92 protein-coding genes (2 of these 92 cut by a window edge) are annotated in these 115,343 nt (G+C 62.0%); 13 read left to right on the top strand and 79 right to left on the bottom strand.

Annotation, left to right across the window (positions count from 1 at the left end):
- A protein-coding gene (locus tag PQG80_RS16600) for an SgrR family transcriptional regulator (RefSeq protein WP_271752526.1) crosses the window boundary here: on the top strand, positions 1-1,243 show its 3' portion. The gene continues 569 nt to the left of window position 1, outside the view; 1,243 of the gene's 1,812 nt are visible here — the last part of the coding sequence; the start codon falls outside the window, past its left edge; it ends in the stop codon at positions 1,241-1,243.
- Between the two features lie 75 nt (positions 1,244-1,318).
- On the opposite strand, the gene lpdA is transcribed toward PQG80_RS16600, so the two are convergent.
- The 4 genes from lpdA to pdhA all read right to left on the bottom strand — a co-directional run bounded on the left by lpdA (position 1,319) and on the right by pdhA (position 6,324).
- Positions 1,319-2,740 carry a dihydrolipoyl dehydrogenase gene (lpdA, locus tag PQG80_RS16595; protein ID WP_271752524.1) on the bottom strand — a complete coding sequence of 474 codons (1,422 nt, stop codon included), beginning with the start codon at positions 2,738-2,740 and terminating at the stop codon, positions 1,319-1,321.
- Positions 2,741-2,743: 3 nt separating this feature from the next.
- Positions 2,744-4,090 (bottom strand): dihydrolipoamide acetyltransferase family protein, encoded by a 1,347-nt coding sequence (locus tag PQG80_RS16590; protein ID WP_271752523.1) that lies wholly within the window; start codon positions 4,088-4,090, stop codon positions 2,744-2,746.
- 19 nt (positions 4,091-4,109) lie between these two features.
- Positions 4,110-5,087 carry an alpha-ketoacid dehydrogenase subunit beta gene (locus PQG80_RS16585; protein WP_271752522.1) on the bottom strand — a complete coding sequence of 326 codons (978 nt, stop codon included), beginning with the start codon at positions 5,085-5,087 and terminating at the stop codon, positions 4,110-4,112.
- Between the two features lie 136 nt (positions 5,088-5,223).
- Entirely contained in the window at positions 5,224-6,324 is a 1,101-nt protein-coding gene (gene pdhA, locus PQG80_RS16580) for a pyruvate dehydrogenase (acetyl-transferring) E1 component subunit alpha (RefSeq protein ID WP_271752521.1), read from the bottom strand.
- Between the two features lie 288 nt (positions 6,325-6,612).
- Here pdhA and PQG80_RS16575 point away from each other — a divergent pair, with 288 nt between their 5' ends.
- A complete protein-coding gene (locus PQG80_RS16575; protein ID WP_271752520.1) occupies positions 6,613-7,356 on the top strand; it encodes an alpha/beta hydrolase in 744 nt (247 codons plus the stop codon).
- A 66-nt stretch (positions 7,357-7,422) separates the two neighbouring features.
- Here the strand turns inward: PQG80_RS16575 and PQG80_RS16570 are convergent, their stop codons facing one another.
- Together PQG80_RS16570 and PQG80_RS16565 are read right to left on the bottom strand one after the other, a co-directional pair.
- Positions 7,423-7,917, bottom strand: a complete 495-nt coding sequence (locus tag PQG80_RS16570; RefSeq protein ID WP_271752518.1) for a low molecular weight protein-tyrosine-phosphatase — start codon at positions 7,915-7,917, stop codon at positions 7,423-7,425.
- A gap of 2 nt (positions 7,918-7,919) precedes the next feature.
- Entirely contained in the window at positions 7,920-8,576 is a 657-nt protein-coding gene (locus PQG80_RS16565; protein ID WP_271752517.1) for a trimeric intracellular cation channel family protein, read from the bottom strand.
- 230 nt (positions 8,577-8,806) lie between these two features.
- Here PQG80_RS16565 and PQG80_RS16560 point away from each other — a divergent pair, with 230 nt between their 5' ends.
- On the top strand, positions 8,807-9,463 hold the full coding sequence (locus PQG80_RS16560; RefSeq protein ID WP_271752516.1) for a thiamine diphosphokinase: 657 nt from the start codon (positions 8,807-8,809) through the stop codon (positions 9,461-9,463).
- A gap of 72 nt (positions 9,464-9,535) precedes the next feature.
- Here PQG80_RS16560 and PQG80_RS16555 read toward each other — a convergent pair whose 3' ends face one another.
- The 5 genes from PQG80_RS16555 to PQG80_RS16535 all read right to left on the bottom strand — a co-directional run bounded on the left by PQG80_RS16555 (position 9,536) and on the right by PQG80_RS16535 (position 17,614).
- A complete protein-coding gene (locus PQG80_RS16555; RefSeq protein WP_334219824.1) occupies positions 9,536-10,357 on the bottom strand; it encodes an MBL fold metallo-hydrolase in 822 nt (273 codons plus the stop codon).
- A gap of 34 nt (positions 10,358-10,391) precedes the next feature.
- The gene (locus PQG80_RS16550; RefSeq protein ID WP_271752540.1) at positions 10,392-11,066 is read right to left on the bottom strand and encodes a GNAT family N-acetyltransferase; all 675 of its coding nucleotides are present in this window, start codon (positions 11,064-11,066) and stop codon (positions 10,392-10,394) included.
- A 148-nt stretch (positions 11,067-11,214) separates the two neighbouring features.
- Entirely contained in the window at positions 11,215-14,253 is a 3,039-nt protein-coding gene (locus tag PQG80_RS16545) for a HEAT repeat domain-containing protein (RefSeq protein WP_271752515.1), read from the bottom strand.
- Positions 14,254-14,281: 28 nt separating this feature from the next.
- Positions 14,282-14,809 (bottom strand): GNAT family N-acetyltransferase, encoded by a 528-nt coding sequence (locus PQG80_RS16540; protein ID WP_271752514.1) that lies wholly within the window; start codon positions 14,807-14,809, stop codon positions 14,282-14,284.
- A gap of 57 nt (positions 14,810-14,866) precedes the next feature.
- Positions 14,867-17,614: an adenylate/guanylate cyclase domain-containing protein gene (locus PQG80_RS16535; RefSeq protein WP_271752513.1), complete on the bottom strand. Its 2,748-nt coding sequence runs from the start codon at positions 17,612-17,614 to the stop codon at positions 14,867-14,869.
- A gap of 199 nt (positions 17,615-17,813) precedes the next feature.
- On the opposite strand from PQG80_RS16535, the gene PQG80_RS16530 reads away from it, so the two are divergent.
- Together PQG80_RS16530 and PQG80_RS16525 are read left to right on the top strand one after the other, a co-directional pair.
- The gene (locus PQG80_RS16530; protein ID WP_271752512.1) at positions 17,814-18,200 is read left to right on the top strand and encodes a DUF4280 domain-containing protein; all 387 of its coding nucleotides are present in this window, start codon (positions 17,814-17,816) and stop codon (positions 18,198-18,200) included.
- A gap of 2 nt (positions 18,201-18,202) precedes the next feature.
- Positions 18,203-20,416, top strand: a complete 2,214-nt coding sequence (locus PQG80_RS16525; RefSeq protein WP_271752511.1) for an MORN repeat-containing protein — start codon at positions 18,203-18,205, stop codon at positions 20,414-20,416.
- A gap of 145 nt (positions 20,417-20,561) precedes the next feature.
- On the opposite strand, the gene PQG80_RS16520 is transcribed toward PQG80_RS16525, so the two are convergent.
- The 9 genes from PQG80_RS16520 to PQG80_RS16480 form a co-directional block, all read right to left on the bottom strand.
- On the bottom strand, positions 20,562-22,202 hold the full coding sequence (locus PQG80_RS16520) for a hypothetical protein (protein WP_271752510.1): 1,641 nt from the start codon (positions 22,200-22,202) through the stop codon (positions 20,562-20,564).
- A 49-nt stretch (positions 22,203-22,251) separates the two neighbouring features.
- Complete coding sequence (locus PQG80_RS16515; RefSeq protein ID WP_271752509.1) at positions 22,252-24,360, bottom strand: phage tail protein; 2,109 nt, start codon at positions 24,358-24,360, stop codon at positions 22,252-22,254.
- A 43-nt stretch (positions 24,361-24,403) separates the two neighbouring features.
- On the bottom strand, positions 24,404-26,683 hold the full coding sequence (locus PQG80_RS16510) for a putative baseplate assembly protein (protein WP_271752508.1): 2,280 nt from the start codon (positions 26,681-26,683) through the stop codon (positions 24,404-24,406).
- A 107-nt stretch (positions 26,684-26,790) separates the two neighbouring features.
- Entirely contained in the window at positions 26,791-29,886 is a 3,096-nt protein-coding gene (locus tag PQG80_RS16505) for a baseplate J/gp47 family protein (protein ID WP_271752507.1), read from the bottom strand.
- A 29-nt stretch (positions 29,887-29,915) separates the two neighbouring features.
- Positions 29,916-30,317, bottom strand: a complete 402-nt coding sequence (locus PQG80_RS16500) for a GPW/gp25 family protein (protein WP_271752506.1) — start codon at positions 30,315-30,317, stop codon at positions 29,916-29,918.
- A gap of 47 nt (positions 30,318-30,364) precedes the next feature.
- Positions 30,365-31,078 (bottom strand): phage baseplate assembly protein V, encoded by a 714-nt coding sequence (locus PQG80_RS16495; RefSeq protein ID WP_271752505.1) that lies wholly within the window; start codon positions 31,076-31,078, stop codon positions 30,365-30,367.
- Positions 31,075-32,172, bottom strand: a complete 1,098-nt coding sequence (locus PQG80_RS16490) for a phage late control D family protein (protein ID WP_271752504.1) — start codon at positions 32,170-32,172, stop codon at positions 31,075-31,077. Before PQG80_RS16490 ends, PQG80_RS16495 begins: the two co-directional genes overlap by 4 nt.
- A gap of 7 nt (positions 32,173-32,179) precedes the next feature.
- Positions 32,180-32,806, bottom strand: a complete 627-nt coding sequence (locus tag PQG80_RS16485; protein ID WP_271752503.1) for a CIS tube protein — start codon at positions 32,804-32,806, stop codon at positions 32,180-32,182.
- Positions 32,807-32,820: 14 nt separating this feature from the next.
- Positions 32,821-33,477 carry a hypothetical protein gene (locus PQG80_RS16480; protein WP_271752502.1) on the bottom strand — a complete coding sequence of 219 codons (657 nt, stop codon included), beginning with the start codon at positions 33,475-33,477 and terminating at the stop codon, positions 32,821-32,823.
- Positions 33,478-35,460: 1,983 nt separating this feature from the next.
- Here PQG80_RS16480 and PQG80_RS16475 point away from each other — a divergent pair.
- Together PQG80_RS16475 and PQG80_RS16470 are read left to right on the top strand one after the other, a co-directional pair.
- A complete protein-coding gene (locus tag PQG80_RS16475) occupies positions 35,461-35,835 on the top strand; it encodes a hypothetical protein (RefSeq protein WP_271752501.1) in 375 nt (124 codons plus the stop codon).
- A gap of 1,050 nt (positions 35,836-36,885) precedes the next feature.
- The gene (locus PQG80_RS16470; protein ID WP_271752500.1) at positions 36,886-37,170 is read left to right on the top strand and encodes a hypothetical protein; all 285 of its coding nucleotides are present in this window, start codon (positions 36,886-36,888) and stop codon (positions 37,168-37,170) included.
- A 233-nt stretch (positions 37,171-37,403) separates the two neighbouring features.
- Here PQG80_RS16470 and PQG80_RS16465 read toward each other — a convergent pair whose 3' ends face one another.
- The 11 genes from PQG80_RS16465 to PQG80_RS16420 form a co-directional block, all read right to left on the bottom strand.
- Positions 37,404-37,853, bottom strand: a complete 450-nt coding sequence (locus PQG80_RS16465) for a phage tail protein (RefSeq protein WP_271752499.1) — start codon at positions 37,851-37,853, stop codon at positions 37,404-37,406.
- Between the two features lie 8 nt (positions 37,854-37,861).
- Positions 37,862-38,113: a DUF6760 family protein gene (locus PQG80_RS28855; protein ID WP_334219823.1), complete on the bottom strand. Its 252-nt coding sequence runs from the start codon at positions 38,111-38,113 to the stop codon at positions 37,862-37,864.
- Positions 38,053-38,433 (bottom strand): phage tail assembly protein, encoded by a 381-nt coding sequence (locus tag PQG80_RS16460; RefSeq protein WP_271752498.1) that lies wholly within the window; start codon positions 38,431-38,433, stop codon positions 38,053-38,055. Before PQG80_RS16460 ends, PQG80_RS28855 begins: the two co-directional genes overlap by 61 nt.
- A gap of 289 nt (positions 38,434-38,722) precedes the next feature.
- Positions 38,723-39,157: a phage tail protein gene (locus PQG80_RS16455; RefSeq protein WP_271752497.1), complete on the bottom strand. Its 435-nt coding sequence runs from the start codon at positions 39,155-39,157 to the stop codon at positions 38,723-38,725.
- A gap of 67 nt (positions 39,158-39,224) precedes the next feature.
- A complete protein-coding gene (locus PQG80_RS16450) occupies positions 39,225-40,934 on the bottom strand; it encodes a phage tail sheath family protein (protein WP_271752496.1) in 1,710 nt (569 codons plus the stop codon).
- A gap of 364 nt (positions 40,935-41,298) precedes the next feature.
- Positions 41,299-42,102 (bottom strand): hypothetical protein, encoded by an 804-nt coding sequence (locus PQG80_RS16445; RefSeq protein WP_271752495.1) that lies wholly within the window; start codon positions 42,100-42,102, stop codon positions 41,299-41,301.
- Complete coding sequence (locus PQG80_RS16440) at positions 42,099-42,695, bottom strand: Pvc16 family protein (protein WP_271752494.1); 597 nt, start codon at positions 42,693-42,695, stop codon at positions 42,099-42,101. The genes PQG80_RS16445 and PQG80_RS16440 overlap by 4 nt, the downstream gene beginning before the upstream one ends.
- A 94-nt stretch (positions 42,696-42,789) precedes the next feature.
- On the bottom strand, positions 42,790-45,006 hold the full coding sequence (locus PQG80_RS16435; RefSeq protein ID WP_271752493.1) for an AAA family ATPase: 2,217 nt from the start codon (positions 45,004-45,006) through the stop codon (positions 42,790-42,792).
- Positions 45,007-45,021: 15 nt separating this feature from the next.
- Positions 45,022-46,404, bottom strand: coding sequence for a PP2C family protein-serine/threonine phosphatase (locus PQG80_RS16430; protein ID WP_271752492.1), 1,383 nt, complete (start codon positions 46,402-46,404; stop codon positions 45,022-45,024).
- A gap of 55 nt (positions 46,405-46,459) precedes the next feature.
- Entirely contained in the window at positions 46,460-46,801 is a 342-nt protein-coding gene (locus tag PQG80_RS16425; protein ID WP_271752491.1) for an STAS domain-containing protein, read from the bottom strand.
- Positions 46,802-46,815: 14 nt separating this feature from the next.
- Positions 46,816-47,262, bottom strand: a complete 447-nt coding sequence (locus PQG80_RS16420) for an ATP-binding protein (protein WP_271752490.1) — start codon at positions 47,260-47,262, stop codon at positions 46,816-46,818.
- Between the two features lie 242 nt (positions 47,263-47,504).
- Here PQG80_RS16420 and PQG80_RS16415 point away from each other — a divergent pair, with 242 nt between their 5' ends.
- The 3 genes from PQG80_RS16415 to PQG80_RS16405 all read left to right on the top strand — a co-directional run bounded on the left by PQG80_RS16415 (position 47,505) and on the right by PQG80_RS16405 (position 50,805).
- The gene (locus tag PQG80_RS16415) at positions 47,505-48,137 is read left to right on the top strand and encodes an eCIS core domain-containing protein (RefSeq protein ID WP_271752489.1); all 633 of its coding nucleotides are present in this window, start codon (positions 47,505-47,507) and stop codon (positions 48,135-48,137) included.
- Between the two features lie 103 nt (positions 48,138-48,240).
- Complete coding sequence (locus tag PQG80_RS16410; protein WP_271752488.1) at positions 48,241-50,235, top strand: hypothetical protein; 1,995 nt, start codon at positions 48,241-48,243, stop codon at positions 50,233-50,235.
- 48 nt (positions 50,236-50,283) lie between these two features.
- Positions 50,284-50,805 (top strand): type III secretion system chaperone family protein, encoded by a 522-nt coding sequence (locus PQG80_RS16405; protein WP_271752487.1) that lies wholly within the window; start codon positions 50,284-50,286, stop codon positions 50,803-50,805.
- Between the two features lie 108 nt (positions 50,806-50,913).
- On the opposite strand, the gene PQG80_RS16400 is transcribed toward PQG80_RS16405, so the two are convergent.
- Together PQG80_RS16400 and PQG80_RS16395 are read right to left on the bottom strand one after the other, a co-directional pair.
- The gene (locus PQG80_RS16400; RefSeq protein WP_271752486.1) at positions 50,914-51,570 is read right to left on the bottom strand and encodes a GNAT family N-acetyltransferase; all 657 of its coding nucleotides are present in this window, start codon (positions 51,568-51,570) and stop codon (positions 50,914-50,916) included.
- A 16-nt stretch (positions 51,571-51,586) separates the two neighbouring features.
- Entirely contained in the window at positions 51,587-52,447 is an 861-nt protein-coding gene (locus tag PQG80_RS16395; protein ID WP_271752485.1) for a carbon-nitrogen hydrolase family protein, read from the bottom strand.
- A 232-nt stretch (positions 52,448-52,679) separates the two neighbouring features.
- On the opposite strand from PQG80_RS16395, the gene PQG80_RS16390 reads away from it, so the two are divergent.
- Positions 52,680-53,183 carry a C40 family peptidase gene (locus PQG80_RS16390; protein WP_432432761.1) on the top strand — a complete coding sequence of 168 codons (504 nt, stop codon included), beginning with the start codon at positions 52,680-52,682 and terminating at the stop codon, positions 53,181-53,183.
- 77 nt (positions 53,184-53,260) lie between these two features.
- On the opposite strand, the gene PQG80_RS16385 is transcribed toward PQG80_RS16390, so the two are convergent.
- The 13 genes from PQG80_RS16385 to metH all read right to left on the bottom strand — a co-directional run bounded on the left by PQG80_RS16385 (position 53,261) and on the right by metH (position 69,996).
- Complete coding sequence (locus PQG80_RS16385) at positions 53,261-54,610, bottom strand: sensor histidine kinase (RefSeq protein WP_271752484.1); 1,350 nt, start codon at positions 54,608-54,610, stop codon at positions 53,261-53,263.
- Positions 54,607-55,302, bottom strand: a complete 696-nt coding sequence (locus tag PQG80_RS16380; RefSeq protein WP_271752483.1) for a response regulator transcription factor — start codon at positions 55,300-55,302, stop codon at positions 54,607-54,609. The genes PQG80_RS16385 and PQG80_RS16380 overlap by 4 nt, the downstream gene beginning before the upstream one ends.
- 139 nt (positions 55,303-55,441) lie before the next feature.
- Positions 55,442-57,058 carry a serine/threonine-protein kinase gene (locus PQG80_RS16375; protein WP_271752482.1) on the bottom strand — a complete coding sequence of 539 codons (1,617 nt, stop codon included), beginning with the start codon at positions 57,056-57,058 and terminating at the stop codon, positions 55,442-55,444.
- Positions 57,059-57,251: 193 nt separating this feature from the next.
- Complete coding sequence (locus tag PQG80_RS16370) at positions 57,252-58,271, bottom strand: 23S rRNA (cytidine(2498)-2'-O)-methyltransferase RlmM (RefSeq protein ID WP_271752481.1); 1,020 nt, start codon at positions 58,269-58,271, stop codon at positions 57,252-57,254.
- Position 58,272: 1 nt separating this feature from the next.
- Complete coding sequence (locus tag PQG80_RS16365) at positions 58,273-59,046, bottom strand: ABC transporter ATP-binding protein (protein WP_271752480.1); 774 nt, start codon at positions 59,044-59,046, stop codon at positions 58,273-58,275.
- Positions 59,033-59,374: a thioredoxin family protein gene (locus tag PQG80_RS16360; protein ID WP_271752479.1), complete on the bottom strand. Its 342-nt coding sequence runs from the start codon at positions 59,372-59,374 to the stop codon at positions 59,033-59,035. Before PQG80_RS16360 ends, PQG80_RS16365 begins: the two co-directional genes overlap by 14 nt.
- Complete coding sequence (locus PQG80_RS16355) at positions 59,371-59,733, bottom strand: cyclic-phosphate processing receiver domain-containing protein (RefSeq protein ID WP_271752477.1); 363 nt, start codon at positions 59,731-59,733, stop codon at positions 59,371-59,373. Before PQG80_RS16355 ends, PQG80_RS16360 begins: the two co-directional genes overlap by 4 nt.
- 2 nt (positions 59,734-59,735) lie before the next feature.
- Complete coding sequence (locus tag PQG80_RS16350; RefSeq protein ID WP_271752476.1) at positions 59,736-60,578, bottom strand: deoxyribonuclease IV; 843 nt, start codon at positions 60,576-60,578, stop codon at positions 59,736-59,738.
- Position 60,579: 1 nt separating this feature from the next.
- Positions 60,580-61,398 carry a bifunctional DNA-formamidopyrimidine glycosylase/DNA-(apurinic or apyrimidinic site) lyase gene (mutM, locus tag PQG80_RS16345; RefSeq protein WP_271752475.1) on the bottom strand — a complete coding sequence of 273 codons (819 nt, stop codon included), beginning with the start codon at positions 61,396-61,398 and terminating at the stop codon, positions 60,580-60,582.
- 108 nt (positions 61,399-61,506) lie between these two features.
- Positions 61,507-62,367, bottom strand: coding sequence for an HAD-IIA family hydrolase (locus PQG80_RS16340; protein ID WP_271752474.1), 861 nt, complete (start codon positions 62,365-62,367; stop codon positions 61,507-61,509).
- Positions 62,368-62,498: 131 nt separating this feature from the next.
- Complete coding sequence (locus tag PQG80_RS16335) at positions 62,499-63,911, bottom strand: ribonuclease H-like domain-containing protein (RefSeq protein WP_271752473.1); 1,413 nt, start codon at positions 63,909-63,911, stop codon at positions 62,499-62,501.
- On the bottom strand, positions 63,908-66,202 hold the full coding sequence (locus PQG80_RS16330) for a DEAD/DEAH box helicase (protein WP_271752472.1): 2,295 nt from the start codon (positions 66,200-66,202) through the stop codon (positions 63,908-63,910). The genes PQG80_RS16335 and PQG80_RS16330 overlap by 4 nt, the downstream gene beginning before the upstream one ends.
- A gap of 344 nt (positions 66,203-66,546) precedes the next feature.
- Positions 66,547-69,996, bottom strand: coding sequence for a methionine synthase (gene metH / locus PQG80_RS16325; protein ID WP_271752471.1), 3,450 nt, complete (start codon positions 69,994-69,996; stop codon positions 66,547-66,549).
- 176 nt (positions 69,997-70,172) lie between these two features.
- On the opposite strand from metH, the gene PQG80_RS16320 reads away from it, so the two are divergent.
- Positions 70,173-70,712, top strand: a complete 540-nt coding sequence (locus PQG80_RS16320; protein WP_271752469.1) for a cupin domain-containing protein — start codon at positions 70,173-70,175, stop codon at positions 70,710-70,712.
- Between the two features lie 60 nt (positions 70,713-70,772).
- Here the strand turns inward: PQG80_RS16320 and PQG80_RS16315 are convergent, their stop codons facing one another.
- From PQG80_RS16315 to PQG80_RS16300, 4 genes are all read right to left on the bottom strand, one after another.
- Positions 70,773-71,573: an HAD family hydrolase gene (locus PQG80_RS16315; RefSeq protein ID WP_271752467.1), complete on the bottom strand. Its 801-nt coding sequence runs from the start codon at positions 71,571-71,573 to the stop codon at positions 70,773-70,775.
- Positions 71,574-71,666: 93 nt separating this feature from the next.
- Complete coding sequence (locus tag PQG80_RS16310; protein WP_271752465.1) at positions 71,667-72,185, bottom strand: hypothetical protein; 519 nt, start codon at positions 72,183-72,185, stop codon at positions 71,667-71,669.
- Positions 72,186-72,310: 125 nt separating this feature from the next.
- On the bottom strand, positions 72,311-72,508 hold the full coding sequence (locus PQG80_RS16305) for a DUF896 domain-containing protein (RefSeq protein ID WP_271752464.1): 198 nt from the start codon (positions 72,506-72,508) through the stop codon (positions 72,311-72,313).
- Positions 72,509-72,668: 160 nt separating this feature from the next.
- Entirely contained in the window at positions 72,669-73,139 is a 471-nt protein-coding gene (locus PQG80_RS16300) for a LysM peptidoglycan-binding domain-containing protein (protein WP_271752463.1), read from the bottom strand.
- 164 nt (positions 73,140-73,303) lie between these two features.
- Between PQG80_RS16300 and lexA the strand changes: the two genes are divergently transcribed.
- Positions 73,304-73,927, top strand: a complete 624-nt coding sequence (gene lexA / locus PQG80_RS16295) for a transcriptional repressor LexA (protein ID WP_271752462.1) — start codon at positions 73,304-73,306, stop codon at positions 73,925-73,927.
- A gap of 169 nt (positions 73,928-74,096) precedes the next feature.
- Here the strand turns inward: lexA and glnA are convergent, their stop codons facing one another.
- The 29 genes from glnA to PQG80_RS16150 all read right to left on the bottom strand — a co-directional run.
- On the bottom strand, positions 74,097-75,425 hold the full coding sequence (gene glnA, locus PQG80_RS16290; protein WP_271752461.1) for a type I glutamate--ammonia ligase: 1,329 nt from the start codon (positions 75,423-75,425) through the stop codon (positions 74,097-74,099).
- A 33-nt stretch (positions 75,426-75,458) separates the two neighbouring features.
- Complete coding sequence (locus tag PQG80_RS16285; protein WP_271752460.1) at positions 75,459-75,878, bottom strand: MerR family transcriptional regulator; 420 nt, start codon at positions 75,876-75,878, stop codon at positions 75,459-75,461.
- 138 nt (positions 75,879-76,016) lie between these two features.
- Positions 76,017-77,300 (bottom strand): methionine gamma-lyase family protein, encoded by a 1,284-nt coding sequence (locus PQG80_RS16280; protein ID WP_271752459.1) that lies wholly within the window; start codon positions 77,298-77,300, stop codon positions 76,017-76,019.
- 45 nt (positions 77,301-77,345) lie between these two features.
- Positions 77,346-78,647, bottom strand: a complete 1,302-nt coding sequence (gene hflX, locus PQG80_RS16275; RefSeq protein ID WP_271752458.1) for a GTPase HflX — start codon at positions 78,645-78,647, stop codon at positions 77,346-77,348.
- 60 nt (positions 78,648-78,707) lie between these two features.
- Complete coding sequence (locus tag PQG80_RS16270; protein ID WP_271752457.1) at positions 78,708-79,727, bottom strand: AAA family ATPase; 1,020 nt, start codon at positions 79,725-79,727, stop codon at positions 78,708-78,710.
- A 100-nt stretch (positions 79,728-79,827) separates the two neighbouring features.
- Positions 79,828-80,478 carry a YdcF family protein gene (locus PQG80_RS16265; protein WP_271752456.1) on the bottom strand — a complete coding sequence of 217 codons (651 nt, stop codon included), beginning with the start codon at positions 80,476-80,478 and terminating at the stop codon, positions 79,828-79,830.
- The gene (locus PQG80_RS16260; RefSeq protein WP_271752455.1) at positions 80,475-81,035 is read right to left on the bottom strand and encodes a ribonuclease FAU-1 family protein; all 561 of its coding nucleotides are present in this window, start codon (positions 81,033-81,035) and stop codon (positions 80,475-80,477) included. Before PQG80_RS16260 ends, PQG80_RS16265 begins: the two co-directional genes overlap by 4 nt.
- 78 nt (positions 81,036-81,113) lie before the next feature.
- Complete coding sequence (locus PQG80_RS16255) at positions 81,114-81,554, bottom strand: GNAT family N-acetyltransferase (protein ID WP_271752454.1); 441 nt, start codon at positions 81,552-81,554, stop codon at positions 81,114-81,116.
- 93 nt (positions 81,555-81,647) lie between these two features.
- Positions 81,648-84,269, bottom strand: a complete 2,622-nt coding sequence (locus PQG80_RS16250) for a transglycosylase domain-containing protein (RefSeq protein WP_271752453.1) — start codon at positions 84,267-84,269, stop codon at positions 81,648-81,650.
- 161 nt (positions 84,270-84,430) lie between these two features.
- Positions 84,431-84,673, bottom strand: a complete 243-nt coding sequence (gene hfq, locus PQG80_RS16245; protein WP_271752452.1) for an RNA chaperone Hfq — start codon at positions 84,671-84,673, stop codon at positions 84,431-84,433.
- Positions 84,673-85,680, bottom strand: coding sequence for a tRNA (adenosine(37)-N6)-dimethylallyltransferase MiaA (gene miaA, locus PQG80_RS16240; protein WP_271752451.1), 1,008 nt, complete (start codon positions 85,678-85,680; stop codon positions 84,673-84,675). Before miaA ends, hfq begins: the two co-directional genes overlap by 1 nt.
- Positions 85,677-86,453, bottom strand: a complete 777-nt coding sequence (locus tag PQG80_RS16235; RefSeq protein ID WP_271752538.1) for a class I SAM-dependent methyltransferase — start codon at positions 86,451-86,453, stop codon at positions 85,677-85,679. Before PQG80_RS16235 ends, miaA begins: the two co-directional genes overlap by 4 nt.
- Before the next feature lie 2 nt (positions 86,454-86,455).
- The gene (gene mutL / locus PQG80_RS16230; RefSeq protein ID WP_271752450.1) at positions 86,456-88,579 is read right to left on the bottom strand and encodes a DNA mismatch repair endonuclease MutL; all 2,124 of its coding nucleotides are present in this window, start codon (positions 88,577-88,579) and stop codon (positions 86,456-86,458) included.
- 35 nt (positions 88,580-88,614) lie between these two features.
- Positions 88,615-90,051, bottom strand: a complete 1,437-nt coding sequence (locus PQG80_RS16225) for a S41 family peptidase (protein WP_271752449.1) — start codon at positions 90,049-90,051, stop codon at positions 88,615-88,617.
- A 3-nt stretch (positions 90,052-90,054) separates the two neighbouring features.
- A complete protein-coding gene (gene mutS, locus PQG80_RS16220) occupies positions 90,055-92,781 on the bottom strand; it encodes a DNA mismatch repair protein MutS (protein ID WP_271752448.1) in 2,727 nt (908 codons plus the stop codon).
- A 210-nt stretch (positions 92,782-92,991) separates the two neighbouring features.
- Positions 92,992-94,665 carry a putative amidoligase domain-containing protein gene (locus PQG80_RS16215; protein WP_271752446.1) on the bottom strand — a complete coding sequence of 558 codons (1,674 nt, stop codon included), beginning with the start codon at positions 94,663-94,665 and terminating at the stop codon, positions 92,992-92,994.
- A 249-nt stretch (positions 94,666-94,914) separates the two neighbouring features.
- The gene (locus PQG80_RS16210) at positions 94,915-95,472 is read right to left on the bottom strand and encodes an outer spore coat protein CotE (RefSeq protein WP_271752445.1); all 558 of its coding nucleotides are present in this window, start codon (positions 95,470-95,472) and stop codon (positions 94,915-94,917) included.
- A gap of 119 nt (positions 95,473-95,591) precedes the next feature.
- A complete protein-coding gene (locus PQG80_RS16205) occupies positions 95,592-96,581 on the bottom strand; it encodes an aromatic acid exporter family protein (protein WP_271752444.1) in 990 nt (329 codons plus the stop codon).
- A gap of 141 nt (positions 96,582-96,722) precedes the next feature.
- Positions 96,723-97,784, bottom strand: a complete 1,062-nt coding sequence (locus PQG80_RS16200; RefSeq protein ID WP_271752443.1) for a Gfo/Idh/MocA family protein — start codon at positions 97,782-97,784, stop codon at positions 96,723-96,725.
- A 63-nt stretch (positions 97,785-97,847) separates the two neighbouring features.
- Positions 97,848-101,663, bottom strand: coding sequence for a malectin domain-containing carbohydrate-binding protein (locus PQG80_RS16195; RefSeq protein WP_271752442.1), 3,816 nt, complete (start codon positions 101,661-101,663; stop codon positions 97,848-97,850).
- 33 nt (positions 101,664-101,696) lie between these two features.
- Entirely contained in the window at positions 101,697-102,692 is a 996-nt protein-coding gene (locus tag PQG80_RS16190) for a Gfo/Idh/MocA family protein (protein ID WP_271752441.1), read from the bottom strand.
- 13 nt (positions 102,693-102,705) lie between these two features.
- Entirely contained in the window at positions 102,706-104,349 is a 1,644-nt protein-coding gene (locus PQG80_RS16185; protein WP_271752440.1) for an extracellular solute-binding protein, read from the bottom strand.
- Positions 104,350-104,395: 46 nt separating this feature from the next.
- Positions 104,396-105,286: a carbohydrate ABC transporter permease gene (locus tag PQG80_RS16180; RefSeq protein ID WP_271752439.1), complete on the bottom strand. Its 891-nt coding sequence runs from the start codon at positions 105,284-105,286 to the stop codon at positions 104,396-104,398.
- 34 nt (positions 105,287-105,320) lie between these two features.
- Positions 105,321-106,220: an ABC transporter permease gene (locus PQG80_RS16175; protein ID WP_271752438.1), complete on the bottom strand. Its 900-nt coding sequence runs from the start codon at positions 106,218-106,220 to the stop codon at positions 105,321-105,323.
- A gap of 201 nt (positions 106,221-106,421) precedes the next feature.
- On the bottom strand, positions 106,422-108,245 hold the full coding sequence (locus PQG80_RS16170; protein WP_271752437.1) for a cache domain-containing sensor histidine kinase: 1,824 nt from the start codon (positions 108,243-108,245) through the stop codon (positions 106,422-106,424).
- Positions 108,242-109,495, bottom strand: coding sequence for a response regulator transcription factor (locus PQG80_RS16165; RefSeq protein WP_271752436.1), 1,254 nt, complete (start codon positions 109,493-109,495; stop codon positions 108,242-108,244). Before PQG80_RS16165 ends, PQG80_RS16170 begins: the two co-directional genes overlap by 4 nt.
- 61 nt (positions 109,496-109,556) lie before the next feature.
- A complete protein-coding gene (locus PQG80_RS16160; RefSeq protein ID WP_271752435.1) occupies positions 109,557-112,370 on the bottom strand; it encodes a glycoside hydrolase family 38 N-terminal domain-containing protein in 2,814 nt (937 codons plus the stop codon).
- Positions 112,367-115,153: a glycoside hydrolase family 38 N-terminal domain-containing protein gene (locus PQG80_RS16155; protein ID WP_271752434.1), complete on the bottom strand. Its 2,787-nt coding sequence runs from the start codon at positions 115,151-115,153 to the stop codon at positions 112,367-112,369. The genes PQG80_RS16160 and PQG80_RS16155 overlap by 4 nt, the downstream gene beginning before the upstream one ends.
- 169 nt (positions 115,154-115,322) lie before the next feature.
- Positions 115,323-115,343, bottom strand: partial view of a LacI family DNA-binding transcriptional regulator gene (locus PQG80_RS16150; RefSeq protein WP_271752433.1) — the final stretch only. It continues 1,149 nt past the right edge of the window; only the last 21 of its 1,170 coding nucleotides appear in the window; its start codon lies beyond the right edge, outside the window; it ends in the stop codon at positions 115,323-115,325.

Here is a 115,343-nt window from a genome sequence, read left to right as displayed (position 1 = left end):
CGCAGGCATGGAATGGACCTTTTACCTGCGCAAAGGCGTGCACTTCCACGACGGCCGGGAGTTGACCAGCGAAGACGTCGTGTTCACCTTCGAGCGTCTGCGCCGCACCGGCGTGCCGAACCGCTGGATGATGCGCAGCCTGCTGCGCGTCGATGCGCTGGGCCCGCGCACCGTGCGCTTCTCCCTCTCGCGTCCCAACCGGATATTCGACCGCTATCTATGCGCGGCAGCGGCCTCCATCCTGCCGCTCGATCTGCGCGGCGTGGGAGACGCTTACTGGCGCCTGCCGGTCGGCACCGGCGCGTTCAGGCTGGTCACGTTGTCCCCTCACCGGATCGAGCTGATCGCCAACACGGCGTATTACGCGGGACGGCCGTTTCTCGACTGCGTCGATATCGTCATCATGCCGGAGGATTGCCGCGAGCTGTCAACGACCGGCATGCCATCCGTCATGCGCGCGCCGGACGGCGAGGATCCGGCGGTCGACGGCCTGGATCCGGGTACGGACTGGCAGGCGCTCGCGCGGTTGTGCAACGGTTGCACGATGCTGACGTGGAATACGAACAAGGATGGCTGGCAGCAAAACGAAGCGCTGCGCAAGGCCGTGCGCATGATGCTCGACCCTGTCGCGATGCAGGCCGATCTCGGCGGTGAGCGCGCGCTGCCGGCTTACGGCATACGGGCCGAGGACAGCTTGAAGTACATCGCCAAGTCCGCTGCCGAGCCGCAGATACGGGAGACGCTGCGCCTCGCAGGCTACGACGGCGCCGCGCTGCGGCTGGTCGTGCACGAGAAATACGAGCTCGACGGACGCTGGATCGCGGACCGGCTTGAACGCTTCGGCGTCAACGTCGAGCTGGTGGTGGCCGATTGGAAGCAAGCGGTCGATCCTGCCGTCGTCGCGAGCGGCGACTTCACGGTGTCCGGCATCGTGCTCGCCGAGGACGAAGTATGCGAGATCGACCTGTACGAGCACGAAGCCTGCTTGACCAGCGCCTATCTCAACGCCACGCTCAAGACTTGGATCGTCGAACGCATCGACCGCGCGCTCGCCGCCTACAGCCCGGAGGAGCGCCGGAGCCATATGCGGGAGATCGAGAACCGGCTGCGCGAGGAATGCTATATCATCTTCCTGCACCATCGCCGGCTCAGCACCCATATGCATCCCTCCGTTCGCGGCGCCAGCTTCAGTCCTCAGGGATGGATCGATTTTAAGCAGATCTGGCTGGAAAAAGTCGTTTGATCGCGCCGCGACGCAACGCAAAAAGAGGAAAGCGCCCGAGAACTTCCGGGCGCTTTCCTCTTTTTAGTGCGATGCTTATTTTTTCGGCGCGATCGTGTGGATCGGATGACCCATCGCGAGCTCTGCCGCATCCATCGTGATCTCGCCCAGCGTCGGGTGAGCGTGGATGGTGAGGGCGATGTCCTCGATCGTGGCGCCCATCTCGATCGCGAGTCCGAGCTCGGCGATCATGTTGGACGCTTCGACGCCGGCGATCTGCGCGCCGACGACAAGGCCCGAGTCGACTTCGGAGATCAGCTTCAGGAAGCCGTCCGCGCCGTTCAGCGTGACCGCGCGGCCGTTGCCGCCGAACGGGAATTTGCTGGACTTCACGTTCAGGCCTTTGTCCTTCGCTTCCTTCTCCGTGTAGCCGACGCTCGCGCATTCGGGATCGGAGAACGCGACGGCCGGGATGCACTTGTAGTCGACCTTGGAAGGCAGACCCGCGATCGCTTCTGCGGCGACCTTCGCTTCGTACGAAGCCTTGTGGGCCAACGCCGCGCCGGGCACGATATCGCCGATCGCGAAGATGTGCTTGATGTTGGTACGGCATTGGTCGTCGACCTCGATCAGGCCGCGGTCGGTCGTCTTGATGCCGATGAGGTCAAGACCCAGCTCGCCGTCGGTGTTCGGACGGCGTCCGACCGTGACGAGCAGGTAGTCGGCCGTGACCGACTTCGTCTCGCCGCCGACTTCGTACGTCACGGTGACGTCCTTGTCGGTCTTCTCGGCGCTCTTGGCGAGCGCGCCGTTGACGATCTCGACCTTGTTCTTCTTCAGCTTCTTGACGACGAGGTTGCTCATGTCCTTGTCGAAGCCCGGCATGATCGTGTCCGCGCCTTCGAGGATCGTGATCTCCGTGCCGAACTTGGCGTACATTTGTCCGAGCTCGATGCCGATGTAGCCGCCGCCGATGATGACCATGCTCTTCGGCACTTCAGGCAGGGACAGCGCTTCGGTCGAGGACAGGATGCGTCCGCCGAACGGGAAAGGCTTCAGTTCGATCGGACGTGAACCCGTCGCGATAATGCAGTTTTTGAAGCGATAACGAGGCGCTTCCTGGTCGTTGAACAGTCGCGCTTCGTTTTCGTTGATGAACATGACTTCGCCCTGGAACATTTGGACCTTGTTCGCCTTCAGCAGCATCTCTACGCCGCTCGTCATCTTGTTGACGACGGAGTCTTTGTATCCCTGCACTTTGCCGAAGTCGACCTTGACGTTCTCGGCCGACAGGCCGTACTCGTCGGCATGCAGCATGGATTCGTAATGATGCGCAGAGTTAATGAGCGCCTTGGACGGGATACAGCCGACGTTCAGACATACGCCGCCGAACTTGCCCTTGTCCGCGATAATGACCTTCTGGCCGAGTTGCGCTGCGCGGATGGCCGCGACGTATCCGCCGGGGCCCGCGCCGATTACTAATGTGTCGATGTCCAGAGAAGCGTCTCCTACTACCATCGATTACACCTCCATGACAAGCAGCTCAGGATCGCTAAGCAGCTGTTTAATGTAGTTAACGAATTGTTGGGCAGTTGCGCCGTCGACGATGCGGTGGTCGAAGCTCAGGCTGAGCGCCATGATCGAAGCGGGCACGATCTCGCCGTTTTTGATGATCGGCTTCTGATCGATGCGGCCGACGCCCAGGATGGCGGACTCAGGGAAGTTGATGACCGGCGTGAAGAACAATCCGCCTGCGGAGCCGATGTTGGTGATCGAGATCGTGCTGCCTCTCAGCTCGCCGCCGCTCAGCTTGCCTTCGCGGCCGCGGGTCGCCAGATCCTTGATTTCCTTGGCGATGTTCCAGATGTTCTTGCGGTCGGCGTCGAAGACGACGGGCACGAGCAGGCCGTTGTCCGTGTCGGTGGCGATGCCGATGTTGTAGTACTTCTTGAAGACGATCTCGTTCGCGGCTTCGTCGATCATCGCGTTCATGACCGGGAACTCGCGCACGGCGGCGACCAGCGCCTTGACGATGAAAGGCAGATACGTCAGCTTGACGCCCTTCTTCTCGGCGAATGCCTTGGAGCGGTTGCGCAGCGCGACGAGCGCGGTGACGTCCACTTCGTCCATCAGCGTCACATGCGGCGCCGTGTAGACGGACTTGACCATCGCGTTCGCGATCGCCTTGCGGATGCCCTTGAACGGCACGCGCTCCTCGACTCCCGGTCCGGACTGCGCGGCGCGGGCGGCAGGCGCCGCAGCCGGAGCCGCAGCAGGCGCGGCGTCGGCGGGAGCGGCTTCGCTTTTCGCTGGCGCTCCGCCTTCCGCGAAGCCGGCGATATCCTCGCGGGTGATGCGGCCGTTCTTGCCGGTGCCGGATACTTCGGCGATGGCGACGCCCTTCTCGCGGGCGAACTTGCGCACGCTAGGCGTAGCCAGCACGAGCGCGGCGTCCTTGGCGGCCGCTGCAGGCGCAGCCGCGGCTTCGGCCGGCTTCGCGCCTTCGGCTGCCGCCTCTTGGGCAGGCTGGCCCTTCAGATCGGCTCCGCCCTGCGCGGAAGCCGCTTCGCCGGTATGGCCGGAAGGCTCGGCGCCATGGCCGCCGTCGGCTTGCTCGGGCAGCTCGCCTTCGGCGTCGATGATCGCGACGACATCGCCGACGCGCATCGTCTGGCCATCTTTGCCGAACACTTCGAGCACCTTGCCGTTAACCGGGCAAGGCACTTCCATGATGGCTTTGTCGTTCTGCACTTCCATCAGAATATCTTCGTCGGTCACGGCTTGTCCGGCAGCGATGTGCATCTTGACGATCTCGCCTTCGTGCAGACCTTCGCCGAGTTCCGGGAACCGGTATTCGAATCTTGCCATGCGCTATCCCTCCTTCGCTTTAGAATTGTAGCGTTTGATTGGCGGCCTTGACGATACGTGCAGGCGACGGCAGCCAGGCATCCTCGATCAGCGCGAACGGATATACCGTATCCGGTCCGGCTACGCGGAGCACCGGCGCTTCCAAATGCAGAATCGCCTTTTCGTTGATTTGCGCGATGATCTCGGCGGCGGCGCCGGCGCTCTTTTGCGCTTCCTGCACGACGATCGCGCGGTTCGTCTTTTGAATCGAAGCGACGATGGTGTCGATATCGAGCGGCACCAGCGTGCGCAGGTCGATGACTTCGGCGGAAACGCCGTTCTTGGCCAGTTCATCGGCCGCTTTGACGGCGGTGTGAACCATCAAGCCGTAGGCGATGATCGTAATGTCCTTACCCTCGCGCACAACGTTCGCCTTGCCGATCGGAACCGTGTACTCGCCCTCGGGCACTTCGTCCTTGAACGCGCGGTACAGGTTAAGGTGCTCCATGAAGAAGACCGGATCGTTGTCGCGGATCGCGGAGATCATGAGGCCCTTGGCGTCGGCCGGGTTCGAAGGCACGATAACCTTGATGCCCGGCGTCTGGATCGCCAGACCTTCGAGCGAATCGGTATGCAGCTCGGCCGCCTTGACGCCGCCGCCGAACGGCGTGCGGAAGACGATCGGCGCGTTGTAGCGTCCGCCGGAACGGAAACGCAGGCGGGCCGCCTGCACGAACATTTGGTCGAGCGCCTCGAAAATAAAGCCTACGAATTGAATCTCGGCGACCGGGCGGAAGCCTTGGGTAGCCAGACCGACGGCCAGGCCGCCGATCGCGGATTCGGCCAGCGGCGTATCGAATACGCGCTGCTCGCCGAACTCGGCTTGGAGACCTTCCGTCGCGCGGAAGACGCCGCCGACCTTGCCGACGTCTTCGCCGAAGAGCAGAACGCCGGGGTCGCGCTTCAGTTCGACGCGCAGGGCGTCCTTGATCGCTTCAATCATGTTCATTTGCGCCATTAGGTTTTGTTCTCTCCCATCTAGAGGATGACGGCCGCCAAAAGCGGCTGTACCGTATATATTGGAAGGGACCGCGTGCATGCGGGCCCGGACCGAGTGGCCCGAACGCTAACGCCCGGGCTTGACGCGGTCCTGATTAAAATTCGGACTTCTGCTCTTCGAGGTGCGGAGGCGTCGTCTCGAACATCGAGTCGATCAATCCGGCGACCGTCATTTTTTCGGTTTGCTCGGCTTTCTTGATATGCTCGTTGACCGTGGCCTTGGCCTCTTCCTTGACGCGAGCCGTGTCCTCTTCCGACCATAGGCCCTTCGATTCAAGGAACTTGCCGAAGCGTACGAGCGGATCGCGAAGCGCCCACTCCTGCTCTTCTTCCTTGGTGCGGTACTTGGTCGCGTCGTCCGACATCGAGTGCGGACGGAAGCGGTACGTGACGGCTTCGATCAGCGTCGCGCCGCCGCCTTCGCGGGCGATCTCGGCGGCTTCCTGCACGGCGGAGATGACCGCCAACACGTCCATGCCGTCGATCTTCACGCCGCGGATTCCGGCGGCCAGCGCCTTGTGGGCGATCGACTGGGCAGCGGTCTGCTTGGCGAACGGCGTCGTGATGGCATAGCCGTTGTTCTGCACGAAGTAGATGACCGGCAGGTTAAACGAACCCGCGAAGTTCATGCCTTCGTAGAAGTCGCCTTCGGAGGAGCCGCCGTCGCCCGTATAGGTGATCGCGACGCGCTTTTCGTTCTTGAGCTTGAAGCCCATGGCGACGCCCGTCGCGTGCAGAATCTGCGCGCCGATAATAATCTGCGGCATCAGCACGTTCACGCCTTCGGGAATCTGGCCGCCATGCTGGTGACCGCGCGAGTACAGAAATGCCTGGTACAGCGGCAGGCCGTGCCATACGAGCTGCGGCATATCGCGGTAGCCCGGGCAGATGAAGTCTTCCTTGGTCAACGCGTATTCGCTGCCGACCATCGTGCCTTCCTGGCCGGATACCGGCGCGTAGAAGCCAAGACGGCCTTGACGGCCGAGATTGACGGCACGATCGTCCCAGGTGCGGGTAAATACCATGCGATACATTACTTCCTTTAATTGCTCGTCGGTCAGGTTCGGCATCGCTGCCGCATTGACCACTTCGCCTTCGGGGGACAATACTTGAAGCGGTGTTACGTCTTCCGAATGCACAATATGCGCTGCTTGCTGCCCCGGCTTCGCCGGCGCGTCCAAAGATCCTTTGCTCATCGTTACATCTCCTCGTCATGAATTGTGGAAGAGGGGTTTCTGTTATAGAATTATTATATCGCTGCCCTAGTGGTTTGGTCAAAGTAAAAAAGGCATAAATATTGAATTCTTCCTCGTTGAAAGCGCAATATGTTTCTAGTACAGTTCATAATTTGTTGTATAACACAGTAATACAAATCGAGATTCGGCGCCCTGGAAATGGTAAGCGCGGGCATGGACATTCCTATGTTTTGCCCATGCCCGGCCGCTGTCATACCCGATCCGGGCCCGCGAAAGGAACATTGCCCCATGTCCGATTCCCCTGTCCGAAGAACGGTCGTCAAACACGTCATTCCCAGCAATTACCTGTCGTCCGGCGAACGGTCCGCCCGCTTCTATTTACCCCCCGGCTACCAGGAATGGCTCAGCTATCCCGTCGTCTATTGCCAGGACGGCGAAGATTTTTTCAATTTCGGAAGAATCGCCACGATCTCCCATCAGCTCATTCTTGAAGAGAGCTGGGAACCGTTCATCATCGCGGCCGTAGACGTCGACAAATCCGTCCGCACCGAAGAATATTTGACCGGGAGCGCGCGCCATGAAACTTATTTGAGCTTCTGGACGGAAGAGCTCGTACCCTTCGTGGAAAAGAACTTCGCCGCCCGACCCTCCGCGGACGCTCGCCTGCTGGCGGGCGACTCGCTCGGAGCGGCCGTATCGCTGTCCATCGCGCTGCGTCGGCCGGACCTGTTCGGTCGCATCCTCTCGCTCTCCGGCGCCTACTACGGCGCGTCGATCGCGGAGCTCAAGGCCGCCGGCGACCTGTCGGGTTTATCGCTGTGGATGACGGTGGGCTTGCAGGAGACCGCATACGAGACGGAGCGAGGCGTTCACAACTTCGTCGAGCTGAACCGGGCCGCCAGGCAAATTCTCGAGAGCAAGGGCGCTTACGTCGATTACCGGGAAAAAGACGGCGAGCATAAGTGGGGCTTCTGGCAGAAGGAGCTGCCGGAGGCGCTGGGCGCTTTTCTCGGTCCCCGCGCGCATATGTAAGAACCAAAAAAGACGGCACTCCGCGGAGTCCGTCTTTTCATTATGGTAATAGTTTTTTAGCCAGCGCTATCCCTGTTGACCGTCTGCCGGCCGCACCTTCCCGCTCTCCAGCAAGTGCGCAAGCAACCGGTCGCTAGCTTCGCTTATCAGTTCGTATGTCTCGTCGAAATCTCCGGTGTAGTATGGATCCGGTACATCCGCAAGCGCCGCCCCCGGGACGAACGATAGAAACCGCACGACCTCCGCGCGAGTACGGGTCCCGATCGCCTCGCGGATCGCCTTGACGTTGCTCTCGTCCATCGCGACGAGGAGATCGAAGCGCTCCCCGTCCTCCCTGCCGATCCTCCGCGCGAGCATGCCTTCATAGGAGATGCCTTTGCCGTCGAGGATGCTGCGGGTTCCTTCGTGCGGCGGCTTGCCCAGATGCCAGTCTCCGGTGCCGCAGGAGTCGATCTCGATGGCGCCGGCGAGTCCCGCGCGCGACACCCGGTCCCGAAATACCGCCTCCGCCATCGGCGATCGGCAGATGTTGCCCAGACAGACGAACAATACGCGATACATGTTTACATCCCCTTTCTGTCTTCCACGGGCGCCCCGGCTTGTCCGCCGAACGCATGCAGCTTTCTGCGCGGCAGACGCCACTTGTATTGCACGGACAGCATCCGCATCGTCACGGTCGCGGCGAACAGCGCGAGCAGCGACCAGGTCATCTGCAGATGAGCGGCTCCGACGGCCAGTCCGGCGAGCAGCGCCCATACCGCGTAGATCTCGTCGCGCAGGACCAGCGGCTTGCGCCCGGCCATGATGTCGCGGATCATCCCGCCTCCGATCCCCGTCATCATCGCGGCCACCATGATGGCGCTGACCGGCAGCTTCGCCTCCGCGGCGTACAGCGCTCCCTGTATCGCGAATGCGGCGAGCCCGATGGCGTCGAAGAACGCTTCGCTTCTTTTCCAATGATAAATCCAGGCGACGGGCAGCACGAATACGACGATAATCGAAAAGACCGCCGTCTTCAGCAGCAGCCCCTGGCTCCAAAGCGTCGTGACGGGCACGCCGATCAGAAGATTGCGCACGATCCCGCCGCCGAACGCCGTCACGAGACCGAGCACGAACACGCCGAGCATGTCGTAGTGCTCCTCCATCGCGACGATCGCGCCGCTCACGGCGAAGGCGATCGTACCGATGATGCTGAACCATTCAAAAACGTCCAAAGTCAAAACGATAACCCCCGGCCGATTCTCTAGTCGGGCGATGCGGCGCCATGCTGCCCGCCTACCGCCTCATCTATTGTATCGGCTACCGGGCGGATGCCGCAACGGAGAATTTGCACCATTCGATCGCAATCGAAACATGCGAGTCGCATCCGGACGCTATTGCATTTATACTAGGTTCTATATGTTAATGCACGCGGTTGAACCGCATATCGATTGCCGGGAGGAAACGGACCTTGTCGCATGCATCTTCGTCGGGACGCGCCGTCATCTATACGGGCGGCACCCTTGGAACCTGGAGCCTCTCGCTCGCGCAGCCCGGAGACTATCTGATCGGCGCCGACAGAGGCGCCTACTTTCTCGTTCAGCACGGCGTCGCGCCGGATCTCGCCCTCGGCGACTTCGACTCCGTCGACGCGGACGCGCTCGCGCGCATTCGCGAAGCGGCCGTCGAGACCGCCGAGTATGACGCGGTGGACAAGGATTGGTCCGATACCGAGCTCGCGCTGCGGGAAGCGCTAAAGCGCGGGTACAGGGACATCGTGATCGCGGGCGGGCTCGGCACCCGCTTCGATCACAGCCTCGCCAACGTCCAGCTGCTGGCCGTCGCGGCCGATGCGGGCGCATCGGCGCTGCTCGTGGACGCGCACAACGAGATCCGGCTGCTGCGGTCATCGGCGCGCCTGGCCGCGGATGACCGTTATGCCTACATATCGCTGTTGCCGCTCGACGGAGAGGTGACAGGCGTAACGCTGACCGGCTTTGCCTATCCGCTGCACAACGCTACGCTGCGTCAAGGCATGTCGCTCGGCGTCAGCAATCTGCTCGCGGAGCCGCAGGGCACGATATCTCTCGGCAGCGGCTCGCTGCTCGTCATCAGAAGCCGGGATTAATCAAAAAAGTCAGGGCCGGCGGCCCTGACTTTTTGTTTACGCGCGGGGCTGGACATTCCGCAGCTTAAGTCTTTACTCGCGGCGGCTGCGCTCGGCCGCAATCCGCAGCTCCATGCCTTCGTACGCAAATCTCGCCCAGTCGGGCAAGCCGTAGTCCCGCCTCACGTCGATGTCGTGGGACAGATGCGTAAATACGACGGACTCGGCGCCAACCTCCTCGGCGAGCTGCAGTCCTTCCTTCACGTCGTACAGCGACCGCGTCTCCATCGGATAAGGCTCCTCGTAGAAGCTCGTGCCGAGGATGAGCAGCGATAGTCCGGACAGCGGCGCTTTCTGCGACTCCGTCAGATCGATGGAATCCGGGCAATACGCCCAAGCCCCGCCATTCGGGTGTTCGAACCGATATGCGTACGAATAGCCGTTTTTTCCGTGGTTGACCTTCCAAGCTCGAATCGTCCAGCCGCCATAGGTCAGCTCGCCGGCCGGATCGATCGGTCGATGCAGGAGCCGCCCTCCGATCCACGGGTACCGGATGTTCACGTCGGACAGCACCTCTGCCGGCGCATGCAGCTCGGCCGTGGTCTCGAGCCAGCGGCAGGCGTCGGCCCACTCCGCCAAGCCGCCGATATGGTCGACGTGCGCATGCGTCAGCAGCGCCTGACCTACCCGCCTGACGCCTAGTCGCTCCATCTGGTGACGCCAGTCCGGACCGCAGTCGACGAGCAGCGGCGCCTCGTCCGCCGTATTCAGCCAGATCGCCGAGCGGCGCCGAATATTGAGTCCGCCCGCCCGCGCTTCCTCGCACACGGCGCAGCCGCAGTAGACGCGGGGCGTGCCGAGCGAGTCTCCATGCCCTAGCACCGTGACGACCATCTCTTGTTGCGAAAAAGACAAATCGCGTACCTTCCTTCTTCGGTTCGAGTCTATATCAGATCGCCAGCAGCGGCACGCGCTCCAGCCCTTCCAGATCCGCGACCATCCGCTCCCAAGCCTCCGGCTTGTTCGGCAGCGCGGCATAGTACCAGCGCAGGAACCCGGCGGCCAGCGTCGCGGGCAGCTCGGAGACGGCGTCGTCGGCCGGTCTGAAGCAGAGGTCGAGTCCCGTAACGGCCTTGCCCTCATGATCCCAGGACGGGTGGACGTAGGCGAGATCCAGCCGTTTGAAGCCCAGATGGGACAGCACTTCTCTGCGAACCGCCGGATGCATCGGCCCGACCGGACCGGCCGCCTCGTTCTCGTCCAGCTGCGCCGGATCGTAGATCTCCGCGAACATGCCGAGCATCGGCACGCCGCTCTCGGTCTCCAGCCGCTTCAGATGGGCCTCGCGCTGCACGAGCAGAAACCGGCCGATGCCCATGCCCGGACGTCCTACGATCGTGAAGTCGGTCATCGCCACCGCGAACTCGGGCCGGTAGCGGTATTCGGTCGCGCCGACGACCTCGCCGTCCATCACCGCGACGTACACCTGGATCGTCGGATCGAGCAGCGGCTCCCGCCACAGCTCGAACGCCAGTACCTCCTCCAGCGGGAATACGCGACCCATGAGCTCGTGCATCTTGGCAAAGTAGGGATCGTCGATCGACGCGATCTTGTGGTATTCCAAAGCCATGACCTTTCCTCCTCTACCCGGCGCATGAAAAAGGAAGACGGGGCGGCGTGCAACCCGGTCTTCCTCGGCAATGGCCAGCTCTTGTCTAAATCCTAATAGAATCGAACCGGCTTGTAAAGTTGGAATAGCGGCGCCCTGCGCGTCAAGAGTCGATGCGCATCATCATCTCTTCCAGCAGCCTCACGCGGGCCAGCGATGCGCGGAGCAAGCCGAGGCCGATGTCCGGATAGAGCCGGATGAGGCGGGTCAGCGACTCCCGCTCCAGGCCGAGCGTCCGCACGTCGCCGAGCAGCGCGTGAGCCGACACCGTCGATACCGATTGGTCGAGCGCGGACGTGGCGCCGCACACGTCTCCTGCGCCCAGCACGCCGAGCGTCGCCTCCAGACCGGCGGCGGTGATGCTCGTCAACTCCACGTTGCCTTCTACGATGACATAGAGCGCCTCGCCGGTCTCGCCTCGGACCAGCAGCGCCTCGCCGTCCTCGAACGTTCGCTCGGCGGAGATGCCGGCGATAAGCCCAAGCTCCTCAAGCGTCAGATCCGCGAAGTAAGGAACGTTTTTAAGATAGATCACTTTATTCAGTCTTCCGAGCATCCCTTGCGCTTCCACGGAACCGCCACGCTCCCTTCCGGCCTCCGCCGCCATCTCTTGCCACCAATCGTCCGCGGAGCGCGATGCGTGCGCGAGCGCTGACCTGGCCTGCTCCGCCGTCATCGGCGGGCGATCCGCGCCGTCGTAGTCCGCCTGCAGCACGGCGGCCAGCCGCTGCGCGAGTCTGCGGTCGCCCGCTCCCTCGGCCAGCACCTCGAGGCCGTTGCTCCTCGTCTCGTCGTCGGGGTCGGCCAGCGCCCGGCGGATCGCCGCCACTACCTGCTCGTCGGTCAGACGGACGAGCAGCGACCATACGGCCTCCTGGACCCGGTGCAGCTGTCCCTTGAAGCCGAGCGACGCCAGCGCGGCCAGGTCCTCGCGTCCGACGGCGCGGAACGCCGCCGCATAGGACGCCGCCTCGTCCAGCTCGCCCATGCGGCGGAGCGCTTCGTCCGTCAGGCGACCGCGCACTTCGTCTTCCTGCAGCAAGGCGGCGAGCGCGCCCATCACGACCCGCCAAGTCTGCGCATGCGCGCCGGGCAACGCCTCGATCAACAGAGCCGCGCCTGAGGCTTCCATGTTAATAAGCGCCCGCTCGGTCACGTTCAGCAGCTCTTGGTCGCCTGCCGGCAGACGCTCGAGCAGCTGCGGGATGACATGCGTCGCGCCAAGCTTGCCCAGGCATGCCGTCGCGGCGAGCCGCACCGCAGGATGGGCGTCGTGCAGCAGCCGCTCGACCTGCTCCGCGAAGCGCTGCAGCCGCAGCTCCGCGACGACGCCGCATACGTGCGCCGCAGGCTCGCCGCCTTGCGCGAGCAGCCGCTCGATCGCCTCGAAGCACGCTTCGTAGCTGGACTCGCTCTCAAGCGCGTACATCGCCTTGACGGCTTCGGCGACGACGGCCGGATGCGGATCGAGCAGCTTCATCCGGAGAAAGAAAAACGCCTGCGCCGGCCATTGCTTCATCTGCGCCATCTGCCTGACGCCTTCGGCCCTCACCGTAGGCTCCTCGTCCTCGAGCACGGCGCCGATCCGGACGAGCGCCTGAAGGTCGGCGCCCGCCAGCGGCATGGCCCGCAGCGCGGCGGTACGCACGCCGGGACTCGCGTCGTCCAGCAGCCGCTGCAGCTCGGGCAGATATCGCTCGTCCTGCGTTCTTCCGACGATATCGGCGGCGATCTCCCGCACGCCTTCATGCTCGTGCCGCAGCAGCCCGGCGACGGAGCTCATCGCCTTCGCATTGCCGAAAAACTCCCGATACGACTCCATCAGCTCCCGATCCTCGAGTCCGAGCGTCTGAACGCCTTTGACCAGCTCGCGCATGTACAGCCGCCGGACGTTCCAGGCCAGCGCCGTCAGCAGCAACGCCGCGCCGGCGCCGACTGCGGCCAGCACGGGATAGCCGAGACCCGCCGCCTTGTGCAACGACTGCAGGCCCGCGCCGAGCAGGATGCCGAAGAAGGAAGCGAGCCCCTGCGCGGCATACCTGTAGCCGTCTCTCTGCGTGATCGGCAGCGTCTTGTAATAAAGCTGAAAAGAAGGCTCCGCCGAGTAAAAGATGAGCACGTTGGTCAGCATGTAGGCGCCGGCTGCGGCGGCTACCGCAGCGGCCTGGCTTCCGAGCAATAGGGCCGACACGCCGAAAGCCGCCGCATAGGCGGCGGCGATCGCAACCAGCATCCCGCTCGCGCCGAACCAGGCAACCAGCTTGCCCGAAGCCAACTGTACCAGAAAAGCAAGCAAAAACAGCAGCGTCGACACCATGCCGAACATACGGGCGAATTGCTGCTCGTCCTGGTAATAGCCGTGCGCCGTATTCAGGAACAGAAACTCCGCCAGGTAGTAGAGCGCCGGCATTAGCGTCATCAGGCCCATGACGCCCAGCAAAAAAGGCGAGCGGAACGTTCGCTTTATATATTCAAAGGAAGTCGCCGTCTCTTCGTCCCCTGCGGACTCCGCCCGCAGGGCGAGCGGGACCAGGTATTGCACGATCGCTTTGCGGTAATTAAACGAGGCCGCGATCAGCAGGATCGGACCGAGACCGTACACCAGCTCGGCGCCCAGGGGACTGAGCGCCTGCGTCAGGAGGCCGCCCGCCACGCCGCCGAGCGTCGCTCCGGATACGAACAACGGCATCAGCCGCTTCGCCTGCTGCGTCGGACAGACGTCCACGGCCAGGCTCCATAGCAGCACCGTCTGCTGGCGAACGACAAAGCTCGAGGTCAGGAACAGGACCGGATAGAACCAGCGCATATCCGCGCCGGCGATGCGGAGCGCTCCCAGCACGGCCGCATCCGCGAGCAGAATGCCCGTCATGACGGCGTACATCGTTTTCATCAGGTCGGGCTTGGACAGCTTCATCGCCAGCCAGCTCATGAACCAAGCCTCGAGCGGCAGTATCAAAGCCTCTGCCGTATACATATAGGGCAGATATTCGCTGCCGAAGCGCTGGCTGAACAACGTAATAAAGCCATTGTAGGTTAAAGCCTCGGCGATCCCGCAAATCAGAAAAATCGGCGTCATCAGCCTTACCTTGCGCCGGTCCTCCGTTCGTACGCCCAACCTGCCGAGCGCATGCGCCATATTCATGACTGTCACTTCTTTCCTTCTGTTGACGCTACCGGCCGCCGGCTGGCCGCAGATTCAGATAATAGATGAGCCGGTCTTCGCCGTCGAAATAATAATCGGGCAGACGCCCGTTCAGCGTGAAGCCGAGCCGTTCGAACAATCGCCGAACGCCCTCGTACACGGGCAGATCGCAGGTGTAGGTCACCAGATACCGGGCTCCGCGTTCCGCCAGATAATCCAGCATCGCGCCGGCCAGCCGGATGGCCAGCCCCCCGCGCCGGTAGTCCCTGCGTACGACCAGGTAATCCCAGGTATACCCGCCCGTGCGCTGCTCGTTCTCGGCGACGCCGGTAGCGGCCACGACGGCGCCGGACAAGTCCGTCGCGTACCAATAGATCGTCTTGCCCTCCAGCGCCATGTAAGGCAGCGTGCGAAAATGTTCCTCCTCGCCCGGCGTCGGACGTTCGTCGTCGAACGCCTCCGGCGACAGGAGAAAGGCGACGACCGCATCCGCGGCCTCGCGCGTATCGATTCTTTTGATGACGATTCCCGTGCTATCCAATCGCGTATCCTTCACGACTTGCCCCCCGCAATGCTGATCTGGTATGCGCCGTACGTAGATCGGCCAGCCGCGTCAAACGGCCAGCGTACCGTTCCAGCCGGCCCCGGAGCCCTTTTGATAGTACTCGTCGCAAAGATAAAAGTAGAGCTTGGCGGCTTTGTCCATCCGGTTCTGCTTGATCACCTCGACGAACGTCTCGCGCGCATCGTAGAACCGCCCTTCCTGACATAGCGCCAGACCGCGTTCGAACAACGCCTTGGTGCGTTCCTTGGCCGCGCGCTGCTGCTCGGGGTCCCCCTCGTAGACGTCGATCAGTTCCATGGCCTCGTCGCTGCCCTCCAGGCGAATCCGGCCGAGCGAGCGGTGCATGAACCGTTCTGGCGCCCGCAGCTGCTCGAAATAATCGCGCGTGGCGACGATGGAGCACCCTACGAGATCCGAGATCTGCTCGAGCATCGTCGTCCGCTGGACGTCGTCCGAGATGACGTTGCCCTCCCATCGGCGCTCTTCGCCGATAATGCCGAGCATGAGCGGTCCCTTGTGAAGCGCGATGCCGATATCGACGGGCATGTAGCCCGATCCCCGCCGGTGCTGATTGTAGACGGCCAGTTCCCTGCGCAGTGCCACTGCCGCCCGGATCGCTTCATCGGCATGGCCCGGGAACAGCGCCATGAAGCCTGCGCCGAGATACTTGCTGATCAGCCCGTCCTCCTGCCTGACGATCGGGCCGAATCGCCGCAGGAAGGAGTTCATGAAGTCGAAGTTTTCCTTCGGGCTGAGCGTCTTGGACAGCTGTCTGAAGTCGCGAAGGTTGGCAACCATGACGGCCATGTTTTTTTGAATCTGGTCCCCAAGCCGGATATCGAGGATTCCTTTCTTGCCGAGCGAATGGAAAAACTGCTGCGGCACGAACCGGTACGAGGCTTCGCTGAACGAGGTGATGTCGGCGATATGCTGACGGATATAGCGCGCCATCCGGTTGAACTGTTCGCCCAGATCTCCTACCTCGTCGCGGTTGCGCAGCTTCGCCTCGACATCCCAGTCGCCGTTGGCCATCGCCATGACGCTCCTGCGCAGCTTGCGGATCGGAGACAACAGGAAAAACGTCGCGAGCGTGACCAGTACGATAAGCCCGGCCGTGATCATCAAAATATTCTCGATAATGTTGTAATAAATCGTGCGGTTCTCCCGCTGCAGCACGCTCAGGTCGCGGCCGGTCTCGTAGATGCCGACGATCTGCCCCGCGCCGTCGTAGACCGGTCCGATCGCGTACAGCCACTTGCCGTCCGCATCCTCCCATTGCCCCGTGCGGATAACGCCTTGCGCCAGCACCGCCGCGTTCTCCTCGCTCTGCTCGAACGGCTTGAACATGTTGACGCCGTCGTCGTCGTCCATCACGATGTAGATCCGGCCTTCTTCGTATTTATATAGCGTGCTGTACAAGCCCTGTCGCTGCTCGCTGTTCTCGCCTTCGAACAGAAAGTTCATCTTGGTACGGATCGCCGTGTAGTCCGCGCTGCCGTAATCGGATGGCGAATGCAATCGGGCGAGCCGGTCGCCGTCGATCAGGTTCTGGCCGTTGCGCGCGAGCAGCGCGAGCTCCCGCTGCATCTGGCCCTCCATCCGCGAGGAGAAGCTGTCGTAGATAAAGTTGGAGAGCAGGATCATGGCGATTAAAATCGCGGGAACGGTGGCGAGCACCTGCTTGAGAAACAGAGAGGTGCGCCGCTTAAGCACATGGACGTGGAACATGCGAACGGAAAACACGAGGAGCAGCAGGCTGAGCCAGAAGACGACCCATAAGAGACGGCGATCCCATAAGGTGCGGCTGTCGAGCGAGGTATGCGAGATCTGGCCCGCAGGCGAGAAGTCGGCGGAAAACAGCAATATCCGGTCGTTCAGCACGACGGTAAAGCCGGTCTGCGTCTGTCTGACATCCATGATCTCGTAGCTGTCCAACCCGGGAGCGACGCGGCGCAGCGATGCGTCGTCCAATACGATCTTGGCTGCGGCTGGCGCGAGCGGATCCAGCACCGAGACGGCGTTGACGAGCCGGTCGACATACATGAGCGAGCCGTCCGCGCGCAGGGTGAGCAGCTCGGGGAAATTTTTGGAGTTGACGCCGGCCGCGGTCTCCGGATACAGCCTGGCGCTCGCGCCGTCCGCGTCTACCCGGTAGATGCTTCCTCTGCGGGTCGTAAAGTAGATTTTCCCCGGCTCCGTGCCCGTAATCTCGGACAGGAACCGATCCGGAGGAAGCGTAAACGAGAACGTCGTCTCTGCTGCGCCGTCCGGCAGAGAGATTTTTTTCAGCAAGAGCTGTTCGCCCGAGGCCTCGTAAAAGTAGAGAGCGCCTTCCGTCAGCTGAAGGCCTTTGATCTGACCGATGCGCTTGCTCGCGCCGTCTCCCTTGCGCTCGAACAGCACCTTTCCGTTTTTGCCGCCGCCGTCGTATCGCACGATTCGTTCGCTCTGCACGTAAAGGCCGTAGGCATCGAGCATGGTTGCCAGCGCGTAGACGCGGCCTTCTTCGTCCGCGACCGCCTCGTTGAAGTCGACCCTGGCGTCCCGGTCCGCGGCGGCGTAGGACATTCGTCCGATCAGCGTTCCGTCCGCGCCCAGCTGCTCGATATGCTGCTTCGAATCGCTCACGACGGCGACCGAGCCGTCTCCCCCGGCGGCCGACAACGACAGGTTATGCAGACCTTGCTTCGTTTTCCATGACGTCTCGTCCTTGCCGCCCCGATCCGCGAGCGTATAACCGGACCAACCGGACAGCGCCAGAGACACCAATACCAGGAACACAGCCACTTTTTTCATCGAATATAGGCGCCCGCTTTCTTTTCTTACGGTTCTGCGGAGAGAACCTCACGATCGTATTTGATAGTTTCATCGTACTACAAGTTCTTCCATAATTCATCCCCCGTCAACACAAAATGACAGATTCCAATAATTGAGGTACTATGGATATAAATATCGATAGATTCTACCTATTTCGGAAAAGAGCGTGACTTGGGGCATGGGACAACTGGTTTGCGGCGGCGCGATGATGCAATGCTCGTTCGGAGTGGCTCCGTCTACGTTAAACGTGCTGCCGGCCAACCGGACGATGACCGCCATGCCGATCGCCAACATCATGGACAATAAGCCTTTCGTCAATATCATGCCGTTCGGCATGTGCAATTCGATGGCCAATCCGACCGTGGCGGCCGCTACCGCCGCCAAGTTCGGCGTCATGACGCCGATGCCCTGCGCGCCCGTGACCGTCGCGCCATGGACGCCCGGCTCGCCGACCGTCCTGGTCGGGAACTTCCCCGCGTTGAACAGTACCTCCAAGTGCATGTGCAGTTACGGCGGCGTCATCCAGATCAACGTCCCCGGCCAATTTACGATACAGGTGCCCTAATTATGATCGAGACGATTCTCAAGCCGTTTATCAAGCCGATCAAGACCCGCATCATTCGACCGCTCAAGCAGGCCAAGACGCTGCCCAAGCGCATCCTTAAATGGCTTATCCAGTGGGCTCGCGCCGTTCTCGGCAGCGGGCTGCGTTCGCTCGACAACTATTGGAGGGTCGGCAGCTACTACATCGCCAAAAAACTCGTGGTTTTGATCATTTTGATCGGGCTGGTCATTGCCTATTTCGGCTTTATCAATCCGCCGCGCTTCGTCGACAAATGGTTTTCCCGCACGCCGACGTACGAGGCCTCCGCGGCGCTGGACAAGGGCTATACCGGCAACGCCAAGATCGTGGACGGCGCCGGAGGCCTCGTCTACGTCGGCCCGCTCGAGAGCGGACAATACAGCGGCGTCGGCAAGCTGTATGGCGACGGCAAGCTCCTTTACTTCGGCGACTTCGCCAAAGGCGTCCGGTCCGGCTCCGGCGAAGCGTATTCGCCTGACGGAAGCTTGCTGTACCGCGGGCAATTCGCGGGCGACGCCTATAATGGAACGGGTACGCTGTACGCGGCCGACGGGAGCGTGCTGTACGAGGGCGCGTTCGCCGCGGGCAAATACGAAGGCAACGGAACGTTGTATGCGGCCAAGGATAGGATCAAATACGCGGGCGCGTTCGTACAGGGATTGTACGAGGGCGAGGGCAAGCTGTACGGGGACGACGGCAAGCCGCTATACGAAGGCGCCTTCGCCGGCGGGCAATACGAAGGCGCCGGCAAGGAATACGCCGGGGAAAAGCTTCGCTACGAAGGCGCCTTCGCCGCCGGCCTGCCTTCCGGCGAAGGCACGGCGTATTCGGCGTCCGGCGCGCCCATCTACAAGGGCGCCTTCCAGCGCGGACTGTACCAAGGCGCGGGCACGCTGCTGAACGAGCAGGGCATCACGGTCTATGCCGGCGCTTTCGTCGGCGGCATGCGCGACGGCGAAGGGCAAGCGTTTAACGCGGACGGGACGCCGGCGTATCAAGGCACGTTCCGTTCCGACAAGTACCAAGGCTTCGGTTCGCTCTTGGACCCGAACGGCACGGTCCTCTACAAGGGCTTGTTCAGCGCAGGGCGCGCCGACCCCGCGGCCTTCATGGGCATGGCGTCCGCTACGCTGCAGGAGAAGCTCGGCGCGCCGGATGCGCCTGCGGATCCCGCGGATGCAGGAACGGACGGCGAAGCCGGCGAGACGCTGGATGCAGGCGGCGACGGGGGTTCGGGTACGGCGGATTCAGGCTCGGAAGGTTCAGGTTCTGAGGGCAGTACAGCGGCTGGCACGGGAACGAATGGTTCCGGGACGACCGGCACGGGAACGAGCGGTTCCGGGACGTCTGGAACGGGAACGAGCGGTTCCGGGACGTCAGAGACGGAACCCGCGGCCACGGGAGCGACAGGCGCAGGATCGAACGGCGCGGGAACGACCGGTTCCGGCTCGACAGGCGCGGGTACGGCGGGCACTGGCTCGACCGGAACGGAATCGACGGGCGCGGGGGCGCAGGCGGTCGCTGGCGGAGACGCGGCATCCGCGGGCACCAGCGGCGCGGTTATCGGCACGAGCCCGGCCGACGCCGGCGCGCCGACGGACGCAGGCAGCGGCGCCGCGCCCGCCGGCGGGGGAACCGGCGATGCGCCGGTCTCCGGCGGAGCGAGCGCCGGTAATGGCATAGGCGGCAGCCAGACGCCGACGGCAGCCGGAAGTCCGAATACGTCAGGTACGGGCGGCAGCCAGACGCCGGAGACGTCGTCCAGCGGCTCAAGCTCCGCTAAGGCGGCTGTCGCAGGCAGCGCCGCGGTGAGCGGCGCAAGCACCGGCACTAGCGCAACCATCGCGAGCCCGATTGTCACGCCTGCCGCGAATACGGACGCCGCGGGCGATACGGATGCGGCGACCACGGACGCCGCTCCCGTCGAGCTCGTATACGGCGGCATTCAATTCAGCTTTAAGCTGGAGACCGACCCGGACAATCCGGAAGCTTTCGCCGTAACCCTCGTTCGCACATGGAACAAATACGTCATCAACGATCTGCTTGACGCGCTCAAAAAAGCAGCGGTAAAAGGCGTCAAAACGGAAGCCTCGGGCAAGCTGTACACGATGTCCTACGCGTGGAACGGCGCCCTGTACAACTTCAATTACAACAACGACAAACCGGTCCGGCTGACGATCGGCGCGTTTCAAGTCTGATCGCGCGCAGGGCGCAATCGAGCTAAACGAGACTCTAACTCAAGACCATACTCCGGAATTCAAGCGCATGACAAAGAAGCCGCCCCGCTGTCCGATAAGGACCTGCGGGACGGCTTCTTCTCGATTGTCTTGGCTTACGGCGGAACTATTCGCGACCCGGCGCGGCCTCCAGGCGAACGGCCTGCTCTCCAGCGGCGTCCGATCCAGCAGACGACTCGCCTTCCTGCAGCTTCTTAAACGCCCACCAGCGCACGCTTAACTTGTCCGCCTCCGTGGAGCCGTTCAAGCGCATGCCGATCCGGAAGCTGCCGTGCTCCGGATAGACGATCGTGCCGAAGTCGACGTTCGGAACGTCCGACTCGTATTCGGTTCCTTTGAACACATCCTGCGAGCCGTAATAGATCGAGGCTTTGAGCGTATCCTGAAGCGCCAGGCCGACGACGACCGTGACCTGCCCCGCGCCGAGGCCGTGCTTGATCTCGTCCGTCACGTAATTGCGTCGGCCGCGCGAGAAAAACTTGAGTCCCGTCTTGGCGTTCAGCTCAAGCGGCACCTCGATCGTCCCCGTGGCGATCTCGTCCTGAATCGCTTGCGGACGAGGCAGACCGAGCTTAAAATCGAAGGCATTGCGCTCCGGATGATAGCGGACGTCCAGCTTGGGCTTCGCGTCGTACTCGAGATCGTAGGCTTCGGCCTCCGCGAAAAAACGGTGAAGCGACGCCGACCGGTCGGCTTGGGATAGCCGCTGCAGCAGCGAAGCGTTAGGCACGTATTCGCCGAACGGCACCCGTTCGACCTGCTCGATCATATAGGTCGAGCCGAGCTGCAGCAGACCGATTTTCGCGAGGCAAATCTCCTGCTCCGCGGAGCCTTCTGCCGCCTGATCGAGCGAGCGCTCGTACCAGGTCTTCAGAATGCGTTCCATGACCGGCTGGGAGATGATCTCCACCTTGTGAACGGCCGCATGATCGATCGGGACGCGCTGGTCGCCGATCGTGAGCGTCACCGACTGGGGCGGCAGCGTCAGCTTGCCTGCCGTATCGGGACGGTCCTTGGCCTTGACGCTGTAGGTCAGCCGGTACTCGGTATCCTGCCCGTCCCTAGGCTCCGTGAATTCGATATGCGCGCCGTTATCGCCGACCGGATCGAAGCCGTCCGATTCATAGTCGAAGCTGATCGCGACTCTCGCCGTTTGCAGCGTCTTTTCCACGACCAGCGTCACGTCCACGACATCGCCCGGATTGACGTACCGGGGCATCCGTTGCGATACGCGGACATGGGCGTCCTGGTACAGCACGGCGACATCCTCCAGCAGACGCACATGCTCGAAGCTCGACGGAGACGGCGCCTCCTCCTTGACGAACAGACGATAAGACTCCAGCACGCGGTTATATTCGCTGACCTCTTCGCCCCGGATCGACGAGTTGCCGACGGAATGGACCGGCTCGCGGCCCTTTTCGTCATAGGCGACGTACAGATATACGTTTTTCTTATATTCGTTGTTCGTGAAGCCCTCGATCATGGACAGCTTCAGCGTGACCGGAGACGGAAGTACGACCTCGCGGCCCGAATAATCGATCGCCAGGCCCATTTCGACCGTGATCGTCTTGTCGTCGACGGCGACGACCTGCATGCCGGCGACGACGCCGCTCCCGAACAGGAGCCGGTTAAGCAGCCTGCGCTTGTTGTTCAAGTATTTCTGCTCCGACTCGAAGTCCCGTACCGTCAGCAGCTTTCCGTAAAAATACCGATTGCGCTCGAACGGGTACATTCTCGCTTTTCTCATCCGTCAAGTCTCCTCCTTGTCGTCGGAACCGCGCGGCGGGTCCGCCCCTTCACTCCATTTCGGAATCCATGCCCAGACGCATATGCGCATCGAGACGGCGATTCATGTTCGCGTCCACGATCAGCGTGTCGTTCGGCATCGACCGGCCGTCTCCCAGCGTAAAGATCGAAGGCTCCGCGAGCACCGTATTGACGCCCAGATACGTATGCAGGTCCAGATACATCCAGGGCTGCAGCCATTCCAGCTTCGCTTCCGTATGCGCAGGCTTGACGTCGTCGACGAGCTGCCTGAGCAGCACCTTCTCCATATCGCTGCGCGCCTGGTCCGGGTGCAGCAGCACGGAGAACGTGAACGGATCGCTGCCGTACAGCCGATCGATGATCTCGCGCCAATCCCCCCGCTCGCGCAGCGCCTTGTATTGCGCAGGCTCCACGATAAGCGGCTTCATGCCGGTCATCGTCTCCACCGCAAGCTCGATGCCCCGGCGCGTGCCCCGGTGCCGGTACATGTCCGGCGCGGCGCGGATGAGGCGCCGGATCGCGTCGTCGCTCCAGTACTCGTGGGTATCGAGCCCGAGCCAAGAAGCCAGCCATCGCAATTGCCCTCCGTTGACCGTCTCCCGGTCGAACTGTCTGGCCACGCCGTCGATACGCGACTCCATCTCGTCGAACAGCGTGCCGAACAGCGCAAGGTACCGCTCCAGGAAGCTTTTTCCTCCCGACTCCTGCTGATAGACGGCGGGCAGGTAAGACAATAGCGTCTCCCTCGGAAAATAAACGCGCATGCGCCGCATCGCCGGCGTACTGCGTTCGCTGCCGATCCATTCCACCAGCATCCACAAGTAACGCCCCTTGGCGCCGAAAAACAACGAATCGGTCGGATTGACGACCGGCTCGGACCAAAAACCGGAGAGTCCTTTGAGTTTCTCCGACGGGCTCAGATCGGCGCGTCCGATCCAGTCGTCGATCCTCTGGATCGATCCCGCGATCGACCTGACCCCCGCGTCGTCCGCAAAGTAGCGGACGCGAAGCTGCGTCCCGTCCGGAATGTCGGCTTCCATCGTGAATTTATGCCACACCGTCTCGCGATCGGCGCTGTCGAACGCATAAGACAGCCAGTAGCCTTCGAGCGAACCCGCTCCCGCCATCGCGAGCGTCTGAGGCTGAAGATCGAGCACGGCCAGCGTCTGCTGCTCGCCGTTCAAGATATACATCCGGTCCCTTCCGTCGATCAGGATCGCATCGGCCTTTCCGCGAAACCCGCCTACCTTGCCGATCGGCTCGCCCGCCTCGTTAAACTGCAATATAAAGCGGTCGTCCTCCCCTTCCGACTCCATGCTGCGCGAATCGCCGACATAAATCTGCCGGTTCGAGTCGACGGCCAGACCCGCGAACGACAGCGGAGGCAGCATCATTCGCGTCGTCAGCCCGCCCTCCGGCGAGAAGGCGAACAGCGTCCGTCCGAGGCTGTCGTAAACGTACATATCTCCGAGCGGCGATACGGTCAGGAAAGGCTGGCCCGGAGGTCCGCCGTCAGGCGGCAGCCTGAGCGCGAATCGATCGTCTCCGATGACGGCGGCGAGTCCGCCGGACAGCGTCAGCCTGACGATCCGCAGCAAGGCAGAACCCGCGAGACGGGACTGCGCATCTCCGTCCTCACCGGGCGGTTCGGCCAAAGTCAGCGCATAAAGGCTGCGTCCGTCCGAGTGGAGAGCGAGCGGCCTGCAGTAGACGCCGTCCATCCATTCGCCCGTACGGCTCCAGCGCGTCTGGCCGCTGTCCATATCGTACGCCGCCAGCATGATATCGCCTTCGGGATCCGCGACGAACAGCGTCTCCCCTGCCGCGGCGAGCATCGCAGAGGCGGAGAATAACCCGTGCCTGGAAACGAAAAGCCGTTCGTGGTGCCGGCTGTGCCGGTCGTAAAACCACAAATCGCCCGCATCGTCCAGCAGGATCAGACGCGTGAACGGACCGACGGCGAAGGCTCGGACGACGCCGATGCCTTCCAGTTCGCCGAAGGACGCCGTATCCAGAACGCCATACCGCGCATCGCTGCGCAGGCTAAGCGTCTCTGCATTATCCAGGTTCTCCATCCAGCCTCTGCGGCGCCAATGCTCCGGTACGTTTACTGAGAAAAATAACGCCTCGTCATTCAAATCCGCTCTCCTCCTCTCTGCAAGGCATCGCCGGCAATGCGGCTTACACCTGGGTCCTGCTGAGCAGCTCGATGCGATGCTCGCCGGAGTATACGAGCCCGTTCGGCGGCAGCAGCACGTCTCCCCCCGGGCTTTTCGCCGCGTACCTTCCTTCTCCGTCCAGCCATAGATCCTGCACGTACGACACGCCGCCGATGCGGCTAAGCGCGGCGAAGACGTCGCCTCTGTACACCGGACGGCCGAACGGCCAGCCTTCAGGCGACTTGAGACTCCCGGAAGGACTGAGCAGCGCATGGAGGACGGCCGTAATCCGCTTCGTCTCCTGCGCGAACTCCGGCTCGACGACGATAATGGCATGCACGGTAACCTTGACGTATTCCGGCGCGATCACGTGAACCTCGGTCCCGATCAGCCTTCTCTCGTCCAGGTGCCTCGCGACCGTCTGCAGAAAACCGCGGCTCGGCCTCGGCGTCGGCTGCCGGCTGTACGGCATCGCCACGACCGTTACCGCATGGGCCTCCGGCTCGGATCGTCCGGGCGCGTACCCTGAGAGGACATGCACCCTGGCCACCTTGAGACCTGGCGTAGTCTGCGCGATGACGGCATAGTCATCGTCCGTCACGGCGCGATGCGGCATCAGCCATTCCTGCTGCAGCCGCGCGATGCATTCGCCGACATCCTCGCCTTCGGCGCCGCCGAATCCATAGCCCGCATTGGTCACGGAGACGCCGAGCGCCCGCTGCGCATCCGAGACCCATTCGGTCAGCAAATGCGGCTTGATGTTGCCTCGGGAGCCTCCGCCTAGTATGCAGACGACGAGACACAAATTGAGCTGGTCGCATGCCGGCGGGATCGCGCCGCGCTCGTCGTCGCCGAAGCGCACCTCGCCGGTATCCGGATCGTACGTATAATGGCGGTCGAGCGGTCCGGAGCGGTCGAAGTCCTCGACCGGCAGCCAATCCTCCCACAGCCACTCGCCTTCGCGGTCTCCCTGTATTCCAACCTGGAGGATGAAATGCTCCCGCCGGCGACAGGGCAGATCGTAGACGACGAAGCGCTGCCGAGGCAGTCCGTTGCTGCGGCCGATAAACCGCTTGTCGGCAAAGGAGAGATCGGCGTGGATGCGTCGGACCGCGCCGGGGCCCGCCGGCGGCCGCATGCCGCGCTCCCCCTCGCCGAACGCGACGACGGCGCCGCCTCCCGCGCTCGCGGATAAGGCGTACACGCGGTCTTCCGGTCCGGCCGATCGCAGATCCGCGACCTCCCGCCACTCCCGCCATCGGCCGTCAGGCTCCCTTACCTGCACGCGCTGCAAGCCGTAGCGCGAGAGATAGGTGTCGGCGGTCAGCACCACCGGTCCTTCCGCCGGAACCTCGTATTCGAGCGACTCGCTTTTCGTATCGCGCTGGACGACAAGCGCCGTATGGAGCAGGATCCGGTCGATGCGCGGCGGCTCCTCGTACCCCTCTTCCTCGAGCGCGCAGCAGATCCACCATCTGGGCCGGTCGTTCGCCGGATGGACGAGCACCGGACGGAGAGGCGCGGTCAGCGTCAGCGACACGCGCCCGCTGAAGCTCAGATGCACGGTCTCGTCGACGACCGGCTCGATCGGCAGCCAAGCGGAAACGCCGGTCTGTTCGTCCAGCGCATAGCCCTTCCAGGCGACCCGCGCGGAAGGCACGATATCCGGACGCGCTTCCCCGGAGGCAAGCGAGCGTCCGATCGCGCCGGCCCAGCCGCCGGGCACGCTGCCGGAGACGCCGCTCGCCTCGTCCTCCGCCAGCAGGATCGTGAGCTCGATCGGCTCGCCGACCGGCGGCTCCCGGTCGAAGGACACGTACAGCCGGCTACCGGACCTCGCGTCCGAGCCGAACGCGAAAAACGCGACGTCGCCCTGCGTGTTGGATGCCGTCCGGTCGCTCGCCTCGCGCTCGGTGCGCGTGACGATCCGGTCGATGCCGATCGGACGGAGCGTCAGCGCGGAGTTCGTCTCGAAAATCTGGTCCTCCGCCAGCAGCTTCGAGCCGACTGGCAGCCGGGCGGTCTCGCAGATCCCGGAGAAAGAGGCCAGCGCGGCGGCTGCCGTCGCTTGGCGCGGCGCCTCGCCCAGCAGCTCCAGGAATTTGCGCCGGTTGCGATCGGGCACCCGGCTCAGATAGAATTGCTGCATCTCGCTGATCCAAGCGAAAAGCTCCAGCATCGTCATGCCGGGATCGTGCGCGTTCTCGTCCGTCCACTCCGGCAGGCGGCGCTGAATCCCTTGGCGGGCTTCCTGCATGATGCCATCGAACGTTCGGTCGTCCAGCGGCAGTTTGGGCAGCATCGGCAACGCACCTCCTCTCTAGGTTTATGTCTTCGGCAACGCTGCGAAGCACGCGGATATGCGCTAACTATTGCATGCGGTATGTCACCCTCGGCTTGCGGCCGCCCTTATCCCATTCTCGCCGTAACCGTGTGGATGCCGGATGCGATGATGCCGTGCGGATAATCCGCCAGCGCCGATTCCGGCACCTCCCGGGCTTCGCCGTGCTCGAAGGCGACGATGCTCGTATGCAGGAGCTCCACCGCCTCCACCTTTCGCACGGATTGCAGCAAGCCGTACATCGCCGAAGCATGGACGGTCTCGCCGATCTGCCAGCCGCGGCCGTCCAGCTGACCGGCGCGGGTATCCAGATAACGGTTAAGCGCCGATAGGCAATCCGCCTCCGCCGGCACGATGTCGTCCGCGGAACTGACGCGTACGACTACCGTGACGGATATCTCCAGCACAGCGGGAGGGATGATCGCGAGCCGTCCGCCTTGCAGGAGCAGATTGGAGGCTTTGGCGTGCATCGCCGCTTCGATCTTCTTCTTGATCCCCGGGAAAAACGCGACGCCTTCGCGGCTGCCGAGCGGCAGCGCCACGACGACGACTCTGCCGGGCGAGCGCCGCAGCCGGGCGTCTCGGCCGGGCAGGCAGCGTACCCGGACGATCGACGAATCGGCTTCCCGCACGATCCATTCGATATCGGATGCCGATACCGCCCTGCCGCGGTGGCGCGCATGCTGCGGTCCCCGCTCCATCGCGCTAGCCAGCGTCTCCGCGTCTCCGCCTCCGACCGCCGCCGCCGGATTGCCGACGCTGTCGACAAACGCGATCGGCTGCAGCAGGCTCCGGATCGACATGGCCGGCACGTTGCCCCTCGCGCCCTCGGTAACCTGATACGTGACCTTGATCTTATCCGTGCCGGCTAGGGGCGGTTCCATGCCGGTCTTGGCATTGCCGAAGCGAAGCCTCCCCGAGGCTTCGTCGATCTCGTAATGCCGGTCGTGCGACAGCGATCCGGCCAGTGACCCGACCGGGACCCAGCGGATCCATAACCGCGTCTGTCTCCCTTCGCTGTCGCGATGGACCTCGTAGCGATCCTCGTCCATCTCCGACAGCGACTGATCGTTGACGAAGCCGGTCTCGTCGACCCATACTTCCTGCGACACCACCGGCGCCGCCGATAGCTGCCAGCCGTCGCCCGACCGTTCCGGATACTCGTCGTGCATCGTACGGCGCTGTACGACGGAGACCGTATTGCGGTCGACGCGCAGCACGGTGGGGACCTTCGCTCCGCTGGCCCCATAAGCGCCGTCGCGGTTCAACGCGCGGAGCCATACCCGCTCCTCTCCGAACAAGCGGACGGACGCGAGCCCGGGCGGGCCGGCGAATTGAAGGGTGCCGGACTCCGTGAATCCGTTCGTGGAATCCATCCCCTTCAGCGGCACCCAGCTGAGCGTTAAGCCTTCGCGGACGAGCGCCTCCCATTCGACCGACGGCGCGGCGCTCTCGGCGGGCACCCGCCTCCCTAATTGAAAAGACAGGCGGATCGGTCCCTTGAGCGGAGGCTGGTCAAACCCCAGATAGACGGCGGGAGCCGGGCACGCGATCGGCATGAACAGCTTGAACGGCTCCCCTCCCTGTCTCAGCTGCGCGGACTTGTCGGACCATTCCGCGTTGTTGAGCGAGAATGACTGCTCGGGCGCGATGCGGGCGGCGGACGGATACGCGTACGTCAGGGACATGCGGGACAGATGGGGCGTCATGTATTCGACGACCGGCTGGTTGACGGCATCCATGGCGGCCACGCGCACGCGCAGCCACCAATCGGAGCTGCCGTTGACGTACGTCCGCTGCCAATCGGTCGGACAGTCCAGCTCAAGCGCGTAGCGCTTGTCCTCGCGTTCGGAGATGTCCGCGAACAGCTCCTCGTACCGCCCGCTGCCGGGCAAGCGCATCCAGCTCTCGCCGTTCCAGTACTCCCACAGCATCCGGCGCACGAACAGTCGCTGCGGCGGCTTGCGGGCGAAGTCGGACGTCCGCATGACCATCCGCCACCGGACCTCGGGATCCGGCGCCATGCGCAGCTCCCATGGCTCGCAGCTCGCCTCGAACCGCAGCGTCATGCGGCTGCCCCGCTTGCTGAACGCTTCCGGACAGGAGAGATGGAACAGCGAATATTGCACGAACTGCTGCCCGAATGGATAAAACCCCTCAGGATCCAGCTCCAGATCGCCCGAATACAGCAAGGCGGGCGATATGCCGTCGGGATCCGCTGCCAGGTCGTGCTCGCCGCGCAGCGACAGCAGCTCAACCTCGGGAATGACAGAGAGCGCTGGAGAGGCGGCGAGCGCTAGAGGATCCGGTTTGACCCTCGCCCGGATCCAGCGGCCCAGCTCTCCGTTCACGTCCGCTGCTCCAAGGCTGCCGGCGGTCGTTTTCCATAACGTCACTTCGTTGCGTTCGCTCGTCACCCGGTCGAACAGTCTCCAGTCGCCCAGGCCTACGTCGTACCAGGACCATTCCAGCCGCTCCGTGTCCGCCATGCCGCGCGCCAGCTCGGGTTCGACGTACCGGCTCGCGGAGTTGAACCAGGAGACCGTGAGCCGGGACGGGCGGTCAAGCTCGAACAGCTCGTCGTGCCGGATGTACAGCTCGTGACGCTGCAGATTGTCCCCCTCCGTGCCGAACACCGAGATCTCGGGCGCCGCGCCGGCAGCCAGCTCGTCGTCGTAAGCGCCGGAGGCGCGCACGATGATGTCGCGCTGCGGATGGACGTTGATCCACGCGACGAGTCTCGCGGGCGTCACCAGCAGGGCCTGCTCCGTCTCGAAAGGAATGTCCTCCCCGCCGTCCGGCGCTGCCGCCGCCAGCTGCGTTCCCTGCGGAACGTAAACGGGCACGTAGGCGCCTTCGGCCAGGCGGAACACGACCATCGAACGGGACGCCCGCGCGGGCTGCAGCTTCACCCCCAGAAGCTCGAGAAAAGCGATGAAGTTGTTCAGCGGCGCGCGGTTCAGGCGCTTGACGTTCTCCTCCAGCATCTCCGCCGCAAGGAAGAACAGGGCGGTGCCCGCATCGGGATCGTCCGGCGAGAATCGCCACTCCGGCGTATAGTGAGGCGCCATCGCCTTGAACCGCTCCGCGAAGGCGGCGATGTCGCTGCCGTCGATCGGCGGAGGGAGGCGTATGCCCGTCCTGTCCGTTGAATCTGGCTTCATGCCCTCGAGTCCTCCCGCTGCGCTTTCCTTTATTTGGTGCCTTCATCCAGATAATAAGGATACACCTGGTTAAACAAGTTATTGGTCGAACGGACTACATAAGATACGGACAGCAAGATGCGGCCGGGCCGCGAAGGATCCGTCTCCGCGCGCACCTCCACGTCCTTCACCCGAGGCTCCCAGACGATGATCGCTTCTTGGGCGTCGCTCTCAAGCAAGCGAAGCGTCGTCTCGTCGAGCCCGGAGAAGGCGTAACCGGCCAGTCCGCTGCCGAAGCCCGGACGCATGACTCGCTCCCCCCGCGATGTCATCAGCACGATGCGGATCGCCTCCGCGATGTCGTCATCGCCTTCGGACATCAGCATGCGGCCGGTCGTGGCGTCGACGCCGACGGGGAAGCGCCAGCCTTTGCCGAGAAATGATGCGGACATGCGCGTCTCCCTCCCGTTCGCCGGCGCGAAGGCGCCGGGCGGACTCGTTAATTGATCTTGACCATCGAGCCTTTGATGCTGATGATGCCGTCGCTCTTCATATCGATGCTCGCCGCCGCCTTCAGCGTCAGTTGGGCGGACGCTTCGATCTTGAGCTGCGTCCCCTTGATCTCGACCGCGTTCGGCGCTTCGATCGTGATCTTGCCGCTCTTGTCCAGCGTAATCTTGGCGCCGGCGGACTTGACGACGACCGTCCCCGTCGCTCCGCCGGTCAGCACGACCGATTGGCCCGCGTCGTCCGTCGCCACCTCGACCTTGTTCTCTTTTTCGGAAATGTCGAGCTTGAAGCCTTTAGAGGTTTTGATCGTAATCTTGCCGTCGCCGTCCGTGTCCTGGAACAGCATCTCGTGACCGGCGCGCGAACGGATCTTGCGGATGTCGTTCTTCTCGTGCTTGGCGGGCGGCAGGCTGTTCTTGGTCCACAAGCTGCCGATCACGTACGGAAGCTTGAGACTGCCCATCTCGAACGCGACGAGCACCTCGTCCCCGACCTCGGGCACGAACAGCGTGCCGCGGCCGCCGCCCCCCATCAGCGAGGCGATGGGCACCCAATCCGTCTCGTTGTCGTTCTCGCGCACCGCGAACTTCAGCTTGACGCGGTTGCGGTTCTCCGGATCGCTGTTATTCGTGACGGTGGCGACCATGACGCCGTTCACGCTGTTCGCGTTCGGCCGCAGTCCGGGATTGTCCTGCCCCATCATATGGCGTTCCCCTCCACGTTGAAGCTGGTGACGAAGCCGCTCGTATCGATGGCATGCGTCACGTTGCTGAGCAGCATCGGCTGACTGAATTGCCTGCCGACGTTTTCCAGCTTGATGAACCGTCCGGCCCGCATCTCGGGCAAGCCGATGCACGTCCCGGATCCGGTGACGAGCTCCATCGCCTTGTCGTGCATCATCGAATCCGCGAGCTTCTGCGCCGCCGCGACCGTCGTATACTCCATGAATTCGGTCTCGATCAGATAAGAGGACAGCGCGCCTACGATATTGGGGCCGGAGCGTCCGTTCGTCCCGATGACGTCCACCGCGCGCGATTTCGCTTCGATCGCCTGATGCGTATCCGGATCGATCCCCCGAACGACGACCTGCGTCACCTGATTGGAGATATCGACCTCGGCGGTGTAGCTGAGCAGGCTTTTGCCATAAGTAAGCGTGAGCACCTCGGCGGCCGATGTGTTGCGTTTTTTAAAATACAGCTTCGACCCGATTACCATGAAGTCGCGCTCGTTGTCGAAGGCCAGCGAATGCAGAAAATGAAAGTCGCTGACCCGGTGCTGCTCGATGCGCGGGATCGGGGTCATCGTGTCGTCGACGACGGGCGTCAGTCCGTACTTCGCGGCGATCTGCTTCACGACGTCGCTCGCCTGCTTGTCTTTCCATTGGCTCGATTGCTTGCTGCGCATCATGAGCATCGATTTGTCCATCCCTTTGACGCTCACGACGGGCAGTCCCCCGGTCGGATAGTCGACGCCGACGCCGGTGACGATTCCCTCGAACACGGTCTCGAAGCGGTCCGTATACCCCATGTTGATCGTGATCGATTTGCCGACGTCGACGAGGGATCCCATCCACTTGAGCGAGCGGGCGACCGGATCGAAGGCATTGACGATGCGAAAGTTGAAATGGTCCGAGAACATGCCCGTGCGCGAAGTGACGCGCAGCGACGGCACGGCGGCGCCGAGGCGCACGAGATTCTGTCCGTCGATCAGGATCTCGAAAGACGGCGCGAAAAACGAACGGTATTTGCTCTCTAGTGCGGCCAGGTCGTAGGTTGTCGTATCGAACTTTACCGTCACGCGCTCCTCACTCCAATCTCGGAATTATGAGCTTCCGCCCTGCGGGCAGCCGCCTGGGATTGTCGATGCCGTTCGCCTCCGCGATCGCGCGCCATCTGGACGGATCCTCGTATTCCTCGGCCGCCAGCATCCACAGCTGCTCGTCCTGCTTCAGCGTCTTCTGCTTCGTCCGGTCGGCGGATTGCCTCGGCACCTGCTGATACTGCTCGGTCATGCCCATCACGGCGCGAAGCGTTACGTTCAGCGTCGCGCGCACCGGGATCCCGGTGTCCAGGAACATCGTGAACCGCTGCGATACCTTCTCGGCTACCCCCTTGAAGTTGAGCGATCCCCATACGAATCTGCACAAGGGTGGCGCATGCAGGTCGCTATCGACTTGCAGGAGCCCGCTGATCTTCGACGTATGGGTGCGCACGTCGGTTCCCTTTTCATACGTGTCGAAAAACAGATCCATCGTCAGCGTCGTCGCTTCGCCGCTCACGAACTGTGCGATCGGCGACTGCAGGCCCGGCACGGAGTGCCAGGAGTAGCTGTTGCCTGCCTGAAGCACGTACTCGCCCGGATTGAACAGCACGTCGACCGTCTCCTGCGAATTGCTCTTGATGATGACGATCTTGGCTTTGGAAAGGGCCATCGTGGATTCCTCCGTCAATATCCGCTAAGTCGCTGCTCGAACTTCATCCGTCGCATCAGCGCCGTGTATACCGTATCGGCCAGCCGCTCGGGATCGAGCTCGGGCATCGCGCGGACCGCTTGCTGCAGCTGCTCCGCGCTGAGCTGGGACTGCACCGGCGCGGGCGACTCCGCCGCCGGTGCCGGTGCAGCCGGCCTAGACTGGCGGCGCAGCTCCATCTCGGCGGAGGGCGCAGGCGCAGCCGGCTGCCCGGGCGGTGCCGGGGCTGCGCCGCGCGGCCGCTCCGCGTAGCGGAGATGCGCGGCGGCGTAGCCCGCGGCCGAGGGCGCGGATGCTGCGCCAGGGGCCGCTGCGGCGGTAACTAGCGCGGCGGGCGCCGGTTCGGCCGATGCCGCAGACGCCGCGCCGATGCGATGCGACATGCCGATCGCCGGCGCAGCCGGCGAGACCGGCGTGGCTCCGCGGCGCAGGGCGTGACCGGCTGCCGTCGGCGTCAGGCCGCGGCGAAACGCGATGCTCGGCATAGCGGACGCTGTCGGATGGCCATCCCCGCGCTTCAGTACACCTGGCCGCACGGCGGACGCTGCCGGACTACGGTCAACGAGATTCAGTCCACCCGGCCGCACGTCGCCAGACGGCATGGACTCAGCCGACGTTGCGGAGCCGGCCATGTCTTGGCCGCCGATGCGGCGAAGTCGCAACGCGTTTCTTGTTTCCGTGCCTGATCCGTCAACGGCGGCGGCGTTTTCGGTCAGTCGCATCGGCCTATGCGCGGCGGTTGTAACTCCGCCACCTGGCCCGAACCGGAACCGGCTATGCTCTTGGCCGTATTCGGAATCGCGGCTCGCCGGCGATGCTGTTAACCGGGCGCTCGCTCTAAACGCTCGACCAGCCGGATGCGACCCTGATTGCGCGTAGTCGACGGGTCGAGCGTCGGCTGCTCGCCTGCTGCGCAAGTGCAGCGGCTGCGCGGCCAAGCTCCTTGGAAAGCCGATCGCGCTCGCTGCCCTACCGACCGAGGTCAACGCGCTTAATGACTTGCCTGGAATGACACGGACTCTATCGTCCGCCGATGAATCTGCTGAATGCTTCGTTCTATTAATTAGTCCCCCGTCGATGCCGTTCGGCATGGGCCGAATCTCAGTCGGCTGCCGCGCGGCGAGCCTCGGCCATGACGAACGCTCGGACGGAGAAGCGATTCCAACTGGCTGAACGGGTGTTCCTCGTATCCGCGCTGCGTCAACTGGCGGCACCGAATCTTTGAAAGGTTCACCGTCAGAACTTGCCATGGTTCTCCTTTTTGAGGAACCGGTTCCGCGTAGGTAGACCTGGCCGGCTGCACGATCGAATGCAGAACCTTCCCGCGAATCCGTATTCCCGCGAAGGGGACTTCTGAGTTTATTCGCCATAGCCGCCGACCCCCGCACCGCGGAAAGCCTCGCCCTACTGAATCCCCGTCCCCGTTCGGCGCCGTGCGCAGCAGGAAGCTTCTGTTCGCCCCATGAAGCCAGTGACGAGCTGCGGTCATCGCGAGCGTCGTGGCGGGTACCCGGTTGTTGCCCTTTAAGTAGGCTGCCTTGACTCTTCAAAGTCGTATGGCGAGACGCTAAGATCATCCGGCTCTCCGCGATCCGTTGTCCATACGGAAATGCCTTTTCGGCGCCTCGATTGAGCACGAAGCGCGGACCGCTGAGCGCACGCCTCGGTGTCGCTAGGCTGGGAACGGATTCTACCCGTTTCGCGGCACCCTCCGCTTTTGCTTGCGTTTCGCCTGTCACACTTCTCGGCCTTCCGAGCTTGAACTGCAGTCTTGGAACATCAAACGCCGCACCGGCTGCAGGGGAACTCTCGCCCGGAGCGCGGCCAAGGTCCAGGCGTTCTTCGCTCTTCCTCGCGGCCCGTTCGTCGCGAGCGCCGATCGCGACCTTGCGTGTTCCGTTCGTCCAGCCCGGCAAGCTCCCCCGACGGAATATTAGCTTCGGTGAGGAGCCGTTTCGCCCGATCTCCTGATTTCCCGAATACCGAACGTTCGATTGTCCTGCAGCACGCCGCGTCTCCCCCATGCGACCACCTAATCCCGCTTGAGGCTTAGTGGAAAGGACGTTCGCTTGCGAATCTGGCGAAGATGTCGTTACGTCCATTCCGAAGGTAGACGCCCTCTCGGATCGGAACGAATCGACTTGCTTGTGCAGCGAATTTTCGTTCGTTTTTTTTCGATTGGCCTTTTTGCCAAAGAGGCCCGGAACCTGAGAAGCATCTTGTCCATCCCCGTCATTACGCTGAGTCGCAGACATGGCTGGAAGGCCGGTCTGCCTAGCCATCGGAGCATCCAATCTAAGCTCCGGCGAGCTCGGATCCGTCGGATGGTCCGGGCGCTCTAAACCAAGCTGCCATCTTAGGCCGTAGTCTCTGCTTAGCTGAAGCGCAGATGTACCTATCTTGGCCGGTCTCCGAACGCCGCCGTGAACCAAAATCGCGATCGGCGTCACCTGCGATCCGCCGACAGCCCTTGCCGCTAACGTGAACCGTTGAATCCAAGGCTTCATCTCCGCGTTGAACGGCTTCCGAGAAGCATCAGGACCCGATTCTGCTGAGGATTCCGCGCTCCCTTCACCCGTTGCCGGCGGATCGGTCTCGGTTACAGAAGCATATCGATGCTTCATTCCAGTTTCATCAAGGCTGCCTTCACGAAGCAGCCCCTGAAGTTGCTCGGAGCTCGGCGCATCTATCGAATGCGCATGGCCGGATCCTTCTGTGCCAGCAGCGGCGGTTTCTCCGCCAGTTCTGTTGCCTATCGCAGCATCAGAATGGTGCTGTCCAGGTGGTATACTTGCTCCTTTTGGATCGTAGCGCCGATGCGACCGGTTTGCTTCCGGCGGAGCGAGACGCTGCTTGCCGAGAGAGGCGTCCGTGCCGGAATAATCTGGGTATTCGCCTTCTCGTTCGATCGAGCGATCCATACCGCCAGTACGGTAGCCGCCCTGCCCGTCGCTGCCTTCGATACCGCCGACGCCTCCGCCGGACACTGACTCCGGGCGGATCTCTCCCGAATTCGCTTCGGTATATGGATCCGTTCCACCGGGCACCTGCGCATCCCATCCCTTGCGAATCGTCGGGTCCGGAATCGACATGTCGCGCCGGTTTCGTACCGGCGCCGATTGCGCTTCTGGTGTTTCCGGCTTAGGCAATGCTCCTGCCGCTTCACTGTGTTGCTGCCTCGTCGGCGATGCCGCCCTCTGCGGCAGTCCCGCGCTGGATCCCGGTTCGCCCGGTTCGACGCGGCGCTGCCTTCGTCCAACGGCGTGTACAAATCGGGGCGACGATATGGTCAGCGTCCGTTTGTTAAGGTGGCCCGCTTGATGCCCGGTGCCAGCCAATCGTGCCATCAACTGCCGCACGGCCGGTACCGACACCGCCATAACGCCGGGCCGTTTTCTCTTTTGCGGCTTCCCCTGTACAACCTGCCTTGCGTCGAAGCCTTGCCCAACCAAGGGCTTGCGTAACGAATACCGCTTATTCGCACCTTCAACAGCCGGGTCATCCTTACGATCTCGGCGCAAGACTTCAGAAGATCCACCTGCCCCTTCAAGCCTCGCAGCTCCCGTTGTGCCTTCCTTCGCCAATCCCGTCCCGCTCAGCTTAAGCGAGTCGTTCTGCGATAGCTCGGGAGCCTCTCTCGCAGGTTTAAAGTCCGAGTCAACCGTGAACCCCAGGTCCTCCGGAACGTTCAGGATGGAATCCGGCGCCGCCCTGTTAAGGACTTCTGCCGAGTCTAGACTTGCTTTGTCTTTTTCTCCGTTTGGACGGTTATCGTCCATTCGCAACCTTCCGTTGGCACGGACCCGGCCGGATTCGGACTGTCGACCCGGCAGACTGGCGGGCACATGATCCTCTCCCCGAGCGACCGCCTGCCGCTTGCGAGAGTTAATCCCAGCCGCTGGCCCGTTACCGGCCCCTTGTTCGCGTGAATCCCGGTCTCTCGGCCGCTGCTCAACTGCGTTCTTCTTGCCGGGCTGCACGCCCAAGCGGTCGGTACCCGCGCCCCCGCGACCGCCTTGATCTTGCACGCGCGAGCCGTCTTGCGAGAGACGTCTGTCCGCTTCGGCGCCGTCAGATCTGACGCGCGTCATGGGTTGCGGATCAGCGCCAGGTCGCTGCGATGCCTGATAGGGTACGCTAACGGCCTGTTCCCGTACGATTCGCTGCTCGCGAATGATACGCTCGATTTCTTTGACGACGACCGTATGCCGTTCTACGACGCGTTCTTTGACGATCGTACGGGTCTCGATTGGCCCACGGGGAGGCGCAGCCTGCCGGATGGCCGGTGCCGTGCCCAGCCGGATCTGCTCGCGCGGCGACTGTGATTCCTGACGGCGCTTGCCTGATGCGGGAACGGCCCGGAAGACGAGGGCAGGGCGGGCAGACCGGGTTTGTCCGCGCAGCGACGCGTATTTCCGCTTGATCCCTTCGGCGAACGACGCGTACATCGTTCGCGGTTCGACAAGACCCGCAGCTGCACGGGAGATTCCCCTTATGGTTCGCTTCATGCTCCTCCTCCTTCCGGCCGTTCCGTTCCGGCGACTGACCGTCCGACGGGCTACTTCCTGTTAAAAATCGCTTTGATACCGTTGTGTACGAGCTCCACCGACTCGATCGCGATATCGCTGGAGCGGGCATCGAGCGAGGGGCCGCTCCATTTAACCGGGTACGCCTCGAAAAAATTCCAGCGGCACAGCTCCTCCCCGTCCTGACGGTACAGGATGATCGAGCCGCTTTTGCGCGTCATGGTCCCCCGCACGGTCTGATCGTACCAGTCCCATAGCGCGGACGACGAAGAAAAGCCTCGCCTTAGCACGATCTGGGAGTAACGCGTCCCTTTGGGAAGACGATGCGTGTAGCCGTTCACGCCGCCTTCGCGGTATTCCTCGAACTCCGTCTGCGACTCGAGCCCTTGCACGTCGGAAAAGCCGGCTACCAGCATGCCGTCGAGCTCCACGTCGAAGCGGAAGCTGCCGAGTACGTCGCGGGCGACGCCGTTTGCCGTCATGGATCCGCTCACCTCCTGCCGAAAACGTCGAACGGATTGTTCTTATCTGGCTCGTCGTTCAACTTTTTATTAATCTTGGAGATCTCGTCGCACCAACGTCGGCGCTCCCGGTGCTCCATGTTCATGATCTCGTCGTGCGGCCAGTGGAAATAATACGCGACGAAACCTACCTCTTCGTATAGACGATCCGCAGGATACGTTACGAGAGGCCCTCCGCTACGGACAAAAAATCCACTTCCACCTCGAACTCGTGGTCGCACTTCGGACAAATCGTTTGCAATTTAGGTGTTTCAAGATCGTTGATCTGGCGGTATATATTTTGTAAATAGGCGAGGTCTGCCGTAAACAGCTTTTCAATGACTTTCGTATCGATATGCTTGAGCTCTCCGAGCCGGGTGACGACCCGCGCGAGCAGAATAACGGTCAAGTAGCTGGCGTTCTGTTGAACGCGGGGATCCCGCATCGGCAGAATCTCGTCGGCGGCCGTCGCGAGTCTCATGACGCCGCGCTTGTGCAGATTGCCCGCGTCGTCGACGTATCCGCGCGGAAGCTCGAATTCGTATTCGGTTTGAAAAGCCATTAATGGAGTCCTCCACTCTTGAATCTTATTTAGAAAATAAGTTTACGGACCGCAACGTCCGCAAACGATCACGGTGCGGTAACGGCGAACTGCAAGAAACGCGGGTCCGCCTAGCGGACCTGCACTTCTGGCAATCGGCTACTCGCCAATCTATCCGTCCCGCAGGTTCAATACATACGGGAACATGCACGGTGCGGCGATTCATCGACTTAAATGCGGGAAGGCTGCTCCGCGGACGCTTGCATCGACCGCGGGTCAGCCCTCTCGCCGCCCGTACGGGCTTTGATTTTTATTGCGAACGCGTCATGCCTTCATGGGCCAGCTCGAGCAGTTCGATCGCTGCTTCCGAGCCCTGGCCGTTGAAGTTTGGCGCCGTGTAGCGAACCGGCCAAGCCTCGATGACTTGCCAGGTCGCCACGTCCGTGCCTTCTTCATCGATGGCGATGATCGTTACGGTCTTGCGTTCTACCGTACCGTTTACGCATTCCTGGATCCATTCCCACAACTCGATGGAATCGGTCGCGCCCCACTTGAGGCTGATATTGCCGTAGCGCGCGAGACCCGGGAGCTTGCGGGGCGTGATCACTTCATTGCCTTCGCGGTATTGAATGACGTCAAATGACGCGTCGAAGCCCGAAACTTCGCTGAAGCCGGCTTGCTGCAAGCCCTCAAGCTCGACGCGGAATCTAAAATTGCGGTACGGATCCGTACGTTCTCCTGTCATGGGTATCCCCTTCCGAAAATATCATGGGCGCCTCCGGTCCGGACGGCGCGATCGTGTTAATCTGCCTTTATTCGGAGCCGGTCTTCTGCGTAATGCGGAAGATGACGAATTCGGCCGGTTTAACCGGCGCGACGCCGATGACGCAGATGAGACGGCCGTTGTCGATGTCGTCCTGGGTCATCGTGGAGCGTCCGATATCGATGAAGAACGCTTCGGACGGACTGGACCCGACGAGCGCGCCGTCCCGCCATACGCGGGTCAGGAAGGCATCGATCGTACGCTGTACGCGCGCCCAGAGCTGATCGGTGTTCGGTTCGAAGACGACCCAGTTCGTGCCGGCTTTGATCGAGCCCTCCAGGAAGATGAACAAGCGGCGAACGTTGATATACTTCCATTGGGAGTTGGAAGACACGGTACGGGCGCCCCACACGCGAATGCCCTGGCCGGTGAACGAACGAATCAAGTTAACGCCCGCCGGGTTCAGGATATCCTGTTCGCCGGTGTTGTACTGGACGTCGAGTCCTACGACGCCGCGCAGCACTTCGTTCGCGGGCGCCTTTTGAACGCCGCGCGTCGTATCCGAACGGGAGTACACGCCTGCCATCGTACCGGACGGAGGCACGAAAATATTCCGTTTGTCGAGCGGATCGAACACGGACAGCCACGGGTTATAAAGCGCCGCGTAGCTGGAATCGAACAGGTTGCGGTGGGTCATGACGTCCGCTACCTTCGTCTTCTCGCGCGGTATATCGAGAATGGCGAAGCGGCTGCCCAAATTCTCGCAATGCGCGACGAGGGACAGCTGGACGTTCGGATCGGTTACGCCCGGAATCGCCATGATGCTGACGACGTCGTTATCGATAAACGATTGGATGCCCGTACGGCGGCCCGGTCCGCGGTCTTCGCCGATGAAGTCCGCCGCCGACAGGTTGCCGACCGTGCCGTCGCTGCCGCCCGTAAGGACGAATTCGAGTACGCCTTCGGTATTGCCCGTCAACTGCTCGAACGGAGCGACCGCATCCGTCGAAGTGACGAGCGCGCGGATATCGACCAGGTTGGAGCGTCCTGCCACTTTATCGAGGTACGACGGCGCTTCGGGGTTAAGCGATACCTTCTCGAAAATCTCGATCTCGTCCCCGAAAACGACCGTAAGCGTGAACTCGCTGGTCGACAGCACCTTCGTCGGCAGCAGCGCGGTGTCGACGACGTCGCCGTCAAGCGGCTGTGCCAGCTCGATGACGTTGTCCTGCACGCTGACGATCCGGTTCAGCTGCGCGTCTTCGCCGTCCGAGAACGATACGACGTCGCCTGCGTAAAAGCCGTTTGCGTTTTTCACGCGGTAACGCTTGTCGGTCACTTCGTAGATCTGGGTCTTCGCCTTGCTGGCAGGCGCCAGCGATACGCTGATCAGGCTGCCCCATGCGCCGGGATTCTTGGCGGAGACGGAGAGCACGTCCGCCAGGTTGTCGGCATTGGACGCCGGTCTCGCATCCGGCGGCGCTACCCGCATGATATAACAGCGCGAACCGCCGTTCATGAAAAATTGTTCAACCGCGTAAGCAAGAAAACGGTAGCTGCCGAAAGCGCTCTCGGACAAGTAAGATCCGTACGCCCGCTGGAAGTCGGCAGGGCCGGTCACGAGCAGCGGCAGCCCCTCTACCGAGCCGCGCTGGGCCAATCCGATAAAACCGGCCGTGCTGGTGCTGACGCCTTCGAGCGGTCTGGACCCGCTCTCGAATTCCTCCACATATACCCCAGGCGATAAATACTCTGCCATATTCCCCGGCTCCCTTTCGAATGCATCCTGATGTCTGACGCGATGCGCATCCGTAAGCAGCCAGTTCCTCCTCTCCGGTGATGGGATAGGTGCTGCGTCGTCCGAGCGTCTCCAACCGCCGGCGGTGTCCCGACGGACGGCGGATGCGCTAGAGATCCGCATACCCTCTGATTGTCAATCAATGACGTCGTGCCTCCGCCGATGGCGCAGCGCGACGACGTCATGCAAGCGCTCTAGGAGACTTGCTCGGTCTTGTCCTCACTCCCGGCCGGAATTGCGAAGCGATGCCGCTATGCGTTCCCCGACTTGGCGTGCAAGGTCGCCCCCCTTCCGTAGATGCGGTCCGGCTTCGACCGGACCGGGTTCAACCGGCGGGCCATTCTACCTGCTCCTGCCAAGTCAAGGTGCCGCCTGCCGCCGTCCATTCGGCCGCGGATCGCTTGCCGCCGAGCGACAGCTCGGCCTTCACGCGGAACCGGGCCGGATAGGCGCCGCGCAGCGGAAGCGTCGCGACCCCGTCGCTGTCGCTGCGCGACGACGACGCGGGAAGCAGGATCGCGCCTCGGCGCCAGTCGCGGTCGGTGGGCGCTTCGAGCGCCAGCGTGCCCGGCAGCCCCGTATCCGGCCCAGCGCGGCACCGTTCTATGGCCTTGCCGCCGCGATCCATGATCACGAACGGATCGCCCGGCAGCAGCCTGCCGTTCTCAGGCGCGAATCGGAGCCCGTCGGCGCCCGCCGGATAATCGTCGGCCAGACGGCCCCGGCTGCAGCTCTCTTCCTCCAACCAAGCAAAAACGCCCACGCCGGGAAGCGGCTTGCCGGCGGAGTCGGAGATACGCAGCCGCAACCCCGTCGCGCCGGGCGGCGGATCCAGCCGCGAGCCGGGCAGCATCGGCACCAGCACCACCGGCGCCTGCATGGGCAGCGTCGACAGATCGACGCTTCTGCGGTATGTCAACCGGAGCGGGGCCTCTACGACGATAACGAGCTCCCCTCCCGCCAAGTCCGTGAACGCGTAACCGCCCTCGGTTGTGCGCACCGGTCTATAGGGGAGCCCTTCAAGCCGGACGGCGACGCCCGCGCCTGAGATGGCGCGCCCCGTCCATGGATCGACGGGCAGGACGACCAGCGAGCAGCGGGATACGAAGGTAGACTGCGCGGCGGTCATCGGTTCTCCCCTCCCCCGATGTCCTGCAGCGTAATGCGCCGTTCGACGACGCGCGGTCCCGGCTTCATGCGAGTCGACTCGAGCAGGATCGGCCCGACCTTGTACACGAGCGACAGCTTGTAAGGAAGATCGCCGAACTGCCACAGCCGAACCAGTTGGTCCGTATCGAGATTCTCCGCCGTAACGCGGAGTTCCTCGCCGCTCATCGCGAGCGATCCCTCAAGGTAAGGCGCTCGCAGTACCGCGTTGTCGTACAGCACCTGAACGACCTTTCCCAGCATCAGATGCTCGTCCAGGGTACGGGCAAGCGGCTCGGCTGCCGAATGCGCCGTGATCAAGTATGTAAGATCTAGTGCCAGAGGAGGGTATCTCAGCTGTCCGCCCTGCGACTGCATCGTGTTCCTGCGGGCCTCCCCGCTCTCCCGGACGCCTACTAGGTACAAGGACAGACTAAGGTCGCCCTTGTCCGCCGGCGATGCCAGACCGATGAGGTCCGGACGGGTGACCGGATCTGGAGACAGCTGCTCGCGCAGGAGCTTGAGCAGGCTCGAACCGACTTCCGCGATCGCGGTATATGACCCGATAGATGCCACCCCTCCCGAAGGCGCTATAAATATGTCTAGAATCCGAAGAGATTCCTACAATTTTCGCCAATATTTTTATTATATCGGCAATTACGCCCAGTGGCTATCCAAAACTTGCATCGTTTTCGGTATCGTATGGCGCAAAGTTTTCTTTGACCCAAATCTTCCCCATCTTGCGCAATTCCTGTGCGGCGGCCCGCACCAGATGAGCCATGCCGATCGGCTTTTCTTCCCCTGCGGCGAGAAAGGCCGCGGTCAGCACGATATTTTTGATATGTCCGCCGGCCACGTCCAGCCTCGCGGCCAAAAACGCCAAATCCAAATCTTCGTCCGTCGGCACCGAAGGGGGCAGATGCGCCCTGAAGATCCGCTCGCGGTCCGAAGCGTCAGGCGCAGGGAACTTAATCACCGCGCTCATTCGCCGCATCAGCGCTTCGTCCAGATTCTGAAGCAGATTCGTAGCCAGGATCGTCACGCCGTCGTACGCCTCGATCCGCTGCAGCAGGTATGCCGCCTCCATATTGGCGTATTTATCGTGGGCGTCCTTGATCTCGGTCCGCTTCCCGAACAGCGCGTCGCCCTCGTCGAAAAACAAAATGGCCCCGCTCTGCTCCGCTTCGGCGAACAGTTCCCGGAGCCGCTGCTCCGTCTCGCCGATATACTTGCTCACGATGCGCGACAGATCGATCCGGTACATCTCCAGTCCGAGCTCGGCGGCGACGATCTCGGCGGACATCGTTTTGCCCGTGCCCGGAGGTCCCGCGAGCAGCAGATGCAGGCCTGTGCCGTAAGGCAGTTTGTCGCGGAAGCCCCATTCCTCCAGCACGCGCCCGCGATGCGCGAAGCGTCCGCAGGCCTCCCGCAGCAGCGCCAGCGGCTCCGGCGGCAGCACCAGGTCGTGCCAGGTCCGCTTGGGCACGATCCGCTCGGCCATCTCGGATAGCCGGTGGCGGAATTGACCGCGCGATGCCTCTTCCAGTTCCGCAAGGCCCGGCCAGGCATGGCCGCCCCCGGCGGCCAGCAGGCGCGCCTGTCTCCAAGCCTGCTCAGTCTGGCCTGGCGTGAGGCGGTATTTGTCGGCGAGCTCGTCGAACAGGCCTTCTTCGTATTGCTTGGGCATCGGCCCCGGCACGCCTTCCCGCCCGCTGGCGGCCGCATCCTTCCACAGCGCGGACCGGCGCGACGCGTCCGGCAGGCCGATCTCGGACTGCCAGAACATCCGCCCCTCCGCCGAGGGCAAGCTGTGGGGCGTCCGCTGGTCCCGGCTAGTCCAGAAGACAAGCGGCCGGGCTGCGAACGCGGCATAGTCGCTAAGCGCGTCGCCGAAAACGCCCAGCAGCGCCGGATCCGGCGCCTTGCCGCCCTCTCCCTCGGCGAAGCAGAGCGCAGCGTCTACGAGCAGCGCCTCTCTCGCGATCCGCGCGAGAACGGCGGCCAGCTTGGGCGCCTCCGCGGGCAGACGGTCGACGCGCACGCACAGCAGCGGCTGCCCTCTGGCAGCCGCGAGACGGCGGGCCCGGAGCAGCTTGCCCGAGCCGGCAGGCCCCCACAGCTGCGCGAGCGGCCATCCGGCATGCGGCTTAGCGTCCGCCAGCGGTTGCAGCATCCGCCACGACGCGTCGCCGGCCGGCAGCTCCGGCAGCTCGCCGTCTTCCGGACCGTAGCGGCGGGCGATACCGTCGAGACGAGCGTCCACGGTCTCCGCGTCCAACGCGAAGCTGACGATGCGCGGATCGAGCCGGATCGGCTCGCGCAGTCCCGGCGTACGGGCATATATATCCTCGCCGGCATCCAGCAGCAAGCGCCGCGCCTTGGGTCCGGCTAGCGCGCGCCTGCCTTCGGCGCGTTCGGCGGCCGTATCGCACAGCAGCCGCAGCGCCAGATCCGGCGTCGCCGACTTGAGCGTCACGTCGTCGTTCAAGTAGCCGAACCACTTTTCATACCGCCTGCTGCATTCGCCGGCGAGACCGAGCACGACAAGCCGCCGCTCCCAGCGGGTCAGTCCCAGCCGTTCCGTCAGCTCGGCCAGGGGCAGCGCCGTCCCGCCAAGCTTGCTCTGCCGCTCGTTTTCCGCCATCCGTTCCTCCGCCTCGCGCCGGCGCGAGACGAATTCGCGCCAACGCTCGGCAGGAACTTCTTCCTCGTCCGGCGAACGCAGCAGCTCGCCGGGCGTCACGACCAGACCCTTCAGCGCGGCCATCGGGTCCGCCAGCGGATTATCCCCTTCGGGCCCGAGCAAGGTCCGAAGGCCTTCCTCCAGCAGCATCAGCTCGTCCGCCAGCAACTGCGCGCCGTCCCGATACATTCCGTCGCCGCTCAAAGCGCGTCCCCCTCTTTATCGCCGCATTAAGCTAAGCACCGCGATATCGTCCGATTGCGGCGCTCCGTCCGCGAACATGAACACGTCCATCAGCAGGGCGTCGATTACTTCGGCGCTCGACATCCCCGGCGTCATCCCCAGAAATTTCTGGAGGCGCTGACCGCCGTATTGCTCCTGCGCGCCGTTCTCCGCTTCGGTGATGCCGTCCGTATACAGCACGAGCCGGTCGCCGTCCGCCAGCGTCACCACCGTATCGTAGTAGCTCGACTCCGGCATCGCCGCGAGCGGCAAGCTCTTTCTGAGTTTGATCGGCACCACCTCGCCCGTCGCCCGGATGAGATACGGGGTGCAATGCCCGCCCTCGCTGAGCGTCGTCTCGCCGGTCTCGACGTCGAACACGCCGCATACGATCGTCGCGAACAGCATCGGATCGTCCTTGGACAGCTCGTCGTTGACCATGCGGAGCAGCTCGCCGGGAGACAGGTCGGGCTTCATCTTGCCTTTGAGCAGCGTCAGCGCGACCGCCATGAACAGCGCGGCGGGAATGCCCTTGTCGGACACGTCGCCGAGCGTGAAGAACAGGCGGGTCTGATCGATCTTGTAGAAATTATAAAAATCTCCTCCGACCTCTTTGGCGGACTTGAGCAGCGCGCAAATATCGAACGGCTCCTGCGCCGATGGCATCGTGCGCGGCAAAAAGCTCATCTGGATGCCGCCCGCGATCTGCAGCTCGCTCTCCAGCCGCTCCTTGATTTTTGTCGTCGCGGCCAGCGCATGCACCGAGCTCTCCAATTGCTCGTACAATCTCCCGTTCTCGAGCGCTACCGCCATCGGCAGCGCGACCGCCTCGAGGAGCAGCCGATCGCGCTCGGTAAAGGGCCTGCCGCCGGACTTGTTCACGACCTGCAGCACGCCTTCGACATGGCCGCCGTTCACGATCGGGACGGTCAGCAGATTGCGGGTCCGGAACCCCGTCGAGTCCGCCACGCGGCTCGACCAGCGCGGGTCCGAGGCCGCGTCGTTGACGACGATGCTCTCGCCGGACTGCGCAACGAGGCCCGCGATGCCCTCGCCCAGCGGCAGGCGGATGCGCTTGACCTCTTCGCCTTTTCCGCCCGTCGCCACTTCAAAAAACAGCTCCTGCTTCTCACGGTCAAACAGCAGCACCGAGGCCGCCTCCACCGGCAATATCGTCTTGGCCCGCTCCACGATCAGACCGATCTGCTCGCTCCGCTTGAGCGTCGAATTCAGCTGCAAGCTGATATCGAGCAGCGTGCGGGCCTGCCGCAGGCGGGATCGGCAGACCGCGTAAACGCCCGCACCGCCGGCAAGCCCGCCCGCCAGCAACGCAGGGACGACCGCCATCCACAACTGTTCCATCGCCCATCCCCCGTCCAATCCGCCGCGCTCCTGTGAGCGCCGATTCGCCCCCGTCGCCGGGTCGATTGCCGCGTTAACGGCTAGCCAGGCGCCCCGCTGCCTCGTCGGCCGTGTCCGCGGTCTCCAGGATGCCGAGCAGGCCCGACATCTCGAACACCTCGCGCACCGCCTCGTTCATCCCCGCGCAGATGAGGCTGCCCTTGATCGCCTTCGTCTTCTTGGCCGCGACGAGCACGACCCGCAGCCCGGCGCTGCTTATGTATTGAAGCGCAGAGAAATCCAGTACGAACCGGCTGTGTCCTTCCGCCGCCAATCCGGCGAACGCCGCTTCGGCTTCAGATGCGTTCTGCCCGTCCAGACGTCCTTCTATCGATAAGATGGCGACGCCGTCCGTCGCCTTAGCCGTCAAATTCATAGGTCGCACCTCGTCTATTCGAATTTAATCATCGTGAGCCGGTTGCCGGATGGCAGCCGCTCGTAGTGCACGTCGTCGATCACACGCTTGACGAAATATACGCCGAGGCCGCCGATCGGGCGGCTGTCCAGGTCGAGCGACAAATCGGGGTCGGGCTGGCCGAGCGGGTCGAACGCCACGGCGTTGTCCTCGAGCACGAGCCGCGCGCCGCGCGCCGTCGCCGCAGCCGACAGCCGGATCCGGGGGACGCCGCCATGCGGATAACCGTAGGAAACGATGTTCGTCAGCAATTCCTCGCATGCTAGCGTTAGGTGATGCTGCGTGCGGGCGTTCCAGCCGAAACGGACCGATGCGCCCTCCAAGAATCGGTGCAGCGCGTCGATATCCGAACGTTCTCCGTCCAGCGCCAATACGCAGCCTTCGTCCGCAGCCGCTCTATGATCGTCGTCACTATGAGCCAACGTCTTCCCTCCGTTCGCAGCCCGTCCGCGTTACCATGACGTAGTCGTTCACGCGTATCATACCATATAACGACATTTTTTAAGTCAATAAAAGACAGAATTCGATCCGCGATCGGCATCCGCGCCCAAGCGCCGCTTCCCGATCCGCACACCCTGGAGCCCGTTTAAAACTTTTCGTTTTTCTATGGAAAATATAAGCTATAATATAGAACAAATCCATGAACGGAAAAGAGGTGCCGCGCTTGAGCCGATCGTACGCCAACAAGTCCCGTCCGCAATCCGCCGCTGCGGCGGATCGCTCCTCCCCGCCGCAGCGGGGCAAAGCCGTCCAGCTTCTCGCCATGCAGCGCTCCGTCGGCAACCGGGCCGTCCTGCAGATGCTCCGATCCGCAGACGCGGCGCTGGAGGAGGAAGCCGCCCCGGCCCAGCGCAAGTCGGACAGGCCCGGCGCGCTGCCGCTAGACGTGCAGGCGAAGATGGAAAAAGCGATCGGCGCGGACTTCTCCAACGTCAACGTCCATGCGAATTCTTCGCAGGCTTCGGCGGCGGGCGCGCTTGCCTACGCGCAAGGCAACGACATCCACTTTGCGCCCGGACAGTACAATCCGGATACGCAGAGCGGCCAGAAGATCATCGGACACGAGCTGGCGCATGTCGTGCAGCAGCGCGAAGGCCGCGTGCTGCCGACTACGCAGCTGAAGAGCGGGCTTCGCATCAATGACGACCCGGCATTGGAAAAAGAAGCCGACGACATCGGCGAGCGGGCGGCCGCGACGCCGGACCAAGCCGCTCCGGCCATCCAGCGAATGGCCGATCGCCCGACGCCGGAGCTGCCGGAGCACGTCGCCCCTTTTATGCCGGTACAGCGTTCTTGACCGCCTCCGGTTCACGAGCATCGAACCGAAGGTCGGCTATTCCGAATACGCTATATGTTTCGACTGCGTCCCTACTCGTCCCTCGTCAAGGAGAAGTGCTGCCATGAGCTCATTCGAAGCCAAATCTCGCCCCGCCCCCGGCGCCGCCACGTCCCGACCCGCGCGCTCCGCCGCCGCGCCGGCGACCTCTACGCTGCAGCGCATGCAATCGCCGGCCGGCATCCTGCAGATGCAGCGCGCCTTGGGCAATGCCTCCGTCCTGCAGCTGTTGACGGATCCCAACAAGCTGCCCGCTTCCATGCCCTCTCCCAAATCGGCGACGCAGACCTCGCTGGCCGGCGCTCACCTTCGCAGCTTCAAAAAAGAGAACGACGCGGCGGGCGTCGAGTCGTTCGAGGTCGACGCGAACACGATGGTCGGAAACAAGATCAAATACCGCGGCGAGCTCGACATGTACGAGATCTACGATAAAACGGGCAATTGGAAATTGGCGAAGTTCGGAAGCGATTACGGCTTCATACGCAAAGAAAAGCTGAAGCCGATGGGCGGCTTGTCCGGCGCCCGCGACAAGCTGGCCGAGATCAAGGCCCAGCAATCGGGCGGCGCGCTCTCGTCCGTCGGCAGCAATCCCGAGGCCGACGGAGACGCGCTGGAGGATAACGCGGAGCTGGCGGATACCGTCAAGGAACTCGGCACGCTCGTGCCGGGCGCCAAGTCCGAGCAGCTGGAGATCGCGATCGACGACCTGAAGGGCGTCGCCGGCAAGGAAGATCAAAAAGAATCGCTGGAAAACGCAAAGAGTCATCTCGACGTGGGCACCGGTCCGCTCGACTTCGTCATGTCGGGGGTCGGCGGTCTCGTCGCCATGAAAAAGACGCTATCCGCAGCGCGGGATACGGAAACGTCCGGCCACGAGAAGCGGATGAACGTCGCAGAGGGCGTCATCGATACCGCCAAGGCCGGGCAAGAACTGGTCGAAGGCGGCGCCTCCGTCGTCAATGACGCGGGCGTCGTCCACGCAGGAGAGGGCATCGGCCATGCGGAAGCGGTCAGCGACTGGTCCGGCTCGGTTGGCGAGGCCATCTCCGCGATCAAGAGCGCGTTCTCCGTCGTCAAGGGCATTTACGATATGTTCAAAAAAGGCATGAGCGACGAGGGCTTGAGCAAGGACGAAGCCGTCACCGGCACGTTGGATCTGCTCGAAAACAGCCTGCAAGCCGCGCAAGGCGTGGTTAAGACGGTCAAGGCGATCAAGGATATCCTCGACGTAGGCACCGCCGGACTCGCGACCGCGATTCCCGGCATCGGCATCGCGATCAGCGGCATCTCGATTACGATCAAGACGTACAACTCCATCAAGGCGACGGTCTCGGTCATGAAGATGACCGCGGCCAAGCGAGAGTTCAAGGGGTCGTACGGCGCCGGCGGCAAAAACAAAGATTATATCGTCGCCTCGAAGAAGCGCACGCTCGGCGGCGTCCACCTCTGGTCCACCAATGCGGGTACCGATCCGGTCAAGCTCAAGGCGCGCAAGGACCAGCTGATCGCGCTCGGCGCGAACGCGGACGCCGAGGAAGCCCAGGAGCTCAAGGACATACGGGACTACGAGCTGGCCAAGGAAATGAAGTACATCAACCGCAAGCGCCAAATCCGCGGCACGATGGAAATCGGACTGGAGATGACGAACATCGCCGGCGACATCGCCACCTTGACGGGCGTCGGCGCCCAGGTCGGCGTGCCGCTTAAGGCTGCTGCCGCGGGCGCAGGCGCGACGATGAGCGCGGCGCGCACGATCAAGCAGATGGGCCGCGACCGGGCCGCCAAACCCGGCGCATGGGGCGTCACCAAAGCCGTGTTCAACGCGGACAAATCGTCTTCCGTCAAGATGGCCAAGCGGATCGAGCACAGCAACCTTATTCTGGAGATGGTCGCTGCGCTTCCCGAATATCGTCCGGGCGACGAGAGCACCCTCAAACAATACAAGCGCGTCGAGAACTTCATCGCTGCCAGCGGCATTTCGCCCAGCGAGCTGTACCGCCTGAACGGGAACGTCGAAAAGCAGCGCGAGCTGCTCGTAGGCGGAATGAAAGAGCGTTAATGCGACTGGAAAGACTAGATTACACCTAGACGGAAGGGCTGAGGCGATATGGACGCAAGCGCAAACCATGCACGGGATTTGGCCGAACTTGGATTTTTAGAGCATTCGCTCAAAGAAGCTGGCCTGCCTTGCAGGCTGATCGAACCGACGGAGGGCGTGCCGATCCCCGCCCTGCTCGCGGCGACGGACGCGGGCGACGACGGCCGCGAGCGCTATCTCACCTTTACCTTCGTCCCCCTCGCGGACGAGGATATCGGCGACATTCGCTTGCTGCAGCTCTACACCGTCGTTTCCCCTTCCGTTCCGGCGGTTCATCGCGCCGAACTGGCCGAGCTGCTGACGGCGGTTAACAGCCGCATCCCCCTGGGGCATTTTAGCCTGAACGAGGCCGGCGAACTGTATTTCCGCTACGTCTGGGCCGTAAGCGCCAAGCATCGGCTGCCCGATCCGGAGACGCTGCATGTCGCGGACCTGTTCCTCATGACGCTCGGAATGTTCGGGCCCAAGGTGAGCGATGTCGCGGACGGACGTATCGGCGCCGCCGGCGCTCTGGCGGACCTTGACGCTTAGATAACCTACTCCCGGTCCGACGGCAATCATGCAAAACGGGATGAAGCAGAACGACTCCCTGCTTCATCCCGTTTTGCGTTTCATTCATAGCACAGGCGTTTCGCGTTATCAAAAAAACGGGTTTCGCCACTCCATCAGCGCGGCGTTGCCCCCCGATTCCTCGTCTTCGAGATAATGGCGGGCGACGCCTACCGGGATGCGTCCGCAACCGATCAGGAAGGTGACCACAGGGTCGTGAAGCCTGCCCGCGGCCACTTCCTCCAAGTAACGTTCGGGCGACATGACTTCCGCATGCTTGTGATAGCCCGGCATCCGGCCTCCGCTTAGCAGCCGCCGGCAGCCGATATGCACGACCGTCTCGTGCATCGATTGTATGAGCCACTTCCCAAGTCCCAGCGAGCGGTATAAGGGCCGAACGCACAGATCCACGACGTACAACGTATCCCCGTCCGGTTCATGGTTGCGGATGTAGCCGCCGTCCGTAGCTTCCGCCCAGCTGTGGCCGTCGCCGTCCGCGAACGTCCGTCTGAGCGCCGTCATGGACCCTGCGATTCGGCCGTCTAGTTCGACGCAGAGCGCCCCCTCGGGAAAGCGCGCCACATGCTCCGCGAGCTGCGCCTCGTTCCACCACAGCTCGGCGGGATACGGCGCAGGGAAGCTCTCCGCTTGAACCTCGATCAAGGCAGCAAAGTCCGCAGCCGTATAATTGCGAATCAGAGCCTCTGCCGTCCTGCGGCCGTCCGTTACGATGATGCGCTTGCGCATGCTCCGCCTCCTCGCTCTATTTCCAGTCCCCGTATAGATCGGTCCTGCGGTCGCGCCACGTAGTGACCGACCCCGCTTCGCGGACGTCGTCGAGCAGCGACAAGTCGAGATCCGCAGTGATCAACATGTCCGCGTTGACATCCCCTTCGCTCAGGATCCCGCGCGGAGGGAATGGAATGTCGTTGGGCGAGATCACGGCTGCCTGCCCGTAGTTTGCCCGCATGAAATCGACGCGGGAGAGCGATCCGACCGTCCCCGTCGTCACGACGTAGATTTGATTTTCCACGGCTCTCGCATGACAGCAGTACCTTACCCTGTAGAAGCCGTGCCGGTCGTCCGTGCAGGAAGGGCAAAATATTACGTTCGCTCCCTTGGCGCGCACCATCCGCACGATCTCCGGAAATTCGATGTCGTAGCAGGTCAACAGCCCGACTTTGCCGAAGGGCGTGTCGATGACCTCGACCCCTTCTCCCGGCTCGACGTTCCATGATTGAACCTCGGTCGGCGTAATATGCAGCTTGTCCTGCGTATGCCAGCTTCCGTCGGGTTTGAACAGAAACGCGGTGTTCCGCAACGATCCGCCGCTCCTCGTCACCTGCGTCCCGGCGAAAAGGTACATGCCGTATTCGCGCGCGAGTCCGGAGAATAAGCCGGTATACAGTTCCGTATAATCGGCGAGACTTCCGATTGGCTGTCCCGCTCCGCCCGGCTCCGCGCCGATTCCCAACAGCGGAGTCGTCACGAACTCCGGAAAAAGCAAGAACTGCGCGCCATATTCCGCCGCGTTCCGTACATAGTGTTTGACCTGGGCGCTCCATTCCTCAACGCTCGCGACATCCTTCAGAGCGAATTGCACCGCGGACACTCTCATTTTCATTGGCGTATTCCCTCGCTTTCTTCCTCTCATTATATCGGCTTTGCGAGGACCGGCAAAAACCTTGCGATGACATGAGAGATTTCTCATCTGATTCTAATAAACGGGCAAGACCCGCTTATTCAGGCGCCTCGGACTCTTTTTGGAAAATAATAGGTCGTTTGGAATCTGTTATATTAGGGTTAATTAAAGGCCGATGCGAGCCGAACTATTGGACGGAGGATCGCCAGACAACATGAGAATGAACATCCGCAGCAAAACGATCCGCATGATCGCTTCCCTGGGATTGTGCGTAACCATCGCCGTGTCCGGAACGCTCTTCACCGCCGCGCCCACAGCCTCCGCCGCTGCCGCGACGACGACCGTCAAAGCCGACAAGATCATCACGCTCGGCAAAAAGTACCTCGGCGTCAAATACCGTCTCGGCGCGCCCTCCGGTTCCACCCAAGTGTTCGATTGCTCGAGTTTCACCCAGTACATCTTCGGCAAGTACGGCGTCAAGCTGCCGCGCGTCTCGAGCGCGCAGGCGACGAAGGGCACGACCGTGGCCAAGGCCGATCTCAAAAAAGGCGATCTCGTCTTTTTCAAATCGAGCAACAGCTCTAAGATCGGACATGTGGCCGTCTACATCGGCAACAACAAAATTTTGCATACCTACGGCAAGCCGGGCGTCATCGTCACAAGCCTGAGCGCCTCTTATTGGAAGAGCCATTATAAAACCGCGAAACGCGTACTCTAATTAGAAGTCGCATTCCTTCATGTATAGCGTAAAAGCCTCCGATTCAGCCTGACCGGCTAAATCGGAGGCTTTTTATATTACTTGACGGGCAGCGCGATCGCGATCGTCGTGCCGCTGCCGGGCTTGCTGAACACCTCGACCGTCCCGCCGTGCAGATCGATGATCCGCTTGGCGATGGACAGCCCGAGGCCGCTGCCGCCCGTTGCGCGATGACGCGCCTCGTCGACCCGGTAGAAACGCTCGAACAGATACGGGATCTCGTTTTCCGAAATACCGATGCCGTAATCGGTCACTTCGATGCGTACGGTGTTCTTCTCCATACGGATGCGAACGTCGATCGGCTCCTTGCTGTACTTGATCGCATTGTCCAGGAAGATGAGGATCATCTGGCGGATCTTGTCCTTGTCTCCGGTCATGTGAACGGCGCCGGAGACGGCATGGACGCGAATATGCCGCAGGAACGTCGCCCGCAGCACGCCGGACAGATCGTTCACGATGGCTACGATATCGAACCGGCTCTTGCTTAGCCAATCGTCCTGCTCGGCCTCAGCGAGCGTCAGCATCGAGAGCGTCAGCTTCTTGAGCCGCTCGGTCTCGCGCGCGATGGCCTCGATCGCTTCGTCGCGGACGGTGACGTCGTCCCTGCCCCAACGCTTCAGCAAGTCCGCGTAGCTGCCGATGACGGTGAGCGGCGTCTTGAGCTCGTGCGATGCGTCCGCGACGAATTGCTTCTGCCGCTCGATGGTTCTGTCGAGTCTGTCGATCATTTGGTTGAACGCCCGAATCAGCTGCTGCAGCTCCACGGATTCCTCGCGGCCCATTTTCACCCGCTGCAGCTTGCCGCTGCGGTCGATCTCACGCATCGTCTGGACCATCTGCCCGATCGGCCCCGTCAGCCTGGAGGTGAACCAGTAGGTGCCGAGAATGGCGAAAATGATCGCGCCCACGCTCGTCACGCTGAGCGCGCCCAATAGAATCTGAAGATAGCCGTCAAGCGCGGTCAGATACCGCGCGCTGTCGATCTGGCCGACCAGCCGATGATTATCGTAGATCGGCACGGACCAGGTCAACACGCGGTGCCCGTCCACCTTTATCGTATCCGAATGGGATACCGTGCGCACTTCCTTGGGCAGGGCCAGCAGCTGCTTGTCCACGCCCACCGAGTTGACGACGCGGGAATCCGGCGTCACGATGCGCATCATCTCGTTGACGTTGTACATGTCCTTGAGGAGCGCGGAATCATCGATGCCGGCCATCTCGTTCTTGCGGAGCGTCTCCATCACAAGGTCGGCCTTGCTCGACAGCAGCTGCAGCTCCCCGCGCGTGGTCACCTTGATGACGAAATAATAGACGAACACGTTGTATAAAATGAGTATAAAAATCAACCAAAAAACGGTGAAAAGCGTGAAGCGAAGCCTCAGCGTCATACTTCGGGCTCCTTCAGCATGTACCCGACGCCGCGAACGGTGTGCAGGAGCTTATGCCGATACCCTTTGTCCATCTTCTGCCGCAAATAACGGATATAGACGTCGACCACGTTCGTATCTCCGATATACTCGTAGCCCCATACGTCGGACAAAATCTCGTCCCGCGTCTTCTCCACGCCACGGTGCCGCGCCAGATACAGCAGCAGCTCGAACTCACGCGGCGTCAGGTCGATGCCATGGTCCTTGCGGTATACCTTGCGCGTGATCAGCTCGATCGTCAGATCCCCGATCTTGAGCGCGTCCTCGCTCTCGCCCTCGCGCGAAGCCTTGAAGATGCGCAGCAGGTTCCGCACGCGCGCGAGCAGCTCTTCCATGGCGAACGGCTTGGTTACGTAATCGTTGGCGCCGTGCTCGAAGCCGCTGACCTTGTCGGGTACGGTGTCTCGCGCCGTCAGCAGGATGACGGGCACGGCATTGTCGTTCTGCCTGAATCTGCGCAGCACCTCCACGCCGTTCAGCCCAGGCAGCATCACGTCGAGCAGCAGCAGGTCCCACTCTCCGCTCAGCGCCATCTCCAAGCCGGTGCGCCCGTCGGCGGCGCGTCCGACTTCGTAGCCTTCGTGCTTAAGCTCCAGCTCCAAAATCCGCGCGATGCCGTCTTCGTCCTCTATGATCAATATACGTTCGCTCATGATCGTCCACCTCGGTCCTGTCGTACTGCGGCATTCCGCGACTGTATGGCTCGAAATCCGCTATCTTCTATTGTACCATGCCAATCCGGCGAGATCGAATGGATGAAGCATACAGTCGGCGGAAGCCGCTCCGCCCGCATCAGTCAAGCAAGCCGGCACAGAAGTCTGCGATGTCCGACTCCGCACTACGCGGCAGCGCGACGTCCCCTCCCTGCCATAACCACGCGGCGGCATCGGCGGGCGGCAGCTGAGGTACGGCAAGCGCCGGCCGCTCGGGGAGTAGACGCAACCACTCGGAGCGGCGCGCGAATCCGAGGTCGCGGTTCGCGATCCAGCCCGTCGTCGCGCCCGCTCGGGAAGCGGCAGCGAGCAGCTCCGCGCAACCGCGCTGCCGCCGGGCGGTCCATTTGACCGGGAACGGATCGACCGTCGCGTAGAGAACGTCCGCGTGCGCCGCGAGCCAAGCGGATACCGGCGATGACGACCATGAACCGGATACGTCGAGCAGCACCAGCGGCACGCCAAGACCGCATAGCCATGAGGCGAAGCCTGCGTCCGGCGCCACGGCCGGCGGCTCGTCCGGACGCAGCGGGTAATAGGCGGCATGCCCTTCCCGCCAGGCGGGCGATACCGGCCCCGTCCCGGACGGATCCGCGAATACCGCGCGAGCGGGCATCCGTCTGCCGCCGTCCAACCAGGCATATAGCTCAGGCTCGCCGCCGGGACATTCCGCGAGCGCATGCGCGACGCCGAGTCGGCTCAGCCGCGACGAGAGCAGGCGGCATAGAAAGGTAGCCCCAGCGCCGGGATACGCGGAAATGAACGCCGCGATGCGGGTCGACCTCCCGGGGCGAAGCCCGTTCCCGGCAGGAAGCGCGGTCCGCAGAGCCGCCGAGGCCGTCGCAGCGCCAATGCCGTCTACGCTCTCCTCTAGCGCGGCATCGGCAAATGCGGTCCATTCGCGGACGATCGCGGCCGCGCTGTCCGGACGGTCCGCCGGTCGCTCCGACATCAGGCGGCGGACCGACGCGATAAAAGCCGGCGGCGCGTCGCGCTGCCAAGCCATGTCTGCGCCAGCTCCCGGGCGACCGACATAGCCGCCGCCAGTCAGCAGATAGTATGCAAGCGCGCCCAATCCGTAGAGATCCGTTCTGGCATCGCTCTGCTCCCCGCGCAGCTGCTCCGGCGCCGCAAAAGCGGGCGTGCCCAGCATAAGCGTATCCCGGCCGGCTCCCGGTTTAAACTCGCGGGCGATGCCGAAGTCGATCAGGATGGCATTGTCCCTGCCGTCGATCATGACGTTCGCAGGCTTCAAATCGCGAAAGACGACGATCGGCCGCTGCGCGTGCAAATACTGCAGAGTGCGCGCCAGCTGCAGCAGATAACGCAGCGCCTTAGCGAACGGCAGCCGCAGCCCATGCCGGCGCATCAACTCCGCGAGCGTCTCCCCTTCGACGTAAGCCATCACGATGAGCGCGACGCCCGCTTCGTCCGGCGGCTCATAATCGACGATCTCGGGGAGTCCGGGATGACGCAAACCGCTCAGCAGCCTCGCCTCGGCGATAAACCCTTCTCCATGGTCGTACGTCCGCGTCAGCTTGAGCGCAAGCAACCGACCGCCCAGTTTCGTATCCTCGGCAAGGTAAACGCGGGCCATGCCGCCCCGACCCAGAACGCCGGCGATTTTGTAGCGGCCCGATACGAGCTCGCCGGGCTCCAGCGACGGCAGCGGCCGCCTCGCATCCTCTTTATTCATGCATTCACTCCCCAGCGCCACTGTCGGCAAGAAAAAAATCCCGCGCCATGCCGCCTTCCTGTTCGGAAGCCGGTCTGACGCGGGATGCTTTCCCGTTCACCTTATCGCCCTCGAGTATAGCATACGGACAATCGTCTCGGAAAGGGGGAACCGCTTCTCAAGCGTTCTCGCCCTCTGCCGCCTGTCATGTCCGCTATTTGCGCATCCACAGCGTCACTTCGTCCCGGTTGTGGAAAAGCTGCTTGACCCTCCGGATATCGAACTTCTCCTCGTACGAGGCGAGCAGGTCGGAAATGGTCTGCATCGGCTTTTTGTACATGAGCTTCAGCGTGACGATAACGGAAGCGCCGGCCGACAGCGCCGGCGCGAGCTGCTTCACGATCCGCGCCGTATGATGCGGATCCCAGCTCATGTCGCAGACGAGGAGGTCGAACGTGCCGGGCGCGAAGGACAGATCGGCCGCGTTCTGGCGCAGATGCCGCAGGGTCGGATGCCCGTCGAGCGACTCGTCCATCTCTGCCGGATCGACCGCGGTCACGCGGAGTCCGCGCTCCAGGAGGACGGAAGTCCAGCCCCCGGGCGCAGCGCCGAGATCGAGCGCATTGGTGAACCGTTCGAACGGCAGGTCGAATGCCTGCTCGGCTTCGAGCAGCTTGAATGCCGCGCGCGAGATGAGGCCTTCCTCCCTGCGGAACCGGACGGCACCGCCCGGCCAGTCGGATAGATTGTCCGCAGGGGCCGACAAGCCCAGGTATAGGCTGCGCTTGGCGGCGTAGACGGACAAGATCCACTTGGCGCCCCGAGAGACCCCCTCCGCGCCGGATTCGAGCAGCGCCGGCACCATCAGGTCGCGGGCTTCCGCCGATGAAAAGGGAAACGGGCTGTCCTGCGACTTGCGGACCTGGACCGCGACCTTGGCGCCCTTGACTTCCTCCGCCAGCGAGCCCGCGAAGCGAACGAGCGCGGATGCCACGCCCTCCGCCTGTTCGGGCATATCGAGCTCCTCCCGCACGGGAAACAGATGACGCAGGAAAACGGGCTCGTCCCTGCGGAGCATCCGAACCAGCTCGGTATCGTCTACGCTGGCGACGACCAGCTTAAAGGTCTCGCCGGGCGCGAGACCCGACAGCGACACGTCCGGCCACCGCCGGCGCAGCTCCTCCATCGCGTAGGGCGCAAAGCCCGGATTGCTCGTTCCGATAAATACCGACACGCTACCCCTCCTTTTCTACCGTAATCCAGGGCCTGTCCTCGACCCAGCGCACTTGCACGGGCACCTCGTAGGCGTCACGCAGCAGCTCCGCCGTGAGCACCTCACGCTTGGGACCCGCAGCGATGATCCGCCCCTCCGCCATGAGCGCCACGTGCGTGAAGAGCGGCACGATCTCCTCGATATGATGGGTCACGTACAGCATGCCTTGCACGCGCTTGGACAACGTTTCCAGCGAATCGAGAAACTTCTCACGCTCGTATAAGTCGAGTCCCGCGCACGGCTCGTCCATAATCAATAGCTCGGGATCGGCCATCATCGTGCGGGCCAGCAGCGCCTTTTTGCGTTCGCCCTGGGACAGCGTCCCGAACGGCTGCTCGAAGCGCGAGCCGAGACCGACGCGGTCAAGCTCCTCCCGGGCCCTTGCCTTGACTTCCTCGGGAATTTCTTCGTAAATGCGCAGGTAAGCGTTCATGCCGCCGACGATGATCTCCCAGACCGGATCGCGGCCGATCAGCTTCTCGATCAGCGAAGGGCCGATGTTGCCGATTTTCTTGCGCACCTCTCTAACGTCGACTCTCCCGAAGCGGTGGCCGAGGACGTCCACCGTACCGCTCGTCGGGAACATATAACCCGTGATCATCTCGAGCAGCGTGGATTTGCCGCAGCCGTTGCGACCGAGCAGCACCCAGCGTTCCCCCGCCTTGACCGTCAGATCGACGCCGTTCAGAATATCTCGGTCTTCCCGGCGCCAGGTAATATTCTTAAGTTCTATCATGCTCCGATTCCTCTCCCCTGAAAGATTCGGTCAGCCTCGCCATGACTGCCATGACCGAACCGAATCGGTATACCTTTTCCCAAGTCCCCGCCCGATTCCGCAAGAGCAGGCAGGGCACGCTCTCGATCTTGTACGCTTCCGCGAGCCCTGGCATCAGGTTAATGTCGGCCGTATCGATCCGCACGTCCGGCAGAGACGCCTCCGCGACCTCCAGCATCCGCTTGGCTACCGCGCAAGTGCCGCACAGCGGCGTATAGACGTACAGCGCGATCGCGCCTTCTCTCTCGTCGATCGCCTGCCGCCAAGACCGGGGTTCCCATTCGGTCACGATCCGCCATCCCCCCGCGCCCGTTCTTCGCCCGCGGCGGCTTGCGCCAGCACAGCGGGCGGCATCGGACCGTCGTTCACGATCAGCCCCGGAATCTCTGCATCGCGCAGGGCGCGGACCATCTGGGCGCGTCCGAGCATGCTGGACGAGTGGACGAACACCTCTCTCGGATACGTGCCCGCCGCGATCAGCCCGCTGACGACGGCGAAGCCGCTGGGCTGTCCGTATCCGAGCTCGTAATCGAGCGACAGGATATCCACCTCGTATTCGCGCAGCAGCAGCAGGCATTCTTCGGCGGTACGGGCCGGCACGAATCCTGCCGGACACGGACGAACGTCGTCCAGATAAACGTGTATCAAGGTTAACCGTCTCCCTCTCGCATCAGCTTGCGAACGCGGGCGATTTGTCTTTCGTGCGTGCCGTCCGCCTCCGGCGGCGTCTCCATGACGATCGGCAGCCGGCGAAGCTCCGGCGTGGCGAGCAGCTCTCGCAAGCTGTCGTCGCCGATATGTCCTTCTCCGATCGGAGCGTGCCTATCCTTGCGCGAGCCAGACGGATACAGCGAATCGTTCAGATGCACGGCGGCGAGATGCTCCCAATAACCAAGCTTGGACGCGCGCTCGCGGAACGCGCTCCAATCGGAGCCGTTCCATTCGCCGCTCGCAAACAGATGACAAGTGTCTAGGCAGAATCCGATCTTGTCCGGATAGGCGGACAGAGAGCGAATCTGCACCATCTCCTCGGGCGTCCTGCCCGCGTCGCCGTGGTTGCCCGCCTGGTTCTCGAGCAATAGGCGCGCCTTGCCTTCCCAGCGGGAGAGCGTCCGGTCGAGCCAGACGATCATGTCCCGGTACCCCTGCAGCGGATCGTCTCCACGGATGACGCCGAAGTGAATGACCGTGCCGATCGAGCCGCAGGCTTCGGCGATCGCGAGATCCCCGAGCACGCATGCCTCCATTTGCGCGGCCGATTCGCCGGTCGCGGCCGGATTGATCGCATAGGCCGAATGGCCGAGCGAGACGATGCCCTCTTTCCGGCAGAACGCCGCGCATCGCGCCGCGTCCGCCTCGTCGACCCGCTTCGAGAAGAGCGTGCGCGGATTGGACGGGAAGTATTGGAACGCGTCTCCACCCATGCGCCAAGCCGTGCGGGCCGCCTCGTAAAATCCTCGCCGCGTGCTGACATGGCTGCCGACGGCCGTCATGCTAGGCTTCCTTCTGACACGCCGGGCAGTAGAACATTTTGCGTCCCGCCAGCGTCTCCAGCACGATCTCGTCTCCCGAACGCGGGCAAGGCTCGCCTCCCCGGTCGTAGATCCGCAGCTTGTCCAGATATCCGCCCGTCGTCTCGTCGGATTCCGTCAGCGGATGCTCCATATAGCCGCCGCCCTGCGCGGCTTCCTGCAGCACTTTGCGCATGGACGCATACAGACGGGATACGGCCTCCTCGGTGAGCGCCGAGATCTGCGAAGCGGGATGGATCTGCGCGTCGAAGCAGATCTCGTCCGAATAGCAGTTGCCGATGCCGGCCAGAAACTTCTGATCGGTCAAGACGGGCTTAAGCCGACCGCGCCGCCTCTTCAGCCGATCGGCGAACGCGGCTTCCGTCAGCCGCGGATCCATCGGGTCGGGGCCCAATTCGTGCAGACGCTCCAGCACGGCCTTGGCGCTGAGCCGGTGGAGGAACCCGAGGCGCAGTCCGGCGAAAAAGAGGCGGTTGCCTTCGTCGAGCGTCAGGATGACCTGGTAATGATCGTCGCTCTTCGGTCCGTTCTGGCCGTAATACACCCAGCCCCCCAGCATCAGATGCAGCAGCAGCCGGTTGCCGTCGTCCAGGTGAAACAAAAGATGTTTGCCGCGCCGCTCCACGAACAGGATGCGTTTGCCCTTCAGCGCTTCCGAAAAAACCTCGGGCGGCTCGTTGATCGTCTTGTCTCGGTTCACGACGACCTCCCGGATCATCTGCCCGCATACGAGCGGCGACAACAATCGTCGGTAGGTGTCCATTTCCGGCCATTCCGGCATGATCGTTCATCCCTTCTCCGGCCATCGCTCGGATGGCCTGCTAACGTCGTCGTTCATCCTGTCTTATCGTTCGTCTTGCGGTAGGGTCGTTATGTAAAAATCCTTGCGTTATCCGGCTCCGAGACCGGCGATCAGCGCGCCGACCGCCTCCGGCCCCGCGCAGACCGCGTCCGGCATCGCGTCCGCACGCTCGCAGCGTAGGCGCCAGTCGTCCGGCCCGCAGATGCCGGTCAGCACGAGCACCGTGGGACAACCGGCCGCAAGGCCCGCGGCAAGATCGGTATGGGGATTGTCTCCGATGACCCAGGCCTCCCGCGCCCGGACGCCCGCTAGATCGAGCGCATACCGCATCATGATGCCCGAAGGCTTGCCGATGACCACCGGCGCGACGTCGCTCGCCGTCTCGAGCAGCGCGGCAAGGCTGCCTGCGCCCGGAAGGAAGCCGTCGCCGACGGGCAGCCGGCGGTCCGGGTTGGTGAGCAGATAGTCGGCCCCGGACAGCAGATAGCCGAGCGCGGCGGTTAGCTGCCCGTATGTGACTCCGCGGTCCAAACCTTGCACGACGAGGTTCACCGGCGCTCCGGCGGACAGCTCCTCTTCGCTCGGCATCGCGATGCCCGCTTCCGCGAGCGCGCTGCGTAGCCCATGCTCGCCGATCACGTAAGCGACCGCTTCCGGATGGCGCTGCTTCGCGTAGTGCGCGGCGGCGGCAGCCGAGGTTATGACGCGGTCGGCCGAGGCGGAAATGCCGAAGCCGCGCAGATGCGCCGCCACCTGCTCCGGCGTGCGCGTAGAATTGTTAGTTAAGTACCAGCAGGCGACGCCCGCTTCCTCCAGCCCGGTCACGAGCCGGGAAGCGCCATCTATAGGCAGGTCTCCCCTGTACAACGTGCCGTCCAGGTCGAGCAGCACCGCCTTCGGCCGCTCCGCGAGGCGTTCTTCGCGGAGCAGCGCCGTTTGTTGCGACATTTGATCCGGCTCCTTTGACGCACTTTGGCCCCGTATGGCTGCCAACTTTTATATGAATCACAATACCCTTTTGTCGAGTACTCTGCAACCGCCCGGGACAAATAAAGAAGCGGCAGGCCGGCGCGGGATTCTCACCCGAGCCGTTCCGTCGCTTCGACCTTGCGGCGCAGCCGCGCCATTCTGTGCCTGACCGCGTCGAGCTCCGCACGGGTCCGATCGCTCTGGCGAAGCGACGTTCGCCGCTGCAGCAACCCGAGCGCGCGCTGGGCGTAGTCCAGCGCGACCGCGGGCTCCCTGCGCCGATGCTCGTAATGCATCGACAGCTCGATATGCGCCTCCGCGGATGGCAGCAGCCTCGACTCGGCGAGGCTGGCCGCACGCTCCCACAGTTCGGCCGCCTCGTCGTACCGTCCGAGCCGCTTGAAGCGCGCGGCGGCCGGCAGCAGCCACGCGCCTCCCGGCGTCGTCTCCGCGCACAGCGCGGCGAACAGCCGCTCGGCGTGGATCGAGCCGCCGTGCTCGTCCAGCCACGCCGCCGTGCGGAACAGTTCCTCCGGCTCCGAGGGCAGGGCCCACTCCGCGCCGAGACGGCCTTCCAGCACGCCGCCGAAGTGCACGGTCAGGCTGGCCAGCGTCAGAATATCCCGCTCGTTATGAACGTAAACGCCCCGCAGATGGGAGGCGTCCCCATCGCTCAGATAGCGCATGTACAGCTCCGGCGCGAGCGAGCCGGGCACGTCTTCGCCGCGGAAGATGCCGAGCCGGTCTTCTTCGATACGGCTCAGCCTGCACGAGGGCAGCGTATTTTTCCACAAGGCCCGGGAGGGATGCAGGAAATCCAGGTGCCCCGGCTCGACGCCGCTCGGCCGCCAGCCGTTCAGCACGAAGCGGCTGGTCAGCACCGGCCAGTCGAACGACCTGCCGTTGTAGGTCACTAGATGCGTGATGCCCGCGAATCTGCCGAGCAGATAGGCGAGCATCGCCCGCTCCTCCCCGGGGTGCCGGATGAGCAGCTGCTCGACCGTGAACGTACCGGCCGCCGCGTCCACGTAGCCGAATCCGATCATGAACGGCAGATTGCCGGTACCGACGCCGAGTCCCGTCGTCTCCGTGTCGAGGAACAACAGCCGGTGCGCCTCGATATCCGCCGGCGCGACTGCGGGATCCGCCTCGATGCGGACGCGGTTCTGACGGACGGCGATCGGCCGCAGTAGGCCTGCGCAACGCGTCAACTCGGACAGCACGTAGTGGCCGTGCCTGTGCTCGAGCGGGTAGACGGCGCGACGGCGCAAAAAGCTGCCCGACTCGCCGGCGATCTCTTCAACGCCGAGCGCGGTGAGCGCGGGATGGAGCCCGCTTGGCTTTGCGGGACCGGCGCCTGAATCGCCGGCAGAGACGGCCTTCCGACTCGCCTCGCCACCGACCGCCGAGTGTCCCGTGTCTTCCGCGCTCTCCGCCGTCGCGTCCGCGTCTCCGCCCAGTGCCGGCTCAGGCGGCCTGGCATGCGCGCGCAGACGGTCCAACCTGTCGCGGAGACTGCTCATCCCGCCGCTCCCGCCGTCTTCTGCAGCAGCCCAAGCGCCAGGTCCTTGCCCAGCAGGCCGACCTCCTCGATCGGACCGACGCAGGCGGGACAACCGCTCAGGCAGCCGCAGCCCTCGATGAGGCGGCCGGCCTCTGCCAACAGCTCGTCGTGCTTGTCGTACAAACGCTGGCTGAGGCCGATCCCTCCCGGGTACCGGTCGTAGAAGTAGATGGTCGGCTGCTTCGTATGCACCGCCTTCACTTGGGGCACGACGCAAATATCCATCGGATCGCACATCAGATGCAGCGGCGCCAGGTGGACGAGCACATTGGCAAGTCCGAGCAGCGCGGATTGCATATCGTTCGCGCTGCGGACGGCGGCTGCCTCCTCGGAGAAGGAAAACCAGTACCCGCTCGTGTGCAGCTCTTCTTCGGGCAGATGGATCGGACCCGAACCGATGTTCTCGTGCGTGCGAAGCCTCATCTTTTTGAAGATCGTCGGCTTGGCCGTCACCATGAGTTCTCCGTATTGACGCACGATCGCGCCGCCAGGGGATTCGCGTTCTTTGTCCACGTGCAGCACCTTAAGCTCGACTGCGAGGCTGGCGTCCGTGAAGTAATCGACATTGACCTCGCGCACGTACGCTTTCTTTTCCGGATAGTCCAGCTTCTCGACCTGGTATTGAACGCCTTCGTGCAGATAGATCGCTTCTTCGTGGATGAGCGTAGGCGCGCCGAACCGGTCAACTTCGCCGAGCACGCGGTGGCCGTCGGTCATGTCGATGATGACGAAGTTCTCCTGCGCCGCCGAACGCAGCGAGATGCCATGCGCAGGGAACGCCTGTTCCATCCAATACCACCGGCCGCCGTTCTCGTGCAGCACCTTCTCCTCCGCCAGAAACTCGAGCAGATCAACCAGCTTCTCTCCGCCGAACGTATCGCCCGCTTCGAACGGGAGCTCGTACGCGGCGCATTTAATATGATCGAGCAGGATAAGAAGGTTGTCCGGGTGGATGCGCGCCTCCTCGGGCGGCCGTCCGAGGAAATAGTCCGGATGCTGAATCAGATATTGGTCGAGCGGATTGCTGCTGGCGACGAGAAACGTGACCGAGCTGCCGTGCCGCCGGCCCGCGCGGCCCGACTGCTGCCAGGTGCTGGCGATGGAACCGGGGTAGCCGTTCAGCACGCAGGCCTGCAGCTGTCCGATGTCGATCCCGAGCTCGAGCGCGTTGGTGCTGACGACGCCGCGGATCTCGCCGCTCCGCAGCCCCTTCTCGATCTCGCGCCGCAGCTTCGGCAGGTACCCGCCGCGATAGCCGCGGATCGACTTGGGACCGAATTCGCGCTTGGTCAGCTCCTGCAGATAGGTGAGCAGAATCTCGACCCTGACCCGGCTGCGGGCGAACACGATGGTCTGAATGCCGCTCCGCAGCAGGAGGGCCGCCAGCTTCTGAGATTCGAGCACGCTTGAGCGCCGAATGCCTAGCTGCCGGTTCACGACGGGCGGATTGTAAAAGACGAGATGCTTCTCCCCTGCCGGCGCGCCGTTGTCGTCCACGAGTGCGAAGGACGCCTCGATCAGCCGCTCCGCGTGCTCGCGCGGATTGGCGATCGTCGCGGACGCGCACAGGAACTGCGGCGCGCTGCCGTAAAACGCGCAGATCCGCTTCAGTCGGCGAATGACGTTGGCCACATGGCTGCCGAATACGCCTCTGTAGGCATGGAGCTCGTCGATGACGATATATTTCAGATTCTCGAACAGTTTAACCCACTTCGTATGATGCGGCAGGATCGCAGAGTGGAGCATATCCGGGTTCGTCACGACGATGTGGCCGGCATTGCGGATGACCTGACGGACCGTCGGCGGCGTATCCCCGTCGTACGTATGCGTCTTGATATCGACCTCCATCGCGTCGGCCAGCTCCTGCAGCTCGGCGACCTGATCCTGGGCGAGCGCCTTGGTCGGGAACAGGTACAACGCGCGGGCGCTCGGATCGGTCAACAGCCGCTGCAGCACCGGCAGATTGTAGCACAGCGTCTTGCCGGAAGCCGTCGGCGTGACGGTCACGACATGGCGGCCTTCCCGAACCGCCTCGAACGCGGCCGCCTGATGCGTATACAGCGACACGACGCCTCTGGCGCCGAGCGCGTCGGACAGCCTCTGATCCAGCTCCGGGGGAAACGGCGCGGTGCGGGCCGGACGTGCGGGCTGAGTATGCCAGTACGTCACGTTCTCCATGATCTCCCGGTTCAGCCGCAGGTGCTCCAGCCATTCCTCCATCGTCGCCGCTTTACCCGTCCAGGGATTCATGCCGCATCGCTCCATTTCCGTTTGACGTTCCGTTCGTTCGATTCGTGTATTCTTCATTGTACAGAATGTACGTTCGCACGGCAACGGCCTCGTCCGAAAATGAGGAAATACATTTGAATTAAATTAATTGAATTGTCACGCAATTTCGTCGATTCTGTCGAATGTAAGCGTTAACGGTAAAGCGGCGTCGAAAATGGCGCCAATCGGCAGGCGATTGGCGTTACTCAGTGTCGCATCCTGCGCTTTCCCGGGAAACTATTTTGTATTTCCTCGGTGTAACGAAGAAAAACAAGAGGCCGCCCAGCGAAATGCTCGCCGGGACAGCCTCGCTGCCGCCGCTTACTTCAAGCCTTGTCCACGTTAAAATACCTGGCGTCCGGATGCGCGAACACCATCGCGGATACCGACGCTTCGGGCTCCATCATGAAGCCCTCGGTCAGATGCACGCCGATGTCCTCCGGCTTCATCAGCTCGAACAGCGGACCTTGATCTTCCAGATCCGGGCAGGCCGGATAGCCGAACGATACGCGGATTCCCTGATATCGCGCGCCGAAGCGCTGCTTCATCGTCATGTCGGCCGGATCCGGGAAGCCCCAGTTGTCGCGCATGATCTGATGCACCCGCTCCGCCATGCCTTCGGCTACCTCGAGCGCGGTCGCGAGCAGCGCATGGGAGCGTAGATAATCGCCGCTTTCCTTCCACTGCTCCGCCTGTTCGCGCGTGCCGTTACCCGCCGTCACCACGAGGAATCCTACGGTATCCATCACGCCGCTGTCCACGGGCTTGAGAAAATCCGCGAGACACAGGAACGGTTCTACCGCTTGCCGCGGGAAGGTGAACTTCTTGATCACCGTCTTGCGGTCGGCCGGATCATAGATCAGAACATCGTTGCCGTCGCCCTGCGCCGGGAAAAAGCGGTACATCGCCTGCGGCTTGAGCCACCCCTTGTCCTGCGCATCCGCCATGATGCCGTCGATCGTATCCTTGAGCTGCGCCGTTCGCTCGTCACCCGTCCTGAGCAGCTCTTCGACGTTGCCCTTGAGTCCGAGGTGATGGCCCATCAGCATCTGCAGGTTCACGTACGGTAGTACGTGCGTCAGCGGATAGTCGCGCAGCACATGGCGATCGTAGTCTGGCGGCGCGAATACCGGCGCGTCCGGCGATACGCTGGCGCTGCGCGCGCGCGTCGGCGCGGGCAACGCAGGCTTCTCCTCCTCGCGTTCGAGCGTGGCGAGCGCCGTACGGTGCTCTTGCTCGATCGCGGCGCGCTGGGCGGGATCGCTCAGCTTGTTCGCGATGTCGAGACCGTCCATCGCATCCTTCGCATAGAGCACGACGCCGTCGTATTCGGGAGCGATCCGGGTCTTGGTGAATTTGCGCGTCAGCGCCGCGCCCCCGACGAGGATCGGCGCGTCGATCCCCGCGCTCTTGAGATCCTGCGCGGTCAGCACCATCTGCTGCGCCGACTTGACGAGGAGGCCGGACAGGCCGATCGCGTCAGGTTTCTCCTCGCGGTAGGCAGCGATCAGCTGATCCGGCGGCACCTTGATGCCAAGGTTCACGATCTTGTAGCCGTTGTTGGACAGAATGATCTCGACCAGGTTTTTGCCGATATCGTGCACGTCGCCTTTGACCGTCGCCAGCATGATTTTGCCCTTCACGGCAGAATCCGCCTTTTCCATATGCGGCTCCAGATGGGCGACGGAAGCCTTCATGACCTCCGCGCTCTGGAGCACCTCGGCAACGATCAGCTCGTTGTTGTTGAACAGACGGCCGACCTCCGACATGCCCGCCATCAGTGGACCGTTGATGATTTCGAGCGGCCCGTACTTCTTCAGGGCTTCGTCGAGATCGGCATGCAGCCCCTCTTTGCTTCCTTCGACGACATACCCGGATAGACGTTCTTCGAGCGGCAGGTTTTCGGTTTTGATTTTCTTTTCGACCTTCTTGTCGCGGAAAGCGGCGACGAACTCGGCCAGCGTGCTATCGTTGGTATTGTAGAGCAGCTCTTCCGCGAGCCTGCGCTCATGCTCCGGGATGGAGGCGTAGCGCTCCAGCTTCTCGGTGTTGACGATCGCGTAGTCGAGTCCCGCCTTCGTGCATTCGTAGAGAAATACGGAGTTCAGCACCTCGCGGCCCGCCTCCGGCAGACCGAAGGAAATATTGCTGACGCCGAGGATGGTCTGGCACTTCGGGAGCTTCTCCTTGATCAGACGGATGCCCTCGATCGTCTCCTTGGCGGAGCCGATATACTGCTCGTCGCCCGTGCCGACCGGGAATACGAGCGCGTCGAAGATCAAGTCCTCGGCCTGAAGACCGTACTTGTTCACGAGCAGATCGCGGGAACGGATCGCGACCTCGAGCTTGTCCTCCCGCGTGATTGCCTGGCCGCGCTCGTCGATCGTGCCCACGACGACGGCCGCGCCGTATTTATGGAGGATCGGCACGACCTTCTCGAATTTCTCCTCGCCGTCTTCAAGGTTAATGGAGTTAATTAATGTCTTGCCCTGGATGTACTTCAGCGACATGTCGATGACGGCCGGGTCTGTCGTGTCGACCATTAGCGGCGCCTTGACCTTCTTCGTCACGAAGTCCAGGAACTTCTTCATGTCCTCGGTCTCGTCGCGGTCCGGATCCTGCAGACAGACGTCGATGACGTGCGCGCCGCTCTTGACCTGGGCGCGGGCGATCTCCGACGCTTCCTCGTACTTGCCCTCCGCGATCAGCCGCTTGAACTTCCGGGAGCCGAGCACGTTCGTGCGCTCGCCAACCATATAGGGGCGATTCTCGCTCTCGATGTATACCGTCTCGATCCCGGATACGGCCGGCGGATGCTCGCCTTCCGCGCGGCGCGGCGGCACGTCGGCCAGCGCGTCCGACATCGCCTTGATGTGCGCGGGCGTCGTGCCGCAGCAGCCGCCTGCGATGTTCAGCCAGCCCTGCTCGGCGAAGCCGCGGAGCTTGCGGGCCAGCGATTCGGGCGATTCGTGGTAATGTCCGTTCTCGTCGGGGAGGCCAGCGTTCGGATAGCAGCTGACGCCGGACTTCGCGATCGCCGACAGCGTGCGGATGTGGTCCCGCATGAACTCCGGACCGGTCGCGCAGTTCAGGCCGAACGAGATCGGCTCGAGATGCTCGAGCGATACGTAGAAGGACTCGATATTCTGGCCGGCCAGCGTCGTGCCCATCGGTTCGATCGTGCCGCTGATCATGATCGGCAGCTTCCGACCCGCCTGCGCGAACGCCTCCCGCACGCCGATGCTCGCCGCCTTGACGTTCAGGGTGTCCTGACAAGTCTCGATTAGTATCGCGTCGACACCGCCCTCCATAAGCGCGACGACCTGCTCACGGTAATCTTCGACGAGCTGGTCGAAGGTAACTCCGCCGGTCACCGACAGCGTCTTGGTCGTCGGACCGAGCGCTCCCGCCGCGTACCTGGGCTTGTCAGGCGTCGAATACTTGTCGCAGGCTTCGCGGGCCAGCCTGGCGGCGGCAAGGTTGATCTCCCGCGCCTTCTCCGGAATGTCGTACTCCGCGAGCACGACGGCAGTAGACCCGAACGTATTCGTCTCAATGATATCGGACCCCGCAGCCAGATACTGCTCGTGAATGCCGCGGATGACGTCGGGACGCGTCAACACGAGCATTTCGTTGCAGCCCTCCAGCTCTTCGCCGCCGAAGTCCGCGGCCGTTAGATCCGCCTGTTGAATCATCGTGCCCATGGCGCCGTCCAGGATCAGGATCCGCTTCTGCAGCAGCTCTTGCAATGGGGGTTTCTTATCGGTTAAAGTCATATTTAGACGTATCATCCTTTTCCGGGTAACTTCGTGGGTAAAATCATTAACCTCTATAGTAGCAGAATGTTTAATTCACGAAAAGATCAGGTTGGGATATGTCGACAAAAGGCCGATCAGCGATTATAATTTAATCAACAAATAATTAAATTCCTAGTGGGAAAGAAGGAATAAAAGTGGCTAAAGTTCGCGTTCGCAATACCAACGAGCTGATCGAAGGCGAGGATAACGTTCGTTCGTTCCTGGATAAGCAAGGCGTGCTCTACGAGCACTGGAATCCGACCAAGCTGCCGGAGCGCCTGCAGGAGAACTTCGAACTGTCCGCCGACGACAAATCCGAGATCCTCTCGACCTTCGACGCCGAGATCCGCGATCTCGCGTCGCGCCGCGGCTACAAGACCTGGGATATCGTCGTGCTGTCCGAGTCAACGCCGAATATCGAAGAACTGCTGAAGAAGTTCGAGCAGATCCATACGCACACCGAGGACGAAGTGCGCGCGATCACGGCGGGCGAAGGCATCTTCATCATCCGCGGCGATGAGGCGACAGGCTACTTCGACGTCATCCTCACCGCCGGCGACGTCATCTCCGTACCGGAAGGCAGCGTTCACTTCTTCACCTTGACCGAGTCCAAGAAGGTCGTGGCCGTCCGCCTGTTCATCGAGACCGAAGGCTGGATCGCGCATCCTTACGAAGACCCTGCATTCGTCAAGTAAATCAGCGTTCTATACGGCAAAAAAGCGCCGTTCCTTCTCGCGAGGGAACCGGCGCTTTTTTTATTCGGCCGACAGCTTGCTTAACAGCGGCTGCAGCTCGCTCAGACTGGCGATCTCGTAGCTCGGCACGATCTCGTCGCCGCGAACGGCGCCATGGCGATTGATCCAGATCGAGATCATGCCTACGCCGTTAGCGCCCTTGATGTCGGTCGTCAGCTTGTCTCCTACCATGACGCAGGCGTCGGCCTCAAGTCCGAGTCGTTCCAGCGCATGCGCGAACAGCCGGGGCGACGGCTTGCCTTCCCCGAATTGACCGGAGATGACGATCTCGTCGAAATAGGGGATCAGCTCCGGCGTCATGGCGAGCTTTTCCTCCTGCAGGTCGGGCGAGCCGTTGGTGAGCAGCAGGAGCTTGTACTTGCCGCGGAGTTCGTCGAGTACCGCGAAGGTCTCCTCGTACGCCAGCGGCAGCTTACGGCGGTGAGCGGGGAATTGCTCCGCGAGCTTGGCGCCGAGCGCAGGATCGTCTACGCCAAGCGCAGCCAGTCCGCGCGTCCAGGCCTCTCTGCGATAGTCGGGCACGATCTTCTCCATTTTGCGGAACATCTCATGCTCGCCCGCCGTGAAGTTCCCCCACAATCCTTCAAACGGGTTGATTCCGATCATTTGCGTAAACGCGAACGTCTCGTATGTCTCGTACAGCGCCCTCGCCTCTCTGCGAACCGCTTCTTCCAGCGCGGCCGCATCGACGCCGGCATCCTTGGAGGCTTGCTCGCAGGTCGCTTCAAAAGCTTGTTTGACGCTGCGGTCGTCCCACAGCAATGTATCGTCCAGATCGAACATAACCGCTTGAATGTGCATTCCCGCCATCTCTCCCGTACGCGTTTCTTCTATATAAGGATATCTTTCAGTCAGATCTTTAATGCCGCTAACCTCTATTGCGCCGCATGACGTTTATTTGGCGCGCGTCTCCCACTCGATCTGGTGCAGGCTCGCGAAGTCCTTAAGCCGCGCGGACATAGCGTCCAACGGATAGCGGTTCATCAGCTTGGAGAATACCCAGTTGCCGCCCTTGACGGTCTCGATGATGACATAGCCGGGCATCTGCACGATCTTGCGGATCTCGAGCGGCTTCAGCGTCTTGTAGCCTGCGAACTTGCGCGTCTCCAGCCTGTCCTTCGATACGGCCAGATAGGGGCGGCGCAGGAAGTAAAACACGGCCAGCAGCACGTAACATCCGACCGTCGCCCAGAACATGCCTGCGCTCTGCGCGAAGTCGGCGGCCCATGGCTTAAACAGCAAAATATAAAACACGATCAAAAGCACGAGCGTAAACGGCATGATAATGCTTCGGCCCTTGAATCTGTCGATCTGAGCGGCCGGAGCGGACAAGCTTTGCTTGCCTTCCTTTTTGCGGCGTTTGTTGATTTGCTTTGAATTGCGCTGTACCGCGCGTTCCCATGAACGTGACACTGAAACACCCTCCTATGTATAGACAAAGCCGGCCTTAGAGCCGGCTTGCCGCGATGCCGCTTGAGAAGATCTGGAATACGTTGATCTTAATAATCGTAAGATAGCGATTGGTGGCCATGGACCGGTCAATGCTTGATCGTACCGGCTGGAGGTTCGTCCGTCCACTCGATCTGATCGAGCTGCTGCTTAAAGTTTCGCTTGAAATTATTCAAATAGACCTCGCGCAGCTTCTGCCGCTCGACGGTCTCTTCTTCGCTTAACCCCGTCGTTTTATGTTTATGGGCGAGCTCATTGATCCGCGCGATCAGCTTGTCAAATTCCATTAGGTCACCTCCCGAGTTGCCTCTTCTAATTTGACATGATAACAAGAGCAATGTCAAGGCGAGCGCAAAGCAAAAAGACCGATATGCATCGGTCTGTCAACGACAGTTTATTCGCTAAAAGGAATGAATGCGACGATAAGTCAATGACGAACATTCGTTCTTATTGCGCATCTCCACGTAACGACAGCTTGGCCGGAAGAATCAAACGCTGGCCGGAACTGAGCGCGGAGGCGTCCAGTCCATTGCGCTTCATGATCAGATGGACGGCCGTCCCCGTCTTCATGCCCTCGGGCTTAACGTCTTGGGCAATCGACCACAATGTATCTCCGCTGTCGACAGTCATGACCGACTCGACTGCCGTGGCAGGACGAACGGTCTCCGGCTCGGCGGAGGCGCGGAACATCGACAATCCCGCGTACAGCAGCAGCGCGACCAGCGGTATGATCAGAAGCCGTAAAAGCTTAAACGATCGCAGCGAATTCGACGTACGCGCCCGTGTCCTACTCCGCTTGGAGGCAGGCGTCTGCGAGGAACGTGCCTCATCGCTCTTCCTATATGTATATGCGTTGACCGAATGCACGCGAGACTGCAGAGAAACCCGCTCCGAACCGATAAGCTGAACTTGTACCATCTCATCCACCCCAAACGTTTGTTCTGATATGAGAATATCACGAACATATGTTTGAGTCAATGGTTTTGCGAACACAAGTTCTCTAAGAACGAATGTTTGTACGAACTCCGGTTCTGTGTTATAATTTGTCATATGAACTCTTAAGTCACTAGGAGGGCCTCGAGGTGTCCAAGATGTCCAACCGCCAATCCGCCATATTGGAATTCATTAAGAACGAAGTCAAGGATAAGGGCTATCCGCCTTCCGTCCGCGAGATCGGCGAGGCCGTCGGACTCGCGTCGAGCTCCACCGTGCACGGCCATCTGGACCGCCTGGAGAAGAAAGGCCTCATCCGGCGCGACCCGACCAAGCCCCGCGCGATCGAGATCACGGACGGCGAGCAGGATCCCGTCATACAGTTCGCGCAGTCCGTACGCCCCGTTCCGCTCGTGGGCAAAGTTACCGCAGGCGTGCCGATCACCGCAACCGAGAACATCGAGGAGTACTTTCCGCTTCCCGCCCAGATGGTCGGCGAGCAGACGGTATTCATGCTCTCCGTCAGGGGCGACAGCATGATCGACGCCGGTATACATAGCGGCGATTACGTGATCGTGCGCCAGCAGCAGACCGCTACCAACGGCGATATCGTCGTCGCCATGACCGAAGAAGACGAGGCGACCGTTAAGACGTTCTATAAGGAACGCGACCATATCCGCCTCCAACCGGAGAATAGCACGATGGAGCCGCTGCGTTTGAACAACGTGAGCATTCTCGGCAAAGTCATCGGATTGATCCGCAGCATCCGTTGACCCAGCCATTCGCTATACCGGGGACATATCCGGCCATGCAAAGAAGCCTCAGGACCGCTAATGCGGCACTGGGGCTTCTTATGTTTTTGCAGGCCTGCTTATAGAACGATACAAGCGACTACAATGAAAGCGGCTGGCTCTTCAATGAAGAGCCAGCCGCTGTTTGATTTTAGTATGTCGTCAAATACTGATCGCGTTCCCATTGATGGACCTGGGTACGGTAGATATCGTATTCGATTTCCTTCATCTCATAGAAGTGGGTCAGCGCGTGATCGCCCAGCGCATCGCAGACGACCTCGTCGCGCAGCATCTCGGAGAGCGCTTCGCGCAGGTTGAGCGGCAGGCTCGGAATGCCCGCGTCGATCCGCTCTTCCTCGCTCATGACGTAAATGTTGCGGTCGACCGGAGCCGGCAGCGCCGTCTTGTTGCGGATGCCGTCAAGACCGGACTTCAGCATGACCGCGAGGGCAAGGTACGGATTGGCGGCCGGGTCCGGGTTGCGGACTTCGACGCGCGTGCTGAGACCGCGCGATGCGGGAATTCGGATCATCGGGCTGCGGTTGCTGGCAGACCAAGCTACGTAACAAGGCGCTTCATAGCCGGGGACGAGCCGCTTGAACGAGTTGACCGTCGGATTGGTAATGGCGGCCATGCCGCGCGCGTGCTGCAGAATGCCGGCCATATAGTGGCGCGCGACGGTGCTGAGGCCCAGACGGTCGTTCGCGTCGTAGAACGCGTTCTCCGAGCCCTTGAACAGCGACTGGTGGCAGTGCATGCCCGAACCGTTCATGCCGTACAGCGGCTTTGGCATGAACGTCGCGTGCAACCCGTGCTTGCGGGCGATCGTCTTCACGACGAGCTTGAACGTCTGGATCTGGTCGGCGGCCTTGATGGCGTCGGCGTATTTGAAGTCGATCTCATGCTGGCCCGGCGCGACCTCATGGTGAGACGCTTCGATCTCGAAGCCCATCTCCTCGAGCATCAGCACGATATCGCGGCGGCAGTTCTCGCCGAGATCGGTCGGCGCGAGGTCGAAGTAGCCGCCCTGATCGTTGAGCTCGGTCGTCGGATTGCCCTTCTCGTCCGTCTGGAACAGGAAGAACTCCGGCTCCGGTCCGACGTTGAACGACGTGAAGCCCAGCTCTTGCGCCTCCTCGAGCGCACGCTTCAGGATGCCGCGCGGATCGCCCGCGAACGGCGTGCCGTCTGGCATGTAGATGTCGCAGATGAGACGGGCGACGCGGTCTTCCGTCACCCACGGGAAGACGACCCAGGTGTCGAGGTCCGGATACAGATACATGTCGGATTCCTCGATGCGTACGTAGCCCTCGATGGAGGAGCCGTCGAACATCATCTTGTTGTCCAGCGCCTTCGTCAGCTGGCTCACGGGAATTTCTACGTTTTTAATGATGCCCATGAGATCGGTGAATTGCAGGCGGATGAAGCGCACGTTCTCTTCCTTGGCGATCCGAATGATATCCTCGCGCGTGTAGCTCATGACAGCCTCCTAGAGTGATCGTTATAGGTGTAGCTACTTGTTCTTGTAGAACCGCGACAGCTCGCCTTGAATGAGAGATACCTGGCCCGGCCGCTTGTTGCCGGACATGATCTGCTGCTTAAGCATGCGATGCAGCTGGGATTCGCTCATCTCGCGGCGTTTAACCTCGGACAGCTCGTTGATGATCGTCGCGTCGTCCGCGTCTTCTCCCACCGGGTTCATCACTTGCTTGATGCCTGCGATATTGACGCCCTTCTCGATCAATGCCTTGATCTCGAGCAGGCGCTCGACATCGTTGAACGAGAACAGACGCTGATTGCCGGCCGTCCGCGCAGGCTGAATGAGTTCATGTTGTTCGTAATATCGTATCTGCCGGGCGGTCAGATCGGTCAGCTTCATGACAATGCCAATCGGGAACAACGCCATATTTCTGCGAATTTCGTCGCCAGCCATTTTCGTATCAACCTTCCATCTGGGCGCGGAATTTTGCAACCACTATCATTGTAGCCCGGGCCGCAAAACGTGTCAAGGAATGTAAGGTTTAATTCCAATGAGCATACGCGGCGCTAAGATGGTCCGGAATCGATCCCGTCATACTGACATGCCGCCGAGCATGCCGCGGTTCCGCAGCGTCTCCCAGGCCTCGCGCACCGCCAGCTTCACGTGCGCATAGGTCAAGCCGCCTTGCATATAAGCAATGTAGGGCTCGCGGATCGGCGCGTCCGCGGACAGTTCCAGACTGCCGCCTTGGATGAAGGTGCCCGCCGCCATAATGACCGGATGCTCGTAGCCGGGCATGTCCCACGGTTCGGGCACGACGTGCGCGTCCACCGCCGCGGCCCGCTGCACCGCTTGAACGAAGGCGATGAGCGGGGCTTCGGCGCCGAAGGCGATGGCCTGGATCAGATCGGTGCGGGGCTCGTCCCAGCCGGGCTTGGTCTCGAAGCCGAGTTGTTCGAACACCGCAGCTGCGAAAATGCTGCCCCGCACCGCCTGGGACACGAGCAGCGGCGCCAGAAACAGCCCCTGGTAGATCGATCGCGTCGTGCCGAGCATCGCGCCGACCTCCGCCCCGATGCCTGGCGCGGTCATACGGTAGGCCGCCTGGTCCACAAGCGCTTGCTTGCCGGCGATATAACCGCCGCTCGCGGCTAGCCCGCCTCCCGGATTTTTTATGAGCGAACCCGCGATCAGATCCACGCCAACCTCGCATGGCTCGCGATCCTCGGTGAACTCGCCGTAACAGTTGTCCGCGAAAATAACCGCGTCCGGCCGAATATTCCTCAAGCGGCGGACCATCTCCGCGATGCGGTCGATCGTGAACGAGGATCGCCATTCGTAGCCGCGGGAACGCTGAATGGCGAATACCCGCGTACGAGGCGTCACGGCCGCCGCCACCGCTTCGAAGTCCACGCCCCCGTCCGCAAGCAGCGGTATCGACTTCGCCTTAATGCCCCAGTCGGCGAGCGACCCTATGCCGTCCCCCGGCTTGCCCACGACCTTGCGCAGCGTATCGTACGGCTCGCCGGTCACGAACAACAGCTCGTCGCCTGGACGCAGCACCCCGAACAGCGCCGTAGAGATCGTATGCGTGCCGGACGCAAAATGAGGCCGCACCAGCGCGGCCTCCGCTCCGAACACATCCGCATACACAAGATCCAGCACTTCGCGTCCTCTGTCGTTGTAGCCGTATCCCGTGGAGGACGCGAAGTGGTAATCGCTCACTTTATGCTTGCGGAATGCGCGGATGACTTTCCAGTTGTTGCGCTCCCCGATGCGGTCCGTCTCCGCGAACCGTCCGGCCGCGAGCGTCTCAGCGCGGTCGGCCAGACGCCGCCATTCCAGATCCGTCTCCTGATTGCCGTCATTTGCCATGATCGCTTCCTGCTCCCATTCCCGATCCGGTTCTCTCTCCGACGATTATACCGAATTCATGTTTTCTACAAAAAAGTCCTCAAGCGGACGTCCATGCTTCTCCAGGTCCGCCGGATTGATCCGCAACTTCAGCATCAGCCGGTCCTCGTCCGTCCCCTGCTCCAGCACCTCGCCTACGCGGTAAGCGAGCGCTGCCAGTTCGCCGCGTTCGGCGGGGAGCGACAGCGTCCGCACGTCGCCGAGCAGCTTGTCCTCGATACGCGCGACGAGCGTCTCCATGTCCCGGTCGCTGAACGCGCTGACCCGCAGCGCATCCGGCCCCCCGGCGAGCAGCCCGATCGCGGATGGCGGACATTCGTCGATCTTGTTATAGACGAGCATGGTGGGTTGTCCGCCCGCGCCGAGTTCCGCCAGCACCTCTTCCACGACGGTCCGCTGCCGGTCCCGCATCGGGGAGGAAGCGTCCACGACATGCAGCAGCAGGTCCGCTTCGTTCACTTCCTCGAGCGTCGCCCGGAACGCGGCCACCAGATCGTGCGGCAGGTTCTGGATAAAACCTACCGTATCGGTGAGCAGCACTTCCTTGCCGCTGGGCAGTTCGAGCGCGCGCGAGGTCGGATCCAGCGTGGCGAACAGCCTGTTCTCAGCGAGCACGTCGGCGCTCGTGAGCTGCCGAAGCAGCGTTGACTTGCCCGCGTTCGTATAGCCGACGAGCGCGACCTGCACGACGCCGTTTTTCTTGCGTCGCTCCCGGTGCAGCTTGCGATGCGCCGTCAAGCCTTCGATCTGCCGTTTCAGCTCGGAGATCCGGCCCCGGATATGCCGGCGGTCGGTCTCGAGCTTCGTCTCGCCCGGCCCGCGCGTCCCGATGCCGCCGCCGAGCCGGGACAGATTCTTGCCCTGGCCCGAGAGTCGGGGCAGCAGGTACGAGAGCTGCGCCAGCTCCACCTGCAGGATCCCCTCTCTGGTCTTCGCCCTGCCGGCGAAAATGTCGAGGATGAGCTGCGTGCGGTCGATGATCTTGACGTCAAGCTCCTCTTCGAGATTACGCACTTGCACGCCGGACAGCTCCTGGTCGAAGATCGCCGTCGAGACGCCTTCTTCGGCGATTCGCGCCTTCAGCTCCTGGGCTTTGCCTTTACCCACGAACCATCTCGTGTCCGGCACGTCCCGGTTCTGCATCATGCGTCCGACGACCTCGACGCCCGCCGTGTCCGCCAGGTTCGCCAGTTCATCCATCGAATGCTCCGGATCCGCTCCCGATTGGCGCACGGCATCGGTGACCAGACTGACGAGCAGCGCGCGCTCGCCTTGGTCGGCCCCGGTATCATAAGAGTTAGGTTTCATCGTTCGGCTGCCTCCAGTGCTTCGATTCGTCTCCATATACTATACCCGCAAGACGCGACTCTAATTGAAGCCCCAGCCGTACGCAGGACCCGCCGCGGCACCGGGGGCCGGCAGCGGCTTCAGATCCTCCGGACGGATGCCGACGAGCTCCTGCCTGGACGGAGAAGCGGAGGGATACTGCTGAAGAAGCCGTACCGCCTGGTTGCGGATCGCCCGCTCGAGCATGTTCCGCACGTATCGCGCGTTGCTGAACGGATGCGTCGCGCCGTCTTTTTCCTGGACCACGTTATGCTTGAGCTTGGCGACGGTCTGGGGCAGCAGAACGTAATCCCGCTCCCTCGCCATGCCTTCGGCGATCTGCAGCAGCTGATCCACCGTGAAGTCGGGAAAATCCATCTGGATCGGAAATCGGGAAGGCAGCCCCGGGTTCGTCATCATGAACATGTCGATCTCCATCGGATAACCCGCCAGGATCAGCACGAATTGATTGCGATGGTCCTCCATCGCCTTGACGAGCGTGTCGATCGCTTCTTTGCCGAAATCCTTTTCGCCGCCTCTCGCGAGGCTGTAGGCTTCGTCCACGAACAGGACGCCGCCCAGCGCCTTCTTGACGAGATCCCTCGTCTTCTGCGCGGTATGCCCGATGTACTCGCCGACCAGGTCGGCCCGTTCGACCTCGACCAGATGTCCCTTGGTCAGCAGACCCATGCTCTGGAACAGCTTGGCGAGCAGACGGGCGACGGTCGTCTTGCCGGTGCCCGGATTGCCTCTAAAAATCATATGGTATACATGCGACTGGCTATGAAGCCCCGCATCTCCGCGATATTGGGCGATCTGCAGCAGCGCGTAGATCTCGTAGACGAGCTCCTTCACGTTGTCTAGGCCGACCATGCGCTCCAGCTCCTGCTGCCACATGGCCCAAGGGCCCGAAGACGGAAGGCCGCGGGCCGAAGTCAGCGCCTCGGGATTGCCTGCGGCTGTGGCCGGCGCCGCCTCCTGGCTGCGCAGCACTACGTTGATCTGTCTGGCGGGCCTCGCCGCGGCGGCGCTATCCCGCTCGCCCTGCGCTCTAGCATTCATGACAGGCTACACCCCGCAGACGGAAAGTCGGCACGTACGCCGCACTATCAGTCTATTCGGTCCGGCCAGGCATCATGCAACGGAAGGATCCGCCGGCGCCTCACAGCCACTTCTGAAGCAGCCACTTGGTGTAAGCCAGCACCTCTCGGGACCTGTGGTAAGCCATATTCATGACCTTAGAATCCGTGACGCTCACCTGGGGACGCTCGTAATCCAGCGCTTCGGCGATGTCGAGCGACCGCGAGCCGTGATATTGGTGCGTGACGATCACCGCCGTGCGCCAACCGTGAGATTCCATGATCGTCCGCGAGAACTTCAGGTTCTCGTACGTGCTGGTCGCCATTGGCTCTATGTATATGGCTGAAGCGGGTACGCCCTGCTGCCGGAGATAGTCGCGCATCCCCTCCGCTTCGGTCAGAACGGCGCCGCCGGCATCCAGTCCGCCCGTCACGATGAACCGGTCGAATACGTCGGCACGGTACAACGACAAGGCTTGGTCGAGACGCTCGCGAAGCCCGGGACTGGGCTTGTTATCCCAGAGCGACGCGCCGAGGACGATGCCGACTTCCGAGCGCGCGGGAAGCCCGGCGGAGGGACTGCCCTCGAATCTCCCGATCACGATAAAAAGACTCGCGCACCAGAGCAGGATCGCGAGCATTCCGGCGCAAGCCGCGAACGCCGCGATCCGGATCGGCTTGCGGCGCGAGCGGAGGGCCTGCGACGCCGCTTCGCGGTTCGCCCCTGCGCTCACGGCGTTCCGTTCTCCCAGCCGAGGCGTTCAAGGAACAGCTTGCGGTGCTTCAGACTCATTTCGAAATAAGGAAACTTCTTCTGCCGAATCAGCGACAGCAGGCGCTGCGCGGTCCGGTGGGCCATGGCCGAGTCGCGCTGGGTGATGTGGCCGTCGTCCAGCGCCTCCTCCAGCTCGTCTTCGTCCAGCAGCAGCGTCTCTCCCGTAGGCAGGACGACGATATCCAGATACAGATCGTCGAACCAAGGCACCTGCTGGTCGGTCAAGCCTTGCGTCTTGCAAATGTCGATATACCACTGCACGACCTGGCCGCGCTGATCGAACATCGTCGTGACGACGAAATGTTCACCCCGCGGATAATGCTGCGTCCACAGATAACCCTTGTCGGCGAGGCACATCCGCTTGCCGTTGTACTCTTTCCAGAGCGGGTCCCGCAAGTCCTGAATCCGATAGAGCGTCACGAACCCGCGGAAATACGGCTCGTCCATGGGAATGCAGGCGTAATTTTTTTTTAGGATACGGCGCCAGTTGGCCCGGTCGGAAAATTTTCGCTTCATAAATCCTCTCTCGTTCACGATAATCAGGTTTACACAAAGCTTACCACAACTTGCCTTCCCGAACCAGTTAAGGGGAAATCAGCTCAGATGCTTGCTCATCCGCACGTGCAGAATGCCCGCGTCGTAGAAGGGCTCGTCCGAGATCGTCGCGTACCCGAGCTTGGCGTAAAAAGCCTCCGCGCTGCACTGCGCGTCGAGAATGACCGATCGGTACCCGAGCGCCGCGGCATCCTGCTCCATCGTCCGCACGAGCAGCCGTCCGACCGACCGGCCCCTGTACGACAGCTTTACGGCGATACGCTGCAGCTTGGCGACACCCGGTTCATAGGTTTTCCACCGGGCGGCTCCGACCGCAACGCCTTCGTCGGTCGCGAGAAAGTGTCTGCACGCAGCCGGCGAAGCATCGTATTCGTCGACTTCCTCTTCCGGCGGTACGCCTTGCTCCTTCACGAATACTTCCATGCGAACGGCCAGGCAGCTCTCCAGTTCGCTTCTCTCGGTCACCCATTTGCAATTCATCGCGGTTTCCTCCCGTTAACTCTGTCTGCAATGAACCTATTTTGAACAATAAACGAAAAAAAGACAAGCGCGGCGGCGCTTGTCTGGCTATCCTTATGGCGCTGATGTCTGCTCGCCTGTAACGGCGGCCTGCGCGCCGTCCTTGTCTTTTTTCTTATTGTCGTTCTTCTTGCCCCCGGCTGCGTCGGCAGGCGTAGGCGTAGGCAGCATGGACGGAGAAGCCGTCGCTCTGGCGACCGGCCCCGTCGAATCCGTAGCTTCGGGCGGGGAAGTCGGCGTTGGGGTCGGCGTCTGGTCAGGCGGGACCGAGTCCGTCGGGCCCTGCTGTCCGTCGTCCGGCGTCTGCTCGCCTTGGTCGCCGTCGCCGCCGTCCGGGTTATCCGGCGGCAGCCCGTCGGTCGGTTCGGCCGAATCGGTCGGCGTCGGCGTTGCGGTCGGCGTCGGCGTCGGCGTTTCCTCTAGCTCGGACGTCACTTCTACGGCGACTCTATTGGATTCGGCGCCCTCCGTCCCTGCCTTCGCGTCGTACGGCTTCACGTAATACGTGTAAGTCGTATCCGGCAAAATCGACAGGTCCTCGGCCGACGGCGTCACGGATTCCACCAATAACTTGAATCCGTTCTCGCCGGAAGCCTGGCGATAGATCTTGTAGGTGATGTCGTCTCCGGGCACCGCGCTCCAGTTCAGCGCGACGGCGACCTGTTGGCTGTCGTATACGCCGCTCAGATCGGCGATCGCCTGAGAATCCGGCGTCCGCGTCGGCGTCGGCTGCTCCTCCGCTTGCTGCGGAACGGGGAATGCAAGCTTTTCCTTGCCCTCCAGCGCCTTTTTCATCACTCTAGAAAACATCGCCGCCGCTTGGCCGCTGCTGTTCCTGACATAGTGAGTCGTATCCGTCTTGTCGTAGCCCATCCAGACAGCGGCCGTATATTCGGGCGTAAAGCCGACGAACCAGACGTCGCGGTTGCCGCTCGAGCTCGCGCCTTTGAGACCGAGCTGCGTCGTGCCCGTCTTGCCGGCCACGGTCCTGCCGCTAATCTGCGCCTTCGTTCCGGTGCCGCCGCTGACGACGCCCTTCATGATCTCGGTTACGTAGTAGGAAGTCATCGGCTTCATCACCTGATTATCCTTCGGTTCCTTGAACGAATACACCGTCTTGCCGGCCGCGTCCGTGATCTTGAGGACGGCGTGCGCGTCCTGCAGCTGCCCGCCGTTGGCGAAGGCGCCGTAAGCGCGAACCATCTCGACCGGCGTCACGCCGCGAGTCAGACCGCCGAGGGCGATCGCGAGGTTGCGGTCATCCTTATCCAGCTCGATGCCGAGCTTGCCGGCGAACTTGACGCCCGTCGACACGCCGATCTCGTTGAGCAGCCATACGGCCGGCTGATTGATCGAGCCCTTGATCGCGTCCTTCATCGCGATGGCACCCACATAAGGGTTTTTGTTCGAATCCTTCGGGCAATATTTGCCGTTGTTGTAACAGACCTTGTCGTCCCGCAGCGTAGAATCCGGGGTATAATCGCCGGTCTCCAGCGCCGGCCCATAGGAGACGATCGGCTTGAACGAGGAGCCAGGCTGGCGGCGGCTCTCGACGCGGTTCAGTCCGCTCTTCTGGTAATCCCGTCCGCCGACCATCGCCTTCAGCGAGCCGTCGTGCTGGTCCATGATGACCATGGCGCCCTGGATCGATATGTCGTCCTTGCTTTCCTCGAAGTTGTCATCATCGGAAAAGGCGCTCTCCGCCGCAGTCTGCGCCTGCGTATCGATCGTCGTATAGATCGTATAGCCGCCGGACAGCAGTTCTTCCTCGGACAGGCCCAGCTTCTCCAGCGCTTCGTCGATCGCATAGTCCGTGTAGCTGGCGAACTTGCTCGTATTCGTCATCGCCATCGTCGGCTTGTAGACGATCGCGGCCGCGGCCGCCCGCTCTTCTTCGGTAATGAGCCCCTGGTCCGTCATGAGGCGCAGGACGACGGCGCGGCGCTCCATGGAGTTGTCCGGATGCTTGTATGGATTATAAACGCTCGGTCCCTTCGGAATGGCGGCCAGCGTGGCGATCTGCCACGTCTTCAGCTGATCGAGATCGCCGACGCCGAAGTAAAACTTCGCGGCGGTCTTGATGCCGTATTGTCCGTTGCCGAAGTAGATCCGGTTCAGGTAGAGCTCGAGTATTTCTTCTTTGGTCTTATGGCGTTCGAGCGCCAAGGCGATCGAAGCCTCCGTGCCTTTGCGGAACCACGTCTTGTCCGCGTTCAGGAACAGATTGCGCGCGAGCTGCTGCGTGATCGTGCTGGCCCCCTCGACCATGCTGCGCGCCACGACGTCCTTGGCGAGCGCCCGGCCGATGCCGAACAGATCGACGCCGCCGTGCTCGTAGAACCTTTTATCCTCGACCGCTACGAACGCGTCGCGCACGGCCTGCGGAATATCCTTGTACTGCACGTACTCGCGGTTGCCGCCCGCGATCGAGATCTTGGCGATTTGCTTGCCTTCGGCATCCGCTACGATCGTCGAGCGGTCGAGATCGAGCTTGTTGAGATTGGCCGATAGAACGCGTTCTCCGTTTAAAATGACGAGTAAGTAAGCGACCGCCGCGGCGAGAACCGCCAGAACGGCGATACAGATGAACCAGACGAGCGCGACTTTGCCGCGGCGCCGCTGGCGAGGCGGCTTGCCGCCGTTTCCTCGTGACCGATTCGGTGCTGACTGAGCCAATGGCTTCTCTCCCCTTTTACAGTTCTTTTTTCTCTGTCTATACCATACCCGCTCAAAAGAAGAACAACCCAAGTTTTGGGTTGCCCTGTGGCCTGGCTATTCATTTAGACGCTAAATGGGGGTGAAAGGTTTCGATCCGGGCCGCCGACGGCAACTGCGCGTCAGGCGTTGGCGCCGGTGTCCTGCTGCTGAAGAGATACGTTGCGCTGCGGCGTGAACGTGCTGATGGCGTGCTTGTAAACCATCTGCTGCCGGCCGTCGCTGTCGATGACGATCGTAAAGTTGTCGAAGGCGCGGACGACGCCGCGGATCTGGAACCCGTTGGTCAAGTAGACGGTGACGGGCACGCTATCCTTGCGCAGTTGATTCAGAAACGTATCCTGGATGTTTATGGACTTGTTCATTACCGGTATCCCCCATCGCCATTAATTTCTTGTGTACGAATATATTCAAGGCTCAAACCAAACTTTCCTGCTATTATAGCATAGATCGTTTGCAAAAGTTCGGAGTTTTTTGCCTCCGGGTCGGCGTCGACCCATATCAGATCCTGCATGTGCCGGAACCAAGAGAGCTGCCGTTTGGCGAAGCGTCGCGTGTCCCGCTTGAGCGTATCGGCCGCCTCCGCGTACGTCGCCCGGCCTTCGATATAGGCGGCCATTTCCTTGTAGCCGAGCGCCTGCATGGATACGGCGGACGAGGGCAGTCCGGCCTCGAGCAGTCCCCGCACCTCCTCGGCCAGGCCCTGCGCCAGCATCGCGTCCACCCGCTCCTCGATTCTCTCGTACAGCCTCGCCCGCTCCATATGGAGCCCGATCAGCGCGAGATTGTACGGAGATTCCTTGCGGTCGCCACGGGCTTCGCCCAGCTGCTCGGACGCGGGCAATCCCGTCGTCTCTCGGATCTCCAGCGCGCGGATGACTCGGCGCATATCGTTGGGATGGAGCTTCGCGGCGGACGCCGGATCGACGGCGGCCAGCTTCCGGTGCAGCGCCTCAGGGCCGTCCCGTTCGGCCAACGCCTGCATCGCCTCGCGGAAAGCGGGATCGCCGCCCGAAGGCTGGAACCGGAACCCGTAGCAGACCGATTCGACGTACAGCCCGGTCCCCCCCACGATAAAAGGAATGCGCCCTCTGCCGTGGATGTCCCGGATCGCTTCCTCGCAGGCAGTCTGGAAGTCCGCCGCGGAGAATGGCTCCGCCGGATCCCTGATGTCGATCAAATGGTGCGGGACGCCCTCCCGCTGGGCCAGGGGAAGCTTGGCCGTGCCGATGTCCATGCCTCTGTATACTTGCATCGAATCCCCGCTGATAATCTCGCAGCCGAACGCACGGGCGATCGCGAGGCTGGTCGCGGTCTTGCCGACGGCCGTCGGTCCGACCAGCGCGATCAGCGGAGGTTTGTTGTTCGTCATTGAATCCCGATCACTCCATAGTCCACGGCCGAATAGGAAGTCCGGACCCGCCGGAAACCGTGCCGTTCGAATTCGCCGCTCGTCTTGTGGTCCTTCAGCACGACGGCGCGGCGGGCGACCCGGCGCGCCTCCGCAATCGCGTCGGCGCCCAGGGAACGCTCCTCCGCATACGATCGCAGGGGGCGCAGCGAAGCCGAGCCGAGCACCGGACGCGCGAACATCGGATCGAAGTAGACGACGTCCGCGCTCCCGTCGGGCATGGCCCGGAGCGTCTGCAGGTTCTCGCCATGGACCATCTCGATTCTGCGCATCGCCTCGTCGAGCTCCGGCAGTCCGCTTGCATATCCGCGCAGGCCCTCGCGCACGATCAGGTACAGCATCCGCGAGGCCTCCACCGCCATCACGCGTCCGCCTGCGCCGGCCGCGTAGGAAAGGACGAGCGCGTCCGCGCCAAGCCCCGCCGTGCAGTCGACGACGACGTCGCCCGCCCTGACCCCGGCCGCCTCGACGAGCGCGTCGCCGCCCCCCTCCATCAGCCGCTTGACCCGGATCTGGGCCATGCTCGGGTGATAGAACAGCGGCTCTGCGCCTTCCGCGACGAACCGCAGGCCCTGCGGCCCCGCGACGAGTATGCCGTCGGCGGCTCCCGCATGCTTGCGCGCGAGGCCCGTAAGCGTCTCGCGCCGCCGCTCCGCATAGGGGCAGCCGAGCTCCGCCGCCAGCCCGCGCGCGTATTCCGCGAGGCCGGCGTCCGGCTTTTCCGCGGTCGTCACGATCAAGACATCACCCGCTTGAACATCTTCTCTAGCTCGTACGTCGTGAAGCTGACGACGATCGGCCGCCCGTGCGGACAAGTGTAGGGCTGCTTGCAGGCGCCGAGCCTGCGGAGCAGCGTCTCGCCGGCCTCGCGCGTCAGCGACTGGTTGGCTTTGATCGAAGCTTTGCAGGAGCACAGAATCGCGGCCTTCTCCCGGATCTTATGGAGGTCGATGCCGCGCTCCTTCAGGATCCATTCCGCCATTTCCCGCACGATGTCGGCCTCGTCTCCTTCGGGGAGCCAATGCGGCACGGCCCGTACGATAAAGGTATTGCCACCGAAGTCTTCCAGATATACGCCCGCCAGCTCGAACCAGGGGAGCTTGCCGCGGATGGCCGTGTATTCGTCCGGCGCGAACGACAGCGTCACCGGGAGCAGCAGCTCCTGGCTCGCGGCAGCCGGATCACCGAACTTCTCGTAATATATCTCATAATGGATGCGCTCGTGCGCGGCATGCTGGTCGATCAAGTAGAGGCCCGTATCGTTCTGGGCGACGATGTACGTGCCGTGCAGCTGCCCGATCCAGTACAGCTCGGGGAATTCGGGCTTGATCTCTGCGGTCGCAGCGCCGAACGCGGCCGTCCACACTTGATCCGGCAGCCTGGCCGGCTCCTGCGTCCTGCCGCGGTCCGTCCAAGGGTCACGGCCCTGGGAGGCATAACCCCCGCCGGCAGGGCGGGACTCCCGCACCGCGTCCTTGCCGGCATAAGGCGCCGCGGCCTCTTGGGCTCGTGCCGCAGGTGTCTTTCCTGCGTTCGCGGAAGCGGTCCAGGCAAGGCCGGACAAGCCGGACACGCCGGACACGCTGCGGGCACCGTCGCCTGAAGGCCGAGCCGCTGAAGCTTCGGAAGAAGCGAAGGCGGCGTTGAAGCCGGGAGCCTGAAGCTTAGGCGCGGCGCCGCCGGCAGACGGCTTGCCCGCGCCGGGATCTTGAACGGACGATGGTGCCGCGGCAGCTTCGTTGCCGGCTCCTTCCGGTCCGCGTCCCGTCTCGTCTTGTCCCTCGGCGACCGGCGGGACATGGAAACGAATCTGCTCCTGCTGCCATACCTCCGGCTTGGGCTTGCGGACGGCCGTGCCGGACGGTATATAAGCGTAGGCCTCGAGCGTCTTTCTCACGGCCGCTTCGACGAAAGCCCGCAATTCGGTCTCCTTGCTGAAGCGCACCTCCAGCTTGGCGGGATGCACGTTCACGTCGAGCAGCGAGGGATGCATCCTCAGATGCAGAACGGAAAGCGGGTACCGATTGATCGGCAGCAACGTGTGATACGCCTGAAGCAGCGGTTGGATCACGGCCGGACTGCGCACGAACCGGCCGTTGACGATGATCGTCACCGCGGCTCGGCTCGCCCTGGTTTCGATCGGCATGGCGGTCAAGCCCGACAGCGAGAAATCGGGCCCGTCCGCCTGCAACTCGAGCATCGCCTTGGCAGGCCCGGTGCCGTAGATGGCCGCGACGACCTGCCTCAGGTCGCCGCTTCCCGGCGTGCGGAGCAGCACGGAGCCGTTGTGCGTAAACGTAAAGGCTATATCCGGCCTGGCCAGCGCCTGCCTGTACACGACGTCCGACAGATGCGACAGCTCCGTCTGTATCGTGCGCATATACTTGAGCCTTGCCGGCGTGTTGTAGAAAAGCTCCTTGACGGACATGTCCGTGCCCCTCGGCGCGGCGGCATCCTCGTGCCGCTTGACGGTGCCGCCCTCGATCTCGAGCAGCCGTCCGAGTCCGCCGGATTCCGTGGCGCTGAGACAGCGGACCTTGGCTACCGACGCGATACTCGGCAGCGCCTCCCCTCTGAACCCGAGCGTCGAGATCTGGAACAGGTCCCGGCCGCTGGCGATCTTGCTCGTCGCGTGACGCTGGAAAGCGATCAGCAGGTCGTCGGCTTCGATACCCGCCCCGTCGTCCGCTACGCGGATGAGCGACAGCCCGCCTTCTTCGGCGGTAATGTCGACATGCTTCGCGCCGGCGTCGACCGCGTTCTCGATCAGCTCCTTCAGCACGGAAGCGGGGCGCTCGACGACCTCGCCGGCCGCGATCTGGTTTGATAGATGTTCGTCCAGCTGAATGATGATACCCATAATCGTCCTCCCTTCTGACGGATATCGACGCGCGGTTAGGCCGCCGAATCGAACAGCGTCACGGTGCCGTCGCCGGCGGCGGCCCAGGTCAGATTATCGAACCATTTGGACAGCAGACGGACATCGACGTAGCTGACCCCGTTTTTGACGATGACGTGACTGTCCGTGGTGGCGACACGGTGCGCGCTGCCGTCCCTGGAGAGCACGATCTGCTTGACCTTGGGGTCGTAGCTCAGCGTCGCTTCCGAGGCGACCGCGCCCAGCTTGGAGCTGACGTACCAGACGCCGTTTTTCTTCACGACGGAACCGGCGTCGGCCAGGCGAATGCCGTTGACGACGAGCGCGCCTCTGCCGGCGGTCAGGCGAACGTCGCCGCCGCCGGCGAGCCGGTAGGCGGCCAGCAGCTGCTGGAGATTGCCCGAGACGGCGACGTCGGGCGCAAGGCCGACCTTGTCCACCTTTTTGCCGTCCGGCGTCTTGTATTCCTGCACCGTCACCTTCAGAGTGCCGCCGGATTCGACGGGGATCAGCTGCTGGATGACGCCCTTGCCGTACGTGTTGGTGCCTACCAGCTTCGCGACGCCGTATTCCTGCAGCGCGCCGGACAGCAGCTCCGTCGCGCTCGCGCTCCCCCCGTTGACGAGAATGTAGACGGGATAATCGCGGCTCGTGCCGTGAAGCTCGATCGGCGTGTCCTTGCCGTCGCGGTCCGCGACATGCGCGAGTATGCCTTCCGCGACGAACAACGCGGCGATCTGCTGGGCTTGATCGACGAATCCGCCTCCGTTGCCGCGCAGATCAAGGACGAGCGATGCCATGCCTTTGCCCTCGAGGGACTCGAGCTGCGCCTTGAACTTGGCTGCGGCGTCTGCAGAAAAGGAATCCAGGCGCAGGTAGCCCACGCCGTCCCCCATCAGGCGCGAAGTCGCGACGGGCAGCTGCAGGGAAGTCCTCGCCACCAGGAACTGCAGCTTGACGATCCCTCTCTTGATGCCGATGTTGACGTTCGATCCTTCCGGACCCGCGGCCATTTCCATAATCTTATCGATCGTCTTGCCAGTCGTTGCGACGCCGTCGATCGAGACGAGCGCGTCGCCAGGCAGCAGCCCGGCCTTGTACGCCGGACTGTCGGGCACGATGTCCTCGAGATAGGTGACGCCGTCGTCCTGGGACATGACGATGCCGATGCCGACGAACGACTGATTGATCGCGTTCGAGAACAATTGGAGCTCCTCGGGCGAAAAATATTCCGTGTAAGGGTCGCCAAGCGTGTCGATCATGGCGTCGATCTCGGATTCGCTCAGTTTATCGTCCGTCGGCTTGCTGATATGGTACTCTTCCAGCAGTTGCCGCACCTCCTGGACCTGATCCTGCGTAGCCGCTCCGGCGCCCGCCGGCAGCCAGAGCAGCGCGAGCGCGATGCACAACGTCGCCTTGAGCAGCAAGCCCGTCGATTTCCGATATCCTCTCAAGTTTCAATCCCCTTTTCCGATCAGTTGATTGCGCGCGTCGTTCAGCCATTCCAGCGCCTGCAGGGGCGTCATGCGCATGACGTCGAGCTTGCGCATCTTGTCGAGCAGCCTGTCCGCCTCCGGCGTCCTCGCCTTCGCCGCCTTGGCATCGGAGGACGCCGCGGCTTCCTCGAACATCGAGAGCTGCAGCACGGCGGCCGAGGCGGCCGCTGCCGAAGACTCGGCCACGGCGACGGCCGGAAGGGCTGCGGTCTCGGCGACGGCCGGCGGGGCCGCGGTCTCGGCCGACGTCCGCGGCTGTATCCGCTCAAGACGCGCAACGGGCTTAGGCTGCGTCTCTGCCCCGGCTCCCTCGAGCAATCCGTAGGCGCGGTTAACGATGGAGTCCGGCAGCCCGGCCAGCTGCGCGCAGTAGATGCCGTAACTGGAATCAGCCGCCCCCGGCACGAGCTTGCGCAGGAAGGTCACGCCGTCCGCGCTCTCCTTGACGGCCATGCAGCCGTTGCGCAAGCCCGCAAGCGTCTCCTCCAGATGGGCCAGCTCGTGATAATGCGTCGAGACGAGCGCCTTGCAGCCGATCCGGTCGTGCACGTATTCGATGACGGACTGGGCGATCGCCATTCCCTCGTCAGTGGACGTACCGCGCCCGAGCTCGTCGATGATGACGAGGCTGCGCGCCGTCGCCTGCTCCGTCATGATCTGGATATCCTTCATTTCCACCATGAACGTGCTCTGACCGCCGACCAGATCGTCGGCCGCGCCGATCCGCGTGAATATCCGGTCGACCATCGGCAGCTCGGCTCGAGCTGCCGGCACGAAGCACCCGATCTGCGCCATGATGCAGATCATCGCGATCTGTCGCATGTACGTGCTCTTGCCCGCCATGTTCGGACCCGTGATGAGCAGGATCGGGCCGCCTTCGCACGTCAGGTCTGCATCGTTGGAGATATAGGCGGTGCCTTCGCTCACCGCCTCGACGACCGGGTGCCGGCCGCCGCTGACCTTGAGATCGTAGCCGTCGCTCCAGGCGGGCCTCACGTAGCGGCGCTCCGCGCTCACCTCGGCGAGCGACTGCAGGGCGTCGAGGCTCGCCACCCGCTCGGCCAGCCGCTGCAGCCTCGGGATCTCAAGCGCGATGCGGTCGCGAAGATCCGCGAACAGCTCGTACTCGAGATCGATCATGCGGTCCTCGGCCTCGAGGATGAGCGCTTCCTTCTCCTTCAGCTCCGGCGTGACATAACGCTCCGCGTTGGCCAGCGTCTGCTTGCGCTCGTAGCGGCCTTCGGGCAGCGTGCCGAGATTCGCCCGCGTCACCTCGAGATAATAGCCGAATACTTTGTTAAACCCAATCTTAAGCGACTTGATGCCCGTAGCCTCGCGTTCCCTTCGCTCGAGCTCGGCGATCCACGTCTTGCCGTTCCGGCTCGCCTCGCGCAGCTCGTCGAGGCGTTCGTGGTAGCCGGCGCGGATCAGCCCGCCCTCGCGGACCGATACCGGCGGCTCTGCCGCGATCGCGTCCAGGATCGCGCCGGCGATGTCCTCGCAGGCGTCGAGCGTCTCCGACAGGGCGGAGAGCGGACCCGATCCGAGCTCCGCGCAGATCTCCTTCAGCGCCGGGATGCGGGAGAGCGACGCGCCGAGCGCGTTCAGATCGCGCGCGTTGGCCGTGCCGTAGGCGATCCGGCCGACGAGCCGCTCGAGATCGTAGATCTCGGACAGCGCGGCGCGCAGGTCCTCGCGCAGCATCCAATTGCCGTGCAGCGCCTCCACGGCGTCCAACCGCTCGTCCGCGGCTGCCCGGTCCAGCAGCGGCTGGTCGATCCAGCGCTTCAGCTGCCGGGCGCCCATCGCCGTGCGCGTGCGGTCGAGCAGCCACAGCAGCGAGCCTTTGCGCGAGCGGTCGCGCACCGTCTCGGTCAGCTCGAGATTGCGCCGCGTGAAGGCGTCGAGCGCCATGAACTGCTGCGGATCGTAGCTCTTGACCGCGCGCAGGTGGGCGAGCGAACGCTTCTGCGTGTCGCCCAGATAATCCGCGAGACGCGCGACGGCGAGCCTTCGCACCGGCTCGTGCTTGTCCCACCGCTCCTCGGGGAACTGCGCGGCGAGTCGTTCGTCCGGCGCGCGCGCCTCGTCTCTCATCGTCGCGACCAATGATCGGCCCGACGCCCTGGACGCCTCTTGCAGAATCGCGAGGGCCCGTTCATCGCCTACGGCCTCCGCGGGCCGGTATACGTTCAGCTCGTTCTTGACCGACTCCGCGGACGCCGCGAACGACGTCACGTACATCTCGCCCGTGGTCAGGTCGCATGCCGCCAGCCCGAAACGGCCGTCCTGCTCGGCGGCGCCCACGATAAAGTTGTTGGCGGTCTCGCCGAGCGACTTCGCCTCCATCACCGTGCCCGGCGTCACGATGCGCACGATCTCGCGCTTCACGACGCCCTTGGCCGCCTTGGGATCCTCCACCTGCTCGCAGATCGCGACTTTGTATCCTTTGTCCACCAGCTTCGCTATGTAACCTTCGGCCGCATGATAGGGAACGCCGCACATGGGGATGCGTTCCTCCTGCCCCGCTCCTCTGCCGGTCAGCGTAATCTCCAGCTCGCGGGACGCCGTAAGCGCGTCTTCGAAAAACATTTCATAGAAATCGCCGAGACGGAAGAACAGCAGCGCGTCCTTGGCTTCTTCCTTAACGGTCAAATATTGCTGCATCATCGGGGTATAGCCGGCCATAGAATCCTCCATATGTCGCTCTGAACTGATCCTTCTATTATACCAAGCTTTGCGAGGTTCGTCGTGCTCGCCGGGGAAACTGGCGGAATTTGTGCGCGCGGCAATGGAACGGCGCCGAATCAGAAAAGCGGCCGCGCGTCTCATCGCGGGCCGCTTCATGCCATGACATGTAAGTAATCTTAGCCGTCCATGCGACATGCCGGGCGGCATTCACTCGGGAATCCGCCACCTGCGCCGGATGTCCTCGCTCTCGTCCCAGACGCGGCCGGCTTCGATCGCATCGAAGAGCGGATCGACGGCGTCGCGGTACCGCGCATAAGCGGGCAGTGCCGCCAGCGCGCGCCGCACGACGGATGCCGCCTGCCGCAACAGCGCCGGCTCTCCGTCGTAAAAAGCGTCGCGCAACGCGTCGGCGTCCAGCGGGCGGCAGCCGGAGAGCTCGCGGGCATGCTCCGCGGCCAGCTTGGCGAGCGACAGCACGCCGAGCGCGAGCCGCGGCGATACGAGCCAGCTCGGCGGCGTCCGGTATTCGAAGCCGCCGTGCGCCTTGGGCCTGTAGTCGCCGAGCGCGCCGTAGCGCGGCCGCCGACGGCCCGCGCCAGCCGGCTCCAGCAGCCGCAAGGGCAAGGCAAGCGCGTTGTCGAGCGCCCGGAGGCGCTCGGACGTGAGGGCGATGCCGCTGAAGTGCAGATGCCCGCCCAGCGGCAATCCGCGCACGGGCACCGCGCCCGCGCGCCAGCGCAGCCCGGCGCCCGCCGTCCGCGCGGCCGCGTCCTGCAGCAGCCGGCGGATGCGCTGCGCCAGCACCCCGGGCTCGCGCGCGGGCCGGGGCCGCAGCTCGGCGATCGGCCAGCGCTGCACGCCGCGCACCACGACCGAGTCGCTGCCGGCCGGCTCGCCCGGCCCGAAATACTTCGAAGCCGGCACGATGCGACCCGCGGCCGATAGCATGACAAACTCCGGATCCGCGCCGAGAAGCGCGTCCGGCGCCTCGCCGGCCGTCTCCCCGGCCCACCCCAGGGCAAAGGCTGACGCCGCGTCCGCAAGCCTGCGCGCGCCTGCTTCGTCGAGCCCGCCGATCGACGCGGCCAGCCTGACGATGACGCCCCGGCGCCCCGAGGCGTTCACCTGCCAGGTCACGGTCCCGAGCTCGAGCCCCAGCGCATACAGCGCGCGCGCGGATGCCCTGCCCAGGCGCCTCGCCAGTTCACGGCCCGCGGCATGGTCGCCCGGGTCGGGTCGTACGACGGGCGCCTCCAACCCGAAGACGGTCACGACATAGGTCGTGTCCGATGCGCGAAGCGAGAGCGCGCCGGCTCCAATGGAGGACGTCCGCCACCCGAAGGCCGCGTCTGCCGCCGCGTCTCCCGACGCCCGGATCGCCGAGCGCAGGCCCTCGCGCGACAGCCGCCGGTCCAGCTCGGCCGGCGCCAGCGCTCCGACCTTGTCCGCCGCCGCGTTCCATAGCCAGGCTCCGGCCTGTCCCCCGGACGCGAACGCTTCAGCGCGATCGGGCATCGAGCCCGCTCCGGCGTCCCCTCCGACCACGGCCGCTACGCGCTGGTCGGCGCCGGCGGCCTCGGACGCTGCGCGCTTACTCGTCCCTGCCTCCGCTCCCGCCAAGCGTACGACGACGTCCGCTGCGCCGGGACGCATGCCTGCCTCCAGCCGCCTAAGACCTGCTGATGCCAGCAAGTCGCAGATGGCGCCCATCCCCTCGACCCATACTGTGCCGCCCTTTCGTGAACCGTCCGGCTTCCAAGAACCGCGCGGACCTGCAACGCTGTTCACGATGCCGCCGTCCCTAATGCCGTCGACCCCGTTGCCGCCGCTTGCCGCGTAGCCTCCGCCATCCAGGCCGGTCCCTGCGCCGGATTTCCTCATCGCCATCCCCCCGAACAACACGGGAAGGGCCGTCCCGCCGACGGTTGTACGTCGAAGCCGGATGACCCTTCCCTGATTCTGTCCATGCCCCAGCGCCGGGACCGCCGCCGAATCCGCGTGCGGGCCGCAGCCCGAGCGATCCGCGCGATATTGCCGGCATCGGGACGATTTTACCGAACGAAGCAGGCATCCGCCCTCGACTCTTCCATCGCTTCTGCATAGACATAAGTATCGGCCGCGGCGGGCCGCTTACAGATCGTCTTCAAGCAGATCGGCATCGAGGTCTTCGTAGTCGCCGTCGTCCATCGCAAAGTCCGCGTCCTTGCCGTCTTCGAAGTAGTTCGGATCCACGACCACGCATACCTTGGTCTCCGCGACCATCTCGACCGCGTATTCGCGCTCCACGCGAATAAGCACGGAAGTACCGCCTCCGCCGATCAGCGCCTCCACGCAATTGGGTTCCTGCGTCGCATCCGCAGAGACCTCTTCCGTGGAACTGCGATGACGGGGGTCTACATACGACAGCGGCACGAGCTCGGAGTACGAGACCGTCTCCTTGGCGACGTCGGTCTGGGAGTTCTTGTCGTACGAATACCAGATGTTGATATCGTAAGACCCGACCACCTCGATGCCGTCACCCGAACGAACCGCTTCGTACTGGTGGTTGATGATCCATGCCCCGAGAATGCTCGTGGGATGGTGCGGCGGCGTGACCGAATGGGTTATCGTCGAGAATTTACGGCCCTTGCCGCAGACCGCCTTCGTGATGATTTCCCTTCGCTGCAGCCGTTTATCCGCAAGCGTCATGCAATGACCTCCTCCATACAATCAATTCAATAAAAGTCTATGCAGGACATTCGTCTAGAGTGACAAAAATGTATCCTAGCATTGACGCTTCGTCTCTATGATTGTATGCCGGGCCTTGTTCATGAAGACCTGCGCATTTTTCCTCTTCTCCCGACGACGAGATACCTGCGGAGCTCCCTGCACAAGTGCAGCAGCGCCGCGCGGATCTCGAACTCCTCCCGCGTCGCCGGCAGCGGCATGGCCTTGAACTCCCGTTCCAGGTCGCCCAGCGCGCGCTCCGTCTTGCCCTCGTAATATTCGCTTCTGACGTCCTGGATCAGACGGTCGAACAGGGACGCGATCGCCTCGGACTGGGGAAGGCTGGACGATACGAAGGCGATGTTTTCCATCATGAGCTGAATCATGTCGAGCTGCTCGCGCCGCATGCCGAAGTAGAGCAGCCAGGGCTCGTCATGTCCGAGCAGCCGGTTTTCCTGGGAGCGCTTGGCCGTCTGCAGGCCTTCCTCGATCGCCGCCTCCGCCTTCAGCAGCTCGTCGCCGCTCCATACGGTGCCTGGATCGCGCAGGAACTTTGCCAGCTCGCCCAGCGTGACGACGAACATATCTTCGGTCGTCCGCCGCAGCGACTCGAGCGACTTGCGCTGCTTGGGCATGTAGACGAGGTTGAACGCCGTCGCCGAGCCGAGGCCGATCGCGAGCAGCGCCAGCTCCGTGCCGATCGTATGCCAGGACACGGCTTCGCTGTGGAACAGATGGAACACGATGACGGAGCCCGTCACGATGCCTTCCTTCATCTTAATGCGCGTCAGCAGCGGGAACGCGATCAGAATATAGACGGCAAGCGTCCAGACGTAAAAACCCGCCGCCGCAAAAATCGCCGAAGCGACCGCAAGGCCGATGACGGATGCCGTAAAACGCGCATACACCGTCATAATGCCGCGCCAGCGGGTCGTGTCGACGCCCAGGATGGCCAGAATGCCCGCCGCCTGCGGATTGTCCACGTGCAAGAGCATGGCGAGATAGATCGCCGCTACCGTGGCCAGCGCCGTTTTCATGACGCGCAGGCCGATAAGACGTCTAAGCCAACTTGCCCTATTCGTCACGTCCATGACCATGCCTCCGTACTTCCGCGTTATCGTCTTCCTCCATCGTAACCGTTCCGCCGAAAAGCGTCAAAACGACGCGAAATAACCCGTCGGGACACAGTCCCGACAGGCTTTCGTTCATCTATATGCCGGCTCCGGCGCCGCTTAGTCGAACACGATCTCCCTGCCCTGCTCGGCAGATTCATAGATACCGCATAAAATTTTCATCATCTCTACGCCGTCCTGAACCGGGCTAAGCGGAGAGCGATCCTCGCGGCAGCATGCGATGAAATGATCAATCTCATTTTGAAAAGCCTGGTCGGCATCAAAAGAAGCATGGTCCGTCTGCGGCGTCACCGTGACGATCGTATTGGACTTTTCCGAGATCAGCAGCACCTCGGGATCGATCTCGAGCCCGCCTTTGTCTCCGTATAGCCGAACCGAGCTCTCGTCTCTGCGCGCATGCAGCGTAAAACTCACATCCACCATTAAGGAGGCGCCGTTTTCAAACCGGATTAATGCGTTGGCCATATCCTCCACCGTGTTCGATTCTGCATCGTAGTCCGCGGATTTGTAAAAGGAAAGCCCCTGGACATGGTTACGCTGGCCAAGCTTCTTGTACGTGTTGCCGCTGACGGACTTCACCTTGGGCCGGCCCATCAGATACCAGCACAGGTCGATGATGTGGACGCCCAGATCGATGAGCGGTCCCCCGCCGGATCTCGTCTTGTCGGCGAACCATCCGCCCGGGTTGCCGAGGCGCCTTATACTTGAGGCCTTGGCATAGTAGATGCTTCCGACTTCCCCCGCCGTGATCCAGCCCTTCAGCATAGCCGCATTCGGGTCGTACCTGCGCACATATCCGATCTGCAGCTGCTTGCCGCTCTTCATTACCGCTTTTTCCACTTCCAATGCTTCTTGTACCGTCATGCAAAGCGGCTTCTCGACCAGTACGTGCTTGCCGGCTTCCAGCGCCTGAATGGCGAACGGCGCATGCGTGTTGTTCCACGTACATATGCTGACCGCATCCACCTGGGGATCCGCCATCATCCCCGCATAGTCGGTGTACACCTGCGACGCACCGAATGCCGCGGCCTGCGCTTCGGCGCGCTGCGCATTCATATCGCATACCGCATAGATCTCCGCGTCAGCATTGTTCCGGTACGCTTTCATATGATAGTTGGATATGGAGCCTGTGCCGACGATGCCGATTTTAATTTTTCCCACTGCTGCTCCCCACCTTCATTATACGCTGCTGTATGCTTTGTCTCGTGAGCAGAGCCGTGTCCGTCAGCCCGTGCGCACCACCTGGATCGCATTGACGGCCGCCGCGTCGGCAAGCGCGCTAAAGTCGATATCCAGAACGCCGTCGGTCACGGCAATCTTGTTGAATTCATAACGGCGGGCCTTGTCATGTCCGAGCGCGGCCGTAAAGTTGTCGTAACCGGACAGCATATTCGCGCCCTCGATGTCGACATTGAACACCCTGGTGCCGCCAGTATTGAAGTAGATCTCCGCGAAGTCCAGCGTCACCTTGTAGGTACCGTTCGGGACGTTGAACTTATAAGCGAACGCCTGGCCGCCGCTACCGAAGCGCTGCGTGCGGTACAGCGTCTGATCGCTCGTCCCCGATATCGTGTCCGTCGTCGTGTTGACGGCTGTCGCGGAGGTCGTGTAGCCCCATGTATTCGTGCCCGAGTACGGCTGATCCGCCGCCCAAGTCAGGCCGTTCGCGTCCGTAAAGGCCGCGGAAGCGCCCGCGTCCACCCGCTGCTCATACCCGCCGACCACATTGATTGTCCAAGTCTTGACGGTACCGAAGGAGGCAACGCCGTCCTGAACCATGCCTGCGCTGAGCGTATAGGTGCCTGGCGTAGCCGGCGCCTGAATGCTGAACGAGAAGCTCTTGCGCTGGCTGGCGGAGATCGTCTCCGTACCGGATAAAAATAGGCGCTGGTTCGTCGTGCTCAGACTGTAACCGCCGACGCCGAAATCGCCCCAAATGAATTGATTGGTCGGACCGGAATAGAGCCTGTACAAATCCGACTCTATCCAGCTGTTCGCCCCCGCATTTTGAACATCGATACTCACGTTAGCCTTGGTCCCCGCCGCCATGACGGTCGGCACATCCCAGGCGGCGAATTTGGCATCCCTCGGGGCGGCCACGTTTACGGTATACGTCTTTACGACGCCGAAGCCGGAAGTGCCGTCGTTCATCTGCATCGAGAGCGTATAGGCGCCCGGCGTCGTCGGCGCGTTGATGAAGAAGGAGAAGGTTTTCGCCTGCTCGTTTTTGATGCGCTCCGAAGCTCTCATATACGCCTTCTGATCGGTTGCGCTCACGCTCGTACCGCCGTAAGGAAATCCGCTCCAGGTCAGCTGGTTGGTCCCCGCGCTCTTCAGCGCGTAGTTGCTCGCCCGGGTCCAATCGTTCGTGCCCGTATTCTTAAAGGTGACCGATACGGGCACGACATCGCCCGGCGCCACGTATTCGGGAATATCGTCGTTAAAGCTCACCGCGTTGTTGGCGGTTGCCCCGCTCGGCGATACCCGGATGTCATAAACGCCCGTATCGCCGAACAGAGAAGCGCCGTCCTTGATCATCTGAACCGCGAACGTGTAGACCCCTCTTGTGCGTGGCGCCGAGATCGAGAAGCTGAACGTCTTGCTCGCGCCGGGTGCAATGCTGTCCGTACCGCTCAGATACGCGCGCTGAATGCCGGTGCCGCTGCTCGATCCGCCGCTGGCGAAAGCGCTCCACAGCACCTCGTTCCGATCGGGCAAGGCGGCCAGACTGAAGCTGCTCGCAGCCGTCCAGGTGGCGGTGCCGATGTTCTTCACCGTGACGGACACCGTGGATACCTGCTCCTCCGTCATGGCGGACGGGACGGTAACTGCCGTGATCCGCGCCGCATTCGCCGGAGCGGATACGACCTGGATCGTCTTCTTGCGATTGTCGCCGAACGCTGCCGCGCCGTCCTTGATCATCGAGGCCCCGAACAGGTAGCTGCCCGGCGTCGCCGGCGCCTGTACCTGGAAGGTGAACGTCTTGGTCTGCTGTGGCTGGATGCTATCCGCCGGCGCCAGGAATACCCGCTGATTGCCGGCTGCCAGCGAATAGCCGCCGTCCGGAAAATCGCTCCACGTCAGCGCATTGTCCGTGGTGGCGGACAGTCTGAACAGATTCGCCTCCGTCCAGGCGGCGCTTCCGACATTGCGGACTGTGACGGATGCCGTATACTTCTGGCCTGCGATCATCTGTTCCGGAAGCTGGGCATCCAGGAGGATGGCGTCGTTCGCCACGGCGCCCTTGACCTTTTGCCGGATCAGCGAAGCGTACGTATAGGGATCGACCGCCTCGTAGTTGTACTCCGGGTGCTCGGCTTTGATCTTCTTCATCACCTGATTGATATATTCAACAGAGGTGAAAGCAGGCTTGATGTAAAGGAAATTCGGTGCCGTTCCCGGACTCGTAAGCCCTGATGTCGCACTGTAAATATAGGCGGCCTGAGCCTGGACATTGTTGTTGGCTATCGGCACATTGTCGCCCATCACGACCATATTTGTGCTGCGCACGTCCGGCTTCGGCGAACTCAGATTCGGATTGTAGAACAGCGACAGATCGCCCGAGAACCAGCGATACGCTTCCTCGGAGGCCGGCGAGACGGGACCTGCGTTGCCGTTCAGGACAAAGCCCGACATCGTATAACCCGTCGACCGGTAGAGCTGCTCGTTCCAGCTCTTCCAGACCGGCGCATCGTGGATAAAATCGGGATTGGCATACCCGGCTGCACCGGCGCCAGCCACGAAGTAATCGTTTGACGTCGCCGTATCGTACAAAAACTGCATGATATCTCCGGCGTTCCGGGAACCCGGCACGATATTCCAGGCGATCGGGGTTTTCCCTCGCGCCGGATCCGAATTCCACACATAAGGGAACTGATAATGAACGGTGGAAGCGTCGTGATCGCCCATCCCCCAGAGAATATACGTCTTGTTGGCCAGCGCCGGGCGGCTGCCGGCTTCGGCGGCAGGCTTCAAATCCGTCGCGACCGGCGCCCACCAGTGCACCGACATGTTCGACTCGCCCATCGTATCGATGATGCTGACGATGGCCGCGTTGTATTTGGACAGGTACTCGACCGTCTTCCACTCGCCCTCGAACTCGGTATGGCTGCCCTTGCCGCCATAAGTCGAATATTTGTCCCACCACGGGAAAAAGCCGTATACTTCGATCATATTTTTGCTGCCGTAAAGCGTATAGGCCGATTGCAAAATGGTTAGAAAGGTGTCCAGATCCTTGCCGAGCGTCTGATTGGGCGCATCGAAAGGCCGCTCATCGCCCCAAGGGCTCAAATCGAACACAAATCCCTTGCGCATGACCAAGATGTCTCTAACCGATGTATATTCCTGAGAGTGGGTAACGGGCTGCCTTGCATACGCGTCTTCGATATAGCCGAGTACGCCGGCATTCGCCAGACCCGTGTCCAGATACTGCTGCTTTGCCCACATGTAGGCATCCGTCTTGGCATTGACGCCGGTGAACTGTCCGACCAGATTGCGCGTGACGATCAGGCTGTTAGGCGCGGCGATCAGTCTGGCGTACAGGCGTCCGCCGCCCATAACGGCCGGCGTCCGTTCGATGCCCGCGATCGTCGTCGCTACGTTGGCGGTCGCGTCCACCTTGGGATCCCAGACGGCGAGACCGGCAAGATCGGATCTGAACGTGCTGACCAGCGCTTCAATCGATGCGAGCGGCGTGACCGTATATTCGCTCAGCCACTGTCCCGGCTTGCGGAAGGTGTCCAGCCATTTCTCGTCGATCTGCAAGGCTTGCGTCGGTGTGATGGACGGTGTCTGGACATAAAAGGAGTTGTAGACATACAGCCGAGGTCCCTTCTGATTGACGATCCCCTGCAGCGTGGACACGAACAACTTGATATCGTAGGATTCTGCGGTATTGAACGTCCCCGAGATCTGCCGCAGATCGAATGTATAGATAACGGGGAAAGCCGCGGCCGCAGCCGGTCTGGCCTGGAAGCCAGACCAGCCGGATATGGCGAGCGCGAACATAAGGAGTACCCTTAGCAATCGGTTCATCGTCATGATGCAGCCTCCGATTCGATCGAATGAATGGCCTTAGCCAGCGGATACCAATTGTCCCGATTCGCTGGATCTGCGCGCCAGCAGGACGGCTCTTGCCGACGCGACGCAGTCGGCGGAGGACAGAATCTGCGGCTGCTCGCCTCGGATTCTGCGCACGAAGTCCAGGCATACGCTATCGGACTCCCGGACCTCCTCCATCACGTTGCGGTGATTCTGATCGTGCGTGCACAGGATGACCTCACCCGACTTGGACAGCACCTCGATGGTGCCGTCCGTGCCTATGACGAGCATTCTGCAGTCCCATGACGTATTCCGCGGCGTCAACCAATCCGCTTCAATATGGACCGTGATTCCCCCCTCCAGCACGAACAGCGCCTGAGCGAAGTCGATATAATCAGGCTTGTCCGCAAAAAAGCGGGTATGCAGCGAGCGGGCCGTCACTTCGCGGACTTCGCCGCGGCATATCCACAAGGCCAGATCGATGTCGTGAATCATCAAGTCGACGATCAGGCCGCCATTGCGGGCGTTATCGTACATCCAGGGCTCCTCTCGCTGGGCGGTCGATTCGTGGGGCCTCATCATGATGCAGCCGGCAATGTCGCCGATCGCGCCCCGATCGATCAATTCCTTAGCCTTCACGTACAGCGGGTTGAAGCGCTCGGTCAGCAGGACCGAGCATTCGGCGTTTGAAGCCGCGATCTGCAGCTCCAGCCGCGCCAGCTCCTCTTCGGTGATCGAGACCGGCTTGTCCGAGATCGTATGCTTGCCCCGCTTGAGACATTCGATGACCGCATCGGTCTTCAGGTCGTTTGGCAGGCAGACGATGGCCGTATTGCAGTCGACCTCGTCCAGCATCAGCGTGTAGTCCCTGTAGAACGGAACGCCGTAGCGCTCCGCCACAGTACGCCAGCGTTCCTCCGTCTCCATGACGGCGACCAGTTTGACGCCTTCCGCCTTCAATATTTCCTGAATCGCGTACTCTCCGTGAATCCGAAGCCCGATTGCGACGACTTTTAGTTCCATTTTCATCCGCCCGTCCGCCTTACTGCTGATTTTTCTGAACGTAGTCTGCGATAAGCTTCAGCTTTTCGGTCGTTACTTCCGGCTCGCCGATCTTTTTAAAGTTTTCGAGCATGTCCTTGGTGATTTTGCGGACCTCTTCCTCCGAGTCGGCGAAGATGGCCTTGGCCTCCCACTTGCTAATCTCCGGCCACAGATTCGGCCAGTGCTTGTCCCATTCCGGGCCTGTTCCGGAGAAGTTGAACGGAACGTTTTGCTCGCCGACAGCCGGCAGCCAGGTCTTTTGCGCCAGAATGAATTCATCGGTGCCCGGCATGACGGTGACGCGCGGTACGACAGGCGCACTCAGCAGATTATAATAGCCGACGCCGGTACCGGTTTCGAAGCTTTTGTCCGCCTTGTCCTGCTGCGCCTTCACCTCGGGCTTCGGCTCCAGCAGTCCTTCCGCGTTTTTGACGTAAAACTCGCCGTCCGGACCTGTGCTCAGGGTCGTTGCGCCTTCCGTGCTCACGCTCCAGTTGAGGAATTCCATCAACCGCTCCATATTGCGCGGATTCTCGGCGAATTTCTTGGAGACGGTCAGCGCCTGGGCCATGGTGTAGCTCGATTCCTGGTAGACCGGCATCGGCAGTCCCGGCACCTGAATCGGCGGGTTCGGAATGAAGCGTTTGCCCGGATCTTCGGCCTTCAGGACGCCGTTGGCCGTATCCATCGGACCGTTCGTGTTGAGCGTGAAGCCTACGCGACCCGAGCTGAGCTTGGCTTGATACTGTGCGGGCTGCTGGGTAATCGTCTCCCGGTCGAGCAGACCGTCCTTGTAGAGCTTATTCATGAACACCATGTAGTCTTCGATATGCGGATTGTTGAACCACCAGTGCAGCGTCTTGTTATCTTCGGACAGCTCGTACCAGTTTTGGGTCCACGAATACATGAACAGCTGACGCAAATTGTCGAAGGAGGCAGGTATGATCGCCTTGCCGTTCACGTCCGGAATTTTTTCTTTAAATGCTTTCAGGACGGCGTACAGCTCGTCCGTCGTTGTCGGCGGCGCCATTCCCACTAACTTTAGCCAATCTTCGCGAATCATCGGGCCGACGTTCATCATCATGACATCTTTGTTCGCCGCCGGATTGCCCGGAATCATGTACATCTTGCCGTCTTTTTTGCTGGCGTAGGTTACCTTGTTGTAGGACGGATCGGTATACTTCAGCAGCTCCGGGTATTTTGCCAGCCACGAGTCGAGATCGACGATATAACCCGCCTCGCCCCATTTGTTCGCGATGGCGTTGTTGACGTCGTCCGTCAGAATGCTCACGACGTCCGGGATGTCGCCGCTGGCCAGCATCGTGTTCATCTTGTCGGCCGGCGTCTTGGTGTTGGCGGCCGTGATCTGGATATCGATGTTCTTATTTTCCAGCAGCCACTGATGCATCCGGTTGTCCGTCTGCGGGGCATTTTCAAACGTGTGCATGATCATGACATTCACCTTGAGCGGCTCTTCCTTTGGCGTCTCTACCGATGCCGATGCCGAAGACGATGCCGATGTTGCGGCTGCATCCGTAGGCTTGCTATTCGTATTGCCGTTGTCTTTGGCGCATGCGGCGAGCGAGGCTCCGAGCATAGAGACGGACATCAGCGTCGCAATCAGCTTTGCTTGTTTTTTCATTTTGACGACAACCACCCTTAATTAAATTTTGTTGGAAGCCACGCCCCTAGCCTTTCAACGAGCCGATGATCACTCCCTTCACGAAGTAGCGCTGGAGAAACGGATAGACCGTCAGTATAGGCAGGACGACGACAATGAGCATGGCCATTTTGACCGACTCGGCCGTCACGGTCCGTCGCGAGCTCTCGCTCAGGTTCACGACGCCGTATGCCATCGTGCCCGCTTCGTTCTGATTGATGTTCATCACCTTCATCAGCAGCGTCTGGAGCGGCAGCAGATGCTCATTCGTCACATAGATAACGGCGGTCAGATAGTCGTTCCAGTGTCCGACGGCGGCGAACAGCGCCATCGTCGCGAAGATCGGCAGACTGAGCGGCACCGCGATCCGCGAGAAGATCGTCAGGTCGCTCGCGCCGTCTAGCTGGGCCGAATCCTCAAGCTCCTGCGGCATGGCGCGGAAAAAGGAACGGAAGATAAACACGGAGGCGGCGCCGTAGAGCGAGGGGACCACATACACCCAGAAGCTGTTGAGCAGGTGCAGCGATTTGTACAGCATATAGGTCGGGATGAGCCCGCCGCTGAAAAACATCGTCAGGATCAGCATCACGTTGATCACGCCGCGGCCCTTTAATCGCTGCTTGGACAGGCCGTAGGCCATCAGCGAGACGAGCACGATCGAGAGCAGCGTCCCGATCGCCGTCCGGCCGATCGATATCGTGTACGCGCTTAGAATATCGCTCCTGGAGAAGACGGCCGCATAATTATCGAGCGTGAACTTGCGTGGCCAGAAGTTGATGCCGCCGCGCGATGCGTCCAGTCCTTCGTTCAGCGAGATGGCGGCGATTCGCCAGAACGGGAACAGAAAGGAAAAGCAGAGAACGCTCAAAAACAGATAGTTGAACCATTGAAACACTTTTTCCCCGCGCGTTAGCTTCATGTTGACCTCCCGGTGTACTTCGATTGGATCGGTATCAGAAGACCCCGTCTTCCCCGAACCTCTTGACGATAAAATTGGCGGTAACGAGCAGGATCAATCCGATGATCGACTTGAACAGTCCGACGGCCGTCGCGAGCTCATAGTTAGCCCGGAAGACGCCGACCTTCATCACGTAGGTATCAATAATTTCCGCCCGGTCGAGAACCATATTGTTCTGCATCGCGTAAATCTGCTCGAAGCCCGCATCGAGAAAATGCGCAATATTGAGGATGAACAGCAGGATGATCGTCGCGCGGATGGCGGGCAGCGTAATATGCCACACCTGACGCCAGCGGTTCGCGCCGTCCACGACGGCGGATTCGTACAGCTCCGGGTTGACCGAGGTAATGGAAGCGAGAAAGATGATCGTCCCGAAGCCGATGCCTTTCCAGATGTCGGAGGCGAGAATCATGCCCCAGAAGTAATCGGGGTTGCCGAACCAGAATACCGGCTCCTTGATGAGCCCCAGGCCAGCCAGCGTCTGATTGATAAAGCCGCCGTCGACGCTGAACAGATCGTACCAGATGCCGGTGATGACGACCCAGGAGACAAAGAAGGGCATGTAAGAGACCGACTGTGCCAGTCGCTTGAACAGCCGGCTGCGCACCTCGTTGAGCAGCAGCGCCAGCAGGATGGGGGCCGGGAAGCCGAAGAGCATCTTCAACACGCTGATCGAGATCGTATTGCGCAGCAGTACCGGGAAGTTGGGACTGCCGAACAGCTCCCTGAAGTGAGCCAGGCCGACCCATTCGCTGCGGAAGACCCCTTTAATGATGTCGTAGTCCTTGAAGGCGATCAATACGCCATACATCGGCTGATAGGCAAAGACTAGGAACCAGACAATACCCGGGAGGACGAACAGATAGAGATAGCGGTTATTCCAGACACTCTGCAAATCGACACTCCCTTTTTCTAGAGTTGCGCTTGATGTCTCTAAGTATAAAGGGGGATCGACGGCCGAAAAATCCAGGATTCTACGGGACTGGTTTAAGAATTCTACGGTCTTTGTATCCGCTTGCAAAAAGCTCGTAAAATTCGGGCCGATACGTGTAAAAGCGCCCGTCGCAGACACGCGAGGGGCGCTCCGGCGCCGGTTTTATTCATCTCTCACGACGGGAATCGAGATCGTCACCTTCGTCCCCATCCCTTCCGCGCTCTGTACCGTCACGCCGTACGCCGGTCCGTAATGCAGCCGGATGCGCTCGTGCACATTGCGGATACCGTAGCCGTTGCCGAAGGGAAACAGATCGGCCATCGGCGGCGCAGCCATCCCGACGCCGTCATCCTCTACCTCGAACACCAGATCGTCGCCGGTTCGGCGCGCGCGGATCGCGATCGCGGTGGTGCCTGCCTTGCGCTCGGCGCCATGCAAAATCGCATTTTCCACGAATGGCTGAAGGATCAGCTTCAGTGTCAGATAAGACTCGATGTCCGCCTCCACTTCGTAGGTCACGTCGATGCGTTCTTCCAGACGAATTTTCTGAATTTCCGTATAGGCCCGCAGATGGCGGATCTCCTCCCTGACCGCGAGCAGCGGCAGCCCCTTGTTAAGCGACAGACGGTAGAAGGTCGCCAGATGATTGACCATCCCCATAATCTTGTCATTTTGGCCGTCCATCGCCATCCAGTTGATCGTCGCCAGCGTATTGTACAAAAAGTGGGGATTGATCTGCGTCTGCAGCGCCTTAAGCTCGGACTCCCGCTGCGTCTGCTGGCTGGCCGTCAACTGATCGACCAGCTCCCTGATTTTGCGGATCATCCGGTTGTAGCTGCGAGCCAGCGCGCCGATCTCATCACGTCCGTCGATGTCCACTTTCACGTCGAGCGTCAGATCTTCGACGCTCTTCATCTGACCGGACAGCACGGACAGCCGGCGCGCGATCATCCGGGCCAGCGCCAGCGCGAGCAGCAGGCTGATCAGCAGACAAGCCGCGCCAACGACGACCGTGAACTGCCGGACCGTCCTGGCGCCGGCGAACAGCCGGTCATACGACAGTATGCGGACGTATAACCAGCCTGAGCCGCCGCCCCGCTCGTACAGGACCATCTTGTCGGCGCCGTCAAGCTTCATGCTGAACTTGCCTGCCGCCTTGCCTTCGTCAAGCGCGGTTTTCTCTGTCAATGCGGCAGTGAGCGCATCCGGGACAGGCAAGCCGCCCCCCCCGCTCGCATAGACCGTCCGCATCTTGTCGTTCGCCACGAGCATATAATCGTCCGGACCGGCGCCTGCCGCCGCAAAGTCCCCGAACACGCGGTCATAGCGGACGAATAGTTCGAAGACCCCGGTCAGCTTTTCGTATCCGTAGATGACCGGCTTGATGATCGCGACCCGTTTCACGCCCTGCGTTTCGCTTTTTTCTCCGGCCAGCCGGTAGTCGGGCTTGTTGATCTCATCCGTGACAATCCAGTATTTGCGCTTGGACAGCGCGATATAGTCGTTGATCGTATAGTTCTCCATATGCGAAAAGTATTCGTTGTACCATTCGGTATGAAGGATATAGTCGATATCGATCAGCACGTCGCCCGATTCGGGCAGCGTCGGGTTGTTTTTGTACAAGATAAGGGCTTCCAGGCTATCGTCTTGCTTGCCGACCTCGAAGATCCGGGAGATCGTGTTCAGAAAGGCGTAAGAGTAATCGCCAGGCGACGTATATTCGAACGAGACCGCGCCGACGAATTTCGTATCCGAGACGAATTGATTCAGCAATTGATCGTAGTTGTTGAGCTTATATTCGGTGTTCAGCACGACCTGCGACAGTGTCTGCCGGTACGATTCGCTCGCCTGTTCGTAGACGTACTTTTGCATGCTGGAATAGAAGGCGGCCCCAAGCGCGAGAATGGACAGCAGCACAAGCAGGCCGTAGCAGAACATCATTTTATGCTTGATCGAGATGTCGTGGACGCGCAGCGGGACTCTCATTCGGGCGCCCGCCCCAGCAAGCTCTCTCTATATTCCTTTGGACTTGCGCCATACATATTTTTGAATACGACACTGAAGTAGGACGTGCTGTTAAAGCCCGTGCTCTCGGCGATCTCGTATATTTTTCGCTGCGGGTCGGCCAATTGAGCCCTTGCGTGACGCATCCGCACGCCGGTCAGATAATCGATGATGGTCTCTCCGGTCTGTTCTTTGAACAGGTTGCTGATGTAATTAGGCGTAAGGAACACCGTCCTGGCCAGTTCTTCTACAGTCACCGGGCCGGCATAACGGGCCTCGATATAGGCCTTGATCCGCTGTACCGGCGTATCCTTATTCAAAGCGTGAGGATCACCGAGCAGGATCGTCTTGTTAAAGCCCTGGCCGGACCGCCGGGACAGCTCCGCGGAGGCTCGTCTGTAAGATTCGGAGAATGCGTTCGGATCTTGAATGTCGCTGCTGACACAGGCGTCCAGCTTCCTGCCAAGCTGGCTGTTCACATACTGTCGAAGCGCTTCCAGGGCATTCAGCGATTCTTCTTCACTCGCGGCCGCGATCCAGACCAGCTCGTCGCCGTCCGACCAATAGGATTCGCACCAGCGCAGTCCCCTGCCGATGAGCTCCAGTCTTTGCGCCAGCAGGGTCTCGCAGTTAATTTTCTCTATTTTGCCTGTCTTCTCTTCTTCCGTCCTTAGAACGGCGATCACAAAGGGTTCCACCGCCGGTATTCCGGCATCGCACATGCTCGCTTTGATCGCATCCGGTTCGGCCAGGCGTCCCTGCAGCAGATCGCGCAGCAGCTGGCGCATGGCCAGCGTCTTGCTTTCCTCCATTTGACGCTGAAGGTCAAGCCGCTCCTCTTCCTGCCTGGCCTCTTCTTCGCAGGCGGCTGCGACGGACTTAAGTATATCCAGCAGATCCGGGAAAAATAGAGGCTTCAGCAAGTAGGCGGTGGCGCTCAGCTCGATCGCCGTTCGGGCAAACTCAAAATCGTCATAGCCGCTTATAATGATGATCCTTATCCGCGGATTCAGCGATCTCGCATGCTTCGCCAGCTCCAGGCCGCCCATCGACGGCATTTTAATATCGGTTACCAAAATATCCGGAGGTGCGGCGCGAATCAGTCCGAGCGCCTCCTCGCCATTCGCCGCCGTACCGGCAAGGACGAGCCCCATTTGCTCCCAAGGCACATGCTGGACGATGCCTTCCCGCTGTATCCGTTCGTCGTCTGCGATCACTACCGTCCATGTCATTACGGGCGCCTCCCTCTGGCAGGGCTATCGCAATCGCAAGATTGATTCGACAGCATGTGCTTTAATTCGACAACTCCCCCTCGTTTCCTTCCCGCTCCCGGCGATTCTTACCAGCTTCGTTCAGCGTCATGCATACGGTGACAATCTCCTTCGGACCCGCTTCCAGTGAGATGCCGGAACTCACAGCTTCAAGCGCCGCCGCAGGCTCCTCCAACAGATTGGTCCGTACCGCATGCGCGATGTCGGCCGGCAGGCCGATGCCGATCCGTACAGCGCCAGCCTCCGTATTGAACATACGGAGCGCATAGCCTGTGCGGTCCTCCGAAGCCTTGACGGCGGACAGGACCGCATCGCCTGCAATCGACATCACCGATTGCTCGAGCGGAAGAGCCGGTTTACCCCTATTCGGATCGATCTCCGCGAAGCCTCCGTTGAAATGCGTGTCCTGCACCCACGCCCGTCCGCGGCTCCAACGCCGTTCGTCAACGGGGGACAGCTTCGTCCGGACGCCTTGATGATACAGCTCCGCTTCCTTGTATAGCCTGCTTGCGATGCGTCCCGCCTCTGCCGTTCCCGGCTTCCCCGCCGCAACGAAGGGTCTGACTGCCAGCTCCGCCGTCTGACGCCCGAGGCATTGCCCCTTGGGTTGAATGTCCTGCTCCATAGAGACGGTCTCGCGCATATTGATATTTTCCACGCCGCGCACGAGCGTCACGACTGCGGTCCTTCCCTCGTCCTTCATCTCGTACTCGTGCAGCCCTTTGGCGAATACGGCCAAGCCGGCGCCTTCGGCAACTGGGGCGAACCACTTCCAGAACGGCTGGGAGTTGGCATGCCGCAGCCACTGTCTGCCGTCGTCCCATGCCCGCTCCACGACGTCGTATTGTCCGCCCGACCAGACGCTCTCCGCCGACCGCTCCGCTTCGAACACCATGCGAATCCGATGGTCTTTGGCCGTATTGTCCAGCTCGATCTGTATGTTCAACTGCCTGGCGCCGCGATCGAGCCGCAGTCGCACGCGGAATTCGCATGGCGCAGTCGTCTCGCTGCGCGTCAGCATGTCGTCGTTAAGCGACGCCGGCAGTGCCCAGACGAAGCTGTAGACGCAGGCGTCGTACAGCACGTTCGACTCGGCCGATTCGAACGTCACCGCTTGTGACCAGATCTCGCTGCTTCGCTCGCCCTCCGTATCGAGGAAGACATAGAGGTCTCCGCGGTCGCCGGCATCCTCGAACCGACCCTGATGGCGCCGCAGCATGCCGTTTTCCTTATCCAGCAGGTGGAAGGAGCCGTCCGCCTGAAGCTCGACCCGGAGCCACTCATTTTCAAGCACCGGCAGGCCGGCAGGAGCTGTCGGTCCATTCGCAGCCGCAACCGCAGACCTATCAGCCTCTGTCCGATCCCCAGCCCGCAGACCCCGCATGCCCGGGCGAACGACATAGGCCGCATAGCCGAGCGCCGGCGCCTCGGCTCGCCACTCAATGTCGAAGCGCTTCAGGCGCTGAACGCCCGGCAGGTTAACCGGGCTGATGACCTGACGGCGCGTCCTTTGCTCCGATACGATCCGGTACGGGATCTCGCGACCGGCTGCGTCCAGCAGCGCAAAGTCCTCGATGTCGTCGTCCTCCATGAAGTAGACGGTGGTGCCGATCACGCTGCCGGCCGCCAGCTGCGCCGTGTTGGCGACGAGCAGCTTCAGGTCGGCATCGCCGAACGAAGCTCCATCGAGTTGGCGTGCGAGTACGGACAGCTTGCGGTCGATGACCTCCTCGGCCAACTCGCCAAGGCGCGCATAGCGGTCCATCATATGGTCGTGAACGGCGTCCTGGCTGCAGCCGCAGATGGAGTCGTGCGGATGGTTCTCCATATACAGCTTCCAGGCATAGCGCAGCGTGTCGTGCTCGTACGCATCGAGTCCGAGCATTGCGCACCAGACAGACAGCGGCTCCATCCATTTTTCGAGCAGGTCATGAACCTCCATATTGGCTTTCTTGATGTAGACGCGGCTTGAAAGCGTTCCGGCGAGCACGCTGTATTCCATGCATTCCCGCAGCTCTCCGGTTACGGTCTCATAGGCATTCGGCGATTGGGAGTTGATATAACCTTGCAGCGCTTGTACGAAGCCCGGCAGCGTACCGTGCACGATGTCCAGTTCGTCGCCGTGATTGTCTCTAAGCTGCTGCAGAACCTCTGGCAGATCATATTGCGCTTCCAGATGATCCACCCCGTTCATCATGAGCAGATGAGGCGTCGCGTTAACCTTCTCTTCCCGCGCGCGTATGACGGCGAACATCTCCGCCAGCGCCTCCGGCTCCGCGGGAAGCCGTTGGGCGTTGTTGTACCAGTGCGGCATCAGCACGCCTGACACGCGCGAGCCGTCCGGGGCTGCCCAAACAAAGAAAGGTCCGCGATGCGATGCGATATCGTAGCCGCGGCCGAATACGCAGTTGTCGATACCGACCCCCCGGAAGATCTGGGGCATCTGACCGATCAGTCCGAAGTGGTCGGGCAGATAACCGACCTTCATCTCGCCGCCAAGCTCGCGCGACAGACCGATGCCGATCGCCAGATTCCGCACCGTCGACTCTGCGCTTGTCAGGTACAGATCGTTCTGCTGGTACCAGGGTCCGACGAGAATGCGACCCGCTCGAATAAACCGCTCAAGCCGCTCCTTGTTGCCCGGGCGCAGCGTATAATAATCCTCCAGCACGATCGTCTGGCCGTCCAGATGAAAGCAGCGGAACTCCGACTCGCGGTCCAGCAGGTCAAGCAGACGGTCGATCAGATTAACCAGCCGGTATCGGAAGCGTTCCAGCGGCAAATACCATTCGCGGTCCCAATGGGTATGCGAGATGAAGTGATAGGTTTTTTTCATATCAGGGCCTCCGTATCGATGTCTTTTTTCCAAGTGAAGCCGATCGTGACGATCTGCCTGGGACCCGCTGTGACGGCCACTTCGCCTCGGATCGTCTCAAGCACCTGAAGCGGTTCCTCGTTCAGGTTGACAAGGTAAGCTTCAGTCAGCTCTCGACGGCAGATCAACCGGCCGTTCGCTTCCCGATCGGTCGTATTGAAAATCCGCACGATCCAGCGGTCCTCCCCCTCTTCGGCGGCCTTGACTGCGCTGATCTGCAGACCGGACCCTTCGATGCCGATAAAGGAGGCTGCGAACGGCAGATTCGCCTCCCTGCGGTAAGGCGATTCTTTCCATACGCGGCCCGCCGGTCGTTCCCCGGTCCGGATGCCGGATACATAACGCTGATGCGACTGCCAGAGCCGGCTCTCATATTCTTCATCCACGCGGCCGGGCTCGATCGCATACTCGAATGTCATCGTCCTCAGCAGTTGCCCGCCGTCGCCGGGATCGGTGCCGACCTCCTTGGCCGTACTCCGGAAGAGGGTCAGTCCGAGCGCGCGGTCCTCGTCCCCCCGCAGGCATACCTCATAGAGCCCTTTACTGTAAATCGCGAGCCCTACCCTTCCATCGTTCGCTGCCAAGATGCCGTTGTGCGGAAAGGCTTCATAGGGCTTGCGCAGATAGCCGGAGCGGTCCGGCTGGCGGAACGGGCGCTTTACCAGATCGAACGGCGTGCTGGCCGCATAACGCTCCGTATCGAGCCCCGTAGGGAACCAGACCCCGAACCGGTGGTCGCGCACGGTATTGTCGATGACTGTCCGGCAATACACCTTCGGATCTCCGCGCAGAAGCGTTACATACGTCGTGACCGGATAGTCCGTCCATTCCTCGCTGCGCCGTGTTCCCGACCCATCGATACCTTGCGGCAGACGCATGCAGGACCGGATTCGCAGGCAGGTGGCATACGGTCCGTCGTACACGACGGACAGGTGAGCCGGCGAGCCGGCTGAGGTGAAGCGCTCATTGCCGATCGGCGCCATGTGCGTCCAGCCATCGCCGATGTCTCCTTCGTCCTCGAAGCGCAGCAGCCCGCGGAACGTATGGCCGGTCTCAGCGTCGGTGACGTCCAGCGTGCCGTCAGCTTGCACCTCCACCCGAATCCGCCCGCTGTCCCATGTACGGGCACGAATCTGCTGGGTGCCCGGTAAGCGAACGGGAGCGATGAGCTTCGGCGCGCTGAATTCAAGCGGTCCGTGCCAATCGAGCTCGAAGGGCTCGACCGTGTAGGCCGAGTAGCCGAACGGCGGCACCTTCGCATGCAGCGCCAGTTTGTATACATCGCTGATCCTGCCCCGTGGCAGCTCGCGATAAGGCCGGTACATTTCCGTATGTTCGCGCTGCACCGACAGCACTTGATAGGCGATCTCGCGCCGGTCCCCGTCTAATATTCTGAAGGAAGTGCCCTGCAGATTATGGCCAGCCATCCTTAGCGAAGCGTCCGAGCCGGCCGGCAGCAAAACGTCGACCTCCACAATGCCGTCTACCGCGCTCTGCGACATATTGAAGACCGCCAATACCTGCTTGCCGCCAACCCGGACTTCATCCAGATGATGGACGATATACTGCACGCTCTCCTTTACGAGTGCGTCGCCGATCGACCTGGCCTGATCGAACCGGTAGAGCATATCCCGATGGACTTGATCGATCGAGCAGCCGCAGATCGAATCGTGCGGATGGTTCTGCAGCAGATGCGTCCAGGCTTCGGACAGGAAGCCCGACGGGTATGGCTTGCCGAGTGCAGCCGTCAGAACGCCGAGCGGCTCTGCCCATTTCTCCAGCAGATTCTCGCCATGCTGGTTGTGTTGCTTCAGATGGACACGCGAAGACAGCACATTTTCCGGCACCCAATTGTTGATGCCGCTGAAGCCGAGCGCACGCTGCTCGCCCTTGTGTACCTTCAGGTCTTTGATCTTAGGCATGAGATCCGCGACATATTGCTCGATCGTGGCATGGACGAACTTGACGCCCGTACCTTCGGTCAACGTGCGGAGCAGCCAGGCCAGCTGCGGCTCGATCTCGACATGGTCCACCCCGTCCATTCCGATCGCAATATCGGTGGTAGCGCGTTCATTTTTAAACGCCAGAAGCCGGTTCGCGCGCTGGGCCAGCTCCTCCGTATGGCTGGCGTAATCGTCATCCCGCTCGAAGAACGGCCAACGTACGGCAAAGTAAAAGTCGCTGTAAGACCGGTCCTCATCCAGCTTCAGTCCCAGCACACGGCTGCCGTCCGCGCCTTCCCACCACAGCTCTGATGGATCGCCGTCGCCATGAAATCCTCTGAACAACATCGCATGATCGATTCCGAATCCTTGAAGCAGCTGCGGAAATTGACTGTTATGACCGAAGATATCGGTCACATAGCCGGAGCGGATAGGCTCTGCCCCCCACTTGCGGCATTCCCGAACGCCCTTCAGCAGATTCCGGATCAGCGACTCGCCGCTGACGAGGAATTCGTCCGGCATGACATACCAGGGGCCGACCTGGATTCGTCCTTCCCCAATGAGCCGCTCGAGCCGGGCCTTGCGCTCCGGACGGATGCGTACATAATCGTCAAGCATGATGGTCTGTCCATCCAGCATGAAGTAGCGGTACTGATCATCCCGTTCCATATGTTCGATGAGCTCGTCTATCATATGTACCAGTCGGAGGCGGAAGCCCTGGAAGTCCTGGTACCACTCCCGATCCCAGTGCGTATGGGACAGAATATACATTTTTTTTATTTTTGGGGCGATCTCTTTCAATTCTTTTGCCTCCTGTTAAAGATCAAATAATATATCATTATAAGCGAAAGATTTCTAAGTCACAATATATGTTATATCATATTAATATTGAAAATTATTGCGATTGAGCGTACGCAGAAAAAACGCCTTGCCGGAGGCAAGGCGTTAAACAGTCGCAAGCTTGATAAAGTTAGCGTTCAGGGGGAACCGA

Origin of the sequence: Cohnella rhizoplanae (assembly GCF_948329515.1) — a bacterium.
GTDB classification, from domain to species: domain Bacteria; phylum Bacillota; class Bacilli; order Paenibacillales; family Paenibacillaceae; genus Cohnella; species Cohnella rhizoplanae.
Note: the sequence above shows the minus strand (reverse complement) of the source record. Positions and strands in the feature narration are given on the sequence as shown.

Coding starts and splice junctions, on each gene's coding strand:
- lpdA (WP_271752524.1), bottom strand. CDS start 2,740: ATGGTAGTAGGAGACGCTTCTCTGGACATCGACACATTAGTAATCGGC.
- PQG80_RS16590 (WP_271752523.1), bottom strand. CDS start 4,090: ATGGCAAGATTCGAATACCGGTTCCCGGAACTCGGCGAAGGTCTGCAC.
- PQG80_RS16585 (WP_271752522.1), bottom strand. CDS start 5,087: ATGGCGCAAATGAACATGATTGAAGCGATCAAGGACGCCCTGCGCGTC.
- pdhA (WP_271752521.1), bottom strand. CDS start 6,324: ATGAGCAAAGGATCTTTGGACGCGCCGGCGAAGCCGGGGCAGCAAGCA.
- PQG80_RS16575 (WP_271752520.1), top strand. CDS start 6,613: ATGTCCGATTCCCCTGTCCGAAGAACGGTCGTCAAACACGTCATTCCC.
- PQG80_RS16570 (WP_271752518.1), bottom strand. CDS start 7,917: ATGTATCGCGTATTGTTCGTCTGTCTGGGCAACATCTGCCGATCGCCG.
- PQG80_RS16545 (WP_271752515.1), bottom strand. CDS start 14,253: ATGAATATGGCGCATGCGCTCGGCAGGTTGGGCGTACGAACGGAGGAC.
- PQG80_RS16535 (WP_271752513.1), bottom strand. CDS start 17,614: ATGAAAAAAGTGGCTGTGTTCCTGGTATTGGTGTCTCTGGCGCTGTCC.
- PQG80_RS16530 (WP_271752512.1), top strand. CDS start 17,814: ATGGGACAACTGGTTTGCGGCGGCGCGATGATGCAATGCTCGTTCGGA.
- PQG80_RS16525 (WP_271752511.1), top strand. CDS start 18,203: ATGATCGAGACGATTCTCAAGCCGTTTATCAAGCCGATCAAGACCCGC.
- PQG80_RS16520 (WP_271752510.1), bottom strand. CDS start 22,202: ATGAGAAAAGCGAGAATGTACCCGTTCGAGCGCAATCGGTATTTTTAC.
- PQG80_RS16510 (WP_271752508.1), bottom strand. CDS start 26,683: ATGCTGCCCAAACTGCCGCTGGACGACCGAACGTTCGATGGCATCATG.
- PQG80_RS16505 (WP_271752507.1), bottom strand. CDS start 29,886: ATGAAGCCAGATTCAACGGACAGGACGGGCATACGCCTCCCTCCGCCG.
- PQG80_RS16500 (WP_271752506.1), bottom strand. CDS start 30,317: ATGTCCGCATCATTTCTCGGCAAAGGCTGGCGCTTCCCCGTCGGCGTC.
- PQG80_RS16495 (WP_271752505.1), bottom strand. CDS start 31,078: ATGATGGGGCAGGACAATCCCGGACTGCGGCCGAACGCGAACAGCGTG.
- PQG80_RS16485 (WP_271752503.1), bottom strand. CDS start 32,806: ATGGCCCTTTCCAAAGCCAAGATCGTCATCATCAAGAGCAATTCGCAG.
- PQG80_RS16480 (WP_271752502.1), bottom strand. CDS start 33,477: ATGGCCGGCTCCGCAACGTCGGCTGAGTCCATGCCGTCTGGCGACGTG.
- PQG80_RS16475 (WP_271752501.1), top strand. CDS start 35,461: ATGCTTCATTCCAGTTTCATCAAGGCTGCCTTCACGAAGCAGCCCCTG.
- PQG80_RS16465 (WP_271752499.1), bottom strand. CDS start 37,853: ATGACGGCAAACGGCGTCGCCCGCGACGTACTCGGCAGCTTCCGCTTC.
- PQG80_RS16460 (WP_271752498.1), bottom strand. CDS start 38,433: ATGGCTTTTCAAACCGAATACGAATTCGAGCTTCCGCGCGGATACGTC.
- PQG80_RS16455 (WP_271752497.1), bottom strand. CDS start 39,157: ATGACAGGAGAACGTACGGATCCGTACCGCAATTTTAGATTCCGCGTC.
- PQG80_RS16450 (WP_271752496.1), bottom strand. CDS start 40,934: ATGGCAGAGTATTTATCGCCTGGGGTATATGTGGAGGAATTCGAGAGC.
- PQG80_RS16445 (WP_271752495.1), bottom strand. CDS start 42,102: ATGACCGCCGCGCAGTCTACCTTCGTATCCCGCTGCTCGCTGGTCGTC.
- PQG80_RS16425 (WP_271752491.1), bottom strand. CDS start 46,801: ATGAATTTGACGGCTAAGGCGACGGACGGCGTCGCCATCTTATCGATA.
- PQG80_RS16410 (WP_271752488.1), top strand. CDS start 48,241: ATGAGCTCATTCGAAGCCAAATCTCGCCCCGCCCCCGGCGCCGCCACG.
- PQG80_RS16405 (WP_271752487.1), top strand. CDS start 50,284: ATGGACGCAAGCGCAAACCATGCACGGGATTTGGCCGAACTTGGATTT.
- PQG80_RS16400 (WP_271752486.1), bottom strand. CDS start 51,570: ATGCGCAAGCGCATCATCGTAACGGACGGCCGCAGGACGGCAGAGGCT.
- PQG80_RS16395 (WP_271752485.1), bottom strand. CDS start 52,447: ATGAAAATGAGAGTGTCCGCGGTGCAATTCGCTCTGAAGGATGTCGCG.
- PQG80_RS16390 (WP_432432761.1), top strand. CDS start 52,680: ATGAGAATGAACATCCGCAGCAAAACGATCCGCATGATCGCTTCCCTG.
- PQG80_RS16385 (WP_271752484.1), bottom strand. CDS start 54,610: ATGACGCTGAGGCTTCGCTTCACGCTTTTCACCGTTTTTTGGTTGATT.
- PQG80_RS16380 (WP_271752483.1), bottom strand. CDS start 55,302: ATGAGCGAACGTATATTGATCATAGAGGACGAAGACGGCATCGCGCGG.
- PQG80_RS16375 (WP_271752482.1), bottom strand. CDS start 57,058: ATGAATAAAGAGGATGCGAGGCGGCCGCTGCCGTCGCTGGAGCCCGGC.
- PQG80_RS16365 (WP_271752480.1), bottom strand. CDS start 59,046: ATGATAGAACTTAAGAATATTACCTGGCGCCGGGAAGACCGAGATATT.
- PQG80_RS16350 (WP_271752476.1), bottom strand. CDS start 60,578: ATGACGGCCGTCGGCAGCCATGTCAGCACGCGGCGAGGATTTTACGAG.
- mutM (WP_271752475.1), bottom strand. CDS start 61,398: ATGCCGGAATGGCCGGAAATGGACACCTACCGACGATTGTTGTCGCCG.
- PQG80_RS16340 (WP_271752474.1), bottom strand. CDS start 62,367: ATGTCGCAACAAACGGCGCTGCTCCGCGAAGAACGCCTCGCGGAGCGG.
- PQG80_RS16335 (WP_271752473.1), bottom strand. CDS start 63,911: ATGAGCAGTCTCCGCGACAGGTTGGACCGTCTGCGCGCGCATGCCAGG.
- PQG80_RS16330 (WP_271752472.1), bottom strand. CDS start 66,202: ATGAATCCCTGGACGGGTAAAGCGGCGACGATGGAGGAATGGCTGGAG.
- metH (WP_271752471.1), bottom strand. CDS start 69,996: ATGACTTTAACCGATAAGAAACCCCCATTGCAAGAGCTGCTGCAGAAG.
- PQG80_RS16315 (WP_271752467.1), bottom strand. CDS start 71,573: ATGCACATTCAAGCGGTTATGTTCGATCTGGACGATACATTGCTGTGG.
- PQG80_RS16305 (WP_271752464.1), bottom strand. CDS start 72,508: ATGGAATTTGACAAGCTGATCGCGCGGATCAATGAGCTCGCCCATAAA.
- PQG80_RS16300 (WP_271752463.1), bottom strand. CDS start 73,139: ATGGTACAAGTTCAGCTTATCGGTTCGGAGCGGGTTTCTCTGCAGTCT.
- glnA (WP_271752461.1), bottom strand. CDS start 75,425: ATGAGCTACACGCGCGAGGATATCATTCGGATCGCCAAGGAAGAGAAC.
- PQG80_RS16285 (WP_271752460.1), bottom strand. CDS start 75,878: ATGGCTGGCGACGAAATTCGCAGAAATATGGCGTTGTTCCCGATTGGC.
- PQG80_RS16280 (WP_271752459.1), bottom strand. CDS start 77,300: ATGGCAAATGACGGCAATCAGGAGACGGATCTGGAATGGCGGCGTCTG.
- hflX (WP_271752458.1), bottom strand. CDS start 78,647: ATGAAACCTAACTCTTATGATACCGGGGCCGACCAAGGCGAGCGCGCG.
- PQG80_RS16270 (WP_271752457.1), bottom strand. CDS start 79,727: ATGAATGCTAGAGCGCAGGGCGAGCGGGATAGCGCCGCCGCGGCGAGG.
- PQG80_RS16260 (WP_271752455.1), bottom strand. CDS start 81,035: ATGAAGCGAAAATTTTCCGACCGGGCCAACTGGCGCCGTATCCTAAAA.
- PQG80_RS16255 (WP_271752454.1), bottom strand. CDS start 81,554: ATGAATTGCAAATGGGTGACCGAGAGAAGCGAACTGGAGAGCTGCCTG.
- hfq (WP_271752452.1), bottom strand. CDS start 84,673: ATGAACAAGTCCATAAACATCCAGGATACGTTTCTGAATCAACTGCGC.
- miaA (WP_271752451.1), bottom strand. CDS start 85,680: ATGACGAACAACAAACCTCCGCTGATCGCGCTGGTCGGACCGACGGCC.
- mutL (WP_271752450.1), bottom strand. CDS start 88,579: ATGGGTATCATCATTCAGCTGGACGAACATCTATCAAACCAGATCGCG.
- mutS (WP_271752448.1), bottom strand. CDS start 92,781: ATGGCCGGCTATACCCCGATGATGCAGCAATATTTGACCGTTAAGGAA.
- PQG80_RS16215 (WP_271752446.1), bottom strand. CDS start 94,665: ATGAGGAAATCCGGCGCAGGGACCGGCCTGGATGGCGGAGGCTACGCG.
- PQG80_RS16210 (WP_271752445.1), bottom strand. CDS start 95,472: ATGACGCTTGCGGATAAACGGCTGCAGCGAAGGGAAATCATCACGAAG.
- PQG80_RS16205 (WP_271752444.1), bottom strand. CDS start 96,581: ATGGACGTGACGAATAGGGCAAGTTGGCTTAGACGTCTTATCGGCCTG.
- PQG80_RS16195 (WP_271752442.1), bottom strand. CDS start 101,663: ATGACGATGAACCGATTGCTAAGGGTACTCCTTATGTTCGCGCTCGCC.
- PQG80_RS16190 (WP_271752441.1), bottom strand. CDS start 102,692: ATGAAAATGGAACTAAAAGTCGTCGCAATCGGGCTTCGGATTCACGGA.
- PQG80_RS16185 (WP_271752440.1), bottom strand. CDS start 104,349: ATGAAAAAACAAGCAAAGCTGATTGCGACGCTGATGTCCGTCTCTATG.
- PQG80_RS16180 (WP_271752439.1), bottom strand. CDS start 105,286: ATGAAGCTAACGCGCGGGGAAAAAGTGTTTCAATGGTTCAACTATCTG.
- PQG80_RS16170 (WP_271752437.1), bottom strand. CDS start 108,245: ATGAGAGTCCCGCTGCGCGTCCACGACATCTCGATCAAGCATAAAATG.
- PQG80_RS16165 (WP_271752436.1), bottom strand. CDS start 109,495: ATGACATGGACGGTAGTGATCGCAGACGACGAACGGATACAGCGGGAA.
- PQG80_RS16160 (WP_271752435.1), bottom strand. CDS start 112,370: ATGAAAAAAACCTATCACTTCATCTCGCATACCCATTGGGACCGCGAA.